This window comes from Mariniflexile ostreae (genome assembly GCF_042427585.1).
Taxonomy (GTDB): domain Bacteria; phylum Bacteroidota; class Bacteroidia; order Flavobacteriales; family Flavobacteriaceae; genus Pseudalgibacter; species Pseudalgibacter ostreae.
Window position 1 is genome coordinate 1 of sequence record NZ_JBHMFC010000022.1, and the last position, 103,803, is coordinate 103,803.

The following is a 103,803-nucleotide window of genomic DNA, read 5'->3' on the forward strand; positions in this document are numbered from 1 at the left end:
GAAGTAATAAATTGGCAATAGATAAAAGTGAATCAGAGGACATAGAAATTTTTGCTCCAAAGTTCTTTCTTTTTTAGTTACTCCACAACTTTTTGTGTTGACCCGTAATTCTATAGTAGCGCAAGAAATCAATCGAGAGCTTGGCGTAATTAAAAATAGGATTTACTCTATTCAACACCAATTTCAGAGAGAGGAAAAGGAATATACTGCCATCGATCTTCGCGATGCCTATTTGGGAAAAGATAAAACACACAAAATGCTCTTAGAAATATTCCAAGAACATAACGACAAAGTTGATAGTCTAATAGGAAAGGATTTTGCCGCCGGAACTGCTGAACGTTATCGTACTTGTAAAAAACACGTAGCAGACTTTTTAAAGAAGAAATACAAGAAAAATGATATTCCTATACAGGATGTTGATAATAAATTCATCACTGGACTTGAATACTATCTTAAAACGACTCGCAAGTGTGCTCACAACTCGGCTATCAAGTACATTACTAATTTTAAAAAGATAATTCGCATTGCACACGCAAACGATTGGATCGATAAAGATCCTTTCTTACATTGGAAAGGTAAACTTAAGATTGTTGAGCGTGAGTTTTTGACGGAAGAAGAAATTCAAAAAATCATAGATCTCGATCTAAAAATGGAACGGCTCGACCAAGTACGTGATATTTTTATCTTTTGCTGCTTTACGGGTCTGGCGTATGCCGATGTCAAAAAGCTAAATAGAGGTGATATTAGCATGGGTGCAGATGGTGAGGAATGGGTGAAAACAAAACGCTCTAAAACAGATACCAGAAGCAACATCCCGATTTTGCCCATTGCCAAAACGATTATTGAAAAGTACAAAGACAATGAGCTATTGAAAGAAAAGGATTTGGTGCTGCCAGTACTTAGCAATCAAAAAATGAATGCGTATATCAAAGAGATTGCAACTTTAGCCTGTATTTCCAAAAACCTAACCTTTCATTTGGCCAGACATACCTTTGCGACTACAGTAACTCTAACAAATGGTGTACCGATAGAATCTGTCAGCAAAATGCTTGGACATACCAATCTTAAAACCACCCAGCATTATGCTAAGATTTTGGATATGAAAGTGAGTAAGGATATGGAAATTTTGAGGAATAAGTTTAAGTGACTTGCTTTAATAAAAAAATATAATAGTCAGCATACCGGACACTCACTTCATAACTTCTATCAGTAAAAGAAATAATTAAGATGCTTCCAAAACAGCCATCAATCTGTGGTTAAGATATAGTTTTTCTTTACCAACTTTTTCAGAAACCAAAAAACCAGCTTTCTCTAATGCTATTAAATAATTACCTACGGTTTTAGGGGTACCTAATTTGGCTTCAATTAAAAACTGTCTTTTTGTATAAGGCAATCTAAATAATATTTCAACCAATTCCTTGGTATAAACTTTCGGCAACGTTTCTTTAATTTCTATAGCCATTTGTTCCATTAGCTTAGTTACTTCCTTTAGACGTAGCAACCCTTTGTTGGCAGTATATTTTACCATTTCGAGCATATAGAGTATCCACGCTTCCCAATCATTATTTTCGGTTACCTCACGTAATTTATTATAATAATCCGCTTTATTTTTAATGATATATTCACTTAAATAAATAGCAGGTGTATCTAATAGCTTTTCAAGCTTTAAATAGAGCAACAACAAAATACGTCCTGTTCTACCATTACCATCACTAAAAGGGTGTATCGCTTCAAATTGATAGTGCATTAAAGCCATTTTAATTAATGGGTCCATAGCGTTTTCGCCATTTACAAAGGTTTCAAGGTTAGCCATCTTTTCTCTTATAACAGCTTCACCTGTTGGTGGTGTGTATATGGTTTCGCCATTGGCATTTTTTAAAGCAGTTCCTGGTGTTGTTCTAATACCCGCTGTATTCTTTTTAATGCTTTGCACAATTTCAATACATAAGTTTGTACTTATAAAAGGGCGTCTTTCTATGTCACGTAAACCATTCCAAAGTGCTTCTTTGTAGCTTATAACTTCTTTTGTTGCTGGATTATCAAACTTTTTATCTGCAACTAAAGACTTGTACAAATCGTCATTAGTAGTTATAATATTCTCTATCTCAGAACTTGCTTTAGCTTCTTGTAAATGGATGGTATCTAAAAACAATGTTGGGTTTGGTAAATTAGTAAGCATACCATTAAGTTGTGCTAATGCTCTACTGGCTTCAATTGTCTTCCGCAACACTTTAGTAGTTTCTAAAGTTGTTTTAGGTGGTAATAATGGTAGGCTATTATAAGGTATGTTTCTATTAAATTTTGACATGTTAAACGAGGGTAAATAGTACTTGTATTATCTTAACGAGGGTAAATATAATGAAATTTTACCTTTGTTTTTGCAATAAGAGTAAAAATTACGCTCGATAATTTTTTATCTTTTACCACAAATTCCTCCTTAATTTGGCAATCATACTACTTATAATCTGCGCCAAATCCATTCAGTCTAAAATCTTCTCATTATTTTTTTTCTCTCATTTGCTTCAAACGATTTACATAGCCAGAGATTGGACTGGTCTTTTTTGGTTCTTTCAATTTAAAATCGTTTCTCGCAAAAATCTTCGCAATCATTTGCCAGTTATCTGTTTTCCATTTTTTTAATTTAATGAAGACATAGAATTTTCTAGCTTCTATCTCTGACCAATTATTTTTCTTAAAAAATGAAATGACCTCACTTTCATTAAAAATAACCTTAAGCTGTTTATTAAAGTTTTCTTTTGTTTTATGTTTATAAGAAGATACCAAATTTTGGCTGGGTTCTGGAACGAAGTTGGCCAAAATTTGGACTTCTTGCGTACCAGTAGTTGTACCTCTTTTGGGACAAGCTCTGGTCATTTTAATCTTAGAACCTCTTGATGGATGATATGACGGATAATATTTTAAATATCCCCAGGCATCCAGGTCCCGTAAGTGATTATGATACGTTGTTTTTGATTTGATTTTTGCCCGTTCCATTATTAGCTCACGATTTATGGTAAGCGTATCTTTGAAAAACTTTCGGTTCCATAAATGGAAAAACGCCAAGTATAAAGAGATATGCCCTTGTTTAATACGATTATCATTATTAAACATTTCCAAAACCGTATTAAGCTGTGTGATGTAGTTTACCTTCTCCATTATTCATCAGTCCTTGGCCTTTTGATTTTCTGAAAACGCACTTCCTTTATTTCTGGACGATTTTTTTCCAATATCAATTTCTGTTTAGGCGGTTCAGCTTGTTCAAAAAGAGATTGTAACATCGTTACAGTCGGTTTGGTTTGGTTCTTTTCAATATCTTTCATTATGGCAATCATTCCATTCATTCGTTTCTTAATGAGTAAAGAAATTCTCTTTTCTAAGGTTTCCATATTTGGTCCTATTGACTCTGTTGGGGAAATTCCATTTTCATTAAAAAATTCCATCATTAAGAGCAATGTCATCGATTGCGATTTCAAGAGCATTTTACTAAATTTTCTAAATTCAATCGCTACAGACCTTTTGATCTTTAGCGTTTCAAATCCTTCTTTTTCAAATCCCTTATCCATAGTTTTTAGTAAAATAATTGCCTGTTTACGGTCGTTGCCAAGTGTTTTTAGTAAAAAATAGCGATTTTAGCCAATTATCAAAAATTAAAAAAACTTTGCTATCGCCTATATACACTAAGTTTATAGTATAATCGTATAATCGTAACATTGCGAAGCGTGTTACCCTCTTGCTATACGATTCCTTCATTTCATTTCAGGGTCTTAATACTTTTCAACCAAGGCTGAAAAGCTATTTTAAGAACTTTAAAACACCATTACTTTTTTAGTAACAAAGTGAAGTTAATTATTTTTAAACACCTGACAATCATTTCAATAAACTAATTTTTATATTCGTTTTGGATAGTTTTATTTGATGTAATTTGACATACTTTCCCTTTTAAAATCACATACTTATTATATCTTGAGCGTTTTCCTTTTCTTTTGATATTGAATTTTATGCGTTGGAATAATCACTAAGTCTATTTGTAGCAAAAAGATACAGATTAGGGTTCAAATTCAATTTCATTCACTTACTTCCCATAGTGCCATCGCCGTTACCTTTTCGTTAACCGGAACAAAAATTCTGAACGAGTAAGAACTTATAAAAGTGAGAGAGCGAACGGTTATGCAGTTCGTCTCGGGCAGAATTTTAATCTTTGTGTAGAAATAGGTTGTGGTATCTTTTTATTAGGCGAACGCTGTCGCTTTTTCTGCGACTGGGTTCAAGATGTTCTAGTGAACCGCTTTTCTCGAAATGCAGCCCTTCGACTACGCTCAGGACAAGCTTTTTTGCGAAATGTAGAGGAATGGGGTGAAACGGTCCGTAATTACTGTGTAAAATTGATCTCATGAGCCGGTTAGTAATATTATTCGGCTCACAAATAGGAGTTCCACAAGTTGAACAATCTTAATTAGTTTATTTGAAGAACATTTTTAAAATGCTTTAAGTCATTATAAAGCAAATCTTTATCAATTATTCTAAACACCCTATAATTGTTACAATGTAATCCGTGATTACATTTTTTTAGACTCTGACCCGAATTACAATAACACAAATCCCTTATACTTAGTTTTTTATTTTGTAACCTTTGTAGCAATAATCTCCCAATACTCTTGACATCATTTATACCTAAAATATCCTGATATGATTGTACTATTCCCATTGAACCATGATCGTATTCGTCATAGCAATATTTTTTATTGATTTCGTAATATGAATTGTTCTGGAAATACCTAATTACAATCTCATCTATAAAATTTAGTAAAGATTTTATTTTGGTTTTTAAAAGTACCTGAGATTTTGCCGCGGTAGTAAAACAACAAGAACCTGAGTCAGTATAGATATGCCTATCCAATTTATTTGGAATGCGTCCTCCAACCTCTAAGACCGTTGGAAACAGTGCTGGGTATATATCTAGTTTTATAATTACATCGTAGCTATCACCATCTGGCAGAAATAATTCACCACTTAAAGAATTACTCTCCAAGTGGTAAACTAAACCTTTATGCTTTGCTAAAACATCTTCAATTTCTTTACTAATATCCATATGGCTTTGGCTTAATAATCGCAGCGACTAGAGAACTTTTTAGATGATTACTTTTAAATTCTTCATCTTTGTCATCACCTAACGGAAACCTATTCCCAAATTGATTCTTTCTTAATATTTCAGATGCTGCTTTAAAGTTTTTTTCTTCATAAGCCTTATCACAATCCTCTTTAAGGCTTTTAAGTGTTGACAAGAAGTTTGATTTTCTAGTTTCGCTGTAACTTTCAAAAACATCTTCATCTGATGGGGTTGTTGGTCTAAAACATTTAAATCCGTTATGTCTATTCAGTTCTGCATCTATAGATTTTACCGTTTCTCTAAAAGCTTCGTCTAGATTGTCTGCATCAACGTAGTGATTAGTTGCTAAAATCGTCAGCTCAAATCCACTAGGTAGCTTTAAATTGGAGTTTTTGTTCTCTCTGAAATTTTTCCATGCTTTTAAACAACGCACTATTGCTTCTAATCTAGACCTTGTTTTCTTTTTATCGTTAAACCACTCATAAAATTCTTTGGGATCACTCTCTATCCAGCCTTTTGATTTATGAGCAAGTTCAATAACATCATCGTCTTTATAATAAATAGGTAAATCTATGTGATGTCCATCTGCATAAATAACTCTAACACAGGTTGTTTTCCTAATGGAGTCCTTTCCGGTATGATTCTCAGTTGCTTTATATACCCAATCGTGCCAGGTATTAATCGATTGTTTAACGTCATCATCATTTCTTTTGATAAAATAAACGCCGTAATCAGTATCATAGTCCAATAAAGGTTTTCCCTCTTCATCATAAGTTACTAGTGGATTTACAGTAGTTCCCATCTCTGAAGACCCTTGAGGATGAAATTTAGGTTGAATATTGTCTGGTTTGTTATCTCTAAACCAATTTTGTATTTTCTTTTTAAGCTCTTTTCTGCTTTTTTTTAAAGAATCTTTTCTACTCTTATTGAGTTTAATCTCTTTATCAAATTTATTGTACTCCTTGTTTAATACTGCCATAGTTATATATATATTAGAAATCGTGATTTTTATTATTACTTACCCATTTCAAGTCCTTGAATTCTCCTTTGGTTTGGTACGGACTTCTATTTGTAAAATAGCGTCCAGATAGCTTCTTTTCATTTCCATCTTTAATGAATTTAACTACCTCTGTTCCATAGTGTGGTGGGAAGCCTTGTTCGGTGCTCCCTTCATTTAGGTAGTTGTAAATAAGATTGAAATGTTGCCCGTCTTGTGTGTGCTCTATGTACATTCCTTTATTTGAAGAAGGTGAAGACATAGAACCATCGGTTTTCTTAGTGAAAGATGAAATAGTTACATTGCTTCCTGTTTGTGAAACAATTTTTATGTGCTCAAGCTCACCTGTTTGAAGGTTTCCTTTCTCATCTAGAAACTGATATATCAATCGACCTTCATATCTGCCGGAGAAATCTTCTACCCAAAACAGCCAACTAAATGGTTTATATTTCCACAGATATTTTGTAATCGTTACTATCAATAGCGTAAGAATACTGAAAACCGATATTGATAATCCAAACGATTCTTTAGTCAAATAGATAAGAAGAAATCCACCTATGATAAGAAATATCAAAACTTGTGGGTGGTAATACTTTAAATAGTCTTTTTCCATATTGCATTGTATTTAATATTAATAATGCAATACTACGACCTTACTATGCAAAGTAATTGCATAGTTTCATTGTTTAGAGTTTTAGATATGTTAGTTCACAAGACTTACACTTTCGTTTGGTTTGATCCAAATCCGCAACACTGAATCGTTCTTCAATTTTCTCAAAGATGTCCAAACCTCTTCCAAGTGTAATTTTCCAGCCATTATCTGCTGCAATAAAACGGTCGTGATGATTCTCAAAACGATACGTTAAATGAATGCCTATGCTTTCAACATTTTGGGCTAAGTCGTCAAAAGATGCTTTTGAATCATTCAAATACTCTTCGTGATTCCAAGTGACAATCTCCAAATTAATTTGGTCTTCGGGATCTTTATTGTTGCTTAGCATGATGCAAAATTCCAACAGGTTTTTAAACTGATAATACATCCTGATATAGGGGTCTTGGATCGTAATATCTTTAGCACCAGATAAATAATTAGCAAAGAGTTTTTTATAGGAAATACCCGTTTGATTGTCTTTTAGAATGACTTGATGTGGCTTTAAATCCAATCCTGGCTTAACATTTGGATTTTCAGAATCTTCATCTTCGGTTTCTTCCTTGACTTCAACCGCAGCCTTATAATTCAAATTTTCTAAGGTTTCAGGATACACCTCTACGGAATTTGATAAAATAGTATATTTGAATTCTACAGGTTCACTTTTAAAAGTTTCATCAATAATATACAATTGATCTTTTACTCGTTTTCGACCTTCTACACTAAAATCCAAAAGCTCTAAAACTTCTTTTTCTGTTGGTTCTTGGTTGGGATAAATCAATTTTACCAATCCTGAAAACGATTTTCTAATGGCTGTTTTATCCCGCGTGGTTAATGAACCATCAAGTTTTACATACGTATCTAAAATGGATGAGAAATCATACTTACGCATGTCGCGAAGCAACTCTGCTAAATAATCTACTATGAAACCATATTCCGATGAAAACACCGATGTTTTCAAAATACGTACTTCCCAACCAGGGATATACATGTGCATTCTATCTAAAAAAGCCCCTTTTAAATAGCCTTCGGGTATGGATTCAAACAAATGGGAATTCTTCAACATATACGGCACGTTGTGTTTGGTGTTCCCAACAAATGCCATGGAAGCTGTGGCTTGATAGGTTTCTTTGCCTCTGTTGAAACTTTGGTTTGCCATGTAATTTTGCATAATCTTTACCAAATCGCCATCGGTACGTTTGCCACCTTTTTCTTGTTCAAATTCATCAAGCGCCACAACGTCCCAATAACCAACTAGTCCGATTGTGTTACCTGTATTGTTAACAAAAAGTCTAGCTTTAGAAACATCGCCGCCCGAAACCAAAACACCATGCGGTGAGAGCTCCGAAAATATATGTGACTTTCCGGTACCTTTTGGACCCAACTCTATAAAATTATAATTATTTTCCACATGCGGAATTAAACGCGATAATTGAATAAACTTATCGCGTCTGTTAAAATATTCGGGGTTTAACCCAATGCTATGCATCAACAAATCGAGCCACTCATCGGTTGTGAATTCTTTTCTTAAACCGATGTATTCCTGCAAATCCACATTGGACACTTGAATTGGTTTTAAATCAATTATGACCCATCGCATTGAAATATCATCCGCATGGGAATACCCAATATTCAAAATACACCAAACACCACCGCCGCTCAATAATTTTTGGTTATCCATAACCATTTTATCGGCAATGGGCACCCCTTTTAATCCCAAACTCGCAAACTCTGCTTCATATACATTTGCTCTATCATTAAGCGACACAGTAATTTTATCAATGATTTTATGGCTGCCGCTGTCCCTGATTTTGGCTTTCACAATTTCAGCATCAGAGCGGTGTACGTAATTATCACGAATCACGTTTTTCACCTTTTCAATACCAGCCTTAATAATGTGATCATCATCAATGGCACAATACTGCCCCAATAAATATTCCAAAACATACACGGGTACTGGGTTACTGCCTTTTACCAATGCAGTTAAATCTTTGCGGACAACCTTGCCTTCAAAATGCTTTATTATTTTTTCTTTTAGTTCCATGTTAAAAATCCGTTGGTATTATGGTCATATTTTGAACGCGTTCTTCTATAATTGGATTCAATTTATCGTCTGTATCAAATAGCTTCAGTTTTAAAAACGGTTCCCTGGCAGCTTCAGCACTCAAAATCAATTCTACCCGAAACAAACGTTCGCTAGGTGATTCTGAAGTGAAATTCAATAGTAATTCTTCCTCATTACTCACTAATTGCGACTCTTTATACAGCCCCACTTTTATGTTACGCTCTTTTTCAACACGAGAGACTTCATTTTCTTGAAGAATATTCAATTTCAAAATATTGGACACCACACGATACCCCCCTTTATTAATCAAAATAGGGTTTACTTTTTGCGTAACATCCTCGCGTTTTCTGGAACTTTCTATAACCGGAATCACCAGTTCTTGCAAACTGCCACCGCCATGTACAAACTGGTGGCCAACACCGCCTTTATTATAGCGGTTTACCGAAAAAGGAATCGTTACAAACACATCATCCTTAAATTGTGTGGTTGCCGAAAGTGGTATTGAATAACTCAATTCTTTATCGGAACTTTCCGAAGTGACAAAATACCGATTGTGGGATTGCATCATGGTTGCATTTGGCAATTTCTCCTGATCCTTTTCTTCAATTTTCTTGTCATGATATAAAAAACCATGGTCTGCCGTAACAAATACTTTGGCCACATTATAGGATGCATGCAGTAATTTCACGAACTTTTTCAACTCAAAAACAGCATCTTCAACGGCATCAAAAGTACGTCTTTCCGAAGCGCGCGTATCGCCGGTTGCATCAATCACATCATGATATACATACACCACATCATTCTTAAATATCTCGCGTATTTCAGGGCGGCCCAGTCCGTCCAACGTGCCGTATTGTATGGCTTTTGAATTGGGGTTAAACATTTCCAATATTTTGCTTCGGTAGGTGCTTGCAGATGATACGCCATCAATTTTTATATCGCCATCATTAAAAAGCTTCTCATTTCCGGGCAACAATTGAGCCATGCCAATATTGGTTTTTGATGGAATGGAAGCCAACATATAGCGCATCTCAGCCGTATTTTTTGTATCGCCGTGCATTTCAGAAAGCAATTCATACCCTGCTTCATAACGCAAGGCATCCGAAATAACCACCACTACTTTTTGATCGGCAGGTGCAATTTCCGTAGCATAAAAATTGTACTGCTTTGGTAGGTTCAGGTTGGCATAATCAAACTTAAATTGGTTTAAGCACTTTAGCCATTCTCGGTTTAAAAGATCGGTATGCCTATCATAACTGGTATTTAATTCTGAATGGATTGCCTCCATAGCAATATGTTGAGGAATATCAGAACTATCCAAACTCTTATAACTTAAAATGGCCCGTCTGTAATTGCTGTCTATTTTGTATAAACGGTCTGTATAATGATGCACATACGCTTCCGGCGTATCTAAAATATAGGTTTTAATGCTGCCAATATAGTCGTGCATTTTAGCCACTTGAATCAAATATTTTAAGGCTTGTTTTACGGTTGCGCCCACATTGGGTTGCAAGCTCAAGGTTTCCAAGCGTTTTATAATGTCTGATGGTGCCGAAACCAAATGCGATTGCACCTGGCTCACAATGTCCCAAATCATTTCGGTATTATATTCAGCAAAATTGGCATCATCACCATAAACCTCAATCAGTTTTGAACCTTTTATGTCATTACTCACCAACTCTAAAAGGGTTTCAAACTTTGGTTTTAAAGTAGGGTTTCTATCTACTTCTTGCAGCATTTGGTTGAGTCGAGTGAGTTGTGTGGTATCGTCTATTTTGAATTTTGAATACGGATCATCCGTTTTCTTTTCTGTAATGGTTTGCATGAGGCTGTTGTACAGAATACTTCGTGCCACATCCAACAAGCTGGCTTGGGTGATGCTTTGGATGGAAAAACCCGTTACCTCATAAATGCGTTTGATGACCACATCCTCAAAATTGAGCTCGGTTATTTTCTTGACCACTTTATCAAGTTCCGTTGGTTTTTTATCTGTACTTAACGTGAGTAATTTAGCGACTAGAATGGACCAGCTTTCTATGGCTTTAAACTTTAAAAAAGCGGACACCAAACCACGTTGTAATTTAGGTTCTTCAAAATGGGATGCACTTAAAATGGGGGCGCAAACCTCCTGAACCCCTGCATATTTTAAAGCGCCCATATATTTAGATACCAATGATTTTTGATGGCGTTGCAAATGAAAATCTTCCATAAAAGCGCCCACATGGTCTAACTGCAATTCTTTATTGGCAAGCCATAAGCCCATGAGCGGAAACTCCTGAAACGCATCTTGCGTGTTGGGTTGTTTTATTGGCAGGTACAACAAAACCTTTTCGCTTTTTAAATCTTGGGTTAATTTGCATTTTAAAATGAACGGATTGTTTTCCCAAAATTCTATATGAATGTCTGCCAAATCCAATGCTTTTACTTCTTCTTCAAAGTCTTTATGTTCATCAAAAAAGAAGAGCACGCGAAGCGTTGGAAACCGATTAAAATAACTTTCTATCTTTTCTTTTATCATGCTTATTTAATTTTTGCCACTACCGTTTTAAATTTCTCATAATTAACGGTAACGCCATCATCCAAATCAAATTCTATTTGGTTGTCTGCCACATCTTTGAGTTCCAAATCGTAGATTTCACATTCTGTGATGTCTTTACGCAGTTGGTCCAAGCGTTTGGCTTCTTGGGTGCTCAAATTACTTTCATTGGATAGCAATATGGTTTCTTCCGATCGTAAATTTTTAATATGCTCCAGCAAATAGTTGGCTCTTATTTTTTCGACGGTAAAAGCGTTCATCCGATGCATATACACCAACACCTGAAACGCCCCTTTTGGCGATGCAAACAACCAATAGATGGGTTTCTTTTTATACATGCTGCAATGGTACTTATAAAAATCCTTGACCAAGAATTTTTCTATGCTGCCATCTAAACAGTCTTGTATAAAATTGACATTTTCGGTACGGGTATCATGCCCCCAAATGGTATCCAACAATTGCTGAAACTGCTGCAAAGCATCATCGGGAAAATTGCAGGTTTTGCCCATGAGCGGGATGATGGCGTCTTCATCAATGGTAAAGGAAGCCCCCTGGCCCCCGAAGGGGGAATTGTAGGACGCTAACTCCTCGGCTTTTGGGTTGGGGTGGGCAATGTTTAAACCGGGTTTATCCAAGCGGTAACGCCCCATGAACAAGCCGATGGCATAACTGATGAATTGGCTGATGACTTCTGCTTTGTTTATTGGCAATGCTATGGCATCTTTACCTTTGGCACGAAACGTTTTTTCTAAAGCCTCTAAATCTTTACTTTTAAGTTCTTCCTGTAAAATGGTAATGTCTTTTAAAGGCACGTCTGGGCTCAACTCTTCTTGCAATCCATAAATATCTATAAAAATGCGGTTAAGCGCTTCTTCATTGCTATGCAGTTGAAAAAAGGCTTTGGTAACCTCGGCTTCCCAAACTTGGTAAGCGGTTTTTAGGTTTGATGCTTTATTTAGTAATGGTGATTGGTTGAAATCCCATGAGGTTTCATTAGAATCCCAATCAATTTTAGACAAAAAATTACATTGATTTACAATTTTTTCCACTTTTTTTTTCTCCTTTTCATTTATTATAATTGGAAGTTGAATAATATTCTCAACTTGACAACTTAAGGTAGAATTGTTAACCCTAAAAAGATTTATTCCGATTACACTTCCAATTAAGCCTTGTAAATAAATAAGATTTTGACCATTATCCATAATCCCTGAACCTCTTACATCCCACAAAAAACCATTGGGGTAATATCTTGCTGCTATAGAATTTGAAACTGTATAAGACCAAGATACATACTCCTTAAGATAAAATTCTTGAAAACCCTTTTTTCCTCGAGTCTTATCTTCAGGTCCATTTTTCCAGTAAACAACATAATCTTGCACTCCATACCACTTCCGAAAAACACCTCCTTTGTTGTAGGGTACCCAATATTGTTTGTCTAACTCAACATCTTCCATTTTAGAAAAATAAAAGGGTATTTTACATTTTGAAACCTCAGTCCAATTCCTTAAAAATTTATCATTATTTCCAGTAATAATGCCTTGAAAAGTATCAACATAATCCGTAATTCTATTCCCAACATCAAAGATTTTAATCATTTGTTCACTTACCCAGTAAGCTATTGGATTTGACGGTATTTTTGAAAAATTGGATTGGCTGATTTCCTTAAACTCCTGTTCTTTGTTGAGAAAAGCTTGTTCTTTGGAATGAATTGAGTTATTATCAACTAATCTATAGTAAGTAGCAGGGTTAATGTTCAATGTTTTTTTGAAAACAAAAGCAGTAGATTGCACCATTTCGCCACTTAATTCTTCAAATGCTCTTGGTCCCAAATGCAGCATGTTAACGATGCCAAAGTTGTCCAAAATATGGGTTCTTAATTTTTCATAAGAAGATAAAAACATCCAAGAATGTTGGTTAATCATGCCCATTAAGCCCTTTTTTATATTTAAATCCAAACAGGTTTCCATAAACACCGCAAACAAATCTGATTTTGACAAAGGGTAATTGGCGTTTACATAATTTTTCAAACCAACATTCATATTCTTCTGTCCCATATACGGCGGGTTTGCCACCACCGCTGCATATTTGTTGGTCAAAATCAATAGAATGGGGATGTAGTTTTTTAGGCCTTGTAAAATGCTTTTTAGGTTTAGATCTAAATAATCGTCGTTACATAAAGCGGTGTAGCGTTGTTGTATGTGGTTACGGGCGGCTTCACTTAAAACAAGTTTCATCACAGAGCCCAAGTTTTTGGCTTGTTTCATTAAGCGCAAGGCGGTGTCCAGTTCTTCAGCAAAATCCTGTCCGTCTTTGCCCAAAAAGTCTTTGAGTTCTTGTAGGCTAAAGTCTTGTGCTTCTGGCATGGCATACACGTTGGGTAACCAGCCTTTGGCAAACACATCCCTATATTTGGTGGCAGCTTTTAACAGTATGGCAAAGGTGGCGAGTTGTGCGGCACGGTTGTCTATATCCAAACCAAACAAATTGTGTTTCAGTATGGATTCTACAGCTTCTTCGGGGGCGTAGTAGGCTTCCATGTACATTTGGTACAAGAGGTCAAAGCCTTCTACCAAAATATGTCCGGAGCCTGCGGCGGGGTCTATGAGGGTTAGTTCTGTGATGTCGTTTATTAACCCCTCCGTCTTCGGCACCTCCCCTTTTAAAGGGGAAGAATTCTCTACCAAATACTTCATAGAAGTTTTTAAGCCAGAATCTGGATGTTTGTCTAGCCAAATTTTACCTGCGGTATTTTGCACCATGTATTTTACAATCCAATTGGGCGTAAAAATTTGGGTGGCGGCAGGTATGTCTTTGGCTTCTGCTTTTTTCTTCTTTTTAAAGGAAGCAAACACTTCATCTTTCTTTTCAGAAATATAAAATTGGTAGAGCCAGCCAATAAGTTCTACTTCTTTATATTCAGCATCGGTAATAGCATCAGTTGTATTTAGTAAATGTAAAAAACCAGCATCTTGCAGCATGTTGTCTGGCAAAAGCAACTCGGTATAATCATCGATTTTCCCAAAAACCGTGTGGAGCATGGGGTTGTTATGGCAATAGCTAACCAATAACAACGCAAAGGCTTCTTGATCTTTGCTGTAATCGCCAATTATTTTTTTTAAGCGTTGCTGTTCCGCAGTGTTTAAAAAGGCCATTTGACCCTGTCTGGCTTTTTGCAAAAGAACCGGTGTGTGCTCCAAACCTTCGGCGTTTTCCAATTGTGGTTGATCGTAACCGTTTTTTGCCATAATCCGAATGGCCATCATGCGGTTAAACCAGGTATAGGCAGCTTCTTCCACTACGGTTTCAATACCTTTGTGCTGGACTGCTTTTTTGAGAGCTTGCCATAATTTTGGCACATTGGGGTCATCAAACACCTCACCACGAAAACTGTAACCACCAGAAATGGCGTTAGGCACTTCCAAAACGTTGCCTTTGGTGTCAAAACCCCAATACAAGAGTTTTTTGGCAACACCATCCATTAATAAATTGCGTGCTTGCTGCGCAAAGGTTTTGGTATTCATTTACTTGAGGATTATGGTTTTCTTATCAATTAAAAGCTGGGTCATCTCTTTTCTAACTTTCTCCAAATAGGCTTCCAGCTCTTCCATGGTAGAAATCGTGGTGGCGCCTTTGGTTACGTAATAAGATGCAGACTCGGCGGCTTTATTGCCATCTTTGGCAGGAGTAGCTTCTATTATTTTTTGCAGCTCTCGGGCTTTAAAATCGGCAACGCTCAATTGCTTGTTTTTTAAGGTGGCTAACGAGGTAATAGCATCTATGCCATCTAAAGTGTATTTCTTATCTGCATATTTTGTTTCACTAACTTTACGGAGCTTAGCTTCTTTTTCCAATTCTTTAAACACCTCGGCATATAAATTTTTAACTTCTTTTTTGAGTGCCTCCAAATGGTCGATTAAGGCTTGCTTTACCTCATCAAAGGCTTTTTTAATATGGCGGAATTCTTTTCTGGGATCTTCAAGAGCTAAAAAATCATTGATTTTCTTGACCTTATCCATAACGTCTGCCGGCAACATTTTAAAGTTGTCATTATTATCGCGCATGAATGCGTTAATCTCTTGAATGTCGCTTAAAACTCTAAGGGCAAAATCTTCGATGCCTTTGGTAAGATCGAACAGTTCTTTGGAGGTGTTTTGATCTTCAATAAAACGATCGAATAGCTTTTTAAGGTCGCGTGTTTGTATCCATTCGTTCAGTTGCTTTACGCTGGCTTGAAAACAATTGCCAAATGGGTATTTACCGTAATACGTGCGTTCTAATGATTGCTGGGTTCTTAATTTTTTGTCAAGTGCATGGATCAAATCTTCGTACAGGATGTTTTTATCTGTGGCGTTATTGATGGCTTCATTAAAAATGGTTTTATAAGCGATAACGACATTATCCAGTATGGATTGATCTATTTCCTCGCCAGTAACCACTTCGCATGACGCACGTTCTGTGGTGGATACTGCCTTGTTTATAAAATCCACGATAGGAAAACGCTGTTGCCCTTTATACACAAACTCGCGTTTTTTCTTTTTAACCAATTGCACCAACACATCTAAAACCGCTTCAAAACGCCAACCAAAAGGTTCTTTTTCAAAATTATTGATAAGGTCATACACCGTAATTTGATTGTTGTGTGCGGTAATAAAATCATTGACCACCTGCTCTGCTGCCGATAATGTTGGTATTGGAATTTGATTGCTGGCTGCCGATGCTTTAAGTTCGGCTTGGTTGCGCGCATATTCCGAAGATAAATGATGGTTTTTGTAAATGCCTGTAAGATGATGGTTTATGAGGTTTTTAACCCGATCGGTTGCTGTGGTTCCAGAAATCTCATCGCTGTCTAAAACCGTGTTTTGTGAGATGAAGCGTGTTTCCGAGAATTTTTGTTTTAAAACGGACTCAATCTTCTCTTTTAACTGGCTGTTTCTAACCTTGAAATTAGAATGGGTTCTTTCACGATCACCTGTGCCACCACCCGAACTATTACTGAAATATTTATTGGTCTTGCAGTACCATTCAAAATCTTTACGCAACGATTCATCGGCCGTGAACCATTCGTTGATGCAGATTACCACATCTTTTTTATTTAGATCCAAAGCTTTTTGGGCTATGGGCGTTTTGTCGGTAAGTAAAACAGTTAGATTGAAATTACCGTTCCTAAAAAAATCTTTGCCTTCTATGGCGTAACCCATCGTAAAATCATTTTGGCCGAAAGCAAATTTTGGTCCCACTTTAGTTAAGGGACGGAAAAATTCATCAAAAGCTGATAAACGATCATCCAAAATTAATGTTTGATTTTTTATAAGGTTTTGCACGTCCATTTCATCTTCATTAAAGAAGAAGAAACTTCCTTTTTCTTCTCTAATGATACTTTCTTCAACCAAACGGTTTAAAACTTCTGCAATATTTTTTTGTAATTGCATTTTATTTTGATCGAGCGTGTTCATTAACAACACACCCAAATTCTCAATATTGGACGGAAACGTTTGCCGTTGATTTTCCAATAAGTTGGAAATCATAAACAACACTTTTACCACCCGCTCTGCAAACGGACTGTTTTTAACATAGGGCAATTCCAAAGCATTGTTGACCGCTTTTGCTCCTCTGTTGGTTAAATTGGTTTTAAACTGCCTGTTATAAAACGCATCAAATGGCATAAAACCACCAACCTTATCTGAGGCATGTTCTTTTGCTGTAAAATGTGTAATTCCTAAAATGGAACGCTCATTATCCTTTACTTGTTTAATAACAAATTGTAATTGCTGAAACGCCTCAAACACATGGGCTATTAACTTGAATTGATAGGGCACAAACGGATAAGCAATCACAAATTCGTCTTCAGATTTATAACCTTTATATAAGTCGTGATTGATTTTAAATTGATTTTCTATATAATCCTTCTTGTCTTGGTACATCTTGCCCAAAAGCTCAATACCTTGACTGTTTTTATCCAAGACCCTACGCTGTGTAATGTAAGACGCATCATTGCTTTGCAGCGAGATACGCGTATCAAAACGCCCTAAAATTTTACCAAATTCATCTTGAACATCGGTAACGCCATCAGTACCCACAGATACTTCATCCAAAGTTTGTTGTGCTGTACAAGCTATCCAAACCTGGTTATTGCAATCGTCGCTAACCCGTTCTATAATATTCTGAAAGTTTAAAAGAATTTCTTTGTTGGTTCCTATATATTGCGACACTTCATCTACTAAAAACAATAAGCGATAATCTTTATCTTTTTCCTTTAAAAAGGCTTTTAATTCTGGAATTAAAGTCGCGTTGATGCCGATTTTAAAGTTTTCAGGATTTGATAATTTGGCATGCAATGACACAATATCAATCTCTGGCATGAGTTTTTTGGCAATTTCCAAAACGTCATTTAATTGAAAAGCCGCAACGGTTGCAGCATCGGTTTCCCAATTAAAACCCAATTGGGCTTCAATGCCTTTTTTAAAAGCTTCAAATTTTCCTTTTTGATCTAATTGTTTTTCCAACAGAATAGCCAATGGAATATCATTTGGGTTATAGCCTCTGAACTTATTGAACATGTTAAGAAAGATGCGCGTTAAACGTTCTTTGCTACCATCATCGGTTTCATCCTCAACGTTAAACAGAATATTATCACAGTGGGCAGACTCCACCCGTTTTTTTAGCAATCTGAGATTACTGATTGTGATATGATCGTGACTTCCGGGTTTTGTGGTATCATAATTAGCAACGGCTTTTTCAAACGCTTCAAAAGCTGCTTCAGAAGTTTCTATGTTCAACAAATAGTGGACATATTTAATAAAATGCGATTTACCTGAACCGTAATACCCATTGATCCAAATACCAGATTTACCAGATTTTTTGTTTAAAACGGTATCTATAATTTCAAACAATTTTTCAATAAGTTCGTCTGTAAAAACGTATTCTCCAATCTCTGCATTTATGGTGTCTTGTTTTTTATCACTAACAACGACTGCTGGATTAATTTCACGATCAATTTTCCTATCGTATATTTCTCTTAATAACATATATTATGCGTTAATTAATTTAATAGCTCTGTATAAATTTTCGTCTTTTAAAAGACCAAACAAACTGTAATAATTTTTTGCTTTACCAGGATAAAACATAATGAGTTTATAGCCTTTAATGTATTGCTCGAAATTATTAAAAAACCGGCTTGTCCGTAAATACGGAAAGGTGGTACCAAATCCTTTCACAAAAACATAAGCTACTTCATACGGCTTGGCTTGCTCTAAATGAGACTTTATTTTTTGATCTAAAAATGTTAGGAACCTAACATCGTAAGCATCTTGTTTCAGGGCTTTATCAACTGCATCTGGTTTATTTTTTTCATGTAAAAGATAGAAGTCGTACTTGTTGTCTTTCCCGAATTTGGTTTCTTTTAAAAAATTCAAAAATTCTTCAAAAATATCAATGACCATAACATCCAAATAATTATTGGGTCTATGCAATCTATTTTTTATATCTAAAATTTCATTTTCTATTTCGTATTCTTTTGAAGCATCATACATATACATATAAGCTGGAAAAAATAAATCGCCCGTTTGGTAATCTTGAAAATCTTTATCTGCAAGTTGATTGTATAATTGCGTTATTGTCATATTATATGTTCTCTATAAAACAGGCTTTTAAAAACCATTGCCCATTAATTTGTTTAAAATAGCTCCAAAGCATAAGACTCGCCTTTTCAGGTCTATTCAATTTTTTACCGTTGTACATACCAACATCTTTTAATACTTTTCGATATTGGGTGTTCATTTTATAAAAGGTTTTTTCAGACCAATTTGCCACCTCATCATCGTAAGACATAATCTCTTCCATTCTCATTTGTATATCGTAGGCATCCATGGAGCTACCCATTTTAAATTTTTTTAAAGCCACTTCGATATGTATATCTAGAACAAGTGGATATGTTTTTAAACACAAGTAAAACAATCCTAATTTTTGTTCATAATCACTCCATTGGAAGAAATGATTCCAAAAATCGGCATTTACCTGATCATATCGGCGCTTAATTTCTGAAATGATTCTTTTTCGAGATGAATTTGTGGCAATACCAATGACTTTATTCTGTTCCTCCTCTTTTTTTATTAATTCCTTAAAATTCGAGCTCAACAAAATAGTCTCTAAAGCTTTAAACTCTGTAAAAAGTAAGCCTCCAGCGGTAAAGTTAGCATCGTATTTTGTTTTTTTTGGCATTTTTATTTTTTATAAATTTTATTTTAAAATAGAATTATTAGTTCTCAATTTCGAGGCTTTTAAGAGTTTTAATTTTAATTAATATCTTTTACAAAGGTATTATTAAACTGCGCGATATAATTGCATAGTTACTTGTTGTAATATCCTTGCATTGTATTTGACTGTTGTCGCATCTGTTCTTTTAGTTTTTCTGGTTCAAGCACCTCTATATCTTGACCAAAGGATAATAGCTGTTGTACTAATTCTGGATTTATTATTGTTTCAAACCAAACTTGATCTTGTTTATCGTCTTCAAAGAACTCTTCAAAATCAGGTATAAAAGGTTTTGTTTTGAAATATTGTTCTCTTTGATTATAAAATTTCAAAACAACTTTCTCAATGCTCGGGTTGTTTCTTCTAACCCCAACCATTGTTCTAAAAAAAGAATCCCAATCAATGTTCGATCCTATGTACTCAACATCTTCAATTTCATCAAACTCTACAAGTCTTTCATCCAATGGAATACTCCACTCCGAAATATTCATAGTCGTATTTAGTCCATATACAAACCACCTTCTGTTGTATTGCTTTAAAATATGTGGATGGAATTCAAATACTTTTGGAAACTCATCTTTAAAACCTTTAAAAGTTATTTCAAGCACTTGTTTTTTCTTGATTGCAAGATATAATGGCTTAAGGAATTTTATGCCTTTATATTCTTCGTTATGATCGTAAAACAAGATTTTTTTAGCATCGTTTTCTTGTTCCTCCTCATCTTGAAACTTAATTAAGGCTTCCGATAATCGGTTGTATTTTGGGTGATTTTCAAATCGAGATAACAGTTGTTGCGCAGCTTCAACTAAGTATTGTTCATAGTTCTGTAAAGGGCGTTTCGCTATGGTGAAGTTGGCGTCAGAATATTTATAGGTTCTTTGCCCTTCGGGAAGTGGCGCACCAAAACCATTCACGTTGTCTCTAAATACTTTAATGTCGTCGCGTAAGGTTCTTTCTGAAATTTCTTCGCCAGGATATAGTTCGGAAACACCTTCATTTAGAGTTTTTAATAACTCTTCAAAGCCATACGATTTATTGCGAAAGCAATCATCTAAAATATTATATCTTAAGTGTGCGTGCTTGCTATTTGCCATTATTCTATTCGCTTTACTTCTTTTTGGATTGCTTTGATTATATTCTCAGGTATCTCTAATTCCATAGCAACCTCCATCCATCTTGGAATCAATGCCTGCACTTCCTCTATAATCCCTTTAGGATTTTTAATGACAAACTCTTCCGCAATAGTTAGCAAGTCTTTTACAGTAATCTCTGTCCGCTTTCCATTAATTGATAAAGCTCGTGAGGTAGTTTTAAATGTAAATAGCGGGTTGAGTGCATAAGTCAAATCGTATGCGGGTGTTAAATTCCAACTATCACTGTCTTTATTATAGGTAAAACCATGGTTCTTTAAATGATCATCTACATTTCTAAAAATGACATTAAATACCATACGTTTAAAAAGCTGTTGCAAATCTTTATGTGGTACTTCTAGGCCTAATGCTACCTTGAAAACATTCTCATACGACGAATTTTCTGGTTGACTTTTAAAGTCCCATCCCGTTAAACCTGTTACGGTTAATACATGCTGTTTTTCTCCGTTTTGTCTATCGTATCGAAGCGTAGCAAAATGTTTGTTTTCTATAAGTTTTGAGGGCATCATATCAACACCTGCTTCTTGCGCTAATAAATAGTAGGCGTATTCTACTTTTTCTTTATTATAACCATCACTATCATTAAGATGCAGCTTTACTAGATAGTGATTATATTCCTCGCTTGTTTCTCTATCTCCGGCTATAATTTTACCAGTTTCCTTATGCTCTGATATTAAGATTTTAGGTCTTGCGCCACCGGCAGACGTTCCTATTTTGAAAACGTTAAGTAAGGACAGTTCATCAAGAGCTGCCCCAGATGCACCTTCTTTTAGTTTTAATACTTTTTCTAAGATGGTAATGATTTCATCAATATTTATAGATGATGTATTGGGTAGCTCTTTTACGGGTTTATATTCTAAGGCTCCCATACCTCGGTCTGCTACATATGCCAGCTGTTCTAATGGTGTTACTTTTTGGATGCCTCTTGCTGTTAACCATTCTTGAAAAATGATATTTCCAAAAGTGTCTGGCAAGGAATCAGCTATCATAGGTGGTAAGCCTTGGAATGTATCTTGTTGGTATTCCGTGAATACCTGTACTGGTTTGGTTCGTTTGAAAATAAATGGAAAGAGCATTGAGTATTTGCCAGATTCCAAAAATTCAGGATTATATTGAAAAAATGATTTGCCCTGATTTATGTCATACCCTAATTTACCAATCTCTTGGCCAAACGCAATTACATCTATGATTTTATCTCTAGCCATCTATTAATACAATGAAATATCATTTTGATCAATAATAACTTTATCTATTTGCTTGGCTAAAGATTGTAATAATCCAAAATGGTTAGCTACTTTTAAAATAGTATCGAGTGTAGCATTTTTACCATTCTCGATGTTTTGAATGGTAGTACTAGAGACATCAAGTACTTCCGCAAGTTCGTCTCTAGAAAGCCCATTTGATTTACGAAGTGCCTTGCACACCTCGCCAATCTTGACTTTCACATCTTTTATCGTCGTTATCTCTAACATATTATACCAATATAATGGTTAAATATAGGTAATTTGATTTATATTTACCATTATAACACTAAAAATATTATTTATTAATAGAATTGCTTAACTTGGCGTGGGTTGTATGATTCAATTTTAGTAAACTTTCTAGAAAAGCACCAAAATTCAGTGCTTTTCTAGAAAGTTTACTATAATCTGCTCTTAAAATTTAATTTGAACTCATTTATATGGATTTGTACAACCATCTCGCAGAAACATCCCAAAACTCCCAAACTTTTGTTAAAAAGGGGCTAATTCGGTGGAGGTGCTTTTTTAAACCTCTGAAAACATCAATAAAACCTATAAAAAGTAGTAAAATGGATAGTTCCTCTTTCTCCGCAAAGTCAACTGATAATCAATTGGTTATGAGTTCGACACCCGAAATTACACCCAATTCTATTTAGATTTGGGTGTTTTTTTTTGAACTGACCTGCAATCTTTCTGTTACCCGAGATTTTTATAATAAAGAAAGCAGCCCGCTCAGGCTGCCTCTTTATATCTAATCTTCTTGTATCGAAGATTAGATAGAACGCTTGTGTGTGAACTCCCGAAGGAGTTATTATTTGAGCGGAGCGTATTTCAATATACCTCTTGGCTTTTTTTTGCCTCTAATTCTTTTCCAAAATTAAAGTTATCCCACTTTGTAAACCAATATTTTCTGTAATTAATAATTTCCGATTTTAATGCTCCTTGTGAAGATTGAATTCCGAAAAGTAAAAATAATTTATTTTTAAATACTCTATCTAAATAAGGACAACTCAATAAATCAAAGAACAATAACACAAGCTCTGTATGTTTAGTTCGATTTTCCATTGAAACATCATTAATCTTTTGCAATATATAATTTTCAATTACTTTTTTAATCTTTTTATATCTCCTTTTGTTTCCAATATAAAACAAAGTAACGGTAATTGAGAAGTAGTGTAAAGGATATTCACATTCCTTTTTAACCAAATTTATTCTTAAATAGTGTCCGAGTAATTCTTCACTTAAACGATATTCTCGTCCAAGGTCATCGAGAGCAATAAGTAAATAAAGTGTTTCAATTTGAATATGTTCTTTTATTCGCACCTTTTTTAGGACCAAGAAAATTTCATCATAAATTTTCTTAAATATTCTGTGCTTTAAATCTACGCTTAGATGTAGCTTAGAAAATTGGGCCAGTTTACTAATTATAGAGCATAATTTTATTGTGCTGTTAACTCTTGGAGTAACTGTATAAATGAAGAAAGATAAATCTAACATCTCTAAGATCTCATTGGCAATAACATTTTCGTCTTGACATTCTTCTATAGAAACTTTAATTAGTTCTATAGTTTTGTTATCAATGCATCCCAGCGTGAAATTCTGGATGTCTTTATATTTTACTTTAGATGTGTCAACGATAATTTTAAATTCTGTTATTAGTCTGTTTGAACTGATATAAAAAGGTTTTTTGAGCTTTTTGCCATTAAACTCATCTTTCGAAAATTCAATTTTATTGAACGCCAATTGTTTTTCCAATAATTTGACCACTCCTACTTTAGCCTTTGTGATATCAGTTAATATTGGTTTTGAATACTCCTCACTTTTTCCTTCGTTCAAGCCTAACTTGTAGTCTCTCAGTTTCAGTCTAAAACGATTTAGAACTTCATCCTTTACGTGTTCATCAGTGTAAAAAATGAAATAATCATCAACATATCTAAAAACTTCATAATCCTTTCTAAAAATCAAAGGACTTTCCAAATCGGCTAATTCCAACTGGACTGTTTTATCAATTTTTTGAAGAATGATTTCTGCGAATATTCTTGAGAATTCCGGGCCTATTATTATGCCGTTTGTTTCGCCATAATTGAGATCTTGCATCAATCTGTCAAATATGCCGCCGAATGTGGATTTTGATAATCCAATGTTGTCTTTAACAATTTCTTTTTCTAATAATGCCCAGGTTATTGAATGTGAATAAATGCTATCAAAACATTTTGAAATATCAAATTTGAAAAGATTGTCATACTTTTTTTCACATCGATGATATTTATAAGATTCGTAGAACTTATGAATATTACTTATTTCTTTGTAAGAAAAAAATGTTTTTAAATTTTCATATTCTTTGTCGAAAACTTCAACGCCTTCCGTTTCATGGTCGGCGGATAACTTATCATAATGAAGTCTGTCTTTAAAATAAGTAAATTGGGCAGTATTAAAGGGTCTTCTCAAAGAAAAATCACTTTGACTACTATAATAGAGAATTAAATCCTTGAACACATCGTAGAACTCAATTACTGCAAGTTGGCTTTTTGGATGTACTACTGTAAGCTCCCGAAATTCTTTATGTTTATGCGAAATTTTATAGTGAAATGGTATAGCTTTTAATGCTCCACTATTTACATTCAAATCAAAATGAGTACATGATTGAGACTGGATTTGACCGTCGGAAATTCCAAATAACATTTTCATTATTGCTTTGGTTGATCTATCATTATTCTTCCATTGTATGCGATTTCCAACCAACTCTACTTCGTTTGATATTAAGAATTCGTAAAAATGACGATTAGAAAATGTGGCGGGGGTCTCAAATGGCAAAACATCTGACAGTACTACTCTCTGCTTCTTATTAGTTATGTAGCGTTTATTTTTAACCATCATTTCCAGATTTTCATAATGTTTTTCAATTGTTTCGCGCTAAAAGGCGAAAATCTCTGGGTGTTAAATCCATCGATAAAGGTGTATTTGTCGAGTCTGCTTTGTAATGATCCCGATGTTATCAATGAATAGCTCTTTCTTTTTAAAAGATTATCAAGATGCCTAAGCTGACCTAATTCAGTAAGAAAGGAATTGGAGTAATAGATTCCTATCAAAATTTTTGATTTATTATTTACCAATCGTGTATTTCCGGTTAAAAATCTAATTCTATAGATCAGCAAATCTCTTGCTGTCTTTTGATCGATTACAGCGAGGTTTAGATAATCTGAAAAAGCAAGTTCCAGTCTTTCTTCTAATTTTTTTAATTTCTTAGCCGTTAATTTTGTTTTCACTACTCCATTTTCAACTGTGAATTCATATCCCAAAAATTCAAATTGACATATAGAGGTGTCAGGGATATTTCTTTGAAATGTTTTTGACGGGTTTGTTAAAACAGTGCTATTTGATTCAATAGTTTGTATAACTTCATCTAAAACATTTCGGGATGGTGCATTTGGATTTGGAATGAATACCATAACAATATCATCGACGAAACGCGCATAATAAATTACACCAGGAATAGACCTCAATAACCTATCTATTTTTCGCATAAATAATTCTGCGAGATAAGCGCTCACGCCAATTCCTCTTGGCACACCTGATGTTGTTCCTGATATTAATTTGTAACTTCTTAGAATTTGATTTATAACTTTTCTGGATTTAGGTGATAATAAATTATCCTGATTTACGCTTTTGAGAATTGTTTCGTGATCTATAGACTCATAGAAGTTAGATATGTCTGTTCTGATTATGGTCTTAGGAAATTTATTACTTAACAGAGTTATTAGTTGTCGAACAATACTGTTTCTATCTGATTGCTTGACATCAAATAACCTTGAAACATTGTGCTGAACCTGCTTTATCGCAAAAAAATACTCTGGTGTATTATCAATTGTATATAGATCTTTTCCTCCTGGAATTCTGATAATTTTAAGTTCTAACTTGAAGTTTTTTTGATTGATATTCGAACTTATTTTTGCTAATACAGACTCTATCTCCTTGTTTCGATCATCTCTAAAGCTTTCTTTTACTTCATTAAAAAATTGAGCTAATTTGAAATTACCTGATTTCTTTTTTGCTTTTGCTAAAGTTCCGTATTTTTTTATTTCAGCTGTGATAATCCGAACGGATGTAAGCTTTAATTTATCTTCTACAAATAGTCCATTCCTATTTGATATATCAAATATGATTCTAAAATTGGACGCTGAGAATGATTGGTCTAACATGCTAACTACTTATAATTAAATTCATTACATTTAATACAATTTAACTGAAAAAGAGAAATTCAAATGACTAATTACCCATTCTCCACAATTCCAATCTCCTCCTCCGTCAACCCATACAGCTCATAAACCATCTGATCGATTTCCTTTTCCGTGGTTTCGATTTGGTCTTGCATCTCCTGTACTTTTTTCTTGTTTTCCTCAAAGAGTTCCATCCACTCAAATTCATCCTTTTTGGTGAGCTCTGGGATGGGGTTCTCGACTGCGCTCGAACGGACAATAGCTTCTTTTGCTCTTTCTCTATTGGAGGCTTTTATGGCTTTATTAAGTTCTTTGATGAATTCGCCGAAGGAGAGGTTGTGCCAGTTTTGGAGTTTGCGAGTAAATTGTTGGAAACCAAAACTTGAAAACAAATATTTCTGAAAATTCAACATGATTTTACCAGTTGATTTCTTCTGCTCTATTATTTGGTCTACTAATAATGCGAATACTTGTTTATTTTCTGCGTTTTTGATAGGAATTAATGACAAAGGTTTATTGAAATATTCTCTTGAATTTCCTTTTGGCTTTCCTATAAAACCATAATGCCAATTTAAAAGTTTTGAATTCAACAAAGCAGCAATAAACTTTATTGGATAATTATCATTAATGGAAACGATGGCTCTTACATCACCGCCATTATTAAACAACTGTTTGTTATCGTAACCAAATCTATTTTTATCTGCACGATAGGGAACAAGTAATTTTTCAGCTGCGTCAAAAACAGATTTCACTGAAGGTCGATGTAAACGCCACCATTCGTATTCTTGATTTTTAGGCCCTCTTCTATCTAATAAGGTTTCTTTATAAACTTTTAAATACCGATAAGCATTTGGGAAGGTGTTCTTTGAGAAATCATTGTCGGTATAGATTATATATTGATTCGTTTTATTTATTATGTAAGCGTCTATATCGCTATTTTTAATGCATTTCCGTAAAACTGATCTTTCAATATTAAATTCTCTTATAATTTCATCATTGATCGTAAACACCTCGTTTTTACCGGACTCACTTCCTTTAGCTATCTCTGCAATAGTCCCTAATAGTTTATTTCCTAATTCTATTTTTTTGATTAAATCCAGACTTTTACGATTAGCAATTAACCAATTATTATTTAAAGATTGCCGTTCAACTTCCGTTCTTTCAAATTCAGGAAGAGTTAAATTTATTTCATAGAGAGGTAAATTGGATTTATAATTAATAATAACGACTTTATCACTTGTAATCACAGCATCTGCAAAAATAATAGTAGTGTGAATATTTGCGTCTCTGAAAATATGATAATCAGAAAAATTAATTAGAACATTTATGTGCAAGGAAAGGTAACTCCTTAACTTTTGAGCATATTCATTGCCTATGAAATAATTAGAAGTAATAACACCAAATGTGCCTGTTGAATTTAAAATCTCAATCCCTTTATATAAAAAATAATACATTAAATCGTTGTAACCTGTATGTATTTTGTTGTATTCTTTTGAAAAAAATGAATGTATTAAATCATCAAATTCTTTAAGGTTAACATAAGGCGGATTCCCAATCACCACATCAAAACCACCATTCTTAAATATCTCCGGAAATTCGGTATGCCAATTAAAGGCTTTGTCTCCTGCCACGTCAACATCGTCTATCAAACTATTGCCACATTTGATATTACTGTTTAAATCGTTCAGTTTTCGTCTTGGTTGCGCAGTACGTAACCATAAAGAAAGTTTTGCGATTTCTACACTTTCTTCATTGAGATCAACACCATAAATATTGTTTTCCAAAATAGTGTTTTCTATATCAGGGAACTGCAAGCCACCTCCTAAAAGTTTGGTTTTGAGTTCGTCAATATAAGTATGTTCTTTAATCAGAAAATCCAAGGCTTGATTTAAAAATGCGCCAGAACCACAAGCAGGATCGCAAATTGTGAGTTGTAATAACCAGTCACGATAGTCGTCAAGAATATGTACAAGATTTTCAATGGTTGTTTTATTTCGGTTTTTACGACCTTTAAAATATTCTTCTTCGTGAAAGTCCAGCTCTATCTTCTTTTCTTCACAAAGCTTGCCTATTGTATTTTCAACTATGTATTTAGTAATGTATTTTGGGGTATAAAAAACACCATCTTTTTTACGTTTACTGGTCTGTTTGTCAAAATCGCCACCTTCAATCTCTGCGCTTACACTTTCTATTTCGTTAAGAGAGTTTTCAAAAATATGACCGAGAATGTTTACATCTACCTGACTTTCAAAATCGTAGTTGGAAAGCTTGCGGGTGTGGCTGTATAATAGTTCGCTGTCAATTTCCAAAGCATCCAAAATGGCATCGGGTTTAAACAGACCACCATTGTAGGCATAAATTTCGGCGCGGCTGGCGGTTCCCTTTCTTCCGGTATCCAGAAAGTGGAAATATTGCTTAAACAAATCGTACAAAGGACGTTCATCGCCAAAATCATTATCGTCTTTCCATTTATTCAATATTTGAAGTGTGGAATTGGAAGGCAATAACATTCGGTCTTCAGCGAAGAAAATAAACAAGAAACGATCAATAAGTTTCTGGGACTTCTGAAACAGGGTGAGCTTTACATTTTTCTCAAGTCGGCTAAGATCATTTTGATAATCAATGTCATCAAGAGCATCGAGCTTGGCTCTTACGGTTTGGGAGTTATTTTTAACCAGATCACGATAGAGTTCACGTTTAAACAGCGAATAATCCTTGTAGAATGTTTTGGTAATTTCTTGCTCTTCCGCAATCGAAGCTTCCTTTATTTTAAGCGGTGTATTATTAACTATTTTGTTTAAGTGCAAACACAAATACATCAGCTTAAACCGTTCTTTTGAAAGTGTAAACAAATCAAACTCTTCAAATTCTGTGGCATCATTGATATAAAAACGCAACTTCTCAAAATTGGAGGTAATGACATAGATGCATCCTTTATGATTAGCTTTATAATCAAAAGCTTGACGACGAATGCTCTCCAGGTCTTTTGTATTGGTGCCTTTTAATTCAATGACACCAATAGCAACGCCATCCTTTAAGATAGCACCATCGGCTTTACGTTGATTTTTCTCGTTCTTAAATTCCGTAGTTAGGTTTGAGTCGGGATTTGGAAATAAGGTATATCCCAAAATATTTACGAAAAGCTCATGCAGAAAGGTCGCTTGGTACTGCTCTTCCTTGGCAGTTTTTATATTCTCTTGGATGATCGTGTTCCAGAAATAATTCTGATATTTTTTATAGGCTTTGTCAACTTCTGAATCGTAGAGTAATGCAAGATGATTTTTGAGTACGGAGGTTTGAAATAATGGCATAAACTATTATAGAGTGTTAGGAGCCTCTAAAATAGGGAAAGTTAATTACTATTAAGGCATCTAATTTTTAAATTATTTAAGTGTTTTTTAACAGAATCACCATTATTTTTTCACTTTAATATTAGGTTGCCTAATTGAGTTAGTGATTCTATAGGAGAGAAATAATTACCCTCGTACTATTAAAGTCATTTTAAAGTAAATTTTCGAGAAAGACACTAATTTTAGGTCATTATCTCGAAAGTTTACGATAATTTAAATTGCACATATTTTAGATAATAGAACAAAAACCTGAACCCGGGATGGTTCCGAACCTTATTTATCCCGTCAAAATACAGCATGAGCTCCTCATAACGAGGATTGGCTATCGTGATACTGGAAGGGAAAAGTGTTTCCAGGGCAGCATTGTCGCGAGCCAAAAGCGCTTCGAGAGCATGTTCAGTGGCTTTGAACAGTTGCATGTCATGGTTTACCGTATTGCAGGATATGTCTAGGGTAGCGCTTATTTTACGGTTGCTATGCCCATTAACATGTAGGGGAATGATTTGGGCTCTAGTTTATAGCTGTGTTGAAATTAAATTTTTTAATATAAAAAGTGCTAAAATTAACTATCCTGTCAGGTAAAATAAACAAAAACATTATCCTCGTGTTACTATTAAGTGTAAACTTATTCTTGTGGTTTATTCGTTTTAAAAATCGGTTGTGTTTTTAGATGAACCACAAGCTGTAATTAAAATCGGAATTATTATTTGAAGTCATGTTTTTAATAATGCAGGGAACAATTGCCTCTGTCATGCAAGCACCCTCTAATCATAATTAGCTTTAAAATTCCCGTTCCATTTGCCTTGTACTTTAAGCACTTGCTCTATAACATCGCGAACAGCACCTTTGCCGCCTTTTTTATGAGACACGTATTTTGAAATGTTTTTTATTTCGGGAACCGCATCTTGTGGGCAACATGGCAATCCTACTAATGCCATAACGGGATAATCTGGAATGTCGTCTCCCATATAAAGCACGTTTTCCGATTTTATAGTGTATTTTTCAAAATACTCGTTCAGTTGTTCTATTTTGTTTTGAGCGCCCAGATAGATGTCCGTAATGCCCAATCCTGCCAAACGAATGCGTACGCCTTCATTAGAACCCCCAGAAATAATACAGATATTAAAACCTTGGTCTACTGCAGTTTTAAGCGCATACCCATCCTTGATGTTCATGCTACGCAACATTTCCCCTGTGCTAGTTACGCTTATTGTGCCATCTGTTAACACGCCGTCAACATCAAAAATAAGTGTAGTAATGTGTTCTAGGTATTCTTTATAGCTTTTTTCTTCCATGGGTATGTTGTATCGATTCTGTTAATAGTTCGTATATATTTTTGTGATGTGGGTTTTCTAAAGCTTTCAAGTGCTTTTTAATGGTTTTTTTGTCATGGCGTTTAGCAGGACCTGTTTGCGCGGTAAATGGCGAATGATTTTGCACTTTAAGGGCGGTTTCTAAAATGAGGGGTTTTAATAAATCGAATTCAGCACCTTCAGATTCAGTTATTTCATGTCCGATTCTATACAATTGATTGGTGAAATTGTTTACAAAAACAGCTGCTAAATGTAACACGCGCCTCTGGTCGCTATTCACTCTTTTTGTTGGGCTGCCCAGACTTCTAGCAAGCTGCTTTAAAAGTGGATAACACGCTTTATTTATAGTTTCTATACAGATGGGAACATTGGCAAAATCTATTTCGGCATTTTTGCTAAAGGTTTGCAAGGGATATAGAACACCGCGCTTATGTTTTTTATCAATATCATAAACACTCACGCTGCCAGAAGTGTGCACCACCAGTCTGTTTTCAAAAGGAAGCTGCGACGAGAGGTTTGCAATAACATCGTCACTTACTGCCATAATATATACATCGGCATCTTTTAGTTGCGATAAATCGTCTATAACATCTACCTCATTTTTATAAGAGGCCAGCGTATCTATATGTCTGTTATACCATTGGCTAACAAAAACTCCCTCTTTTTTGCTAAACGCTTTAAATAAATGTGTGGCTACATTACCTGCGCCAAGAATTGCTACTGAAATCATAGCGCTAAAATAATGATATTTAAAGATAAACTTTCCGTTCTTTAATAGATAATTTTTTTAATCCTTCTAATTTCTTAATTGCTCTAATAACTGTTTCAACACGTAAACCTGTAAGGTCTGATATTTGTTGGCGTGTTAAGTTAACCTCATAGAGGGTATTGCTTTTAGCGGTTTCCTTTAAGTGATTAAGCAGGGTTAATATACGGTGTTCTGGCGGATAAATAGAGAGTTCTTTCATGATTTTTGCTTTATACACCATGCGTTTGCAAACTAATTTCGTGAACTTTAAATGAATTTTAGGATGCTCCTCTAAAAGTTGAAAAAAAGAAAGTTTTGATAGCTTGTAAATTGAGCAATCTGTAAGACAGAATGCACTTGCAGGATAAGCGGAATCGCAAAAAAGAGGGGGCTCGCCAAAAGACATATCATTTTTAAAAAAACCTTGAACAAATTCTTTGCCCTCTTCGGTGTGATTAAACATTTTTACTGTACCTGTTTTTATTTGAAAATAGAACAAAGCGGTTTCACCTTCGCTAAAAATAGTTGTTCCTTTCTGGTAAGATTTTAGAATAACCGGGTAGGATTCAATAATGGTATTTGGTATCATGTTGTTATGATTTGAATCATAAAATAACAAAGTTATGTTTTAGAACTTTGGGTATATCATTTAAATAGATGAAATTATGAAATTATATGATAAGTATTTACTCGATTTTAAAAAAGACTATATCCTTTATATTCCCTTAAGTATCATATTGCAGAGTTGTATGGGTTCCATTGCAGCAATGTTTATTACAATGAACCATACCAAGCCCACTTATTTTTATGAGTTAATTCTTTGTGTTACATTAGCCATGGCATATAACGGTGCTGTTTATGCCCAATTGAAAATGAATTGGATATTCAATCTGTTGGTCATCACATTGATTACAGATGTAATATTGATAGCTTTAAACGTACAATGAACAAACACGATATAAAAACAAGAGAAGACATTCATCTTTTGGTCTCTACATTCTATAAGAAGATTAGAAAAGACACTGTTTTGGGACCTTTTTTTAACGGGGTAATAAAAGATTGGGATGAGCATATAGAGAAATTAACAAGCTTCTGGGAGGCTAGTTTGTTTTTTAAAACCAAATACTATGGGAATCCCTTGGAAACTCATGTAAAAGTGGATCAAGAAAACCACCATGCTATTGAGCAAATGCATTTTGGATTATGGCTTAACCTTTGGTTTCAAACCATTGATGAGCTTTTTGAAGGCGATTATGCTGAAAATGCCAAGAACCGTGCAAGAAAAATGGGCACATTCTTGTTTATGAAAATTTTTGAAGCTAGACAACATCAGTAGGGCATAGCGTTAATCCTCATTTATTTAAAAAAATAGTCGCTTTAGGGGCATACTTATCGTACAGGCACCAAGAAACACCCTATAAACTTGTTTTAGAGTTTTGAGCTTGCTGCTAGGCTTTATCGGTTATGAGACTTGCTTTATTCTTCAATCTGCATTCGTAACGGGCTTTTTTGTTAAACTTTAACACTCCAAAATTGAACATAAATACCTAAATTTGCCGCAGCTTAAAAAGGCTCTCATTATGCAAAATAAAATCACTAAATTTCTTTTCTCAACACGATTTACCGCGTTTTTGTTTCTTGCTTTCGCTATCGCAATGATAACAGGTACTTTTTTAGACGCTGGACAGGATACTTCGCCAACACCTTTAACTCGAAACTTAATTTACAACGCTTGGTGGTTTGAAGCCATCATGCTGTTTTTTGTCATTAATTTTATTGGCAATATTTTTAAATTCCGATTACATAAAAAAGAAAAATGGGCGTCTCTAACATTGCATTTAGCCTTTATATTTATTTTAGTTGGGGCTTTTATTACCCGATATATTAGTTACGAAGGCATGATGGCCATTCGGGAAGGCGCTACAGAAAACGTATTTCTTTCTCAAAAAACATATGTAACCGCTTATATTGATGGAGATTATGAAATTGATGGTGTGCCACAGCGCTTGCCTATTGAAAGAGAGGTGGATTTTTCTGGACGAATGGATAATAATTTTAAAGTTCATACCAAATACAACGAACAGCCCGTTTCAATTGAGTTGGATAAATTTATTGTGGGTGCAGAAGAAGATATTGTACCAGACGAAACTGGCGACCAATATTTAAAGATAGTGGAAGCTAGTGGTATAGGCCCCCATAACCATTTTTTAAAATTGGGTGAAATTCAAAACATCCATAATATTTTGTTTGCTTTTAATAAGCCTACAGAGGGTGCTATAAATATTACATATACCGATGATGGAGAATTAACCATAAAATCTCCTTTTGAAGGCGAATACATGACCATGGCCACTAGAGCAGAGGGTAAATTGGTAAAAGATAGCTTGCAGCCTTTGGTTTTGCGTTCGCGATACGTTATTGGTAATATGCAAATGGTGTTTCCTAATACTGTAGTAAAAGGTACTTTCGATATTGTTAAACAAACAGAAGCCTTACGATCGGGTGCCGATGGAGCCGTTTTTAAAATAACGGCTAATAATGAAACCAAACATGTAGGTGTATTGGGAGGTAAAGGTACCAATAGTAATTTTAAGTATGTTAAAGTAGGTGGTCTGGATATTGGTATTCGTTATGGTTCTAAAGTTTTAGAGCTGCCTTTTTCTATAAAGTTGAACGATTTTGAGGCAGAGCGTTACCCCGGAACAGAAAATGGTTATTCAGCATATTCCAGTGAAGTTACCGTGATAGACGAAAATAAAGAAAGTTACGATTATAAGATTTTTATGAACAATATTTTAGATCATGGTGGATATCGTTTTTTTCAATCCAGTTTTGACCCTGATGAGAAAGGAACCATTTTATCTGTAAACCATGATTATTGGGGGACGTTGATTACTTATATCGGCTATTTTATTCTCTATTTTGGAATGATGGCTATTTTATTTGCAAAAGGGACGAGATTTGGAGATTTAAAACGACACCTTGAAAAAGTAAAGGCTAAAAAAGCAAAAATGCTTAGCGTTATATTGCTGTGTTTTGGTTTAAATACTTTTGCCCAACAGCATTCTGAAAATGATGGCCATAACCATTCTAAAAAACCGACAAAAACACAAATCGATTCGATTTTAAAAGCCAATACTACACCTAAAGAGCACGCAGCGCTTTTTGGTAATATGGTTATTCAAGATATTAGTGGGCGTATGATGCCTGTTAATACCTATGCCTCAGAAATGCTTAGGAAGTTGTATAAGAACGATTCTTATGAGGGTTTAAATGCCAATCAGGTCTTTTTATCTGTGCAAGAAAGCCCCACGCTGTGGTATAATGTTCCTGTTATCTATTTGGCCATGAAAAAGGCAGATACCATAAGACATCTTATTGGTGTAGATGAGAGCAAGAAACATGTGTCGTTAGCAGATTTTTTTACAGATAGAGGCGAATATAAATTAGCGCCTTATTTGGACGAGGCTTATAAAGCTTTGGCTCCAAATGGCTATCAAAAAGAATTTAAGGAAGCCGATCAACGTGTCAGTTTACTTTATAATACTATTGAAGGCAGTTCGTTGAAAATATTTCCAATCCCAGATGATTATAACAATAAGTGGATCTCTACAACGGAATTGCCACAATATAGAGAACAAATAGAAGACTCTTTATACGCTAATTTTGTTAAAAATGGTTTTCAAGCGTATTTGTTTACTTTAAATAATGCGAAAAAAACGGGCGATTTTTATGAAGCCAATAAAATTTTAGAAGCCTTTAATAGAACACAGCATAAGTACGGGGGGTCTGTGATGCTTAGTGACGATAAAATAAAAGCTGAAGTTCTATATAATAAGTATGATATTTTTAAAAAACTATTTAGTTGGTATTTATATGCTGGCTCTTTGCTTTTTATCATTCTTATTGTTCAAATATTCAAAGAAACCAGTAAGCCAATCCATTTTGCGGTAAAGGGGCTTAAAATTATTATAATTGCATTGTTTCTTTTGCATACAGCAGGACTTATTGCGCGTTGGTATATCTCTGGACACGCACCCTGGAGTGATGCATACGAGTCTATGATTTATGTAGCATGGGCAACTATGTTTTTTGGTCTGGCCTTTGGTAAGGATAGTGATTTAACCTTGGCGTCTACAACTTTTGTTACGGCCATGTTATTAATGATTGCCCACTGGAACTGGATGGATCCTGCTATTGCAAACCTACAGCCTGTTTTAAATAGTTATTGGCTCATGATTCATGTGGCAGTAATTGTAGCCAGTTATGGTCCTTTTGCTATTGGAATGATACTAGGGGTTACCACGTTATTCTTGATGGTTTTTACCACTAAAAAGAATAAAGCTAAAATGCAGCTTAACATCAGTGAGCTTACCATTATTAATGAAATGGCATTAACGGTTGGTTTGGTATTGCTTACTATCGGAAACTTTTTAGGAGGTATGTGGGCCAATGAAAGCTGGGGACGTTATTGGGGATGGGATCCAAAAGAAACTTGGGCGCTTATTAGTATTATGATTTATGCTTTTGTAATCCATATGCGATTAATTCCAGGTTTAAGAGGCCGTTGGCTTTATAACCTAATGTCTATAATTGCCTTTTCGTTTATTATTTTTACTTATTTTGGTGTTAATTTTTATCTGGCAGGACTGCACTCTTATCAATCTGGACAACAAATTGCTAGTTTTAATATTATCGCCATCGCTATTGGTTTGGTAGCTATGTTGGCTATTGTTTCGTATCTGCGTTATGCGAAATATTATAAAAAGTAATGTGTATTTATCTTAGCATGAAGTTTTTAAAAGATTTTAAAGAGTTTGCAGTTAAAGGTAATATGATGGATATGGCTATTGGTATCATCATTGGAGCGGCCTTTAATAAAGTGATAGATGTTATGGTGAAAAAAGTGTTTTTACCACCTCTATCTTTGCTTACAGATGGTGTTAACTTTCAAGACAAGCGTATTATTCTTAGGGAGGCTGTCTCTAACCTAGAAGGAGCTATTATTACAGATGAAGTTGCTATAGGCTACGGAGCTTTAGGTGAGGCTTTTATAGATTTTTTAATTATTGGATTTACAGTTTTTTTGGTGGTAAGGTTTATGAACGGACTTCGTAATAAAGCGCACGATGCTAAGGACAAAACGGTAGCCACACCCAAAGATATTGAGTTGTTGTCTAAGCTTACAGCTCTTATGGAAGAGCAGAATAAATTATTGCAGTCAAAAAAAATAATGAAATAATGGCAAAAACAGGTCGTGATAAGAACACTAAAAATAAAGCAAAACGTACAAAATTGTTAGCTAGAAAAATTAATAAAAAAAAGAGTGAAGTACTATTGCGCAAAGAAAAACTTAAGGCTATTATACAAAAAGCTAATAAAGCACAAGAGGAAAAACTTTAATAGTTTTATAAAGGGCTTTCTGTAACCTTTCTATCAATTGAAATCATTTATAGGCTTGAATTTGAATAATATTTAAATGTGCTTTAGGTAATATACTTCTGTTCTAAATTATCTTATCCATGTATTGGAGGTGTTTTTTTTGCTTAAATATTTAGTTCCTTCATGAAAATAAAAAAAAGGGCGAAATTGTTATTTCGCCCTTTTGGTCATTCAAAAAAAAGTATAGATAATAAAAATTAACTTTCCGTTACCTGTTTTTCGTAAGTGGATGTGGCCTTGGTTTTAATGATATTGCCATCTACATCTTTAAAGCTATAAACCGCCTCAAGAACAAATTCCGTAGCGTCTTCATTAACATCAATAACAATAAGGTCTCTAGAGCAGTTGGCAACAAGCGTTAAGGTGGTTTCGCTTAATTTCCATGTGCCTTCTACTTTAAGCTTGTTAGAGCAGTCTGAGGCTACTTGCCCCAATGCTAACTCATAAGATCTATCGTCGTTAAAATTATAAACAATGTCTTTTTGGCATTCCGAATATTGGGCAAATAGATCTAAGCTAGGGTTGTCTTCGTTGTCGTCGGTTATATCAATTTCATCTTCTACCGTTATACTTTTTAATTCCCAACGTCCAGTAAAATCAGACTCTATTGGAATTAGTTCGCCTGTAATCGCTTCTGGACACTGTATGCTATCGTCGTTATTATCGCAACTAACGATTAACACAGACATGATTAATAGGCTTTTTACTAGTAAAATTGATTTTTTCATAATTTAATTGTTTTTAGATTCACATATAAGATGAACAAATGGCTAAATAGTTGCGTGGAGAAGGCTTCTTTTTTAAATTTATGATACGTTGCTTTTCTACATGATAAGGTAAACGATTGGTAATAGGGCGTGTATGTTTCTTTTTAAGGTAAACGTTTTTCAAATATTTTTATAAAATATATGTTTTTTGGTGTGGTTAGCAGTTTAATGATATCAATATCTTATAGGTTTGGATAACATGCCCGAAAGAGCATGTGCCGCACATGGTTGTTTGGGGTGTTTAGCCTGTATGTTAATTAAAAATCATCTCATCTGTTATATGATGATTGTAGAAGCGTGCTTAATTTGGTAAATTTTGATATTTGCACATGGAATTCTGTTCCAAATTGACTAAATTGTTAAAGTGAAAAAATACAGAATAGATATAAACGTAGATGTAGGGGAGGGCATAGGTAACGAGCATCAGCTTATGCCTTATGTTTCCTCGTGTAATATTGCTTGTGGTGGGCATTCAGGTGACGAAAAAACCATGCGTGCTGTCATTAAATTTGCAAAGGCACATGGTGTTAAAATTGGTGCTCATCCTTCATTTCCCGATAAAGAAAATTTTGGACGACAAGCGATGGATATGTCTTGTGTATCGTTGTTTACGTCTCTTAAAAACCAAATTAAAGACTTGTTGGCTGTATTAAAAGAAGAGCACGCCGTTTTGCATCATATAAAACCCCATGGTGCTTTATATAATAAGGCTGCGGTAGATAAACGAACCGCTGTTGTGTTGGTAGAGGTGGTGAAAAGTTTAAGAATGCCAGTGAAGCTATTTGTGCCATACGGTTCGGTAATTGAAAAGGTGGCCCTAAATAACGGACTAGATATTACTTATGAAGGCTTTGCCGATAGAAATTATAATAGCGATTTAACATTGGTTTCAAGAAAAGAAGATGAAGCCTTAATTTGTGATGGAGAAAAAGTGTTTGAACATGTTTATAGAATGCTAGCAACAGGAAAATTAAAAACGATTAACGGCGATGAAATAGATATAAAGGCGGAAACGTTTTGTGTTCATGGGGATACGCCCAATGCTGTTCTTGTTTTACAGCATTTATACACCCGTTTACAAGAGAAAGGAATCCAAATACATTAAATTTGAAACGTTTTAAACCTACTTATAAAGCATTCGGTGAGCGGTCTATTTTAATAGAGTGGCCACAAGAGATAGATGTCCACATTTTAAAAGATATTATTAATTTTAAAGAAGAAATTCAGAAATTTAATATTAAACCTTTAGTTGAATTAATTTCTGCATATAACTCATTATTACTGATTTACAATGAGTTTTATAAAGGTTTTGATGTAGAGATTGAGGTTATAGAAGAAATCTATAGTTCTAAAAGGCCTGTGTATACTAGTAGTCGGGTTTTGTGGAAAATACCCGTGTGTTATCATGTGGATTTTGGTGTCGATTTAGCTATGATTTCCAAAGACAAAAACATGACGGTTCCTGAGGTTGTGCAGTGGCATTCAAGTGCTATTTATACGGTGTATTTTATTGGGTTTTTACCTGGTTTCCTATATTTAGGTGGTTTAAATGAAAAACTCTACAGTCCAAGGAAAGCGACACCTCGTTTAAAGGTAGAAAAAGGAGCTGTCGCTATTGGGGGTGGTCAAACGGGTGTTTACCCTAATGAGAGCCCTGGCGGTTGGAATATTATCGGGAATACACCAGTGTCTTTTTTCGATGTTTCGAATGCGGACCCCTGTTTTGCGAAACCTGGGGATGCGCTTGTTTTTTATCCAATTTCAGTAAAAGAGCATCAAGAAATAAAAGCTTTAGTCGATGGAAATATGTATAAATTAAAACATGAGATAATCTATGATTAAGGTTTTAAAATCAGGTTTTTACACTTCTATTCAAGACTTAGGTAGAGTTGGTTTTCTAAAATATGGTGTGCCGCGTTCTGGAGCTATGGATTTGTATAGTGCAGGAATAGCAAATGCTTTGTTGGGCAATGAGGGGTCTTGTGCAGTGATGGAAATTACGATGACCGGCCCTGTGCTTCAATTTGAGTCTAGCACCAGTATTTGCATTTCAGGTGCCAATTTATCGCCCAAGCTTAATCAGCAACCAGTGGTAATGAATAAGGAGGTTTCTGTTGTTAAAGGAGATGTTTTGTCTTTCGGTGTATTAAAGTTTGGATTTAGGTGTTATATGGCCGTTTTAGATGGTTTTAAGATGGATGTCGTGATGCAGAGTCAGAGTATGTATAAAAACATAACGAACCAAAGTGTGGTTGCTAAAAACGATATGTTGCCAATATCAAAATCCCAAAGGTTCTTGAGTAAAAAAAATGCCTTGCTTAAAATAGCGCCAGCGTATTTTGAAACAAGTCAGATAGATGTTTTTAAAGGACCAGAATTTAATCGGTTATCAAGAAAGCAAAAGGATTTGGTGTTTTCTAAAACATTTCAAATATCAAAAAATAACAACAGGATGGCTTATCAGCTTGAGGGGTTCTTTGAAAATAGCTTACCGTCCATTATCACATCAGGTGTGCTTCCGGGTACGGTGCAACTAACGCCTTCTGGAGCGCTTATTGTTTTAATGCGCGACTGCCAGACTACAGGGGGGTATCCAAGAATTTTACAATTAAAAGAAAGTGCTAACAATGTGTTAGCTCAGAAATTTACAGGTCATGATGTTCACTTTAATCTTGTCGATGCTTATTGAGGTGTTGTGTTTCGTTATACCTTCTCAGTGGTTTTGGTGTTCTGGAGGGTTTCTATGTATTTTGTATAGATTTTAGTGTTTCTAATTTGGCGGCTTTTATCTATGTTTTCAATTGTGGTAGAGGTGCTAATTCTGTCTGCTCCCGCATCGATATATTTTAAAGCTGTATCGTAATCGTCAATACCTCCTGAGGCGCAAATTTTAATCATATCTCGTACTGTTTTTTTTATAATTTTCACATCTGTAAAGGTGGCCCCACTTTTGGAAAACCCGCTTGAGGTCTTTATATAATCTACTTGGGCGTCCATGCAAATTTCACAAGCTTTTATAACTTCGTTTTTGTTTAATTCTGAAATTTCAATAATAACTTTCAAAGGGGTGTTTGCAATGGCCAATTTTACATCTACAATATCCTTAAGCACAGACACGTGATTTTGACTTTTTAAAAAACCTAAATTGATAACCATTTCTATTTCGTCTGCACCATCTTTTACCGCTTGAATGGCTTCGTAAACCTTAGAGGCTGTAGCTGTCGTGCCTAGGGGGAACCCTATGGTGCAGCATGTTTTAGTGGTCGAGCCTTCAAGTAGCTGTTTTACTAATGGAACAAAGGCGCTATTTATGCATACGGCGTTAAACATACTTGTTTTTGCTGTTTTGCAGAATTCAATAATCTCGCGTTCCGTTAGGCTTGGCTTTAATAAAGTAAAATCGATATAATGGGCTATGTTCATTATTGCAAGTAGGTTTTGTTTTTATGTTTTTTGTAAACACATGCATTCGGTTCTTAGGAGTTTGGGGCAATCCATAGAGAGTCAAATTTATGAATAGAAATGATATAATATGCTTATAAAGTGTTTTTTTAGATAAACAGCACTTGTTTTTTGGTTATTAATAATTTGTTTTGAAAACATTTCACTGTCATAAAGATTAAAAAAAAGCAATCCTTAAGAGCGTTTTGTCTCATGTTTTGCTGTTTTACTTGATTTTTTTAAAATCTTTTGAACCCATAAAATAGCAGGAATTAAGGAATCAAAAATTTCATAAGGCTTATCATAAAACTGACGTTCGTATTCGGCACTTTTTCGCATGCTTGCGGTTAAGGGGATTAAAGCAATAGCTAGCATGTTTGGAATTTTTTCTGTTTCTGAATATATTAAGGGGTTAACAGAGTATGATTTTACACGGTTTGAAATGTATACCATATCTCTGCTGCTAAAATGATCTTTTATAAAATGGTTTAATAGGTCATTGTGATGGGGCTCTATAACTACGCCTTCTTTTATTTGGTTGATGATGAACTCATCAAAAATAAATATTTCAGAATCTTTTAAATCAAAATATTTAATAATCCCCATAGCTTGTTTTCTTATAAATATAGGAAAAAACTAGGGAGCATCCTATTATGGTCTAAAAAAAGGCAACGTTAATTTCTGCTCCCTCTTTGCGGGGGTAGAAATTAATGTTGCCTAGATTGTTGTGTTTTAGTGTTCTTTTTATCTAAATCCGAGCCTTAGCTTAATTCTTTTTCTCTATCAAATCGCCTTGGTTTCTAAAAACTAAAGTGTCATCAAATGCATCTAAGAGTATGATGCTATCTGAGTTTACTTTTCCAGCTAAAATTTCCTTACTCAAGGCATTTAAAACCTCTTTTTGGATAACTCGTTTTACAGGTCTTGCTCCGTATTCTGGATTGTATCCTTTTTTTGCTAAATAAGCCTTGGCTTCGGTTGTAGCATCGAAAGCGACCCCTTGCTGAGCAATCATTTTCGATATGCCCTTTAGTTGTAGCCCTACAATTTCAAGAATGTTTTCTTTGCTTAAGGGCGTGAACATAATTGTGTCGTCTATGCGGTTTAAAAACTCAGGACGCACGCTTTGTTTTAATAATGCTAACACGTCTACTTTTGCGCTTTCTATAGCGGAATCAATATCTTTTGTTGCATCAAAGCGGTCTTGGATGATATGGCTTCCGATATTAGAGGTCATAATGATTATAGTGTTCTTGAAATCGGCTATTCGTCCTTTGTTGTCTGTTAGGTGGCCTTCGTCCAAAACTTGCAATAAGATATTGAATGTGTCGGGGTGTGCTTTTTCAATTTCATCTAAAAGAACAACCGAGTAGGGTTTTCTGCGTACGGCTTCTGTTAGTTGGCCGCCTTCGTCATAGCCTACATATCCTGGAGGTGCGCCTACTAATCTGCTAACGGCATGGCGTTCTTGGTATTCGCTCATGTCTATACGGGTCATCGCGCTCTCGTCGTCAAAAAGATATTCGGCCAATGCTTTTGCGAGTTCGGTTTTACCTACCCCTGTGGTTCCAAGAAACAAAAAGGTACCTATGGGTTTTTGTGGGTTTTGCAATCCAGCGCGACTCCTTCTTACGGCGTCGCTTACGGCGGTGATGGCTTCTTCTTGTCCAACCACGCGTTTATGGAGTTGGTCTTCCAGTTTTAGTAACTTTTCACGTTCACTCTGCAGCATTTTGGTTACGGGGATCCCAGTCCATTTAGCCACAACTTCGGCAATATCGTCATAAGTTACCTCCTCTTTGATCAATGGGTTTTCGGAATGGGCCTGTAGTTGCGCCTGAAAGCCTTCGAGTTGTTCTTGTGCTTCTTTTATTTTGCCATAGCGCAGCTCTGCTACTTTCCCGTAATCACCTTCGCGCTCTGCTTTTTCAGCTTCAATTTTAAAATTCTCTATCGCCTGCTTGGTGTTTTGGATATTGTCCACAACTTCCTTCTCGCTTTTCCATTTGGCGTTTATCTCATTGCGTTCTTCTTTTATATTTGCAAGATCAGAACGTAGGGATTTTAGTTTGCTTTCATCCTTTTCGCGTTTAATGGCTTCAATTTCAATTTCCAGCTGCATAATTTTTCTATCCAGCACATCTAATTCTTCGGGTTTCGAGTTGATTTCCATACGCAGTTTTGAAGCTGCTTCGTCCATAAGATCGATAGCTTTATCGGGCAAAAAACGGTTTGTAATGTAGCGTTGCGATAATTCTACGGCACCAATAATGGCCTCGTCTTTAATGCGGACTTTATGGTGGGTCTCATATTTTTCCTTGATACCACGAAGAATGGATATAGCGCTTTCTGTGTCGGGTTCGTTAACTACAACTTTTTGAAATCGACGCTCTAGAGCTTTGTCTTTTTCAAAATATTTTTGATACTCGTCCAAGGTAGTGGCTCCGATGGCACGCAATTCGCCACGTGCTAAAGCGGGTTTTAGGATGTTGGCGGCATCCATGGCGCCTTGTCCGCCACCAGCACCAACCAAGGTGTGTATTTCATCGATAAACAAAACGATGTCGCCTTCGCTGGTTGTAACTTCCTTAATAACGGCCTTTAGGCGTTCTTCAAACTCGCCTTTATATTTAGCCCCAGCAATAAGTGCTCCCATATCTAAAGCGAAAATTTGCTTGTTTTTAAGGTTCTCGGGGATGTCGCCATCAATAATACGATGCGCTAAGCCTTCTGCGATAGCGGTTTTTCCTGTGCCTGGCTCTCCAATTAAGATGGGGTTGTTTTTGGTTCTACGTGAAAGAATTTGAAGAATTCTTCTAATTTCTTCATCACGACCAATAACGGGGTCTAATTTGCCGTCTTTAGCTAATTGGTTTAGATTTTTGGCGTACTTGTTTAGGGCGTTGTATGTCTCTTCTTGACTTTGAGAGGTGACGTTTTCACCTTGTCGCAATTCGTTAATGGCGGCTTGTAAGGTTTTTTCCGTAACGCCTTGGTCTTTTAGCATTTGTGCTATTTTGCTGTTTGATTTGAATACTGCTAAAATAAGGTGTTCAATAGAGGTGTAGTCATCTTTCATTTTTTTTGCAATGATCGATGCTTCGTTTAGGGTTTTTCCTGCTTCTCGCGATAACAAAAGTTCTCCTCCAGAAACTTTTGGGAAGTTCTCCAGTTGTTTGTCTACTGCTTGTTGTAATATGGCAATATTTACATTTAGCTTCTTTAGGAGAAATGGCAATACATTTTCGTCAACATCAAAGATGCCTTTAAAAATATGCTCGTTTTCAATTTGTTGTTGGCCCATGCCTTGCGCAATTTGTTGTGCTTGCTGTATGGCCTCTTGGGATTTTATTGTAAAATTATTTAAATTCATAGTTGTATATGTTTTTAGTGCTTTTTTTCTTTATAAATAGTGAAGAAAGCGCATGTGTGTTTTGGTATTATTATATTATAGATATAACTGTTATATTGTTTTACTTTTACACCAGGAATAAGTCAATAAGCTTACCGTTTTATTTAGTAAGACAAAACGGCTGATTTTCTAAGGCTTGCGCTGACTTTTTGTCATCGTAAGGTCTGGCGATTATTCCGACTACTTAAAAGTAATGTTTAAAGTTATAGAATTATGAGTTTTTTTAAAAAAATATTTACAGGTTCAACGGAGCAGAAAGAAGAAAAAGTAACACCTTGGATTGCTTTAACTGAAATAACGCAATTAGAGGATATAAAAGAAAAATCGAATACAAAACCCCAAATCATATTCAAGCATTCTACACGTTGTGGTATAAGCCGTATGGTAATGAACCAGTTTGTAGGGTATTATAATTTTACCGAAGAAGAGTTGGATTTATATTATTTAGATTTATTGAATTACCGTGATATTTCAAATGAAATAGCGTCTAAATTTCAAATCCTTCACGAGTCACCACAACTTTTAGTGATTAAAAGTGGGACTGTAGTGGCTTATGCCTCTCATGGACAAATTAATGAAATAGACTTAAGTCAATATGTTTAAATCTTGATTTTTTTCAGGTTTTAAAGGTATGGCGCTCATAATGATATGAGTGTTTGTTATGCGCGGTGTTTCCAGCGTTTATGAGTCCAGAAATAAAATTCGGGTGCATTTTCGATTTGTTTTTCTACTTCCCGTAAAAACAAATCCGTAAGTTCATAGTCTTTGTAGTCTTTGGAGTTTTCGGCAAGGGTTATAATTTCACCTTCATAATAGCCGCGTTTTATTTTAGTGACCTTTAAGTATGCTGTGGTAAGATCTAATTTTTTAGCCAATCGCTCTGCGCCGGTAAAACACGGTACCTTGATGCCCATAAAGTGGCCCCAATATACCTCCTTGCTAAGTTTGGGCGATTGGTCGCTTAAAAAACCAATAATGCTTTTAACACCCTGTGCTTCATTTTGGTTAATGGCGTGTATGGTTTCTTTTGTGCTGATTAAAGTGGTTTTAAATTTAGAACGAATATCCCTAACTAATTTATCGAAGTAGGGATTGGCCAATTTTTTATAGACCCCAAAACCTTTATAATTGATATGATTCTGTACTTCTATAGACCATTCCCAGCTCGCATAGTGCCCAAAAATCAATATAATGCTTTTGTTCAAGGATTCTAAGCGTTGGAGTTCCTCTGGATTTGTAATATTAAAGCGTTTTTGTAATTCCTTTTTAGAAATGCTCATGGTCTTGGCCATTTCTAAAAACATATCGCAAAGGTGTTTGTAGAATTTTTTCGTAATGAGGTTTCTTTCTTCCTCGGTTTTATTAGGGAAAACAGTTCTTAAGTTGCTTATAACCACTTTTTTTCTATAACCAACAATATAATAGAGTACCACGTATAACCCATCCGAAATTAAATACAGAATCCGGAATGGGAGTATGGAAATAAGCCATAAAAATGGATAAACAAGAATATAAACTAGAAATGGCATTAAATAACTTTAAATTTGCAACTGCAAATATATGTTAATTTGACTTTAAACAGAAGAAAGAATGGGTGACTTAGATGTGATTACTATAATAATTATTGCTGCAAACGTTATGTTGTCCTATAAGGGCTTTGGCGATTTTGTTTTTTTTGAGAAATACAAATTCCATGTTGGTGGAATTCAACGTGGCGAAAAAATTAGGTTGTTTAGTGCAGGATTTTTGCATATTGATACCCAGCACCTCTTGTTCAATATGCTTACGTTATACTTTTTCGCAGGTACAGTTATTGCTTATTTGGGCACCGTTGGTTTTTTGGTTGTGTATATGGCTAGTTTGGTTTTTGGTAATGTATTATCTTATTATTTTCATAAAAACGAATATAACTATACTGCTGTTGGTGCCAGCGGTGCTGTAGTAGGTGTTTTGTATTCCGCAATTTTATTGCAACCAGGCATGAGTCTGTATATGTTTTTTATTCCCATTCCAATTCCTGCCTATCTTTTTGGAATAGGCTATTTGTTATATTCTATTTATGGTATGAAAAAAAGAATAGGGAATATTGGGCACGATGCGCACTTTGGGGGGGCTATAGGCGGATATGTGATAACTCTTGTGCTGTTTCCTGTATTGTTTCAAACCAATTTATTGATGGTAGGATTATTGGCTATTCCTATTGTGCTGTTAATTGTTTTAAAAAAAACGGGGAAATTATAAAGCCTGATAATCTTGAATGCTTTTCTTAAACTAAAATTGGCATAACTATTGAAATTGTAGAGTAGATGAACATCTTGGTTTTTGTATAAAATATTGATGCTCAGTTTTTTAAATGTTAAACTTGATAAATAGTCAATTTGTGTTAATGACACATTGACCTAAATACATATATGAAGAAATCTAATTTTATGACTCTTGACAGTTTGTCATTACAGGAATTTGATGAAAACTCAGAACTAATCCCTTTAATGACTCCCGAAGATGAAGAAGAAATAAACAATGAAGAGCTGCCTGAAACGCTACCTATTTTGTCTTTAAGAAATACGGTGCTTTTTCCAGGTGTGGTTATCCCTATTACTGCTGGTAGAGATAAGTCCATTAAACTAATTAATGATGCCAATAAAGGCAGTAAGGTGATTGGGGTAGTGGCGCAAAAAGACGAGTCTGTGGAAAACCCTTCTGCTAAAGAAATTCACGAAACAGGTACAGTTGCCCGTATATTGCGTGTGCTTAAAATGCCAGATGGAAACGTAACCGTTATCATTCAGGGGAAAAAGCGATTTCGGGTTGCAGAGGTGCTTACCGAAGATCCATATATGACCGCTACGGTAAGGGAGATTCCTGAAGCTAGGCCTGCTTTAAAAAACAAAGAATTTTCAGCAATTATAGAATCTATTAAGGATTTGGCTTTGGAGATAATTAAAGAAAGTCCGAATATCCCAAGTGAAGCCTCATTTGCCATCAAAAATATTGAAAGCAATTCCTTTTTGATAAATTTCGTATCGTCTAATATGAATCTTTCTGTGGCTGAAAAACAGTCGCTTTTAGAAATGGATGATCTTAAAAATCGTGCTTTAGCAACGCTTAAGTATATGAATTTGGAGTTTCAGAAGCTGGAGCTTAAAAATGATATCCAATCTAAGGTTCAAATGGACATGAGCCAGCAACAGCGTGAATATTTTTTACATCAGCAAATGAAAACCATTCAAGAAGAATTGGGTGGTGTAAGCCATGATGAGGAGATAGAGGAAATGAAACAAAAGGCCAGCAAGAAACGCTGGAGCGAAACTGTAGCGAAGCATTTTGAAAAAGAAATAGCAAAAATGCAGCGTATGAATCCGCAAGTGGCAGAATATTCCATTCAAAGAAATTATTTGGAGCTGTTTTTGGATTTGCCTTGGAATAAATTTAGTAAGGATAAATTCGATTTAAAACGTGCCATGAGAATTCTGGATCGCGATCATTTTGGATTAGAAGATGTGAAGCGTCGTATTATTGAATATTTGGCAGTGTTGAAACTGCGCAACGATATGAAGTCGCCTATTTTATGTTTGTACGGCCCTCCTGGGGTTGGTAAAACCTCTTTAGGGAAATCTATTGCAGAAGCATTGGGTAGAGAATATGTACGTATTTCTTTAGGGGGGTTGCGCGATGAAGCAGAAATTCGTGGACACCGTAAAACTTATATTGGGGCCATGCCTGGACGTATTATCCAAAGTTTGAAAAAAGCAGGAACATCAAACCCCGTTTTTGTGCTAGATGAAATTGACAAATTGTCAAATTCACATCAAGGCGACCCGTCTTCCGCAATGTTAGAAGTATTGGATCCAGAGCAAAACAGTGAGTTCTATGATAATTTTTTAGAAATGGGTTACGATCTTTCTAAAGTTATGTTTATTGCAACCTCCAACAGCCTGTCTACCATTCAGCCAGCATTAAGAGATAGAATGGAAATTATCAATGTTACAGGCTATACGATTGAAGAAAAGGTTGAAATAGCAAAAAGACACCTGTTGCCAAAACAATTAAAAGAACACGGTTTAACCGATAAGCATTTAAAAATCGGTAAAGCGCAATTGGAAAAAATTGTAGAAGGTTATACACGTGAATCTGGTGTGCGTGGGTTGGAAAAACAGATAGCGAAAATGGTGCGTTATGCTGCCAAAAATATCGCGATGGAAGAAGCTTACACTATTAAAATTTCCAATGAAGATATTGTCGAAGTTTTGGGTGGTCCTAAATTAGAACGCGATAAATACGAAAACAATAATGTAGCTGGTGTGGTTACGGGACTAGCTTGGACCAGCGTTGGTGGTGATATTTTATTTATTGAATCCATTTTATCTAAAGGAAAAGGAACGCTTTCCATAACGGGTAACTTAGGTAAAGTAATGAAAGAATCGGCAACCATTGCCATGGAGTATATTAAATCTAATGCCGACGAATACGGTATTGATACCGAGGTTTTCGATAAATATAACGTGCATATTCATGTACCAGAAGGTGCAACGCCAAAAGATGGGCCAAGTGCTGGTGTTACCATGCTAACTTCTTTGGTGTCTTTGTTCACCCAACGAAAAGTAAAGAAAAGATTGGCTATGACGGGTGAGATTACACTTCGTGGAAAAGTGTTACCAGTTGGCGGTATAAAAGAAAAAATTCTCGCAGCAAAACGAGCAAGAATTAAAGAGATTTTACTTTGTGAAGATAATAGGCGTGATATAGAGGAAATTAAACCAGACTATCTGAAGGGTTTAACTTTTCACTATGTAACCGATATGAGTGACGTTATAAAATTGGCGCTTACAGATGAAAAAGTGAAAAACCCAAAAACTTTTTAACAAACAAACCTCGAAATATTTCGAGGTTTTTTTTCGTTTTACTCTATTTTATAAATGTTTATTGAGGTCGTAATGTCCGTTTAAAATAGTTTGGGTTCCTGTATAGTTTATAATGTACCTATAGAAGGAGAGGCTTGCGCCAATTGGTATAGGTTTATCTGTTTTTTATAGCAGGCGTAGGACTTAAGATTTTTTTTGATTAAAATAAAAGAGGCATGTTACCGTTTTAAGATAGATTTAGTTACTTTGCGCACTTAAATATGGTTAGGAAAATTATCATTCTTTTTAGCTTAGTTACAAGCAGCTTTGCCAGTGCGCAAATTGGGGGAGAATCTACATATCAATTCTTAAACTTAATTTCATCGCCACGTCAAGCAGCATTGGGCGGTAAAGTACTTACTAATGTAGATTACGATGTTACACAAGCGTTGTATAATCCAGCAACTATAAATGTGGATATGGATAACCAACTGGCTGTTAATTATACCAGTTATTTGGGCGGTATCAGTTATGGTTCTGCGGCTTATGCGTATACTTTGGATAGACGAACGCAAACCCTTCATGGTGGTGTAACTTATATTAATTATGGTAGTTTCGACGGTTATGATGAAATAGGTAATGCCACAGGAAGCTTTACAGGGAGTGAAACAGCATTGTCGTTGGGGTATGCCTTACAAATAGGGTATTCTGATTTTTATTTTGGAGGGAATTTAAAACTGGTCACTTCCAAATTAGAACAATACAGCTCTTTTGGTACTGCTGTAGACTTGGGACTGCTTTATATTGACACAGTAAATGATTTTCACGTAGCTTTAGTTGTAAGGAATTTTGGAACGCAAATTACCACGTATGCAGGACAACGGGAGTCGTTGCCTTTTGAAGTAGATTTAGGGCTGTCTCAAAGTTTGGAAAATGTGCCTATTCGCTGGCATTTAACATTTGAAAATTTACAAAAATGGCCCATTAGTACGTCAAATCCAGCAAGAGCTACAAGTGATTTAAGTGGAAATCAAACTGAGGAAAAAGTGGGGGTATTAGGGCAGGTTATGCGACATACTATTATTGGTGCAGAATTATTTCCAGAAACGGGGTTTAATATTAGACTGGCTTATAATTTTAGAAGAGGCGAAGCCTTGCGTATTTTGGATCAACGGAATTTTTCAGGGCTTTCGGCCGGTTTTTCAATAAAATTAAACAAGATGCGATTTAGCTATGCGCATGCCAAATATACCAGTGCGGCCAATGCTAATTTTTTTGGTTTGCAAATTGATTTACAATAACAAAAACCCTATTGAAATGGCTGGAGTTTTTTAAGCGAAAGGCCTTAATTTTGTACATATATTTTTTAGATTTAAAACATGACCAAAATCACCATTGCTATAGACGGTTTTTCGTCTACGGGAAAAAGTACAGTTGCTAAACAATTAGCGAAACATTTAGGCTATGTGTATGTGGACACGGGTGCCATGTATCGAGCAGTAACGTTTTACGCTATGCAAAAAAAGCTTATTTCTACCAAAGCGTTTGATGTGGCTAGTCTTATTAAGCAACTTCCCAATATTAGGGTGCATTTTGTATTTAATGAAGATGTAGGTTTTGCCGAGGTCTATTTGAATGATTTGAATGTTGAAACCGAAATTAGAAGTCTGGACGTATCTAGTTTTGTAAGTAAAGTGGCCGCTATTTCCGAAGTTCGGCAAAAACTGGTGGAGCAACAGCAAAAGTTGGGTGCAGAAAAAGGTGTCGTAATGGATGGTAGGGATATAGGTACAGTAGTATTTCCTGATGCAGAGCTAAAACTATTCATGACCGCTTCCGCAGAAACACGTGCAAAAAGACGTTATGACGAACTTTTAGAAAGAGGGGACCGGGTAGCTTATGAAGCTGTTTTAAAAAATGTTCAAGAACGGGATTATATAGATTCCAATCGAGAGGATTCTCCATTAATGAAGGCCGATGACGCCATCGAAATTGATAATTCTAATATGAGTTTGAAAGAACAATTTGATAAAATTCTACATTTGGTAAACATAACACTTACAAACGTTAAGTAGGTTTTCTTTTAAAATAGCATCTCTTATTTCACATTAAACTCTTTTGATGTTGTTTTTTTATGTCCTGTAAATCAGTTGAATACCACGTTTTTTTTAAAAATCCTTTTTTAAAAATCTAAAAAAGGGTAACAATTCATTATTTCTTTTGATGTAGTAATATAAACATTGCCACGTTGGTGGTGTAGCTATTATTAATAATCGAAATAATGACATTATGAAAAAACTAACTACGTTTATTTTTTGTGTGTGTATAACTATGGGGTACGCACAAAAAAAACTGAATGAAATTAAACAAAAAAATCCCAGTCTGTTTGACATTGGTGTGCAAACAGGTATCGCATCACCCACAGCTTCATTTAGTGATGATGTTTTTGCAGATCAAGGTAATTTTTATGAATTATCTGGATCCTATTATTTTTCTAAAATAGGGGTAGGGTTGTCCTTGGGACAGCTTTCCAACCCAACGGAAAATAAACTCAAGTCTTCTTTAGATGAAACAGGTTATCCGATACAAGTGACTTCTGAAAAATGGAAAACGAGCTATTACGGTATTGGTCCTAGTTATAAAATGGGCTTTAATAAGTTTGAGGCCGTTGCTTTTGCTAGAGCAGGTGTCTTGTCTGTAAAACCCACGCGTTTAAAAGGGGATTTTGTTTTTAGAGAGGAGGCTGTTTCAGGAACTCCTGCAGAGGCTATTGCTGTTTTTAATTATGATGCAAAGGAAACGTCTCAATCAGGATTCTACACTGCGGGCGTCAAGTTTGGCTATAACATTATTCCTAGGCTTAATCTTTACATAACAGCAAACTATTTATCTTCTTTTTCAGAGCATATTACTATGGAGCGCAGTAGTACAGATATTAGGAATTTTGATTTTAACCAAGATGGGGTTATAGACAGAAATGAATTTGCTGAACTGCAATTTGGACAAATAGATTATGAAACATCAACAACAAAAACAAAGTTGCAAACGCTTAATTATGGCGTAGGATTGACTTACCATATAGGAAAGGCTTCAGCAGGAGAAAGACCTAGTTTAAAAGCGAATGATTTAGACTCTAAAATTACAGTTCCCCTTAATTCTGGGTCTATTGTATTTACGAATCCATTAAAAAAAGAGAAGGTCCAACAAGAGGAACTCATTGCTGTTCTACCTAAAAACAATAGTGTTTTTAATGACGCCTCAGAATTAAAAAACTTTACTTGGAAGCTTCTTGGGCGGGATATAAAAAACCCTCAATATATTATAGAACTTACTAAGATAGGACGTAACCAAACGTCGAAACGGATGTATGTGGAACATACCTCAAAAACATCTTTAGCGGCAATGCAAGTTTTTAAAGACACGAAGGTAAGTGCGGGGCAGTATCGTTGGAAAGTTACCGAAACGACTACGGGAACAACTTCAAATGTTATGTTTTTTACATTTACCAGCTGTGAAATTGATTTTGCCATATCGAATGAGACCATAGAGTGCCTTGGTTATGAAGGTAATGATAGAAAGTATAAAATTTGTTTCGATTCTACATATTCAAGTACTTCTGGCGATTTAACTTTTGCGGACATCAGTTCAGGATTATCGGTCTATGATCAGTCTTATGCAAGTTTAAGTTATACTTTGACAAGTCCGAATCCTACATTGGTTACTCAAATAGGTGCTTCCAGCTCCACAGTTAGTTATTGCTTTGAAGTTACGGTACCGCCTAGTGTAACGGCTATCGGTTTTGGATTGCAAGGTGATGATTTAGACCCTAGTCCAGTATTGTGCCAGCCAGGAGTAAGCAATAACTTTGATGAATTGCCGGATTGTTTTTGTAATGAATGTGAGGATATTGAACTGTCGTTTGATAATTTCAATATTGAATTAAATGGAACTAGTGGAAACCAGTTCAACTTTAATGGAGAGCTAAATGCTAATGTGCCTATTTATGGTATTGAATTTCAAATACAATCTTATTCATACACATCTGCGCCATCAGCATGCTCAGAAGGTGTTGGCAGTGTAGAGGAATCTGGTGTTATCTTAATGCCTGGTACAAGTATTAACGGTTCTACGGCATTACAGCTGCTTAACGAAACAGTATCTGGTAATCCGAGTTCTAACAATAATGCTACAAAAGCTGTAAAATATACAAGCACGGCACCATTAACAGGTGGTATTCCTGTAAACCTAACCGTAGGTCTGCCTGGTCCGATATCTGGATTCGATTCAAGCTGCTGCGCTATGGATTACACAGTATGTGTAAAAGTTAAAGTGTTTTATGACGAGAGTAATTGTAAATCATGTGTGTTTACACATTGCTTTAACTTCAATAATCAATAAACCTACAATCATGAAAAATAAAATATATAGATTTAAAACGTATGTGTTGCTCTTGTTTCTATTAGCAACGTCTTTTACGTACTCGCAAATAGCATTAAACACTACGCCAAATACGAGTACCTGTAATTTAAATGGCGACAATGTGACTGTTTCTGTGCCGTCAGAAGCTTTAACAGGTGATAATATTGCATTAAATATTACTTTGCCAGGAAGCTACGATGTGAGCTGTGTTAAAACGGTAAGTGTTTCCGCTTCCGCAAATTTAGTTTTTCAAAGCTCGGGAGCTGTACCTTTTACAGATATGGGTGGAGGAACCCATCAAAATGCGGCAACACCCGAATTAAAGGGGAATGATGGGCAAAATTTTAATGTGTTTTATAAGTTTCCTAATTATGTAACGTGTAACGGAACTGTTGGAACTTTTGAAGTTACAGTAACATTAGATTGTGAAGGTGTTATAACCACCTGTAAAACGACGGTAAATGTTATTGCTAGGGCTGATAATTACTGGTCGATTACCAAACAATATGTTAGTGGAGACTTAACCTGTGGAACTTCGAATTGGATTATAAGGGTGAACCATAATAACCCAAATGGATCCGGACTTGGAACTTATAAGCTATCGGGAACCATTACAGAAGTGCCGTCGGTACCTGTTATAAGTGGAGCAGTGCATACGGTAAATTATTCAGCGTCTAACAATGCTTCTTATCCCAAATTTGTTACATTAGAAAATTGTGCGCCAGAAGGATCTGTAATTACGAATACCGCAAATTATAATTTCACTTTGGGAGATGGGAGTTGTGGCACCATGGAGGGGACTATAACAGCCGATTCGGATCCGTTAATATCTCCAAACTCTAGTTTATCCTTTGTTAAGAGGGTGTATGATAACAATGGGTATTATAGTACGCATCCTTATTTTAATTTGCCACCAGGATGTTCTGGAAAATATGCAATAAGTATAAGCAATAATGGTAATGTGCCTTGGACGAATATTTCAATTACCGATAATTTAAACATTCCAGGAATAACGATTACAGGAATAAGTTTACCAAGTGGATGGACATCGGCACCAACGATACCACCATACTTAAATGTTCCATACACCTTTACAGCACCTTCATCATTCGTTTTGGAGCCTGGTAAAAACGCATATATTTGGATTGAGTTTCAGGTAGATTCAGGTGTAACAGCGGGCACGGCCATTTCCAATTCAGCAAGTGTTATTTATCAAGCTAGCGGAGCAAGCAGTAGTGGTGGGAGCGGTAATGATCCACAAGCATCTTGTCCGGGAATAACTTGTCCTGAAATAGATACGACCATTCAAAACGACTCCGATACGGTTAGTTTTAATGTTAGTGTACCAGAGGCTAGAGGCTCTATTAAAAAGTGTATTTTGAATCCGCCAAGTGCCATTGATCCGCCTATTTATCAAATTGGAGATGTTGTAGAATTTAGTGTTATGATTGGGAATTCGGGAGCTGCCGACTTAACAACAACAGTAACCGATGCTTTAGGAATGCCTAATCAAAACTTGCAAATTTTACCAGGTTCAATCGCTTATGAATATTATGGTGACAAAAACAGAGGTTTTGCAAACCATTGTAACCCTTCATTAGGAGCAGCTGTATCACCCTCATTTCCGGTTACCGCTAATACTACTGATTTACAAAATCCATTCTGGAATATTACCAGTATGCCTGGGGTTTGTGATTATAATAAATCAAACTTTTTAATTATTAAATTTAAAGCTAAAGTTTTGCCACAATTACATGGTACAAAAACAAATGGGGCTAGTATACCAAGCACAACAGGTTCTGGAACCCATACGAGTACGGTAAATTATAGTATTGATCAAGTGGGTATTTTGGGTGTTAACAAAACGGCCGATACAGAAATTGTTGAAAACGGTCAATCCTTTAATTATAACATAACTGTTTCAAATAATGGTAGTGTACCTTTAGATCATATTGTGATTACGGATATGTTACCCGAATGCGTGTCTTTAAATGGACAAATACAAATAAAAGACGCTACAAACAACAGTATTGCGTATACCACCTCTGGTAATATGGTAATTACTATTGATCCTGCAGCTCAAGTTTTTCCAGGAAACGACTTTACAATTACGATACCCGTGGTTAAATCTGGAGGAGGAAGCTGTTGTAATCAAAGTGTTTCTGTAACAGCAGAAATGACCACTTCGGGAGTGGAATTAAATGCCAACTACGGTAGTGAAGAGGCGCCGGCAGCTTGTGTTACGGGAACCGAATGTTGCGATATTGACGGTTTTGAGGCTTCTATTCATGAAAACAATGGTAGCTTTAATGTTAATATCGAAGGAGGTAGTGTGCCTATTCAAGAAGTAGAGATTTCTATGATAGATTATCATGTGTCGTATTCTAATGAAGATTGTAAGCCTAGCGATTTAGGGGTTTTTGGAACCCTTTCAACGTCAACAACCGCACTGGAAACCTTATTGTTAAATTCAGGTGATAATAACTCGCACAGTCTAACATGGTTGCCAGGGTCGCCTTCAATTTTAGATAATGCGCATGTAAATTTAGATGTTGTTGCACCGTTAATGTTAGATATCGATTGCTGTGATATGGTGGTATCATTCTGTATAAAAGTACGGGTGAAGGATGCAAACTGCAATGTATGTGAAAAAATAATTTGCTACACGAGTGATCAACCAACTGCTCCAGAACCTTGTGATATTGATGTTAAGCCTTTAGAGACAAGACAGTATTGTGTTGGAGATACTATTGATTTGAACTGGGGAGGTACAACACCATCAGGACAGGTTAATGTTTCGTTATACGACCATACAAATGGAACAATACATTCTGTTTTAGCAACAGGAATAGCGAATACTGGAAACTTTACTTATACTATACCAGCATCGTTTCCTTGTGATCCACCAAGAACCTGGTCTTTGATTGTTGAAGACGCAGAGAAACTATGTATTGGCAAAAGCACACCTTTTATAATTGAATGTTGTAAGCCACAAGAGGTTTGCGACTGTGGGGATTGGTTAACAAAAAGTGTTTCAGTTATAGGGTATATTAAGGAAATTCCTAGAGACCCTAGATTGAAAATAACCGTTCCACCAGTATTTGGAAAAAAAGTGGATTGTGGAAATAAAATAAAACTAAAACACGCCATGAATTATGCGTTTACCGCTCCCAATTACCAATGTGCTCCAAAAGATTGTGATGTTAATTATAAATGGGAAGTGATAGATCCTAATGGCACTATTTTATCTGGAAATGGGAAAACGACAAATTATACGTTTAATACCTATGGCACACATAAAATAGTATTTACTCCTATTTGCGGAGGAAATGATTGTAAGCCTTGTGTTATTTATGTAGATATTGATCGCATAGGTGGTGTATTTGGAGAATATCAATACCAGCTTGAAAAAATGTAAAAGATATAAAAACAGTTTAATTTAAGTCATTTTATTTAAAAGAAAGACCTCCTTAATCTTAAAGAGGTCTTTCTTATTTTGGGTGTTTATCAAAATACGTGTTAAATCGCTCATGTAAGGTGGGGGAGCGCTTTATAAGAATCGTACTTTACGAACAAATGAATAGATTTTTATAACTTTGGCTTTATTGCTGCCACTGTAGGAGCTTTTTTGTATAAAAAATGAATTTAATTATTCATTTTTAGGTAATTATATCAATAATACGTAGCTTTGCACTCCTTTTAGCGAATTGATGGAAAGATAGAAGGAACAAAACGAAAATAAACATAACACTTCTGTGTGTGCATCGCTTAAATCTTCCGAAAACATGCAGAATACAAAACCCTAATGTAACTCTATTTTCTAAAACATCGAAAACGTATTACATTACACAATTACATTACATGGCTGAACAAGCAAAACAAGCTAATCCTGAGGTCTCAGAAGAAGCAACAGAAGCAAAAAAATCAGAAGCTCCAGTAGTATCTGAAGCGAAAGCAAATCCTGAAAAATTCTTAAAAGAATTCAACTGGCACAATTACGAAGAAGGTATTGATGAGGTTGATGATCAACAACTTAAAGAATTTGAAAAATTAGTAGCAGAAAACTTCGTAGACACTTTAGATGATGAGGTTGTTGAAGGAACAGTAATACACATTACGGATCGTGATGCTATTATTGACATCAACGCAAAATCAGAAGGTGTTATTTCTTTAAACGAATTTCGTTACAATCCAAACTTATCAGTAGGTGATAAAGTAGAAGTATTGATTGATGTTCGTGAAGACGCTACTGGTCAATTGGTATTATCTCACAGAAAAGCACGTGTTATCAAAGCATGGGATCGTGTTAATGCGGCTCATGATACAGGTGAAATCGTTAATGGTTTTGTTAAGTGCAGAACTAAAGGTGGTATGATTGTAGATGTTTTCGGTATCGAGGCATTCTTACCAGGATCTCAAATTGACGTGAAGCCAATTAGAGATTACGATCAATATGTAAATAAAACTATGGAATTTAAAGTGGTTAAAATCAACCACGAATTCAAAAACGTAGTCGTATCCCATAAAGCTTTAATTGAAGCTGATATTGAAGAGCAAAAGAAAGAAATCATTGGTCAATTAGAAAAAGGTCAAGTACTAGAAGGTGTTGTGAAAAACATTACATCTTACGGTGTGTTTATCGATCTTGGTGGCGTAGATGGTTTAATCCATATTACAGATCTTTCTTGGTCTCGTATCAACCATCCAAATGAGATTGTTGAACTAGATCAAAAACTTAACGTGGTAATCCTTGATTTTGATGAAGATAAATCAAGAATCCAATTAGGTCTTAAACAACTTTCTAAACATCCTTGGGAAGCTTTAGCCGATACTGTAAAAGTTGGTGATAAAGTAAAAGGGAAAGTAGTGGTTATTGCAGATTATGGTGCATTTATTGAAGTTGCAGATGGTGTAGAAGGATTGATCCACGTGTCAGAAATGTCTTGGTCAACCCATTTGCGTTCTGCTCAAGATTTCGTATCTGTAGGCGATGAGGTAGATGCTGTTATCTTAACATTAGATAGAGAAGACCGTAAAATGTCTCTTGGTATCAAACAAATTACTCCAGACCCATGGACAGATATTACAGGTAAATATCCTGTAGGTTCTAAGCATGTAGGTATTGTGCGTAACTTTACAAACTTTGGTGTTTTTGTAGAATTAGAAGAAGGTATTGATGGATTGATTTACATTTCAGATTTATCTTGGACTAAGAAAATCAAGCATCCAAGTGAGTTCTGCGCTGTTGGAGATAAATTGGACGTTGTCGTATTAGAATTGGATGTTGAAGGTCGTAAACTAAGTTTAGGACACAAACAAACCACTACAAATCCATGGGATGCATATGAAACAGAATTCGCTTTAGAAAGTGTTCATAGTGCTGAAATCTCTGAAATTGTAGACAAAGGTGCTACAGTTGAATTTAATGAGGATATTGTTGCTTTTGTTCCTGCTCGTCATCTTGAAAAAGAAGATGGAAGTAAACTTAAAAAGGGGGATACTGCAGAATTTAAAATCATTGAATTCAATAAAGAGTTTAAACGTGTAGTAGCCTCTCATACAGCAATTTTTAAAGCTGAAGAAGTAGCTAACGTAAAAGCAGCTGTTAAAAAAGCAGCGAGTGCGGCAGCAGAAGCGAAACCTACTTTAGGGGATGCTAATGATGCTTTACAAGCGCTTAAAGATAAAATGGACGGAAAAACAAACTAGTCAGTGTTCCATTTTAGAATATAAAGGCTTTCTTCCAAACATTTTGGGAGGAAGCTTTTTTTTTATGTTAAATTTTATATCTTCAGAATGTCTGGTCTTTTATTGTCAGGACTATTAAAAGATACACCCGTAAGCAAGGTAAATGTATTTGATATTTCTGTGCCTATAGATGACACAACTTTGAATTTATCAAACCATTACAAATCAAGATACAATTGAGTTATTGAACAATAGCCAAAGATATTCCTGTTATGATATATTACATTAAAGCAGGCCTGTGTATTTTGAGCATTAAAGCTTAAATAAAAAGACCATTTAAAAGTTTATAAAAGAATAAGCTTTTTTAAAATGTATTATGAACAGGAGGCATTGATGTCCTCTCTTTTTTTTATCTTTGTGAGCTTAAAGATTTAATATTTTAATGCAAACTAACATTCATATGGGATGCCATTAATTTTTAACTAACTTTGTCCCAAAACACCCTTGAATAGTATATGAGTCAAAAAGTTTTACTTAAAGCAAAAGAGGTAAACATCATTCTTCACCGATTGGCTTGTCAACTTATTGAAAAACATAATGATTTTTCAAATACCGTTTTAATAGGATTACAACCTCGTGGCATATTTTTAGCGAATAGATTAGCTAAAATATTAACAGACGATTATCAAATTAAAAACATTCCATTAGGGCATCTTGATATTACGTTTTATAGAGATGATTTTAGAAGAGGAGATAAGACCTTGGAAGCTAATACCACAGATATTCATTTTTTAGTTGAAAACAAAAATGTTGTTTTTATCGACGATGTACTGTATACAGGTAGAAGTATAAGGGCTGCCTTAACGGCAATCCAATCTTTTGGCAGACCCAATGAAGTGGAATTGCTAACCCTTATTGATAGACGTTTTAGTAGACATCTTCCTATACAACCCAATTATAGAGGCCGCCAAGTAGATGTGATAAATGAAGAAAGAGTTATAGTGCATTGGAAGGAAAATGAAGGTGAAGATGCCGTGTATTTAATTGAAAAATAAACATAATAATTAAAATATTTTAGTAGGTATCAGTTATAGCCTCTAAATTTTCAACTTTAAATAAAAGAAATGAGCGAACTAAGTGTCAATCACTTATTAGGTATAAAATATCTAACCCAACGGGATATTCAACTTATTTTTGAAACAGCCGATCATTTTAAAGAAGTCATCAATAGACCTATTAAAAAAGTGCCTTCTCTAAGAGATATTACTATTGCCAATTTGTTTTTTGAAAACTCTACACGTACCAAGTTGTCCTTTGAGCTGGCAGAAAAACGGTTGTCTGCCGATGTTATTAATTTTTCGGCATCACAATCTTCAGTTAAAAAAGGAGAAACACTTATAGATACGGTTAATAATATTTTATCCATGAAAGTGGATATGGTCGTGATGCGGCACCCAAACCCTGGCGCAGGAGTATTTCTATCCAGACATGTTAAGGCTAGTATTATAAATGCAGGAGATGGTGCACACGAGCATCCTACGCAAGCCCTTCTGGATTCTTACTCTATCCGTGAAAAGCTAGGGGAAGTAGAGGGCAAAAAAGTGGTTATTGTTGGCGATATTCTACACAGTCGCGTAGCCCTTTCAAATATTTTCGCATTGCAAAAGCAAGGAGCGGAAATTATGGTATGTGGCCCCAAAACCTTAATTCCAAAATACATTGATAAATTAGGTGTAAAAGTAGAAACCGATTTACGCAAAGCCCTCAACTGGTGCGATGTTGCTAATATGCTTCGTGTTCAAAACGAACGTATGGATATTAGCTATTTTCCAACAGCAAGAGAATATACACAACAGTTTGGTGTTAATAAGGAACTATTAGATTCTTTAGATAAAAAAATAACGATTATGCATCCGGGGCCTATTAATAGAGGGGTAGAAATTACCAGCGATGTAGCAGATTCTAAACAGTCTATTATTTTGGAGCAAGTCCAGAACGGGGTTGCAGTTAGAATGGCCGTTATTTATCTATTAGCATCAAAAATAAAACAGTAAAACATTATGATACTCCATCAAAACGGAAACACATCCATTATCACTCAAGAAAAGGCAACCTTAATAGAGTTGATAAAAAAAATACAAGCATTATACCCCAAATTTAAAAACCATAATATCTTAGTTCACCTAACGAGTTTGAATAAAATAAGCAAACAGGATATTATTGAATTTTTAGAACTTTCTAATATGCATAGAAAGGCAAAACAATCTTTTGTTATCGTTACAGATAAGATTGATTTAGAAGAATCTCTTGATGAAATTATCGTGGTTCCTACGCTTCAAGAAGCTTATGATATTATAGAAATGGAAGAAATAGAACGCGATCTTGGTTTTTAAATAGTTTAATATTGAGTCGTTCCTAATTAACTAGAAACTACTTAACCATTAAATATTAAACTACCACAACTAAAAACAAAAATGAAATTAACCATATTAGGCTGTTATAGTGCCACCCCAAAAGTCTCAACACACACCACATCACAAGTGTTGGAAATGAATAACCACATGTTTTTAATAGATTGTGGAGAGGGGACTCAAGTGGAATTACGCCGTCATAAAATTAAATTCAACCGTATTAAGCATATTTTTATATCGCATTTGCACGGTGATCATTTTTTTGGGTTGGTGGGTTTAATTTCTACTTTTAGACTACTTACAAGAGAAACCGACTTGCATATTTATGGGCCAACAGGTATTAAAGAAGTGATAACACTTCAAATGAAACTGGCAGACTCTTGGACCAATTATAAATTGATTTTCCATGAGCTTTCTTCGGAAAGCTCAGAATTGATTTTTGAAGACGAGTTAGTAGAAGTGCATACCATTCCTTTACATCATCGTGTTTATACCAATGGATATCTTTTTAAGGAGAAGGAAGGTGATCGCAAATTAGATATAGGCGCGGTACTAGATGCCAATATCGATCAGGTTTATTATAACAAACTAAAACAAGGGTTTGATGTTATAAATGAAGATGGTAAAAGTATAGATAATGCTTTAGTTACAACAAAAGCGAATGCTGTAAAGAGTTATGCTTTTTGTAGTGATACGCTTTATAAAGAAGATATTGTACCTATTATAAAATATGCAGATGTACTCTATCATGAGTCTACTTTTTTGGATAAACACGCACATCTAGCTCCGAGAACCAAGCACTCTACAGCAAAACAAGCCGCTAAAATAGCTAAATTGGCACATGTAAAAACGCTTATCTTAGGGCATTATTCTTCCCGATACGATAATTTAGAAGATTTTAAGACTGAAGCCAAGACCGTATTTGAAAATGTTGAATTAGCAGAGGATGGGAAAACCTTTACGTTTTAGGAGGCATATTTAAACTTAAAGTCCATTTTATAGCTTCGTCCAAGGAGTGATAGCATTTAATTTTTGCTTTAGAAAACATTCTCTCTATTGCAATATTAGTATAAGCCCAATTGGTATAGAATACAATTATACGAATATGACTGAAACCATATTTATCTTCCATCTGTAACCAGAAATTCGGGTTTATTGAATAGGAGTTTACTTTATTGGTAATATAAACCAGTTTTCTAGGGTTGTTTAGGCCCGTATTATCATAAAATTTTAAAATGTCTTGAGATATAATATCAATCATTTCCAAATCGAAATGTATGCCCTCGTGTATTTCAGAAATAACAAAGGTTTCAAAAAAATAAAAAATACCAAATGGTTTTTCTATTTTAGAATATATTAAAGTTTTAAAGTATTTCGACTCCTCAAATTTCATTTTAACGGCGGTTGTTATCGTTAAATATAGGAATTATCCCAAAAATTAAATAAGATTGGGCTTCTTTTTTTAGAGGAATAATTTTTTTAGTTTAAATCTATTGTTATGTTAACTTATTGATTGTAATTGTATTACTGTAACCGTCCGTTTTTTTAATACACTAAATCATGATTTTTTACTAAAACGTATATAAAGGTGTTGTGGATACAGTATATACAGAAAAACAATACGATAAATTATTTAAATTCATTTAAATTCATAATCCAATCTATAGCTTCATCTAAGGTCTTACAGCGCTTAATACTTTTGTCCGATAATTGTTTTTCTAAAGTTGCATTCATATACATCAAATCATTATAAAAAACTACGGCGCTGGCATGTAAAATGTTATATATATCGTAAACCTTATTCCAATTGTGTGGATTCATGGAGTAAGAGTTTACTCTATTTGAAATGTAGCCTATGCTCTTATTTTTGCCATAGTACTCTATAACCTCATCCATTGAAGACGCAATCATTTCCCAGTCGAAATGAATGCCCTCATGCAATTCAGATATTAAAAAATTATCACATAAATAAAAATTACCAAAAGGCTTTTCAAGCTTGTAGTAATTAAGAATTTTACTGTATTTGGAGTTTTCGAATTTCATTGCCATAAAAAAAACACATGCTAATGTAATACGTTTATTATTACAATTAAAGCGAAATGAAAAATATATTTTTTGTTAATTTGTATACTATGGAAAAGGACTTAAGTAATTATAGAAGATCTTATGAGAAGCAGGAATTGCTTTTAAAAGATGTACCAGAAAACCCTATGGAATTGTTCCAAAAATGGTTTTTTGAAGTGGATCGTTTTTTTACAGAAAACGAAACCAATGCTATGACGATATCTACTATTGGTTTGGATGGGTTTCCAAAAAATCGAGTAGTATTATTAAAAAAATACACTTATGAAGGCTTTATTTTTTACACCAATTACAACAGTGAAAAAGGTAAAGCAATAGCAATGAATCCTCGTGTTTGTTTATCATTTTTTTGGCATGGTGCAGAGCGCCAGGTTATTATAAAAGGAAATGCGGAAAAAATAGCTACAAACTTAAGTGATGGTTATTTCGATTCACGTCCAAGAGGAAGCCAGCTTGGAGCTTTGGTTTCCCATCAAAGTGAGGTTATAGATAGAGATGTATTGGAAAAAGAGCTTCTTGAATTAGAAAAAAAATATGAAGGACAAGAAATTCCTCGCCCAGAATTTTGGGGCGGTTATATAATTAAGCCAGTAGAAATAGAGTTTTGGCAGGGAAGGCCAAATAGGTTGCACGATAGGGTTAGATATAAGCTTCAACAAGATTATAATTGGAAAATAGACAGGCTCTCTCCTTAGGGTTGTAAAAACTTACAAAACGTTAGTTTAAATGGTGAATTATCGATTAAGTGTATGGGTGGTCGGTAAAGTGCATGTATTTCAACGAATTTAACATTTAATTAACGTTTATTTGGGTTTAGGAAGGTATTTTTAGGATACCAAACCTAAATGCCTACCCATGAAGTTATTAACTAAGCTGCCATTATTGGCATTGTTGGCTGTTATGTCTTTTTCCTGTACTACAGATAGTCTTAATGATAGTGCGGAAGACATTCAACTGACTCTTAACACACCGGAATCAAAAGCAATAGAAGTAGAAATCCTTAACCTTATTAACGACCATAGATTGTCTTTAGGTTTAAGTCCTTTGGTGGATATGACTTTAGTTAAATCTGTAGCTTATAGCCACACCGATTATATGGTGGATAATAATGTGGTTTCACATGACAATTTTTTTAAAAGAAGTAGTTTTTTAAAACAAAAAGCAGGAGCTAAAACAGTATCCGAAAATGTGGCTTATGGTTATACTTCAGCAGAATCTGTTGTTAAAGCTTGGCTAAAAAGTGAAGGGCACAAGAAGAACATTGAAGGTGATTATACAAACTTTGATATTTCGGCAGAAGAGAACACAGAAGGGAAATGGTATTATACTAATATCTTTATTAAGAAATAATAGTTTTTTAAACAGCAAACTTTACATTAAAAATATTAGCTCTTGAACAAGTTTTGAATAAATACCACATTAGACATTAGACAACAGAGAAATGTTCCTTAAAATTTGAAATAAAATCGTTGATGTATTTTTTATTTTTATCAAGTTTTCGAATTACTAAATAATGTTTTCTCTTTAAGCCATTACGTCCAATAGGTCTGTAAATTAAGTTTTCAGAAAGCTTAAAAGACTTTAGCGCCCACTTTGGCATACATGTTATACCTAAATTAGCATCAATCATTTCTAGGGCTACTTGGGTAAGTGGTACTGCTGTAATTTTATATGGCGTCACTTTATTGGGTTTTAATAGTTTTTCATAAACGGTTACAGTTTCTAATGGGTAAGAGTGAATTATTAAATGTGCATTAGAAAAAACAGTTGCTTCTATAAATTTTTCATGGCTCATTTTGTTTTCTGTGTGCATAATGGCAAAGATTTCATCTTCAAAAAAAGCAATAGTCCATAAATCTTTGTGAGATGGTTTGCTGGTAACTATGGCCACATCAATTTCATTTTCTAATAGTTTTGAAATGGGCTGGTGGGTAGCCTCAAAAATCAACTCGACAGAGATTTCGGGGTGGAATAAGCCCATTTTCTGGATAAAGCTAGGAAAACCATGATAAAAAGAGTAGCATTCGGTACTCACCTTAATAAAGCCTTTAGAGCCTGTTCGTATTTGTTTGATATTGCTAAGTCCTTTTTCTATACTTTCGAGAACCTCATTACTTATTTTGTATAATTCAGTGCCTTCCTCGGTCAATGTCCATTTGTTGCGCGTTCTAAAAAAAACTTTAAAGCCTAATTGTAATTCCAAATCCTTTAATTGATGGCTTAACGCAGATTGTGTTAAAAATAATTTTTCAGTTGAGTTGGCAAGACTGCCTTCTTCTGCTATTGTTTTTATCAACTTAAGATATTTAATTTCCATAATTTTTAATCAACAGTAATTTGCAAAACTAACAAGTATGTTTGATTTCTTTTCATTTAACTTTTAAAATCATTCAACTTTAAGAATGCACTTTTTGTTTTAGTAGCTCTATGTTTGCAGGCAAAAAAAAGCAATGATTAAGCATAAGATTAAACGCTCTATTCGTGTTTCAAAATATGTTATTTATAAAGAGACATTAGTAGATTTTAAGGAACATATTTGGTCTTTTATTGGTGCTTTTGTAGGGATAGGTGTTATTTCGTATATACAGTCTCAGTTTTTACCTGAAATAGAAAATATTTTTTTAATCGGTTCTTTTGGCGCTTCTAGTGTTTTAATTTATGGGGAAATACAGAGCCCTTTGGCCCAGCCCAGAAATTTAATTGGGGGGCATATTATCTCGGCCTTTATTGGTGTGACTATGTTTAAGTTAATACCAGATATTACATGGCTTGCAGCATCACTTGCTGTGGGCCTTTCAATTGTTCTTATGCAATACACAAAAACCATGCACCCTCCTGGGGGCGCTACAGCTTTAATTGCTGTAATTGGTACAGAAAAAATAAAAGCTTTAGGGTATTTATATGTTTTTGCACCGGTATTAATGGGAGCGTTTATTTTATTTATTGTTGCTCTTATTTTTAATAACATAACAAAAAATAGATGTTATCCTACAAATAGAAAATTTACTAAGTTTTTTAAATAATTGGTGTTTTTTATTGCTTGTTTACTACAATAACTTCTGTTCGTCTGTTTAGTTGATGTTGCGCTTCGGTACAGTTGGTTGTAACGTTGCAAACATGTAGTGGTTTTCGCTTGCCATAGCCTACATATTCTGTAATTCTAGAAGTGTTTATCCCCTTAGAAACAAAATACTTATATGTAGATTGTGCTCTTTTTTTAGACAATATGTCATTGTATTTTGCCGATCCTCTCGAATCTGTATGAGATTCAATTTTGATGATTATATTTGGGTAATTATGGATCATCAAATCTACGATCCTATCCAGTTTTAGGGCATTGTTCTTATTAATATTAAACTTGTTGTATTCAAACTGTATAACTGGTATTTCAAGGGGTATAGCATCAGGAACATGCTTTTTAGGATGAGTGCTTAGAGCCATATCTATTTTTATAGAAGTGGTTGTAGGCTCAATATGTTTAGAGGTGATTTGTTTTGATTCTTTCGTATAATTTTCTTTTCGAATTTGAATAACATAATCTTCATCTCTATCAATATCAATCTCAAATTTACCCTGTTTATCAGATTGTAATGATGCTATGTGATGTCCTTCAGCATTCAGCAAAACACCTGTAGCACCTACAATAGGATCCCCTTTAGCGTCTATAACATTGCTCTCTATTTTCAAAAGAGCAGTACGGTGAAAAGCATAAATGTCGTCACTACCAACACCTCCTTTTCTGTTTGATGCAAAATAGCCGGTTGCGCCATCGTCATTTGTAAAAAAAGAAAAATCGTCTTTACTGGAATTGATAGGGACTCCAAGATTAACGGTACTTACAATCGTATTATCAACATCGGTAACGGCAGCAAAAACATCTAAAAGTCCCAGACCAAGATGCCCATCTGATGAAAAGAAAAGCACGTTCTCTTTATTTATAAAAGGAAAGGATTCATTTTTTTTAGTGTTTACAATAGGGCCTAAGTTTTTAGGCTTGCCCATGGTTCCATCAGGACGAATAGGAACATAATAAATATCTGTCCCTCCAAAACCTCCTGGCATATCAGAGGTAAAATAAAGTTTGGTTCCATCGTGATTTAATGCGGGGTGACCTGTAGAATAATCTTCACTATTAAAACGAAGTGCTTTTATTTTTCTCCATTTATCTTTTATTAGCGATGCTTTGTAAATCTTTAAATTTCCAATATTATGTTGGTCTCTTTTTAAGGTGTTCTTGTTGAAATTATTTCTGGAAAAATACATGGTTTTTCCATCTTTTGTAATGGTTATAGGGCCATCATGATACACACTGTTAACTTTTCCTTTAATTTTCGATTTAGTATCTACGATAGCGTGTGTACTTCCTTTTTTAATCACGTATACGTCTAAAAAAGGTTGGTTGTCCCAGCCACTTTTAAATTTTTTAGCAACACCAGCATCTCTGGTGGATGTAAAATATAAATCGCCATAATGATTATAAGCACCAAATTCGCTAAACTCGGTATTAAAGAGAACCTCTTTCAAAAAGTAGCGCTGTTTTGTATGATAAATGGCGTTGATAAATTGGGCATCATTTGAAAATCTTTGAACATCGATTAAACCTCCTTTTTTTTTATAGTTTTCAAACCACATTCGAGATGCTTCATACTCCCCAATACCTCTTAGAGATTGAGCATAATGGTATAAGTACTCTACAGGTACGTTATTTTGAACTACTGTTTTTTTATAATAGACACTTGCACTATCTGGGTTTCTCATAAAAGCATAGCAGTCTGCTAATTTACGTGTGGCGTAATCGGTATTGAAATCTTGAGAAATAAGGGTTTTGTATGTTTCAGCTGCTTTATAAAAAGAAAAGGAATTGAATAAGTTATCCGCTTTTTTTTGAACAGTATTCTGTGCGAAAAGTGTAGTATTAGTTATAAATAAACCGAAAACTAAAATGATGGACCTCAACTTCATACTGAATAATTTTAATTAAAATGATTTGGTGGGTTTTATTTTCGAACCTCTATTTAAAAAAGTATTTACTCCATTTTCACGATTATAAACTGAGTACGTCTATTGAGTTGATGATCGGATTCTTCACAATTGGCACCCTCTTCACACCCATTGGTGAGTCTACGTTTTCCAAACCCCTTGTGCTCGGTAATTCTTTTAGGGTCTATACCTCTTGAAATCAAATATTGGTATGTAGCGTTTGCCCGATCAATGGATAATCTATCATTATAAGTTAAAGAACCTCTAGAGTCTGTATGCGATTCAATTCTAATAATCATATTAGGATACTCGTTGTTCATTAGGTTAACAATTTTGTCTAATTCTACTTTAGCGTCTTTCCTAATGATATGGCTATCATAATCAAAATAAATCGTGTTAAGTGACTTAAGTTCTGCCAAAACCACAACATCCTGAAGTGGATTTAGCAAAAGGTCAGTTTTAATAATCTGTGTTTTAGTTTCTAAGTTTCGTGTAGTGAATACTCTATAATCATCTATGTATTTTTTTTGTTTGCCTATTATTTTATAATCGGAATTTCTGTCTACGTTTATGGAAAAGTATCCATAATCGTCGGTAACTATCTTCGTGATTTGCTTGTCCTTGGCATCCAATAAGCTTATTTCGGAGTAGGGGATAGGCCTATTGTTTATGGCGTCTGTTACCACGCCTTCTACGTGCAGTAATGGAATTCTATAATAACTATATATGTCGTCACTTCCACGACCACCTCTTCTATCAGAAGAAAAGTAACCGGATAGTCCATCGGGATTCATAAAAAAAGAAAAATCGTCGCTATTAGAGTTTACAGGTTCTCCCAAATTTAAAACATCAATAATTTTATTTTCATCATTTTCAATAGTTCCGAAAATGTCCAACAGCCCTAAACCTTCGTGTCCATCGGAAGCAAAAAACAAGGTGCCATCACCATTAATAAATGGTGTGCCTTCTGAGTTTTTGGTATTTACGATGGGCCCTAAATTTTCAGGAGTTCCGAAAGTGCCATCTTCATAGATATCTACCCGATATATATCCGATCCGCCGTATCCGCCCGGCATGTCTGATGCAAAATAAAGTTTGGTTTCATCTTCATTTAGTGCTGGGTGTTGCACAGAGAAATTGTCGTTATTTATAGATAGTTCTTCAATATTGATCCAGCGGTCTCCTTTTTTTGTGGCTCTGTAAATTTTAATGTGATTAAAACCATCTTTATCGCTACCTTTTATATTTTCTTTTACATTATTTCTAGAAAAGTACATGGTTTTGCCATCTTTTGTTAGGGCTACGGGACCATCATGGAAGATGGAGTTGACTTCTCCTTTTAATTTTGAATGATGATCCACCTTTTTGGCATCTTTATCTATAACGTAAACGTCTAAAAAAGGCTGTTCATCCCAGTTATATATACGTTGTACCGAAGTTCCTTCATCTCTAGTGGAAGCAAAGTAAATCTTGCCATCGTGTTCAAAAGCTCCGAAATCACTATATTTAGAATTAAACCGCACTTTGTTTAAAAAATATTCTTGTTTTGCGTTTTTTATATTTTCGACAAAGTTTCCTTCTCTACCGTAGTTTTCGGTTTTTAAAGCGCCACCAGAATCCTTATAGCGCTTTAACCAAACCCGTGATTCTCTATAGTCCCTAATACCTCTTAAAGACTGTGCGTAATTATAATAATACTCAATAGGTATGTTGGCCTGCCTAACCGCTTGTTTGTAATATCTACTGGCATTTCTTGGATCTCGTAAGAAGCTATAACTGTCTGCCAATTGTCTTATAGCGTAATCTTTATTGTAATTATCCTGTACCAACTCCTTATAAAGTTCTATGGCTTTAACGTAAGCGTATTGGTTAAACAAGGTGTCTGCTTTTTTTAGTTTCGCTTGTTGCGAAAAAACAGAGACACCGAATAAGAGAAGTACATAAATTATTATATGGTCTTTAAGTTTCATATTAAAAGGACTTATTAAAAATATCTTGGTGATTTTAATTTCGAACTTAAGAATTTAAATTCATACATGAGCAACACTTCATGCGTTCCAGTGGTATATCTGGCTATATCAGAAATGGGCTTTTCATAGGCATATCCTATACGAAGCTGTCTGGATACCTGAAAGTCTATAATACCGCCAATAGCAGCTGTTTTTTTGTTCATTCTATAAGAACCGCCCAACCAGAATTTTTCATTAAACAGAAAATTTGCAGTTAGATCTAAGGCAATAGGGGCCCCATTCGTTGCTTTTGCCATAAAGGCTGGTTTGAATTTGAGTTTATCGTTAAAATTAAACACATAGCCTCCCGTAAAATAGTAGCTTATGCGTTCTAAAGCCTCATATTCTTTAGTTTTATTATAATCGTTATTTAAAATTCGTGGTGCAGATAGACTCAAATACCATATATCGGAATGCCAGTATACACCAGCTCCAATATTAGGGCTCCAACGGTCTTCAATGCCATAGATCATCTCGTCATTAATATTATCCGGATTTAATCGGAAATCGGTATCAAAACTAAAGCTTGTAAAGCCTCCTTTTAGTCCAAATGCTAATTTTGAATCGGCTCCTACAGGAATGGTATATGAAAAATCACCATAGAGATATGAGAAGTTTTGAGGGCCTAAATCGTCTTCAATAAAAGACAAACCTAAACCAATTCTTTTATTCCGAACAGGAGTATGTATAGAGAGGGTTTGTGTGATAGGGCCACCTCTAAAGCCCACCCATTGGCTTCTGTGTAATCCCACAATACTTAAGGCATCCCTACTACCGGCATAAGCAGGGTTTATGGAGATGGTGTTGTACATGTATTGGGTAAATTGTGGTAATTGTTGTGCTGTTGCGGCCATACAGGTGAACCATATAGCAACGATTATATAATGTTTTTTAAATTTCATAGGATAGGTTTTATTTGGTTCCAATATAAACAGGACCGGTATATGTTCCTATAATGCCTGTATTGTCTTTTATATTAACGATGTAATAATATGTGCCATTAGGTACGGTGCCAGACGCACCCATAGAAGCACTATTGGATTTGCCAGCCCAACTGCCAAGTCCTTCGCCAATTTGGTATTCATTGGATTCGTAAACAATGGCTCCCCAACGGTTAAACACTTTTACTTCAGCTTTGAAGCCACATAATTCTATACCTCCAATGTCGAAGGTTTCATTTTGATTATCACCATTGGGGGTTAATGCTGTAGAAATAACCACATCTTGACTCCCGCAAGGCAGTACAGCGCAGTCTGCGTGGATATTGATGGTAACTTCAGTACTATTAATACAGCCATTCTCCAACCCCGTATATCTAAATAGATAATTGATACCACCACTTCCTGGTAAAAAATCTTCAGCAAATTCCAAAACGGTAGGATCAAAAATACTAGCGGTTAAGGTGGCTTCTGTTTTACCTTCAATTAATTCCCAATTGCCATTATTTTTTTCACCAGATAAAAACTGATTTAAATCTATAATCCCATCATCAAAACATTGGTCTCCAGCAGTTATTTCTGTAACAATTTCATCAAGCATGACGTTAAGTTCTTGTGTGTAATCCTTACTGTTACCACACGCATCAGCGACCGTCCAGGTTCTGATAATTTTATAGTCGGCATAAACGTTTTCGTTAAAAGAATTAGTTTCGTTAAATGTCACATCAATATTTGTTGAACAGTTATCCGTAAAAGTTAATAAAGGCACTTCAGGAATCTCAGTACAGCTTACGGTTAATAGGCTATCGTAATTGGTAATTAATTCTGGTGCTTTTGTGTCTTGTACAGTAATTTCTTGAACATGTGCGATTTGAGTGCCACAAACGTCTATCGCTTTCCATGTTCGTCTTAAAACATAACTGTTTATACAACTTCCATTAAAACGGTCTTGATTATACGTAACTTTAACGCTACCACAACTGGTGGATGCAGAAAGCGCTACGGGATTAGGAATAGCGTCGCAAGCCACTGTTAAGTCTTTAGGTAAGCTAGCCTGATTAAACTTCACCTTAGTTGGAGCTATAAACGTGTAAGTAGCGGAAGCCGTTTTGGTTTCACAAATATCTTGAATGGTCCAGTTTACGGTTAGCGATCCACTAGAACAAAACGTAAGGGAAGGTTGAACAAAATCATTTGTAACGGAAGGAGAACAACCGCCATTAAAACTATTTTCAAGGAGATTCGTTTGCGTATTTACCCATGTAGAAATGTCTGCATTTAATGCTGCTTGTGCTTTTTCAGGCGTACTATTATCAAATTTACATGCTGTACTCGAGGTGTTTTCGGGGGCTTTGTAAGTGATCTCATTAGGCTTTGTTAGGGTGTAAGTAGCCGTTTCGGTAGTGGTTTCACAAAGGTCTTCCACAGTCCAAATAACGCTAACAGATCCACCTAAGCAGAACGCTATGGATTGATCTGTATAATTATGGGTTATTGTAGGAGAACATCCGCCCGTAATACTGTTAGCTATTGTGTTGGTTTGTGCAGAAACCCAAGCTATAATATCTGCTTTTACATTTGCTTGAGCAGTTAAAGGGTTTTGATTGTAGAACTCACAAGAAAAAGCCGTTTTGTTTATCGGCCTTGTATAGCCTATAGGCTCTGGTTGCTTTAAAATATAAGTAGCAGTAGGATTTAGGATTTGACAAACATCTTCTATTTCCCATGTGATGGTTATAAAGCCTCCTGTACAAAAATCGATACTTTGGTTGGTGTAGTTATTAGAAACAGTTGGAGAACCACCCGATAGACTCGTGTTTATAATATCCGTTTGGGTATTGACCCATGCAGCAATATCAGCATCGAGAGCCTTTTGAGCGATTATAATATCGGGGTTATCAAATTGGCAGGCTTCCACAATGTTTTCGGAAGGAGACGTAAATTCAAGGCCTTCTGGTTGTGTAAATTCATAAGTAGCGGTTGCGTTTGTGGAACCACAAACATCTTGTATTGTCCAAGTAACCGTTAGCGTATTAGACCCACAAAAGGCTATGGTTTGATCTATATAATTATTGGAGACCTTTGGTGAACACCCACCTTCAATAGAACTATTTATAGCATCTGTTTGTGCCGTTACCCAGGCGACAATATCGGCATCTAGGTTGGCTTGAGCTTTAGCGGGATCTGTGTCGTAAAATTGGGATGCTAGAGTCGCTTCATTAGCGGGCAAGTCATAAACCACTGCATCTGGCCTTGTTAGCGTATAGGTAGCAGTTGTGGTGCTTGTACCACAACTATCATGTATTGTCCAAGTTACGGGTATAGCGCCACCTGAGCAAAAATCAATGGTCTCATCCTTAAAATCATGTGTTATAGTAGGGGAGCATCCTCCAGAAAGACTTGAGTTGATATTATTGGTTTGTGTTGCCACCCATGTTGCTATCGCTGTGTTTAAATCTGTTTGTACTGTAACGAGATCTGTTGTTACAGTATTAATTAAACAGGCTTCCACTTGCTCGTCTACAGGTGCTGTATAAGTTAATAACCCAGGTTTTTTTAAGGTATATGTTGCCGTAGATTTTTTGGTTTCACAAATATCTTTTATCGTCCAAGTGATTACTGTAGCACCGCCCTCACAAAAATTGATAAATTCATTATTAAAATCATGCATTATTGTAGGCGAGCATCCTCCAGAAAGGCTTGAGCTGATAATATTGGTCTGTGCCGCAATCCAAGTTGTAATAGCATTGTTTAAAGCCGTTTGTGCCGTTGCGGGGTCTGTGCTATCAAATGAGCAAGCATCTACAATATTGTCTGTAGGAGCCGCATAAGATATAACCTCTGCATTTGTAAATGTAAATGTAGCCTGAGTCTGTGTTATTTCACAGCTATCTTCTATCGTCCACGTAACTAATACGGAACCGTCTTCACAGAAACTTATAGACGCGTTATTAAAATCATGTGTTACTTTTGGCGAGCAACCCCCAGTAATACTTGTACTTATAATGTCGGTTTGGGCCATTACCCAATCTGAAATAGCATTATTTAATGCCATTTCCACCGTTGCAGGGTCTGTAATATCGAAATCGCAAGCCTTCATGGTCTTGTCAATTGGTGGGGTGTAATTAACTGTTTCGGGCTTCTTTAAGGTGTAAGTAGCAGAAGGAGTTAAGGTTTCACATACATCTTCAATATTCCATTCGACTGTTAAGATGCCTCCTGTGCAAAAATCAAGAGTTCTATTTTCAAAATCATTGGTAATAACCGGTGAACCCTCAGAAAGGCTACCATTTATTAAATTGGTTTGGGCCGTAACCCAAGCAGCAATATCTGCATGGAGCGCATTTTGAGCGACACCAATATTTAGATTATCAAATTGACATGATTCTACGATTTTAGAATCAGGGTAATTAAAGTCTATGCCGTCGGGTTGAATAAAAGTATAGGTTGCCTGTGGGCTCGTGGTACTACATAGGTCATTCACTGTCCACGTAATAGTAATACTATTCGAAGCACAAAAAGAAATAGATTGTGTTGAAAAGTTATTTGATATTTCTGGATAACAGCCCCCTTCAATACTGTTTTTAATAGTATTTGTTTGTGTTAAGATCCAAGCAGCAATATCGCCATCTAAATTAGCTTGAGCTATGGTAGGGTCTGGATCATAAAGTTGAGATGCTGTTGATGAAGTGTCGCTGGGAAGTGTATAGGTTACCTCAGGAGCTGCTGCCAAATTAAAATCAGCAGTAAGTGTTATGGTTTCACACAGACTTGTAATGGTCCAGGTTACGGTTGTAGATCCGCCATCACATAACATCGGGGCGCTTAATGAAGCGCCATTATTGGTCAGAGCGGTAGAACATCCATCAGTTACAGCGATAGCGTTGGATTGTTGGGTTACCCAATTCGAGAATGCCGTATCGACTTCTGTTTGGTCGATGAAATCGCAAGAAAGCGTATTGGCATGATTAGGTTCTGTATAGGTTACCTCAGGAGCTGCTGCCAAATTAAAATCAGCAGTAAGTGTTATGGTTTCACACAGACTTATAATGGTCCAGGTTACGGTTGTAGAACCGCCATCACATAACATCGGGGCGCTTAATGAAGCGCCATTATTGGTCAGAACGGTAGAACATCCATCAGTTACAGCGATAGCGTTGGATTGCTGGGTTACCCAATTCGAGAATGCCGTATCGACTTCTGTTTGGTCGTTGAAATCGCAAGACGCCTCATCGGCATCACTAGGTTCTGTATAGGTTATCGCAGGAGCTGCTGCCAAATTAAAATCAGCAGTAAGTGTTATGGTTTCACACAGACTTGTAATGGTCCAGGTTACGGTTGTAGAACCGCCATCACATAACATCGGGGCGCTTAATGAATCGCCATTATTGGTCAGAGCGGTAGAACATCCATCAGTTACAGCGATAGCGTTGGATTGCTGGGTTACCCAATTCGAGAATGCCGTATCGACTTCTGTTTGGTCGTTGAAATCGCAAGACGCCTCATCGGCATCGCTAGGGGGTGCATAGGTTATTTTTGTTGGTGTGATAACAATTAACTGTTCTGCAGTTGCGGTATTGCCACATCCATTCATAGCTGTAAAAGTCCTTATTATTTCAACACAATTAGAACTAGGCACAGTACTGATTTTATCTATGTACGTTATACTAGCTATAGTTCCACTATAAAATATTTTATAATCGGGGTCGTCTAAAAAAGTATCTGTAATATCTATTGGTGTATCAGGATTATAGGCGTATCTGGCCTTTATTGCTAAATCTGTTTCATAGCATCCCTCAACCTCCAAAGGGTTTGGTGTAGACATAAGAGATGGTTGACTATTAAGGTCTACAGCAAAAGTGACATTAAAGATAACAAATGAATCATCTTTATCGCCAAGACCGTACTTAAATTTTGTGGAGTTTTGTTCATTATCAATAATACTTTTGTCGTCATTTTCAAGATTAAAAACAGCAATATCTAACCCTGCATTATTTTTCAATTCTGGCTTTCTGTAGCCTAAATTTTCATGCGTAAATATAGAAGAGTTGAAAAAGTTGTCGGTTTCATTTAAATCATGCTTTAAGCGTATAAAATTTCCACTATTTCTTTGTTCTATTGCAAAAAAATCACCATCCTTATTCGCTTCGCCTTCACTGGCCATCACGCCTAATTTTAAATTTACAGGACCATTTGTGGGGGTGTTAAAGCCTGATGCTTCTATAACACCATCAGGGTCGCCAACACCAACAAAAGCATAGCCATCAAACACCGTAATGTCTCTCCAGTTCATTTCAAAATTTTCATAAACCACTACCATGCCCCAACCACCAGATAAGCCTATGGCGTCAATAGTACCTTGGTTTAAAGCGATATCTGCAACTGTATATTCACCATCTTTACTATTTTTAACTAAATCGGTAACTTCGGCGTACCCAACAAAGATGCCTAAGCTCTCATTGTTTGTAGGAAATTCTATTAAGTTCCCCTCTGCTTCAACTGTAGTATACGTTCCTCCAGGAACCTTTAAAAGCACTTTGGTTTTATCTAAAGGTTTTTCGTTAGCTGCGTTAAAGGTATTTGGGTCGTTATCTCCATCCTCGTTTAAATCGGTACCATTATCTGCTCTACCCGTCCAATACAATCCTGCATATATGATTTCTGAACAAGAGGGATTCGCACTATTTTCATTTGAAAAATTTAATGTTGCAGAGGAAGAATTAAGAATAGGTCTGTTATTTGCATCAACTCCCATAGGGTCAACATTAACAAACTCCATGGGCTTTTCATTTGAATCTGTTTCACTTTTTGATACCAACGTAAGGTTCGTATTCCCCATCATAGCAAAATCTCCTCTGATACTATACACTTCTTTCGATGGTGTGGTTTTGGATGTTCTAGGAGAAAATGGAACTTGGCCATAGCTATTAAAAACGGTTGCCATACATAAAAGAATGACCCATATGAATTGGGGCGTGATTTTTCTGGTTCTGCAATTTAAATTAGAGTAGATTTTTATCATATTAAAATCATTTAGTTGGGCTAGCTTTTTTATTTTGAATGTTGTGTTGGTAGTTATTAAAACTATTTTCTTTTAATTCAAGTTTTTTAAAAAGGTATCTATTTAATAAACGGTATAAGTGGTTGATTTATAAAGGATAATGCTCTTTTGGTTTAGTGTTGTTTTGAACAGCAAACACACGTAATAATATTTTGATTTTCGGGTCGATTTTTCACATGTTAAACGATTTAATTTTATTGAAAGAAAGAACAAGACTTAAGGTTCAGAGTTAAAAATAAATGTGGGTCCATAGCATGTGTTATGTCGGCAGTCATAACAAAAAAACAGATATGCTGGTATTTAATCAAATAAAGGTGTTAAATCACTTATAAATTCGACTAAACGATTATTATTGTCGATTTATGGATAAAAATTTTGTTTCAATAGCCTACATATGGGCTTGCTGGGTTAATATGATTTTAATTAAACCTAAAACCGTTTTCATTAGCTTATTTTATAAAGTCGTAAAACTTTAGCACTGAGCATGTAGTTATGTTGAGTTTTTAAAAAAGCATTTATGAACATATGGCCATAAAAAAACAGCTTGGCGTAAAGGCCAAGCTGTTATATGCTTCATTTAAAAAACCTGTATTTAAAAACAGACCCTCAAATTGTTATCTTTTAAAAACTCCTGATACATTTCCATCTAAAATACGCATTACCTCGTCTACGGTAGCAAAATTAACATCACCTTCATAAGTATGTTTTAAAGCACAGGCCGCACTGGCAAATTCCATAGATTTGTAGTCGTCAAATTCTTGTAAACCATAAATCAATCCTGCTGCATAAGCGTCGCCAGTCCCTATTCGGTCGATAATGTGTGTAATATCAAAATCACTGGTTTCTCTAAATTCGGTTCCGTTCCACATTCTGGCACGTATTTTATGCCACGACGCATTGATAGAGGTTCTAATTTTATCAAACACTTTTTCAATACTTGGAAACTTCTCCATTAGTGCTTTACTAGCTTCAATAAAATCTTCGTTGGAAAATGAGTATTCTGTATCCAATACTTCATTTATTTCATTAACACCTCCTATAAAAATGGTGGAGTACGAGAGTAAGTCTGTAAGCACGTCCTTGGCATTTTCTCCATATTTCCATAGCCCACTGCGATATGTTGGGTCTGAAGATACCGCTATGCCTTTCTTTTTTGCTAAAATCAAGCCTTCTTTTAAAGTTTCGTATCCGCCTTTACAGAGTGCTGGCGTAATACCGGTCCAGTGTACCCATTTGGCTTTCGATAGAATTTTTTCCCAATTAACCATATCTGGTTGAATGTCTGAAAACGATGAATGTGATCTATTGTAAGATATAGCACTAGGTCGCATTACTGCACCAACTTCAAGAAAATACACACCTAAGGGTCGGTTTGAGCGCACGATCGCAGATGTACTGACCCCAAATTTCTGTATATAAGAAATTGCCGTATCGCCTACAAAATCATTTGAAATGCAACTTATATGCTTAACATTTCCTCCAAAGTTAGAGATGGAAATCCCTACATTAAGTTCGGTACCGCCAAAATAAAACTCTAATAAATTGGCCTGCATAAATTTCTTGTTACCTTCGGGAGATAAGCGCATTAAAACTTCACCAAAAGTTATAATCTGATTCATAAATAATGTTTTTTTTAATATTATGATTTATAAATATAGGCGTTTCATTTATATAATTATGATTTTATAAGGATTTCTTTTTAGCTATAAAAGGATATATTAAAAGGTTTAAGTTTTATTAGTATTGTGTGGTTAATCCTAATGTTTTCGTAAGTTTTGGTGTATTTAATTAAATATTTAATATATTAGATTGTATCACGTGCTATCCACAATTTATTTGTAATTTTAAAACTTTTAAAACATGTCTTTTTTCTTTAAAAAAAATCGGTTAAAGTAAAAGAGACATAATAGCTTTTATCTAAATCAACTTTATTAATATTTATATGTCTCCACAGCAATCTATAAAATCTTTTAAAATACGATTAATCTTATCGTTCTGTACCATAATATTTATGGTATCTGGATTGTTTATTGGTTTTATTTATTTAGACAAGATGGGAGACGCTACCTACCTTTCCAGCGCTTATATAAATGTATCGCTGTTTTTTTTAATTTTAATTGCTCTTTTTATTCTTATTAATTTTTTAGCCAATCGATTGGTTAAGGATTTGAGAGCGTTAAATCTGAAAATTAAAAATGAAGTTAAGGAACTGGAAATCAGTTTAGAGAAATCTAACGAAGATGCCGAAAACAAAACTGTTTACTTGGCAAATATGAGCCATGAAATTCGTACACCGCTTACTGCTGTTATAGGCATGATTAATATGTTGAAAGAAAGTGAGCTAGATGTCGATCAACGTGTACAATTAGAAATTGCAGAATATAGCTCAGAGCATTTAATGCAGTTGGTAAATTTAATTATTGAAAACGCGAAAGTAAACGACGGTAGAGTCGCTTTAAATTTAGCTGCGATGGATTTGGCCAGCGATTTAACAAAGCTCTTTAAGGTTTTTGAATATCAAGCTTGGGATAAAAGACTGGAGTTTGAGTATAAATTTATACCGAATGAAGACTATAAATATTTATTGCTTGGTGATATTACACGTATTCAACAGGTGCTTATTAACTTAATAAACAATGCCATAAAGTTTACCAATAATGGTAAAATATCTGTAATTGTAGATCAAACTGTTGCGCATGATGAAGATCAAATAGTTACATTTTACGTAAAAGATACTGGTGTAGGGATGCGAAATAATGAAGTAAACAAAATTTTTGATGCTTTTAATTTTGGAAAATCTTTTACCACCCAAGATTATAGAGGTGCTGGTATTGGATTGGGTATTGCAAATCAATTGGTGAAAATGATGGGTGGTGAATTAAAAATAGAATCTAAAGAAAATGAAGGTTCTATATTTTACTTTAGTTTACAGTTGAAAAAAACATTGAATTTAAAATTAGAGCAACCAGAACCCAAACATTTATCTCTTAATAAATACGACAAAACATTTGATGTGCTTGTTGCAGAAGATAATCAAATGAACCAAAAGGTTATTAAATATTTACTTGAACAGCAAGGTGCGGATTGTACTTTTGCAAAAAACGGATTGGAAGCTGTAAGGTTGTTTGATGTTCTTGATTTTGATATGGTGTTTATGGATATCTATATGCCAGAAATGACCGGTTATGAAGCTGCAAAACTGATAAAACAAAGCAAAAAATATGCCGAGAAAAATGTGCCTATCATTGCTGTATCTGCAAGTGCTTTTGAAGAAGATATTGCCAATGCTAAACAGGTAGGGATAGACGATTTTTTAGCAAAACCTATAGAAGTTGAGAAACTAAAGGCTTTGCTATTAAAGTATGCTTCAAAAGAAAGTTTGGATTAAATTCTTTATAAAACAGCAATAACACTAATTTCTACATTAACATCTTTTGGCAACCTAGCAACTTGCACGGTTTCTCTTGCAGGTGCAGTAGGTTCATTAAAATAACTTCCATAAACAGTGTTTATTTCAGAGAAATCATTCATATCTTTAATAAAGATGGATGTTTTTATAACATGATCAAAGGCCATGCCAGCGGCTTGAAGTATTGCTTGTATGTTTTTCATAACTTGGTGGGTTTCCTCTTGGATAGTGCTTAAAACAAGTTCTCCGGTATCAGGGTTGATAGCTATTTGCCCAGATGTATAAAGCATATTTCCTGTTAAAATGGCTTGGCTATAGGGGCCAATAGGGGCAGGGGCCTTAGTGGTGTGAATGATCTTTTTCATAATCAATAAAAGTTTAAAATTTTTATCAAATTTACTACAAAGTATTATAATCTAATAGAAATTGAATGTAAGATGCGATTATAAAAGCGTAAAAAGAATAGGTCTTTAAATGCGGGAGTCTGTTTTTTGGTATGTACTGTTTTAAAAATATAATGCCTTAAAGTTGCCTATCGGGCTGTAAACGTTTTTCGTATTTAAGGTCTTTTAGTATGCTGGATTTAATCCCTATAAAAAAGTTCCAAGATTGATACGTTCCAAATGGGATCCAACTAAAATTCATGCGCCAACTTAACAAATCGCGTTCAAAGGAAAATTGTGTGTACGAAAAGCCTTGATTCTTAAAATCGTAACCAGAAGAGGCACTAAAACTCCATTTTGGTGATAACTCAATATCTCCAGAAAACATTAAAGAGTGCGAAGAGATTTCATTCTGCCGTTGGGAATTGTTGTAATTTACAGCATAGGCCAAACGCAAGCTCCATGGAATTTTAAAGTTATAAAACTCACTGGGTATATCCTCGCTTTTATCTTTGTCTTTATAACGGTTCGGGTTTGAAAAATCTTGAGATTCCCCAAACATATCATCATCACGCCCCCCGCTCATAATGTTATCTAAATGGTCTTTATCTTCGTTTTTGTCTTTTTTATCTCCACTCTTACTGGCCAGAGAATAGCTCATTGTTAAGTTGGCACTGGTCATTCTAAATAAACTGCCACCATTGTTAATGTTGAATTTATCTATTTTTCTGTTATTGTTGTCCAATGCATAAGGGTCTAAGGTCGCACCAAAGTTAACACTCATTTTATTTTTGAATAACTGGGTACCACCACTCATTCTAACAGGGCTCCATTGTAAAGAATCGCCTGCAAAGTTGTAAGAGGTTGAAAGGTTTAAATTGTTTAATAAGCTTACTTTCTTAGGCTCTGTAGCGGTACTATCCTTATCTCTTACTTTCGCTTCTAAATTGTTTGAAAGCGAGATGCCCATGGAACTCGAAAAAGTTTTTCCAGGACTACCAAAAACAGCACCTTCAAATCGTGTATACTCTATGTCGCTAGTGGTTAAACCGTCGGCACTAACCACCTCGTAGGTATCATAGTATTTATCGAATGCAGGATTGATATTATAGCTTATAGAGGGGCGCATCACGTGACGAATGGCTTGTATCTTTGGAGATTTGCCTTCTTTTTCAAAACTTTTTGTTCCATACACGGTCGTTCCTAAACTCGTACTAAAACTGTAAGTTCTAAAAGCATCAAAACCGCTAAGCTCTTCCGTAATGGTTTCTTGTTGTACGGCATCATAATATTTCTCAATGGTCTTTAAGGTCCAAACCTCATTATAGCTAGCCCCAGCACTAATACTAAAATGCTTTAATACCTTGAAATTGGTACTGATAGGGATGCTATGTTGCATACCAACTTTGGCATCATCAAACATTTCGCTTTTAAAAAACAAAGAATCGGTGGTTTGGATTCTGTTTTCCCCTCGTGTACTGTATTGTAAACTTATATTTTGGATGATCCCTTTTTTGCTGCCTGTTTTAGGAGCGAAAGGATACACCCTTCCTACACTTGCTTGAAGGGTAGGGAGGGTCATGTTAATCTGTTGTGTATTGGTGTTTTGAGAATGTGTGGCCGTAAGACTTACATTAACCTCTGGTTCTGTTTGAAAACTCTTTGAATAGGATACAGAAGATGATAAGGTGTTGTTTAACCTATTGGCGTTATTGCTTTGGTTGGTAGAGGTTTGATAATAATTACTACTCCCTAAGTTTACCGAGGCCGAGAACCTAGAATTAGGACTCGATTTCCCATCTTTACTATGCGACCATCTAATATTATAAACTGTAGACTTCGAGTAATCGGGAAAACCACGCTCACTATTAATTAGGTTTTCATACCTAAAAGACATATTGCCTCTAAACTTATATCGTTTAACATAGCTACTTTCTGTACGTAATCCGTAACTGCCATTGGTGTAATAATCGCCTAAAACAGCTAAATCGACATGGTCGCTAATAGCAAAATAATACCCTCCATTTTGTAAAAAATACCCCCGATCATTCTGTTCTCCAAAACTAGGCAATAATACTCCAGACGTATGGGTTTCAGATTGTGGAAAAAAACCAAAAGGGACGCCAAGTGGAGTGGGTACATCGTAAATAAATAAATTGGCCAGGCCTGTAACTATTTTTTTACCAGGAACAACCTTCGCTTTTCTTAATTTTATATAATATTCAGGATCTTCAAGATTTTCTGCGGTGGTATATTTTGCATTCTTGATAAAATAAACGGAATCATTTTCTTTTTTTGTAATCGAGGCGATAACATTGCCCTCGCCTTGTTGTGTAATCGAGTTGAAAATAAGAGCTTTTTTGCTTTCTGTATTAAAGAGAATAGAATCTGGCTCAACAACTTGTTGCCCTTGAGTAAAAACGGGAGCTTGTGTGTATTCCCCCAAAGAGTCTAAAATCCCTTTGGCGTAAACCTCATTTTTACTATAATTAATGGTAATGGTTCCTGCTTTTATATTTATATCGCCATAGGTAATGTCTGCCTCATTGTATAAATATAGCGTTTGAAGCTTTTTATTAAAAGTGGTATAATCTGTAGCCTTATAAACGACAATATTTTCCAAAAGTTCCTTTTTGGGTGTAATAGAATCTACTAGGGTAGAATCTTGCTTTTTTTCGGTTAGCTCTGTAGAGTGAACCTTAAGGCTGTCTGTTTTTACAAGTGTTGTGTCCTGTGTTGGAGCCGCTAAGCTTTTACTCCTTTTATTGGTGTCTTGAGCCGAGCTATACATGTTTATAAACAATGTAAAACTTAGTGTAAAAAGTAGGTGAAAGATGTTTGTACGCAACGCTTTTAAATGTATTTTTGTAAAAGTATGGCTCGATTTTTGAAAAGTCAAAATTACATATATTTTTTTGTGATTATTTACTATTCGTTCAAAAATTTAAAATTAAACTTAAACTCAGCAGGTTTAGGTAATAAACTATAAATCTTACTCGTTAACAATTTATGCAAACGAACAACATATTACTTTTCGTATCTTTAACTATTCTCTTAACATGCGCTTCGTTCGCTACCATTGATGATGCACCTAAGCGTACGGAAAAATTTGTGGTGGTGTTAGACGCTGGACACGGTGGGCATGACCCTGGTAACTTGGGTAACGGATATAAAGAGAAAGATATTGCTTTAAACATAGTGCTTAAAATAGGTGAAGCGCTTGAGAAATACCCCAATATTGAGGTGGTTTATACGCGTAAAAAGGATGTTTTTGTAGATTTATTCGAAAGAGGAAGGATTGCCAACAAAGCAAAAGCCAATTTATTTGTCTCTGTACATTGCAACGCTCATCACTCTCAGGCATATGGAACTGAGACTTTTGTTTTGGGGGTTCACAGAAACCAAACCAATTTCGAAGTCGCCAAAAAGGAAAACAGTGTTATCTTTCTTGAAGATGATCATGAAACGAAATACGGGGGGTTTAACCCCAATTCTCCAGAGTCTGTTATTAGTATTTTAATTGGTCAAGAGGAGTATTTAGAGCAAAGTATATTGTTGGCCAGTTTAATTCAAGGTAACTTTACAAATAAGCTTAAACGCCATAATCGAGATGTAAAACAGGCAGGGTTGATTGTTTTGCATCAAACCGTTATGCCTAGTGTATTGGTGGAAGTTGGTTTTCTAACCAATAAAAGTGAAGGGGCATACTTAAATTCGTTAAAGGGACAAAGTGATATGGCCACGTCAATTAAAGAAGCGATTTTAGATTATAAAAAATTTGTAGATCAAAATGTAGGTGATGATATGTTATTTGGCTCCATGCCTTCAGAAATACCAAAACAACCAGACCAACCTGAGCAACCAGACCAAATTTATAGTGACATTACGTTTAAAGTGCAGATTGCGGCCAGCTCAAAAAAAGTAGCATTAAAACCCTTTAACTTTAAAGGTTTAGATGATATTTCAGTTGAAAAACAAGGCGGTTTATACCGCTACTATTACGGAAGTACCTCAAATTACAAAACAATAGAATCTTTACAGAAAACGGCCCAATCTAAAGGATATCCTTCAAGTTTTATTGTTGCTTTTAAAGACAACAAAAGAATAGCGTTGGAAGACGCATTAAAAACTCCGACTAATTAAACGGGTTCTTTTTTAAATTTGTTTAAATTTGTCTCAATCTAAATCATCAATTTTGAAAATAACAAAAGAAGTTAAAACAGGAATACTAGTCATTTTAGGCATTTTATTGTTTATTTTTGGTTTTAACTATTTAAAAGGTCAAAACATACTAGGCTCCTCACGGATTTTTTATACTGAATATGATAATGTAGAAGGCTTAGTAGCCTCTACGCCTGTTACTATAAGCGGAAAGCCCATTGGTAAAGTAAAAAACATTTCATTTAAGAATGATGGTTCGGGAAAATTATTGGTAACCCTTTTTGTGGACAGCGATTTTAAATTTTCTAAAAACAGTAAGGCAGAGCTATATGAGCCTGGTTTGATAGGCGGTAAGGCTATTGCTATTATTCCAGCATTCGACAATGCAGAGGAAGCAAAAGATCAAGATTTTCTCGAAGGCTCATCCAAAGCAGGATTAAGCGAATTGTTAAACCAAAGATTGACGCCTTTACAAGAAAAAATTGAAAGTGTAATGGTTAGTGCAGACTCTCTATTAATAAACGTTAACAATGTTTTTAATGAAAAAGCCAGAAACGATTTAAGAGCCAGTATTGCAGGATTAAACGCTACCATAGGGTCTTTTGAGAAAACATCAAACTCCTTAAATCATATGATTGAAGGGAATCAAGAAAAAATAAGCCAGGTTATTAGTAATGCCGATAAATCACTTTCTAACTTATCTAATATCACTAATTCCATTTCAGAAGCCGATTTAGGTAAAGTCATTAAAGATCTAGAAGGCACACTTCAAAATTTCGACCATATAATTAACGACCTTGAAAACGGTAAGGGATCTATGGGCAAACTTCTTAAAGATGACGAGTTGTACAATAACTTGGAAGGCGCTTCCTATCAATTGGAACAATTGCTACAAGACCTTAAGTTAAACCCAAAACGTTATGTTCATTTTTCAGTATTTGGAAAGAAACCAAAACAGTACGACGCTGAAGTAAATGAAGCTTTGGAGCAAGAATAAACCCACTGTAACATGAATTATATTCCTAACATCCTCTTCGCTATAGCACTTATAATCGGGATTGGTTTTTTTGCTAGAAATGTGAAAAAATTAATACGAAACATCAAATTAGGTCTGGATGTAGATGTCAGCGATCATAAAGCGCAACGCTGGAAAAATATGGCGATGATTGCTTTGGGACAAAGTAAAATGGTGCGCCGCCCTGTTGCGGGATTTTTACATGTTATTGTTTATTTAGGCTTTATAATAATCAATATAGAAGTTCTAGAAATCATTATCGATGGTCTTTTCGGAACCCATCGTATTTTTTCGTCACTAGGTACGCCTTATTATGTGTTAATTAATCTTTTTGAAATATTAGCAGTTTTAGTATTTGTTTCTGTAGTTCTATTCTGGACACGAAGAAATATGATAAAGATAACACGTTTTTGGAATACAGAAATGAGCTCTTGGCCCAAAAATGATGGCAATTATATCCTTTATATTGAAATGGTATTGATGCTCCTGTTTTTAGTGATGAATGCTGCAGACACCCATTTTCAAAACATAAATTCTGGTAATATCATCAGTCAACATATAGCGCCTTTATTTTCATCATTATCAGAAAGCACATTGCACATAGTTGAAAGAACGGCGTGGTGGACCCATATTTTAGGGATTTTAATGTTTTTGAATTATTTATATTTTTCAAAGCATTTACATATTTTATTAGCGTTTCCAAACACCTATTTTGGTAAAATAAAACCTAAGGGCTATTTTAATAATTTAGAAGCGGTTACCAAAGAAGTAAAAATGATGATGGATCCTAATATAGACCCCTTTGCAGCACCAGCAGAAGGCGCTGAAACCGAACTTCATTCTAAATTTGGGGCCAGTGATGTACAAGATTTAAGTTGGGTACAGTTACTTAATGCTTACACCTGTACAGAATGCGGACGATGCACCAGTGAGTGCCCTGCAAATATAACGGGTAAAAAACTATCGCCAAGAAAAATCATGATGGATACTCGTGATCGTTTAGAGGAGGTTGGTAGAAATATAGACGCTAATAAAGGAGAATTTAAACCAGATGGCAAGCAGCTTTTGGATGATTATATTTCACGGGAAGAGCTATGGGCATGTACATCTTGTAATGCTTGTGTAGAAGCTTGTCCTATTAGTATTGATCCGCTTTCCATTATCTTGGAAATGCGTCGCTTTTTAGTCATGGAAGAATCTGCAGCACCTTCAGAGTTAAATACTATGATGACCAATATTGAGAATAATGGTGCGCCATGGCCATATAACCAAATGGATAGATTGAATTGGAAAAATGAATAACTAATAATTTCCCGCAATATATATGTGGGTATTTACAATATAAAAATGAGCGAATTACTTAAAGTACCAACCATGGCAGAGTTTATGGCACAAGGCAAACAGCCAGAGGTCTTATTTTGGGTGGGATGTGCAGGAAGCTTTGATGATCGGGCAAAAAGAATAACCAAGGCATTTGTTAAGTTACTAAACAAAGCTAATGTAGAATTTGCCGTATTGGGTACAGAAGAAAGTTGTACTGGAGACCCAGCAAAACGGGCAGGAAACGAATTTTTGTTTCAAATGCAGGCTGCTACCAACATTGAAGTTCTGAATGGTTACGACGTGAAAAAAATTGTAACGGCTTGCCCTCATTGTTTCAATACTATTAAAAACGAGTACCCCGAATTAGGTGGCCACTATCAAGTCATGCATCACACCCAATTTCTAAAATCTTTATTGGATGAAGGCCGATTGTCTATTGAAGGTGGTAAATATAAAGGAAAGCGTATAACCTTCCATGATCCTTGTTTTTTAGGACGTGCAAATGGTGTTTATCAAGCGCCTAGAGATCTTATTAAAAAGCTAGAGGCCGAACTTATAGAAATGAAAAGCTGTAAGCGCAACGGATTGTGTTGTGGGGCTGGAGGAGCGCAAATGTTTAAGGAATCTGAAAAAGGGGATAAAGAGATTAATGTGAAGCGTACCGAGGAAGCGTTAGATGTTAAAGCTGAAATTATTGCTGCAGGTTGTCCGTTCTGCAATACGATGATGACAGATGGCGTTAAGGCGAAAGATAAGGAAAGCGATGTAGCTGTTATGGATATAGCAGAACTCATTGCCAATGCACAGGACCTATAGTTTTTTTATGATACAGATAATAGCTAAAGTATCATGAAATTGTAATTTATAAATAGAAATTAAACATGTTAGTAGATTTTAATACATTACCAGAAGAATCCCGCGTTTGGATTTATCAAGCCAATCGCTCTTTTACCGAAGAAGAACTTGAAGAAATTCAAGGTAAACTGAATGTTTTTATTGAAAATTGGACGGCTCATGGTAGTGATCTTCAATCGGGTTACCTCATTAAATATAAGCGCTTTATTATAATCGCATTAAATCAAAATGTAAATAAAGCTACAGGATGTTCTATCGATGCTTCTGTTCATTTTATACAACAATTAGAAAAAGAATATAACGTCGATTTATTAGATAAGATGAATGTGTCCTATAAACAAGGTGATTTTATAGCTTATAAAACGCTTATAGATTTTAGAAAAATGGCTAAAGATAAGGCTGTATCTAAAAATACCATTGTATTTAATAATCTGGTAAATAACATTGCAGAGTTTAAAGAGAACTGGGAAGTACCTGCTAGTGAAAGCTGGCACAGTCGCTTTGTTAAATAAATACTATTTTGATGGCATTTCTTGGCACTAAGTTAATAAAACTAATAGGTTTAATCAACTTAGTGCCATTCCACTATGGTTTTAATATGTAGGGGCAATAATCTCTTTTTATATTATCTTAATATGGGTTTCATCTTTTTTTAAGGTTGTAAATCTGTTATCGTAATATGATTACTACAAATACTGTTGGTCATAAAACAGACACTATTTTGAAGTTTTTTAAAGTTGAAATAAATTCTAGAGTTAAAGCTGGGTTTATTAGTATACTTCTTTATAAATCTATCTTAAAGTTTTTAAATCTTCTTCTTAAAAGTGTTATTTTGGCATGGTTATTACTGTATATTACTATATCTGTAGTGGCTACCAATACCTATTAACTAATTTCTTCTATGCGCAATATTTTTTTTGTAATCTGCTGGTGTTTTTCAGTATTTCTATCATTTGGTCAAAACACAACCGACCCTTTACAAACGGCTGATAAAGAGGCTCAAAAACAATGGGTCGATAAAACATATGATGCCATGTCCCTATCTGAAAAAATCGGACAGCTATATATGGTTCAGGTGATGTCCAATCAAAGCGAAGCATCTAAAAAGAAGATAATACAATTAATAAAAGAGCACCATATTGGTGGTATCATTTATTCTTTAGGAGGACCGGTACGACAGGCCAAATTGGATAATGAATTGCAAGCGCTTTCTAAAATACCGATGTTGGTTGGTATGGATGCCGAATGGGGCTTAAGCATGCGATTGGATTCTACTTATGCTTTTCCTTGGAACATGACCTTGGGGGCCATAAAAAACAATAGCCTCGTAGAGGAAACAGGTAAGCTTTTGGGAGAACACTGTAGAAGGTTGGGAGTCCATTTTAACTTTGCCCCAGTGGTAGATATTAACACCAATCCTAAAAACCCGATAATTGGTAATCGTTCTTTTGGTGAAGACCGTGATAACGTTACCGAAAAAGCTTCTGCGTTTATGAAAGGCATGCAAAGTGTTGGGGTTTTGGCAAGTGCAAAACATTTTCCAGGCCATGGCGACACGGAAGATGATTCCCATAAAACCTTGCCTACTATTGCTTTTAATGAAAAACGGATAGACTCCATAGAATTATATCCTTATAAGAAATTAATTAAAGAAGGCTTGTCGAGTGTAATGGTTGCGCATTTAAGTGTACCCAGCTTAGAGCCGCGTATTGGCTATCCTTCATCACTTTCAAAACATATTGTTACCGATATTTTAAAAGAAAGATTAGGATTTAAAGGTCTTATTTTTACAGATGCACTCACCATGAAAGGCGCATCTGATTTTAGTGAAACTGGCGATATTGATTTAGCAGCGTTTATGGCTGGAAATGATGTAATGCTCATGTCTGAAAACGTATCTATAGGCGTAGAAAAAATAAAGAACGCATACTATAATGGTAGCATTTCAGAAGAGCGTTTGCAGCATTCTGTAAAAAAAATATTAAAAGCAAAATATAAAGTGGGTTTAAACTTTTATAAACCTATTGAAATAGCAAACTTAAAGAAGGATCTAAACCGATTAAAGGATGATATCCTGTATGAGGAGTTGATGGAAAATGCCATTACTGTGGTTAAAAATGATACGAGTATACTGCCTCTCGAAAATTTGAATTCAAGAAACATTGCGTATGTAAAGATGGGGGATGATGATGGATCTGTTTTTTTGGAAGAGCTTCAAAAGTATACGCAAATACATCACATACAATCCGATTCTCTAAGTGGATTGTTAAATCAATTACAAGCGTATAATACTGTTATTATTGGATTTCACCGTTCTAATGATAATCCATGGAAAGACCCTAGTTTTTCTAAAAAAGAAATCAGTTGGATCAATGAGATTGCAAAAACAAATCGGGTTATTTTAGACCTTTTTGTTAAGCCTTATGCTCTCTTGGATTTTGATTATTTGACGGATATTGAGGGTGTTGTAATCAGTTATCAAAACAGTAAAATAGCCCAACAAAAATCTGCCCAGCTTATATTTGGTGCTATTCCTTCAAAAGGCGTTTTACCTGTTTCCATAGGGGCTTTTTTCGATTCTGGTTATGGGATTAGAAATGATGCTATTAAGCGTTTGCGTTATAGTGTTCCAGAACGATTTGGCATGAGTTCTTTGAAATTAAAAAAAGTGGATTCATTAGCGCAGGTAGCGGTAAGTGGCATGATGACCCCAGGCCTACAAGTAGTAATTGCGAGAAGAGGGGCCGTTATCTACAACAAGAGTTTTGGTAAGCATACTTATGAAGGTGATGAAAAAGTAGAGTTTAAGGATGTTTATGACGTGGCTTCTTTAACAAAGATATTGGCAACACTACCGCTTATCATGAAAATGGAAGAAGAGGGGGCTGTTGATCTGCAAAGTAAAATGTCCCAATTAATGCCTGAATATAAAAATTCCAATAAAAAGGATATGACCATTTTAAAAATGCTGTCGCATTACGCTAGGTTAAAACCTTGGATTCCCTTTTACTATGCTACTTTAGATCCTAAAACAAAACGGCCTAGTGAAAAATATTATAGAACGGAACGCAGCAGGGATTTTAATATAGAAGTTACCCATAATTTGTTTTTACGCAGTGGGTATCAGGACAGTATACAATCTGTAATCCTTAAAACAGATTTGCTGGATAGGCAGCAGTATAGGTATAGTGATTTGCCATATTATATTTTAAAGAAATTTATTGAAACCTATTACGACCAAACCTTGGATAACCTTGTAGATGAATATTTTTATAAACCTTTAGGCGCCAATTACACGATGTACAATCCTTATCATAAGTTGAGCAATAAAGACATTGTACCAACCGAAGAAGATAATTATTATAGATTTCAAAAGGTTCAAGGTTATGTTCATGATATGGGCGCTGCTATGCAAAATGGCGTTGGTGGCCATGCTGGTATATTCAGTAATGCCAACGATGTTGCCAAAATCATGCAAATGTATTTGCAAAAGGGGTTTTATGGAGGAAAACAGTTTTTAAAACCAGAAACAGTAGATAAATTTAACACTTGTTATTTTTGCGAGAATGGAAATAGAAGAGGTGTAGGTTTCGATAAACCACAATTGTCGGGTTCGGGACCAACATGTGGATGTGTTTCTTTAAGTAGTTTTGGACATTCGGGTTTTACAGGTACTTATGCTTGGGCAGACCCAGAGGAGGAAATTGTGTATGTATTTTTAGCTAATAGAACGTATCCTAATGATACTAAAAATCTTTTGCTAAAAGCAAATATTAGAACAGATATACAACGTTTTATTTATGAAGCGATTATAGATTAAAGTATTTTAGATGATAAAAAAGAGGCATTGTTTTTAGATTCTAAAAGGCTTAATATAAACCCTATAGAATTAAAACCCTATAGTATTAATTTGATATATTAATTTAAAATGAGATTCCCATTTAATATCTATCGATACGGATGGGAATAACGAAACTTAACGCATGAAAATAGGTATAGTTTGTTATCCAACCTTTGGAGGCAGTGGTGTTGTAGCCACAGAATTAGGTTTAGAACTCTCCAAAAGAGGACATGAAATCCATTTTATTACTTATAAACAGCCCGTACGCTTGGAGTTGTTTAACAATAAGATACATTATCATGAGGTAAATGTCCCAGAATATCCGCTTTTTCATTATCAACCTTACGAACTTGCTTTATCTAGTAAGTTGGTGGATATGGTAAAACTCTATGATATAGAGCTTTTACATGTACACTATGCCATACCACATGCTTATGCAGCTTATATGGCCAAAAAAATGCTCGAAGAACAGAATATTTATATTCCCATTGTAACGACCTTGCACGGTACCGATATTACGCTTGTTGGCAACCATCCGCATTATAAACCTGCCGTAACTTTTAGTATTAACAATTCAGATGCCGTTACAGCGGTTTCACAAAGCTTAAAAGATGATACCATACGTTTATTTAATATAAATAATACTATAAACGTAATTCCTAATTTTATCGATTTAGATAAATTTAAACATGATTTTACAGAGTGCCAACGAGTAAAGATGGCTAAAGAAGACGAAAAAATAATTACGCACATCAGTAATTTAAGGCCCGTTAAACGGGTACAAGATGTTGTTTCTGTTTTTAATAATATTCAAAAAGAGATCCATGCAAAACTGATGCTTGTTGGTGTTGGTCCCGAGCGTGAGAAAGTAGAGACCCAATGTCAAGAACTAGGTATCTTAGATAAGGTTATTTTCTTTGGTAAAAGTAATGAGATAAATAAAATTCTCTGTTTTAGCGACTTGTTCTTATTGCCATCAGAGACTGAAAGTTTTGGATTAGCAGCTCTGGAAGCTATGGCTTCAAGCGTTCCCGTTATTTCAAGTAATACAGGGGGCATTCCAGAAGTGAATGTTCAAGGGGTTTCTGGATTTTTAAGCGATGTTGGGGATGTAGAGGATATGAGCAAAAATGCCCTTTATATTTTAAGTGATGAAAATCGTTTAGCACAGTTCAAAATAAACGCAAGGAAAGAAGCTTTAAAATTCGATCTTCATAAAATTGTACCTCAATATGAAGCTATATATAAAGATACTTTAGCCAAATTTAGGCGCCTCTAACAGCATTTATATCGTCTTATTTTTACCCTTGTTTTTTTAGGTTATTGGGCTAATATTAAAAGCAATAATAGCAATAATAGTTTCAGTAATTATTGAAATTTGAAAAAACAAAATAGGTATGGCCATTATAGGTAACATAATTAAAGGCGTTATTCAGCTAAAGGATGCGCTTTCTTCTGAAATCAATCATATAGAGGCACAGGAAAAAATGCTTAAAGCGTTGTTAACTCAAGCAAAGGACACGCAGTTTGGTAAGCATTATCAATTTGAAGCTATTTTAGCATCTGAAAATATTAAAAAAGCCTTTGCCGATACGGTACCCTATTTTGATTACAATAAAATAAGTACAGAATGGTGGCATAAAGTTGTAGATGGTGAAGCAGATATTACTTGGCCAGGAAAACCGTCTTATTTCGCATTGAGTTCTGGTACTACAGGAAAAAGCAGTAAACGCATTCCCGTAACAGATGCTATGATAGAAGCGATTCGACAATCGGGAATTAAGCAGGTTTTTGCTTTAAATAACTTCGACTTACCGGCCGATTTTTTTGAGAAAGAAATTATGATGTTGGGCAGTTCTACCGATTTAGAAAAACACCACGAATTTATGGAAGGAGAAATTAGTGGTATAAGTGCCCATAACATTCCTTTTTGGTTTAAGGGCTATTATAAGCCTGGTGAAGATATAGCTAAAATAGACGATTGGGACGCGAGAGTGCAACAAATTGCAGAACGTGCCGAATCGTGGGATATTGGAGCGTTAAGTGGTATCCCATCTTGGATTGAACTGATGCTTCAAAGCGTAATCTCTCATCACAATTTAAATACCATCCATGACATTTGGCCTAACTTACAAGTATATACTTCTGGTGGTGTGGCTTTCAGTCCTTATGAAAAAAGTTTTAATGCTTTAATGGGAAAGCCTGTTACTGTTATTGATACATATTTAGCCTCAGAAGGATATATTGCCACTCAAATACGTCCAGAAACAGATGCCATGCAACTAAACACTGAAAACGGGATTTACTTTGAGTTTGTGCCTTTTAAACCAGAGTATATTAAAAATGATGGTTCTTTAGATCAAGCGGCGCCTATTGTAACTTTAGATCAGGTTGAGTTAAATCAAGATTATGTTCTGCTTATTAGTACAGTAAGTGGTGCGTGGCGTTATGTAATTGGAGATACTATCGAATTTACAGATGTGAATAAGGCAGAAATTAAAATTACTGGACGCACCAAATTTTTCTTAAATACCGTAGGCTCGCAGTTATCGGTCAATAAAATGGACGATGCGATGCAGCATTTAGAAGAAAAATTTTCGACAAAAATTCCAGAATATACCATTTGTGCCAAACGCGCAGAAGATGGCGAATTTTATCACTTTTGGTATATAGGTTCTAAAAACTTAACATTAGGCCATATGGAAGTGGCAGAGGCTTTAGATGCCTATTTGAAAACAGCCAATAAAAATTATAAAGTAGCCCGAAGTAAGGCATTAAAAGGCGTAAAAGTAAAGCTTATCGCTCCTGAGAAATTTCACGACTGGAGCGAGAGTAATAAGAAAAAAGGCGGACAGGTAAAAATGGAACGTGTGATGAACGAGGAACGCTTTAAAATTTGGGAAACTTTTATCGAAAAACCCTAATCCGCTTTGAGGTCTTCATTACGTTTATTAACCAAATCCATAATTTCTTCTGGAGATAAATAATATTTTATAATACGCTCTTTATACGATAATGTAATATCAGCGTGATTTAAAATAAAGTTTTTAGTTTCAAGAATATAGGTTTCCATACCATGATTTACAGCATAGGTATCTGCGGCACGTTCTGCCTCAACAATATGGTTTTCAGAAAACAAATATTTTAAACCAAACCATATTAAATTCAGGGTACTTCTATTTTGATAATCCATAATATGTCCCAACTCATGGCCAATCCATCCTATTAAAACATCTGGTTGAATATGCGTTGTTAAAAATTTCTTATCCGCTATTTTAAAAACTTCACTAATTAAAATTACATATTTTCTGTTTTTTTTACTTCTAAAAAAACTACCGAACTTTGGTTGGGCCTGCATGGTCGATTTTTTTATGTTTTTTTTGAACTTGAATTCTATATACGTGTCTTTTAAAGAAGGATAATAGGACAATGCTTTTTCTGTTTCTTCTTTAATTATTTCAGGAATTATATGTTGTGCCGTCATAGTATAGCTTATCAGAACAAATATAAGATATGGAATTTTAAACATACTAAATGGTTTTAATTTAAAATCGGAATTACGCTTTTGAGTTAATTATAATTTTTTGAAAGCTAAAACATGGGGGTATCATTAATTAATTTCAAAATTAATAATCAAAAAACAAGAAACCATGTATCGTCCAAAGATTTATTTTAAAATTGAATATAAAGTTAGTAAGCTAAACGTTTAGGTGATGGATATACGTTCAAATAAACCATTTTGGCTTGTTAAAAATGCCTTAGCAGAAAGTTATTCTGCTTTAAGAGTATCGTTAGATACCGATGTTTTAATAATTGGAGGAGGAATAACAGGCGCATTAATGGGCTATCAAATGTTGAAAGAGGGAAGACAAACTATTTTAATCGATAAACGCGATGTTTGCCACGGTAGTACTGCGGCCAGTACCTCTATGTTGCAATATGAAATAGATGTTCCGTTACATCTTTTAATTGAAAAACGTGGTCTTACATGTGCTGTGTCCAGTTATCAAAACTGCGAGAAGGCAATCGATAAGTTAAAGAAAATAAGTACTGAAATCAAATCAAATTGTCAGTTTAACAATAAAAAAAGCATTTATTTCTGTACTTCTAAAAAAGATAAAGATTTTTTATTAAAAGAATATAACATTAGAAAAGCGCATGGTTTTAAAGTAGCATGGTTGGATTCCAAAAGTTTAAATATTTTAGGGCTAAAGGCCTATGCAGCTATTGAGTCTTCCTCTGGAGCCGTTATGGATGCTTATAAATTTGCACAAGATCTTTTGGCATTTTCTTCAGAAAAAGGGTTGCAGGTTTTTGATCGTACTAGTGCCGACCATATCGAGTTCAATAAAGAGAATATCAAAGTTACGACCAATCATGGCACTGTTATTCATGCTAAGCATATTATTAATTGTACGGGATATGAAAGTACCGAACGGCTAAAAGAAACTGTTGTAGACTTAAAAAGCACGTATGCCTTGGCATCCGAAGCTTTTGCGGAATTACCAAAACCCTTTAAAAACCACATTTACTGGAACACGTCCTCTCCATACCATTATTTTAGATCTACAGCAGATGGACGGATTATTATGGGAGGTGGTGATGAAGATTTTAAAAATGCCAAAAAAAGAGATGCTTTGCTTCCTAAAAAAGAAAAGCAACTTGTTAAAGCATTTGCATCATACTTTCCAGACATTCCTTTTCATTTGGATTATTCTTGGGCAGGTACTTTTGGCGAAACCAAGGACGGCTTACCCTATATGGGCCGTCCCGATTTGGATAAAAACGAACATTATATTTTAGGATTCGGAGGTAACGGTATTACCTACAGTGTTATGGGAATGGATGCTATTGCAAGTAGTCTAGAGAATAAACCACATCCTTATTTAGAGTATTATAAATTTAAAAGATAGTAACTGTTTGCATTATAAACACCTATAATCATGATAATATGGCACTAGTGGATACCATTGGAGTTTTAGCCGGTATATTTACAACTGTAGCGGTATTGCCCCAAATTATTAAGGCTTTAAAAACTAAAAAAGTAGCAGATGTTAGTCCGTTTATGTTTTTAATTTTGTGTTTGGGTGTGGGGCTTTGGACGGTTTATGGTGTTCTTAAAAAGGATTGGCCTATTATTATCACGAATGGTATATCCTTTATTTTTAATGGGGTAATGCTTTATATATGCATAACATCTCAACATAATCAGGAAAAGTAATTTCAAAATACTGTAAAAAGCTTAACCGATAAAAAATACATTACTTAATGATTATTAAAGTAGCGAGTACTGTTGTTAAATTGTTTTTTATATATTTAAAAGCTATCGCGCTTACTTTGCTTCTAAGCGCTTATTTTTATTGCATATCCTTTTGGTGTATGTTTTGCTTATAACGTAATTAATTAGGCTTTACAAAACATTCGTTTGTTCTGAGTTGAATAAACACTTAGATTCCTATCGATTTGTGTAGGATAATATGGTTAAAAAGAATAAGTTTGATGTGAATATAAAATATAGACGCAATTGAGGTATAGGCGCAATTGGTTGCGTTTATAGAAGTGTTGGCATTAATATCAATCAAACTGATAACTTATAACAAATATGATTCAATCACCAAGAGGAATGACGATAATGGAAGCATATGAATTACATCGTAAAAATATGCTTTTAGTAAATAGAAGGTACCAAAGAAAATTAGTTTGGACAATAAGCGAAAAACAAAAACTAATTGATTCAATACTCTCTAAATATCCAGTGCCATTAATTTTATTAGCTTCAATTGAAGATGGTAAATTTGAGATAATAGATGGAATGCAACGGCTTAATGCTTTTTTTGGTTTCATCGAAAATCAATTTCCAATAATTAGGAATGACAAAGAAGTGTTTTTTAATGTAAAAGACTACACATTTGCTCAATCACAAGCCGATAAATTAGTTTTCAAGAGTAATACTACGGGAGAATTTATTACGCAAGATGAAGTTTCATCATTTATTTCTTACCCCTTTCCTGCAACAATTTTTAAATCCAATAGTTATGAAGATATTAATGAGACATTTCGCCGCATTAATGCAAGTGGTAGGCATTTATCTCCGCAGGAAGTTCGGCAAGCTGGTAATACCACGAAATTCTCATCTTTAGTTAGGACTTTAGCCTCTGAAATACGAGGAGATGCATCGAAAGATATTTTACTGTTATCAGAAATGCCAGAAATTAGTATTGATTCCAAACAATCTTCAGTTGGCTATGGTATTTCAGCTGAAAATACATTTTGGTGCAAACACGGAGTTTTAAGAGTTTCTGACCTTCGAGAGAGCGAGGATGAACAATTTATTGCAGACCTACTATTATCAATTTTACTTGGAACTCCATTTCCTGCAAACAAGAAAGAATTTGACAATTATTACGGAATTGGCGAAAAAGATAAATCTAATGAAATTGAACTAAAATTAAATGCAATCGGATTTGACAATATCAGTAAAGATATTAAGTTGGTAATTTCAGAATTGTTAAATTTTGCCGACCATCAAATTGGAGGTGCTCGACTTAAAAATTTACTTAACCCCTCGGCTGGTAGTAATCCTGTTAAGGAAGCCTTTTATACGCTTTTTATGTCTTTTTATGATTTAATGATTAATCAAAATATGAATCCCTTTGATTACCCTAACATTAAAAAAGCAATAGACAATTTGCACAAAAAACTGCCAAAAGGCAAAGGTAATTATACATCAAGTTCTGGAAGGCAAGAGAATATAAAAATTTGTAAGGCATTAATTATAGATTATTTCAAAAAATCTGCAACAACCTTTCGTAGCGCTTCGACTTATACCGTGGATTTTCAAGTCTACTTAATGCGTTCAAAAGTTGAAAGTGCTGTATATGACTTTAAACAAGGACTTTATTCTCTGAATCCTAAAGGAAGGAAATTCGAAGAATCAGTATTTGAAAACAAAATTCTAAAAAATATTGCAGCCCTTGCAAATTTAGGTAAGGAAAAAACAGGCTATTTATTTATTGGAGTCACAGATGAAGAATCTGATACGTTGCAAGTAGAAAAACTGGATGGATTAAAGAATGTTCCGAGATACAATGGTTTTGGAGTAGTTGGATTAGAAAGAGAGGCAAAATTAAAAGGAGTAAGTTTAGATGATTATATAACATTTATAACAAAGAAAATTTCAGATAGCACGCTGCCTAATGATTTGAAAACGCGAATATCCAAGTCAATTACGCCTATAACTTATCACGGAATGACGATTTTAATGATAGAGGTTAGAGCTAGTTCTGAACCAGTTTACTATAATGATAATTTATATCATCGAGACGGAGCAAATTGCATAGAAGTCAAAGGAGCAAAACAAGCCGAAATATTCAAACTATTCCAGTAAATACTAATGCCAATAACGTGTATAATTAATTGCTTTGGCATGTGCTTATTTGGAAAATTCCTTCGGAATTTTCTCGCGTTCGTTTTTGTTTAGTAAATTAGTTGCTTAAAACACGCAACAAACCATATACAACAACGTTAGCGGAAACCACAGAAAAAATCGTAGAAAATGACAACTTCAGAATTAGAATTGAAAAATAAAATCATAACCGAATTAGAAATTGCTGAAAAAATTTTTAATGACGTTAGAGATGAAATGTTTGAAAAATCTGTGGTCTTTTCAAGAATTGATGAAAGTGTAAAACCATCAAAAATTCCAGGTTTCAAACTTATTAAAAAAGGAATTGGAGAAGTTGGAGAATTTATTGCTTTTGTTGTCGACATAAGAGATTCAACAAAACATTTGACCGAAAGCATAAGTGCAAAAACTGCTAAAGTTTCGCAATTAGAAAGAGTGTATTATGAAACTACTGCTTTAAACACTTGTGGTATTGAAATAATTAACAAATATAATGGTGGAATTACAGAATTTCTAGGTGATGGTTTTTTAGCACTTTTCAGAGCCGAGAAAAACATAGATGTTCATAAAGCGCATAATGCAGCAAAAGATTTATTAAAATATATTGAATTAATCATTAATCCAATATTGAATGAAAGATATAATTTACCAGCATTAAAAATTGGAATTGGTTTAGCTTACAGTAAAACTATTGTAACTTTAATTGGTAACAATGATGATTTACATCCAAAAGCAATTGGAGAATGCGTATATAGAGCTACAAAATTATCAAATGGATATAATGAAATTCGTTTAGATGAAAGATTAAAAATGTTTTGGCCAAAAAGTGATGATGGCAAGCTAAAATTTAACGAAATAACTTTAAGAGATTTGCACTTTAAAGGATATAAAATCGGATAACTATGGAAAATGAAAACAAATTACTTTCAATCCAATTTCTAATTTCTGAATGTCAAGAAACAATAAAATATATTGAAACTAAAGCGACAATTTCTATAACAGTTATTGCAGGTTTTATTGTAGCTATTTTTGAAAAAATAGACATAATAATTACAAATTTTAATAAGTATGATACAACAACAATTATATTATTATCAATACTTGGTATATTAATAATAATTTCAGTATCTGTCTTAGTTTCAATAATAAATCCAATTCAAAATCCTTCAAAATCAATTCAAGAAGTTGATGAAGAAGTTGAAATGATAAAAATTTATTTCCCTAAAAACAAATATGGAAACAAAATACTTTCAATATTTAAAATAAACAATGAAAAAGATAGTCTAAATTATTCATTTTCGAAATTTATTAAAACTCTAAAATCAGATGAAAAAACAATTATTAACTCATTTTCATTTGAACTTTTTAAGCTATCTTTTATAAGAAACATTAAAAAAGACAGATTAGCATTTTTAATTAAAATTATTATTGTCACAAGTATTATTTTTTTTGCAACATATACTAAATTGACAAAGAGCAATGAAATTATTAAACAACAAAATGAAAATGTAAAAGTGGCTATCCGCTAACAGCCGTTTGGCAAGATTGCGAATTTTGTGGTTTATTCACGTTTACGTCTCGCAAGAAATTTTATCTTTAACAGAAAATATACGGTTACGATGTTCGCAACCTCGCCAAGCGACCTAACGTTGTACCCAATTTATGAAAACCGTAATTCACATAATAATTTTGACATTTATAACAGCTTCTTGCCAACCTCAAGAACTGAATGTGAATATCAAAAATGTTGAAATTAATATTCCTGGAAGTCCAGGACCTTGGCTGAAATACAACGATAATTTTTATTGTTACTTTAAAACTGACAATGACAAATTTAGTTCAGGTTCTAATCATCAATTTTACATTCTCGATAAAGACGGTAAAATAAAATCTCAAATTGATGTTCCAAAAAAACTTCAAACCTTTTATTACGATTTGTACATCAAGAACGATACAATATTTACAACGGAATATTATGACCACAACTCTTTTTATCTTGACCAAACAAATAACACTTGGATAGAAACAAAAAAAGGAATTGATTTATATTACGATGATAAAGACTATTCTGTTTATTCTCTCGATTTTGGAGAATGGGGTGGCGTAACTTGGTTCAAAGACAAACAAACGGGTAAACAATATGAAATTGGCGCAACATCGCCAGTAATCAATAAGTTAAATAACCATTATTATCTAACAACAGGTATATCCGTTTTGAAAATTAAAGACCCAACAGAGTTGGATGAAAGTAAGGAGCCCTACGATTATAAAAAAGCTGTTGCTGACCTTGAAAATAGTTATCGAAGAGAAGGGAATTATTCTACAAATGGAGCGGAAGTAATATTTGAATACAAAGATAATGACTATTTCAACCCAACTTTCTCAATAGCAACATCATTCATTTCAAACGAGAAACTCTACCATTTGTACAAAGACAGTATTTCAACCAAAATTGGAACAATAGAAAACAAAACGTTAGTTCCATTTTACGAATTTAAATATATAATCAGACCTTTTCAATGGAATTACGATACAAGAAACCCAATTCAAAATAACAACTTTCAATCTGTTCAATTCCGAACAGACAAGGATTCTGTTTACGGAATTATAGAAATTAACAAAAATGATTTTAAAGTCACCCAATTCAACAATATTTATAAAGAACCAGTATTTGGCGAAAATGAAATGAATGAATGGGTTGAAAATACTTTTGATAATTATTATTCAAATTTTAGCTCATTGACTTTAAACCAAATAGACAAAGTTGAGCAAGAGATAAATGCAACGGATATTACCCAAAAACATAAAATTTCAACTTATCGACTTGATGGTCGAGATGTTAATACGCCAAGAATTTATAGAAAAATTGAGAGTAAAGAATTAAGGCTATTAACAATATATTACTATTCAAAAGACGAAAAGAAAATAGAGTTAGTGAAATTTGAATGGGGAAAAAACAGAAACAAAAATCAAAGTATTAAAGATGTTGTTGCTTCAATGAACAATAGCGAAATGGAAGAAACACTTTACAAACAAAAATTTGATTGGATTTCAGATTACCTCAAAGGCAAATTAGGAGAACCTAACGACTTGCAAACGGACAAAAATAGTACTGAACAAAAATGGAAAAAAAATAACAAAATTATTGTTTTAGAATATAGCAAAAGAGATGTCGAACTAACAATTTACAGCGAATCACAACTATCCGAAAGTTTAAGTTTTAAAGAAGCTTGAGAATCCCTTATTTTTGGTTTGCAGACTAAAAATAATTTTCATGGGACTCTACAAGCGCACTA

At 34.8% G+C, this 103,803-nt stretch carries 77 protein-coding genes; 40 read left to right on the forward strand and 37 right to left on the reverse strand.

The window, feature by feature from the left end; all coding sequences use genetic code 11:
• Positions 1-97: 97 nt before the first annotated feature.
• Positions 98-1,147, forward strand: coding sequence for a site-specific integrase (locus tag ACFFU9_RS07180; protein ID WP_379860714.1), 1,050 nt, complete (start codon positions 98-100; stop codon positions 1,145-1,147).
• 75 nt (positions 1,148-1,222) lie between these two features.
• Here the strand turns inward: ACFFU9_RS07180 and ACFFU9_RS07185 are convergent, their stop codons facing one another.
• The 21 genes from ACFFU9_RS07185 to ACFFU9_RS07285 all read right to left on the reverse strand — a co-directional run bounded on the left by ACFFU9_RS07185 (position 1,223) and on the right by ACFFU9_RS07285 (position 32,213).
• Positions 1,223-2,308, reverse strand: a complete 1,086-nt coding sequence (locus ACFFU9_RS07185) for a Fic family protein (protein ID WP_379860715.1) — start codon at positions 2,306-2,308, stop codon at positions 1,223-1,225.
• A gap of 191 nt (positions 2,309-2,499) precedes the next feature.
• The gene (locus tag ACFFU9_RS07190) at positions 2,500-3,111 is read right to left on the reverse strand and encodes a hypothetical protein (RefSeq protein ID WP_379860716.1); all 612 of its coding nucleotides are present in this window, start codon (positions 3,109-3,111) and stop codon (positions 2,500-2,502) included.
• Positions 3,112-3,155: 44 nt separating this feature from the next.
• Complete coding sequence (locus tag ACFFU9_RS07195; protein ID WP_379860717.1) at positions 3,156-3,563, reverse strand: BfmA/BtgA family mobilization protein; 408 nt, start codon at positions 3,561-3,563, stop codon at positions 3,156-3,158.
• Positions 3,564-4,453: 890 nt separating this feature from the next.
• Complete coding sequence (locus ACFFU9_RS07200; RefSeq protein ID WP_379860718.1) at positions 4,454-5,089, reverse strand: hypothetical protein; 636 nt, start codon at positions 5,087-5,089, stop codon at positions 4,454-4,456.
• Positions 5,079-6,086, reverse strand: a complete 1,008-nt coding sequence (locus tag ACFFU9_RS07205) for a cyclic GMP-AMP synthase DncV-like nucleotidyltransferase (RefSeq protein ID WP_379860719.1) — start codon at positions 6,084-6,086, stop codon at positions 5,079-5,081. The genes ACFFU9_RS07200 and ACFFU9_RS07205 overlap by 11 nt, the downstream gene beginning before the upstream one ends.
• A 13-nt stretch (positions 6,087-6,099) precedes the next feature.
• Positions 6,100-6,717, reverse strand: coding sequence for a Cap15 family cyclic dinucleotide receptor domain-containing protein (locus ACFFU9_RS07210; protein WP_379860720.1), 618 nt, complete (start codon positions 6,715-6,717; stop codon positions 6,100-6,102).
• Between the two features lie 73 nt (positions 6,718-6,790).
• The gene (gene brxL / locus ACFFU9_RS07215) at positions 6,791-8,797 is read right to left on the reverse strand and encodes a BREX system Lon protease-like protein BrxL (RefSeq protein ID WP_379860721.1); all 2,007 of its coding nucleotides are present in this window, start codon (positions 8,795-8,797) and stop codon (positions 6,791-6,793) included.
• A gap of 1 nt (position 8,798) precedes the next feature.
• Entirely contained in the window at positions 8,799-11,336 is a 2,538-nt protein-coding gene (pglZ, locus tag ACFFU9_RS07220; RefSeq protein ID WP_379860722.1) for a BREX-1 system phosphatase PglZ type A, read from the reverse strand.
• A gap of 2 nt (positions 11,337-11,338) precedes the next feature.
• Positions 11,339-14,875 (reverse strand): BREX-1 system adenine-specific DNA-methyltransferase PglX, encoded by a 3,537-nt coding sequence (pglX, locus tag ACFFU9_RS07225; protein WP_379860723.1) that lies wholly within the window; start codon positions 14,873-14,875, stop codon positions 11,339-11,341.
• The gene (brxC, locus tag ACFFU9_RS07230) at positions 14,876-18,379 is read right to left on the reverse strand and encodes a BREX system P-loop protein BrxC (RefSeq protein WP_379860724.1); all 3,504 of its coding nucleotides are present in this window, start codon (positions 18,377-18,379) and stop codon (positions 14,876-14,878) included.
• Positions 18,380-18,382: 3 nt separating this feature from the next.
• Positions 18,383-18,973 (reverse strand): BREX protein BrxB domain-containing protein, encoded by a 591-nt coding sequence (locus ACFFU9_RS07235; protein ID WP_379860725.1) that lies wholly within the window; start codon positions 18,971-18,973, stop codon positions 18,383-18,385.
• Position 18,974: 1 nt separating this feature from the next.
• On the reverse strand, positions 18,975-19,571 hold the full coding sequence (locus ACFFU9_RS07240; protein WP_379860726.1) for a BrxA family protein: 597 nt from the start codon (positions 19,569-19,571) through the stop codon (positions 18,975-18,977).
• A gap of 128 nt (positions 19,572-19,699) precedes the next feature.
• Entirely contained in the window at positions 19,700-20,698 is a 999-nt protein-coding gene (locus ACFFU9_RS07245) for a helix-turn-helix transcriptional regulator (protein WP_379860727.1), read from the reverse strand.
• Positions 20,698-21,960, reverse strand: coding sequence for a type II toxin-antitoxin system HipA family toxin (locus ACFFU9_RS07250; RefSeq protein WP_379860728.1), 1,263 nt, complete (start codon positions 21,958-21,960; stop codon positions 20,698-20,700). The genes ACFFU9_RS07245 and ACFFU9_RS07250 overlap by 1 nt, the downstream gene beginning before the upstream one ends.
• A gap of 3 nt (positions 21,961-21,963) precedes the next feature.
• Positions 21,964-22,227, reverse strand: coding sequence for a helix-turn-helix domain-containing protein (locus ACFFU9_RS07255; protein ID WP_379860729.1), 264 nt, complete (start codon positions 22,225-22,227; stop codon positions 21,964-21,966).
• A gap of 600 nt (positions 22,228-22,827) precedes the next feature.
• Positions 22,828-24,873, reverse strand: coding sequence for an antiviral reverse transcriptase Drt3b (gene drt3b, locus ACFFU9_RS07260; protein ID WP_379860730.1), 2,046 nt, complete (start codon positions 24,871-24,873; stop codon positions 22,828-22,830).
• Positions 24,870-26,195 (reverse strand): antiviral reverse transcriptase Drt3a, encoded by a 1,326-nt coding sequence (gene drt3a / locus ACFFU9_RS07265; protein ID WP_379860731.1) that lies wholly within the window; start codon positions 26,193-26,195, stop codon positions 24,870-24,872. Before drt3a ends, drt3b begins: the two co-directional genes overlap by 4 nt.
• Positions 26,196-26,266: 71 nt before the next feature.
• Entirely contained in the window at positions 26,267-29,524 is a 3,258-nt protein-coding gene (locus tag ACFFU9_RS07270; protein WP_379860732.1) for an Eco57I restriction-modification methylase domain-containing protein, read from the reverse strand.
• Positions 29,525-30,327: 803 nt separating this feature from the next.
• Positions 30,328-30,858 carry a KdsC family phosphatase gene (locus tag ACFFU9_RS07275; RefSeq protein ID WP_379860733.1) on the reverse strand — a complete coding sequence of 177 codons (531 nt, stop codon included), beginning with the start codon at positions 30,856-30,858 and terminating at the stop codon, positions 30,328-30,330.
• Positions 30,839-31,606: a Rossmann-like and DUF2520 domain-containing protein gene (locus tag ACFFU9_RS07280; RefSeq protein ID WP_379860734.1), complete on the reverse strand. Its 768-nt coding sequence runs from the start codon at positions 31,604-31,606 to the stop codon at positions 30,839-30,841. The genes ACFFU9_RS07275 and ACFFU9_RS07280 overlap by 20 nt, the downstream gene beginning before the upstream one ends.
• A 19-nt stretch (positions 31,607-31,625) precedes the next feature.
• Positions 31,626-32,213: a Crp/Fnr family transcriptional regulator gene (locus ACFFU9_RS07285; RefSeq protein ID WP_379860735.1), complete on the reverse strand. Its 588-nt coding sequence runs from the start codon at positions 32,211-32,213 to the stop codon at positions 31,626-31,628.
• Positions 32,214-32,289: 76 nt separating this feature from the next.
• Between ACFFU9_RS07285 and ACFFU9_RS07290 the strand changes: the two genes are divergently transcribed.
• From ACFFU9_RS07290 to ACFFU9_RS07310, 5 genes are all read left to right on the forward strand, one after another.
• A complete protein-coding gene (locus ACFFU9_RS07290; RefSeq protein WP_379860736.1) occupies positions 32,290-32,571 on the forward strand; it encodes a hypothetical protein in 282 nt (93 codons plus the stop codon).
• Positions 32,568-32,960 (forward strand): group III truncated hemoglobin, encoded by a 393-nt coding sequence (locus tag ACFFU9_RS07295; RefSeq protein ID WP_379860737.1) that lies wholly within the window; start codon positions 32,568-32,570, stop codon positions 32,958-32,960. Before ACFFU9_RS07290 ends, ACFFU9_RS07295 begins: the two co-directional genes overlap by 4 nt.
• Positions 32,961-33,204: 244 nt before the next feature.
• Positions 33,205-36,396, forward strand: coding sequence for a cytochrome c biogenesis protein CcsA (locus ACFFU9_RS07300; protein ID WP_379860738.1), 3,192 nt, complete (start codon positions 33,205-33,207; stop codon positions 36,394-36,396).
• A 17-nt stretch (positions 36,397-36,413) separates the two neighbouring features.
• Complete coding sequence (mscL, locus tag ACFFU9_RS07305; protein WP_379860739.1) at positions 36,414-36,866, forward strand: large conductance mechanosensitive channel protein MscL; 453 nt, start codon at positions 36,414-36,416, stop codon at positions 36,864-36,866.
• The gene (locus tag ACFFU9_RS07310) at positions 36,866-37,027 is read left to right on the forward strand and encodes a hypothetical protein (protein WP_379860740.1); all 162 of its coding nucleotides are present in this window, start codon (positions 36,866-36,868) and stop codon (positions 37,025-37,027) included. Before mscL ends, ACFFU9_RS07310 begins: the two co-directional genes overlap by 1 nt.
• Positions 37,028-37,263: 236 nt before the next feature.
• Here ACFFU9_RS07310 and ACFFU9_RS07315 read toward each other — a convergent pair whose 3' ends face one another.
• Positions 37,264-37,794, reverse strand: coding sequence for a DUF5004 domain-containing protein (locus tag ACFFU9_RS07315; RefSeq protein WP_379860741.1), 531 nt, complete (start codon positions 37,792-37,794; stop codon positions 37,264-37,266).
• A gap of 403 nt (positions 37,795-38,197) precedes the next feature.
• Here ACFFU9_RS07315 and pxpA point away from each other — a divergent pair, with 403 nt between their 5' ends.
• Genes pxpA through ACFFU9_RS07330 form a run of 3 tightly spaced genes read left to right on the forward strand, consistent with a single transcriptional unit; the run spans position 38,198 to position 40,522 of the window.
• A complete protein-coding gene (pxpA, locus tag ACFFU9_RS07320; RefSeq protein WP_379860742.1) occupies positions 38,198-38,938 on the forward strand; it encodes a 5-oxoprolinase subunit PxpA in 741 nt (246 codons plus the stop codon).
• 2 nt (positions 38,939-38,940) lie between these two features.
• A complete protein-coding gene (gene pxpB, locus ACFFU9_RS07325) occupies positions 38,941-39,675 on the forward strand; it encodes a 5-oxoprolinase subunit PxpB (RefSeq protein ID WP_379860743.1) in 735 nt (244 codons plus the stop codon).
• Positions 39,668-40,522 carry a 5-oxoprolinase subunit C family protein gene (locus ACFFU9_RS07330; RefSeq protein WP_379860744.1) on the forward strand — a complete coding sequence of 285 codons (855 nt, stop codon included), beginning with the start codon at positions 39,668-39,670 and terminating at the stop codon, positions 40,520-40,522. The genes pxpB and ACFFU9_RS07330 overlap by 8 nt, the downstream gene beginning before the upstream one ends.
• Before the next feature lie 14 nt (positions 40,523-40,536).
• Here the strand turns inward: ACFFU9_RS07330 and deoC are convergent, their stop codons facing one another.
• The 3 genes from deoC to clpB all read right to left on the reverse strand — a co-directional run bounded on the left by deoC (position 40,537) and on the right by clpB (position 44,647).
• Positions 40,537-41,256: a deoxyribose-phosphate aldolase gene (gene deoC, locus ACFFU9_RS07335; protein ID WP_379860745.1), complete on the reverse strand. Its 720-nt coding sequence runs from the start codon at positions 41,254-41,256 to the stop codon at positions 40,537-40,539.
• 213 nt (positions 41,257-41,469) lie between these two features.
• Entirely contained in the window at positions 41,470-41,880 is a 411-nt protein-coding gene (locus ACFFU9_RS07340) for a hypothetical protein (protein WP_379860746.1), read from the reverse strand.
• Positions 41,881-42,040: 160 nt separating this feature from the next.
• Positions 42,041-44,647 (reverse strand): ATP-dependent chaperone ClpB, encoded by a 2,607-nt coding sequence (gene clpB, locus ACFFU9_RS07345; protein ID WP_379860747.1) that lies wholly within the window; start codon positions 44,645-44,647, stop codon positions 42,041-42,043.
• Between the two features lie 252 nt (positions 44,648-44,899).
• Here clpB and ytxJ point away from each other — a divergent pair, with 252 nt between their 5' ends.
• Positions 44,900-45,289 carry a bacillithiol system redox-active protein YtxJ gene (gene ytxJ / locus ACFFU9_RS07350; RefSeq protein ID WP_379860748.1) on the forward strand — a complete coding sequence of 130 codons (390 nt, stop codon included), beginning with the start codon at positions 44,900-44,902 and terminating at the stop codon, positions 45,287-45,289.
• A gap of 56 nt (positions 45,290-45,345) precedes the next feature.
• Here the strand turns inward: ytxJ and ACFFU9_RS07355 are convergent, their stop codons facing one another.
• A complete protein-coding gene (locus ACFFU9_RS07355) occupies positions 45,346-46,215 on the reverse strand; it encodes a lysophospholipid acyltransferase family protein (protein ID WP_379860749.1) in 870 nt (289 codons plus the stop codon).
• A 61-nt stretch (positions 46,216-46,276) separates the two neighbouring features.
• Between ACFFU9_RS07355 and ACFFU9_RS07360 the strand changes: the two genes are divergently transcribed.
• The 11 genes from ACFFU9_RS07360 (at position 46,277) to ACFFU9_RS07410 (ending at position 63,014) form a co-directional block, all read left to right on the forward strand.
• Positions 46,277-46,927: a rhomboid family intramembrane serine protease gene (locus tag ACFFU9_RS07360; protein WP_379860750.1), complete on the forward strand. Its 651-nt coding sequence runs from the start codon at positions 46,277-46,279 to the stop codon at positions 46,925-46,927.
• Between the two features lie 170 nt (positions 46,928-47,097).
• Entirely contained in the window at positions 47,098-49,548 is a 2,451-nt protein-coding gene (gene lon / locus ACFFU9_RS07365) for an endopeptidase La (RefSeq protein ID WP_379860751.1), read from the forward strand.
• 260 nt (positions 49,549-49,808) lie between these two features.
• Positions 49,809-50,828, forward strand: a complete 1,020-nt coding sequence (gene porQ, locus ACFFU9_RS07370; RefSeq protein ID WP_379860752.1) for a type IX secretion system protein PorQ — start codon at positions 49,809-49,811, stop codon at positions 50,826-50,828.
• A 78-nt stretch (positions 50,829-50,906) separates the two neighbouring features.
• The gene (gene cmk / locus ACFFU9_RS07375; RefSeq protein WP_379860753.1) at positions 50,907-51,602 is read left to right on the forward strand and encodes a (d)CMP kinase; all 696 of its coding nucleotides are present in this window, start codon (positions 50,907-50,909) and stop codon (positions 51,600-51,602) included.
• Positions 51,603-51,816: 214 nt separating this feature from the next.
• The gene (locus ACFFU9_RS07380) at positions 51,817-53,925 is read left to right on the forward strand and encodes a hypothetical protein (RefSeq protein ID WP_379860754.1); all 2,109 of its coding nucleotides are present in this window, start codon (positions 51,817-51,819) and stop codon (positions 53,923-53,925) included.
• A gap of 10 nt (positions 53,926-53,935) precedes the next feature.
• A complete protein-coding gene (locus ACFFU9_RS07385) occupies positions 53,936-57,364 on the forward strand; it encodes a hypothetical protein (RefSeq protein WP_379860755.1) in 3,429 nt (1,142 codons plus the stop codon).
• Positions 57,365-57,807: 443 nt separating this feature from the next.
• Positions 57,808-59,655: a 30S ribosomal protein S1 gene (gene rpsA / locus ACFFU9_RS07390; protein WP_379860756.1), complete on the forward strand. Its 1,848-nt coding sequence runs from the start codon at positions 57,808-57,810 to the stop codon at positions 59,653-59,655.
• 494 nt (positions 59,656-60,149) lie between these two features.
• The gene (gene pyrR, locus ACFFU9_RS07395) at positions 60,150-60,689 is read left to right on the forward strand and encodes a bifunctional pyr operon transcriptional regulator/uracil phosphoribosyltransferase PyrR (RefSeq protein WP_379860757.1); all 540 of its coding nucleotides are present in this window, start codon (positions 60,150-60,152) and stop codon (positions 60,687-60,689) included.
• Positions 60,690-60,758: 69 nt separating this feature from the next.
• Positions 60,759-61,688 (forward strand): aspartate carbamoyltransferase catalytic subunit, encoded by a 930-nt coding sequence (locus ACFFU9_RS07400; protein ID WP_379860758.1) that lies wholly within the window; start codon positions 60,759-60,761, stop codon positions 61,686-61,688.
• 6 nt (positions 61,689-61,694) lie between these two features.
• On the forward strand, positions 61,695-62,027 hold the full coding sequence (locus tag ACFFU9_RS07405; protein WP_379860759.1) for a ribonuclease Z: 333 nt from the start codon (positions 61,695-61,697) through the stop codon (positions 62,025-62,027).
• 81 nt (positions 62,028-62,108) lie between these two features.
• Positions 62,109-63,014 (forward strand): ribonuclease Z, encoded by a 906-nt coding sequence (locus ACFFU9_RS07410; protein ID WP_379860760.1) that lies wholly within the window; start codon positions 62,109-62,111, stop codon positions 63,012-63,014.
• Here ACFFU9_RS07410 and ACFFU9_RS07415 read toward each other — a convergent pair.
• Positions 63,004-63,438 carry a hypothetical protein gene (locus ACFFU9_RS07415; RefSeq protein ID WP_379860761.1) on the reverse strand — a complete coding sequence of 145 codons (435 nt, stop codon included), beginning with the start codon at positions 63,436-63,438 and terminating at the stop codon, positions 63,004-63,006. The genes ACFFU9_RS07410 and ACFFU9_RS07415 overlap by 11 nt on opposite strands.
• A gap of 236 nt (positions 63,439-63,674) precedes the next feature.
• A complete protein-coding gene (locus tag ACFFU9_RS07420) occupies positions 63,675-64,094 on the reverse strand; it encodes a hypothetical protein (RefSeq protein WP_379860762.1) in 420 nt (139 codons plus the stop codon).
• A gap of 83 nt (positions 64,095-64,177) precedes the next feature.
• Between ACFFU9_RS07420 and pdxH the strand changes: the two genes are divergently transcribed.
• Both pdxH and ACFFU9_RS07430 read left to right on the forward strand, forming a co-directional pair.
• Positions 64,178-64,822, forward strand: a complete 645-nt coding sequence (pdxH, locus tag ACFFU9_RS07425) for a pyridoxamine 5'-phosphate oxidase (protein WP_379860790.1) — start codon at positions 64,178-64,180, stop codon at positions 64,820-64,822.
• 160 nt (positions 64,823-64,982) lie between these two features.
• Positions 64,983-65,477, forward strand: coding sequence for a CAP domain-containing protein (locus tag ACFFU9_RS07430; RefSeq protein WP_379860763.1), 495 nt, complete (start codon positions 64,983-64,985; stop codon positions 65,475-65,477).
• 76 nt (positions 65,478-65,553) lie between these two features.
• Here the strand turns inward: ACFFU9_RS07430 and ACFFU9_RS07435 are convergent, their stop codons facing one another.
• Positions 65,554-66,444 carry a LysR family transcriptional regulator gene (locus ACFFU9_RS07435; RefSeq protein WP_379860764.1) on the reverse strand — a complete coding sequence of 297 codons (891 nt, stop codon included), beginning with the start codon at positions 66,442-66,444 and terminating at the stop codon, positions 65,554-65,556.
• A gap of 133 nt (positions 66,445-66,577) precedes the next feature.
• Here ACFFU9_RS07435 and ACFFU9_RS07440 point away from each other — a divergent pair, with 133 nt between their 5' ends.
• On the forward strand, positions 66,578-67,150 hold the full coding sequence (locus ACFFU9_RS07440; RefSeq protein ID WP_379860765.1) for an HPP family protein: 573 nt from the start codon (positions 66,578-66,580) through the stop codon (positions 67,148-67,150).
• Positions 67,151-67,160: 10 nt separating this feature from the next.
• On the opposite strand, the gene ACFFU9_RS07445 is transcribed toward ACFFU9_RS07440, so the two are convergent.
• From ACFFU9_RS07445 to ACFFU9_RS07465, 5 genes are all read right to left on the reverse strand, one after another.
• Positions 67,161-69,089: an OmpA family protein gene (locus tag ACFFU9_RS07445; RefSeq protein ID WP_379860766.1), complete on the reverse strand. Its 1,929-nt coding sequence runs from the start codon at positions 69,087-69,089 to the stop codon at positions 67,161-67,163.
• A 65-nt stretch (positions 69,090-69,154) separates the two neighbouring features.
• Positions 69,155-71,077 carry an OmpA family protein gene (locus ACFFU9_RS07450; RefSeq protein ID WP_379860767.1) on the reverse strand — a complete coding sequence of 641 codons (1,923 nt, stop codon included), beginning with the start codon at positions 71,075-71,077 and terminating at the stop codon, positions 69,155-69,157.
• A 14-nt stretch (positions 71,078-71,091) separates the two neighbouring features.
• Positions 71,092-72,018, reverse strand: coding sequence for a PorP/SprF family type IX secretion system membrane protein (locus tag ACFFU9_RS07455; protein WP_379860768.1), 927 nt, complete (start codon positions 72,016-72,018; stop codon positions 71,092-71,094).
• A gap of 10 nt (positions 72,019-72,028) precedes the next feature.
• Positions 72,029-78,076, reverse strand: a complete 6,048-nt coding sequence (locus tag ACFFU9_RS07460; protein WP_379860769.1) for a T9SS type B sorting domain-containing protein — start codon at positions 78,074-78,076, stop codon at positions 72,029-72,031.
• A 653-nt stretch (positions 78,077-78,729) separates the two neighbouring features.
• Positions 78,730-79,734, reverse strand: coding sequence for a sugar kinase (locus ACFFU9_RS07465; protein ID WP_379860770.1), 1,005 nt, complete (start codon positions 79,732-79,734; stop codon positions 78,730-78,732).
• 323 nt (positions 79,735-80,057) lie between these two features.
• Between ACFFU9_RS07465 and ACFFU9_RS07470 the strand changes: the two genes are divergently transcribed.
• The gene (locus tag ACFFU9_RS07470) at positions 80,058-81,503 is read left to right on the forward strand and encodes a response regulator (protein ID WP_379860771.1); all 1,446 of its coding nucleotides are present in this window, start codon (positions 80,058-80,060) and stop codon (positions 81,501-81,503) included.
• Between the two features lie 5 nt (positions 81,504-81,508).
• Here ACFFU9_RS07470 and ACFFU9_RS07475 read toward each other — a convergent pair whose 3' ends face one another.
• Together ACFFU9_RS07475 and ACFFU9_RS07480 are read right to left on the reverse strand one after the other, a co-directional pair.
• A complete protein-coding gene (locus ACFFU9_RS07475) occupies positions 81,509-81,889 on the reverse strand; it encodes a RidA family protein (RefSeq protein WP_379860772.1) in 381 nt (126 codons plus the stop codon).
• Between the two features lie 157 nt (positions 81,890-82,046).
• A complete protein-coding gene (locus ACFFU9_RS07480; protein ID WP_379860773.1) occupies positions 82,047-84,698 on the reverse strand; it encodes a putative LPS assembly protein LptD in 2,652 nt (883 codons plus the stop codon).
• Positions 84,699-84,916: 218 nt separating this feature from the next.
• On the opposite strand from ACFFU9_RS07480, the gene ACFFU9_RS07485 reads away from it, so the two are divergent.
• The 9 genes from ACFFU9_RS07485 to ACFFU9_RS07525 all read left to right on the forward strand — a co-directional run bounded on the left by ACFFU9_RS07485 (position 84,917) and on the right by ACFFU9_RS07525 (position 96,026).
• Positions 84,917-86,050, forward strand: coding sequence for an N-acetylmuramoyl-L-alanine amidase family protein (locus ACFFU9_RS07485; protein ID WP_379860774.1), 1,134 nt, complete (start codon positions 84,917-84,919; stop codon positions 86,048-86,050).
• Positions 86,051-86,102: 52 nt separating this feature from the next.
• Complete coding sequence (locus ACFFU9_RS07490) at positions 86,103-87,065, forward strand: MlaD family protein (protein WP_379860775.1); 963 nt, start codon at positions 86,103-86,105, stop codon at positions 87,063-87,065.
• A gap of 12 nt (positions 87,066-87,077) precedes the next feature.
• Positions 87,078-88,385, forward strand: coding sequence for a 4Fe-4S dicluster domain-containing protein (locus ACFFU9_RS07495; protein ID WP_379860776.1), 1,308 nt, complete (start codon positions 87,078-87,080; stop codon positions 88,383-88,385).
• A 45-nt stretch (positions 88,386-88,430) separates the two neighbouring features.
• On the forward strand, positions 88,431-89,222 hold the full coding sequence (locus ACFFU9_RS07500) for a (Fe-S)-binding protein (protein ID WP_379860777.1): 792 nt from the start codon (positions 88,431-88,433) through the stop codon (positions 89,220-89,222).
• Between the two features lie 65 nt (positions 89,223-89,287).
• Positions 89,288-89,773, forward strand: coding sequence for an ABC transporter ATPase (locus ACFFU9_RS07505; RefSeq protein WP_379860778.1), 486 nt, complete (start codon positions 89,288-89,290; stop codon positions 89,771-89,773).
• Between the two features lie 167 nt (positions 89,774-89,940).
• Positions 89,941-90,150, forward strand: a complete 210-nt coding sequence (locus ACFFU9_RS07510) for a hypothetical protein (protein WP_379860779.1) — start codon at positions 89,941-89,943, stop codon at positions 90,148-90,150.
• 12 nt (positions 90,151-90,162) lie between these two features.
• Positions 90,163-93,081 (forward strand): serine hydrolase domain-containing protein, encoded by a 2,919-nt coding sequence (locus ACFFU9_RS07515; protein WP_379860780.1) that lies wholly within the window; start codon positions 90,163-90,165, stop codon positions 93,079-93,081.
• 163 nt (positions 93,082-93,244) lie between these two features.
• Positions 93,245-94,381: an N-acetyl-alpha-D-glucosaminyl L-malate synthase BshA gene (gene bshA / locus ACFFU9_RS07520; RefSeq protein WP_379860781.1), complete on the forward strand. Its 1,137-nt coding sequence runs from the start codon at positions 93,245-93,247 to the stop codon at positions 94,379-94,381.
• Between the two features lie 118 nt (positions 94,382-94,499).
• Entirely contained in the window at positions 94,500-96,026 is a 1,527-nt protein-coding gene (locus ACFFU9_RS07525; protein ID WP_379860782.1) for a GH3 family acyl-acid amido synthetase, read from the forward strand.
• On the opposite strand, the gene ACFFU9_RS07530 is transcribed toward ACFFU9_RS07525, so the two are convergent.
• Positions 96,023-96,631, reverse strand: a complete 609-nt coding sequence (locus tag ACFFU9_RS07530; RefSeq protein ID WP_379860783.1) for a hypothetical protein — start codon at positions 96,629-96,631, stop codon at positions 96,023-96,025. The genes ACFFU9_RS07525 and ACFFU9_RS07530 overlap by 4 nt on opposite strands.
• A gap of 184 nt (positions 96,632-96,815) precedes the next feature.
• Here ACFFU9_RS07530 and ACFFU9_RS07535 point away from each other — a divergent pair, with 184 nt between their 5' ends.
• From ACFFU9_RS07535 to ACFFU9_RS07560, 6 genes are all read left to right on the forward strand, one after another.
• On the forward strand, positions 96,816-98,015 hold the full coding sequence (locus ACFFU9_RS07535; RefSeq protein ID WP_379860784.1) for an NAD(P)/FAD-dependent oxidoreductase: 1,200 nt from the start codon (positions 96,816-96,818) through the stop codon (positions 98,013-98,015).
• Between the two features lie 38 nt (positions 98,016-98,053).
• On the forward strand, positions 98,054-98,323 hold the full coding sequence (locus ACFFU9_RS07540; RefSeq protein ID WP_379860785.1) for an SWEET family sugar transporter: 270 nt from the start codon (positions 98,054-98,056) through the stop codon (positions 98,321-98,323).
• A gap of 381 nt (positions 98,324-98,704) precedes the next feature.
• The gene (locus ACFFU9_RS07545) at positions 98,705-100,489 is read left to right on the forward strand and encodes a GmrSD restriction endonuclease domain-containing protein (RefSeq protein WP_379860786.1); all 1,785 of its coding nucleotides are present in this window, start codon (positions 98,705-98,707) and stop codon (positions 100,487-100,489) included.
• A gap of 168 nt (positions 100,490-100,657) precedes the next feature.
• Positions 100,658-101,407 (forward strand): hypothetical protein, encoded by a 750-nt coding sequence (locus tag ACFFU9_RS07550; RefSeq protein WP_379860787.1) that lies wholly within the window; start codon positions 100,658-100,660, stop codon positions 101,405-101,407.
• A gap of 2 nt (positions 101,408-101,409) precedes the next feature.
• Positions 101,410-102,036 carry a hypothetical protein gene (locus ACFFU9_RS07555; protein ID WP_379860788.1) on the forward strand — a complete coding sequence of 209 codons (627 nt, stop codon included), beginning with the start codon at positions 101,410-101,412 and terminating at the stop codon, positions 102,034-102,036.
• 133 nt (positions 102,037-102,169) lie between these two features.
• Positions 102,170-103,741, forward strand: coding sequence for a hypothetical protein (locus ACFFU9_RS07560; RefSeq protein ID WP_379860789.1), 1,572 nt, complete (start codon positions 102,170-102,172; stop codon positions 103,739-103,741).
• Positions 103,742-103,803: the final 62 nt, after the last annotated feature.

What these genes read in the sequence shown, in the direction of transcription:
- ACFFU9_RS07205 (WP_379860719.1), bottom strand. Translation starts at nt 6,086, where the DNA reads ATGGCAGTATTAAACAAGGAGTACAATAAATTTGATAAAGAGATTAAA.
- ACFFU9_RS07255 (WP_379860729.1), bottom strand. Translation starts at nt 22,227, where the DNA reads ATGTTAGAGATAACGACGATAAAAGATGTGAAAGTCAAGATTGGCGAG.
- ACFFU9_RS07485 (WP_379860774.1), top strand. Translation starts at nt 84,917, where the DNA reads ATGCAAACGAACAACATATTACTTTTCGTATCTTTAACTATTCTCTTA.
- ACFFU9_RS07480 (WP_379860773.1), bottom strand. Translation starts at nt 84,698, where the DNA reads ATGTATAGCTCGGCTCAAGACACCAATAAAAGGAGTAAAAGCTTAGCG.
- clpB (WP_379860747.1), bottom strand. Translation starts at nt 44,647, where the DNA reads ATGAATTTAAATAATTTTACAATAAAATCCCAAGAGGCCATACAGCAA.
- brxL (WP_379860721.1), bottom strand. Translation starts at nt 8,797, where the DNA reads ATGGAACTAAAAGAAAAAATAATAAAGCATTTTGAAGGCAAGGTTGTC.
- ACFFU9_RS07310 (WP_379860740.1), top strand. Translation starts at nt 36,866, where the DNA reads ATGGCAAAAACAGGTCGTGATAAGAACACTAAAAATAAAGCAAAACGT.
- ACFFU9_RS07315 (WP_379860741.1), bottom strand. Translation starts at nt 37,794, where the DNA reads ATGAAAAAATCAATTTTACTAGTAAAAAGCCTATTAATCATGTCTGTG.
- ACFFU9_RS07185 (WP_379860715.1), bottom strand. Translation starts at nt 2,308, where the DNA reads ATGTCAAAATTTAATAGAAACATACCTTATAATAGCCTACCATTATTA.
- drt3a (WP_379860731.1), bottom strand. Translation starts at nt 26,195, where the DNA reads ATGTTAGACCAATCATTCTCAGCGTCCAATTTTAGAATCATATTTGAT.
- ACFFU9_RS07245 (WP_379860727.1), bottom strand. Translation starts at nt 20,698, where the DNA reads ATGGCAAATAGCAAGCACGCACACTTAAGATATAATATTTTAGATGAT.
- ACFFU9_RS07555 (WP_379860788.1), top strand. Translation starts at nt 101,410, where the DNA reads ATGGAAAATGAAAACAAATTACTTTCAATCCAATTTCTAATTTCTGAA.
- ytxJ (WP_379860748.1), top strand. Translation starts at nt 44,900, where the DNA reads ATGAGTTTTTTTAAAAAAATATTTACAGGTTCAACGGAGCAGAAAGAA.
- ACFFU9_RS07190 (WP_379860716.1), bottom strand. Translation starts at nt 3,111, where the DNA reads ATGTTTAATAATGATAATCGTATTAAACAAGGGCATATCTCTTTATAC.
- ACFFU9_RS07355 (WP_379860749.1), bottom strand. Translation starts at nt 46,215, where the DNA reads ATGCCATTTCTAGTTTATATTCTTGTTTATCCATTTTTATGGCTTATT.
- ACFFU9_RS07550 (WP_379860787.1), top strand. Translation starts at nt 100,658, where the DNA reads ATGACAACTTCAGAATTAGAATTGAAAAATAAAATCATAACCGAATTA.
- ACFFU9_RS07540 (WP_379860785.1), top strand. Translation starts at nt 98,054, where the DNA reads ATGGCACTAGTGGATACCATTGGAGTTTTAGCCGGTATATTTACAACT.
- ACFFU9_RS07450 (WP_379860767.1), bottom strand. Translation starts at nt 71,077, where the DNA reads ATGAAACTTAAAGACCATATAATAATTTATGTACTTCTCTTATTCGGT.
- ACFFU9_RS07330 (WP_379860744.1), top strand. Translation starts at nt 39,668, where the DNA reads ATGATTAAGGTTTTAAAATCAGGTTTTTACACTTCTATTCAAGACTTA.
- lon (WP_379860751.1), top strand. Translation starts at nt 47,098, where the DNA reads ATGAAGAAATCTAATTTTATGACTCTTGACAGTTTGTCATTACAGGAA.
- ACFFU9_RS07505 (WP_379860778.1), top strand. Translation starts at nt 89,288, where the DNA reads ATGTTAGTAGATTTTAATACATTACCAGAAGAATCCCGCGTTTGGATT.
- bshA (WP_379860781.1), top strand. Translation starts at nt 93,245, where the DNA reads ATGAAAATAGGTATAGTTTGTTATCCAACCTTTGGAGGCAGTGGTGTT.
- ACFFU9_RS07470 (WP_379860771.1), top strand. Translation starts at nt 80,058, where the DNA reads ATGTCTCCACAGCAATCTATAAAATCTTTTAAAATACGATTAATCTTA.
- ACFFU9_RS07275 (WP_379860733.1), bottom strand. Translation starts at nt 30,858, where the DNA reads ATGGAAGAAAAAAGCTATAAAGAATACCTAGAACACATTACTACACTT.
- ACFFU9_RS07295 (WP_379860737.1), top strand. Translation starts at nt 32,568, where the DNA reads ATGAACAAACACGATATAAAAACAAGAGAAGACATTCATCTTTTGGTC.
- ACFFU9_RS07515 (WP_379860780.1), top strand. Translation starts at nt 90,163, where the DNA reads ATGCGCAATATTTTTTTTGTAATCTGCTGGTGTTTTTCAGTATTTCTA.
- ACFFU9_RS07445 (WP_379860766.1), bottom strand. Translation starts at nt 69,089, where the DNA reads ATGAAGTTGAGGTCCATCATTTTAGTTTTCGGTTTATTTATAACTAAT.
- ACFFU9_RS07415 (WP_379860761.1), bottom strand. Translation starts at nt 63,438, where the DNA reads ATGAAATTTGAGGAGTCGAAATACTTTAAAACTTTAATATATTCTAAA.
- ACFFU9_RS07400 (WP_379860758.1), top strand. Translation starts at nt 60,759, where the DNA reads ATGAGCGAACTAAGTGTCAATCACTTATTAGGTATAAAATATCTAACC.
- ACFFU9_RS07200 (WP_379860718.1), bottom strand. Translation starts at nt 5,089, where the DNA reads ATGGATATTAGTAAAGAAATTGAAGATGTTTTAGCAAAGCATAAAGGT.
- ACFFU9_RS07545 (WP_379860786.1), top strand. Translation starts at nt 98,705, where the DNA reads ATGATTCAATCACCAAGAGGAATGACGATAATGGAAGCATATGAATTA.
- ACFFU9_RS07420 (WP_379860762.1), bottom strand. Translation starts at nt 64,094, where the DNA reads ATGGCAATGAAATTCGAAAACTCCAAATACAGTAAAATTCTTAATTAC.
- ACFFU9_RS07500 (WP_379860777.1), top strand. Translation starts at nt 88,431, where the DNA reads ATGAGCGAATTACTTAAAGTACCAACCATGGCAGAGTTTATGGCACAA.
- ACFFU9_RS07195 (WP_379860717.1), bottom strand. Translation starts at nt 3,563, where the DNA reads ATGGATAAGGGATTTGAAAAAGAAGGATTTGAAACGCTAAAGATCAAA.
- ACFFU9_RS07235 (WP_379860725.1), bottom strand. Translation starts at nt 18,973, where the DNA reads ATGACAATAACGCAATTATACAATCAACTTGCAGATAAAGATTTTCAA.
- ACFFU9_RS07240 (WP_379860726.1), bottom strand. Translation starts at nt 19,571, where the DNA reads ATGCCAAAAAAAACAAAATACGATGCTAACTTTACCGCTGGAGGCTTA.
- ACFFU9_RS07440 (WP_379860765.1), top strand. Translation starts at nt 66,578, where the DNA reads ATGATTAAGCATAAGATTAAACGCTCTATTCGTGTTTCAAAATATGTT.
- ACFFU9_RS07210 (WP_379860720.1), bottom strand. Translation starts at nt 6,717, where the DNA reads ATGGAAAAAGACTATTTAAAGTATTACCACCCACAAGTTTTGATATTT.
- ACFFU9_RS07475 (WP_379860772.1), bottom strand. Translation starts at nt 81,889, where the DNA reads ATGAAAAAGATCATTCACACCACTAAGGCCCCTGCCCCTATTGGCCCC.
- drt3b (WP_379860730.1), bottom strand. Translation starts at nt 24,873, where the DNA reads ATGATGGTTAAAAATAAACGCTACATAACTAATAAGAAGCAGAGAGTA.
- ACFFU9_RS07405 (WP_379860759.1), top strand. Translation starts at nt 61,695, where the DNA reads ATGATACTCCATCAAAACGGAAACACATCCATTATCACTCAAGAAAAG.
- ACFFU9_RS07385 (WP_379860755.1), top strand. Translation starts at nt 53,936, where the DNA reads ATGAAAAATAAAATATATAGATTTAAAACGTATGTGTTGCTCTTGTTT.
- ACFFU9_RS07510 (WP_379860779.1), top strand. Translation starts at nt 89,941, where the DNA reads ATGATTACTACAAATACTGTTGGTCATAAAACAGACACTATTTTGAAG.
- pdxH (WP_379860790.1), top strand. Translation starts at nt 64,178, where the DNA reads ATGGAAAAGGACTTAAGTAATTATAGAAGATCTTATGAGAAGCAGGAA.
- mscL (WP_379860739.1), top strand. Translation starts at nt 36,414, where the DNA reads ATGAAGTTTTTAAAAGATTTTAAAGAGTTTGCAGTTAAAGGTAATATG.
- ACFFU9_RS07285 (WP_379860735.1), bottom strand. Translation starts at nt 32,213, where the DNA reads ATGATACCAAATACCATTATTGAATCCTACCCGGTTATTCTAAAATCT.
- ACFFU9_RS07430 (WP_379860763.1), top strand. Translation starts at nt 64,983, where the DNA reads ATGAAGTTATTAACTAAGCTGCCATTATTGGCATTGTTGGCTGTTATG.
- ACFFU9_RS07290 (WP_379860736.1), top strand. Translation starts at nt 32,290, where the DNA reads ATGAAATTATATGATAAGTATTTACTCGATTTTAAAAAAGACTATATC.
- deoC (WP_379860745.1), bottom strand. Translation starts at nt 41,256, where the DNA reads ATGAACATAGCCCATTATATCGATTTTACTTTATTAAAGCCAAGCCTA.
- ACFFU9_RS07380 (WP_379860754.1), top strand. Translation starts at nt 51,817, where the DNA reads ATGAAAAAACTAACTACGTTTATTTTTTGTGTGTGTATAACTATGGGG.
- ACFFU9_RS07560 (WP_379860789.1), top strand. Translation starts at nt 102,170, where the DNA reads ATGAAAACCGTAATTCACATAATAATTTTGACATTTATAACAGCTTCT.
- cmk (WP_379860753.1), top strand. Translation starts at nt 50,907, where the DNA reads ATGACCAAAATCACCATTGCTATAGACGGTTTTTCGTCTACGGGAAAA.
- ACFFU9_RS07455 (WP_379860768.1), bottom strand. Translation starts at nt 72,018, where the DNA reads ATGAAATTTAAAAAACATTATATAATCGTTGCTATATGGTTCACCTGT.
- ACFFU9_RS07525 (WP_379860782.1), top strand. Translation starts at nt 94,500, where the DNA reads ATGGCCATTATAGGTAACATAATTAAAGGCGTTATTCAGCTAAAGGAT.
- ACFFU9_RS07410 (WP_379860760.1), top strand. Translation starts at nt 62,109, where the DNA reads ATGAAATTAACCATATTAGGCTGTTATAGTGCCACCCCAAAAGTCTCA.
- ACFFU9_RS07460 (WP_379860769.1), bottom strand. Translation starts at nt 78,076, where the DNA reads ATGATAAAAATCTACTCTAATTTAAATTGCAGAACCAGAAAAATCACG.
- ACFFU9_RS07300 (WP_379860738.1), top strand. Translation starts at nt 33,205, where the DNA reads ATGCAAAATAAAATCACTAAATTTCTTTTCTCAACACGATTTACCGCG.
- ACFFU9_RS07435 (WP_379860764.1), bottom strand. Translation starts at nt 66,444, where the DNA reads ATGGAAATTAAATATCTTAAGTTGATAAAAACAATAGCAGAAGAAGGC.
- ACFFU9_RS07535 (WP_379860784.1), top strand. Translation starts at nt 96,816, where the DNA reads ATGGATATACGTTCAAATAAACCATTTTGGCTTGTTAAAAATGCCTTA.
- ACFFU9_RS07280 (WP_379860734.1), bottom strand. Translation starts at nt 31,606, where the DNA reads ATGATTTCAGTAGCAATTCTTGGCGCAGGTAATGTAGCCACACATTTA.
- ACFFU9_RS07250 (WP_379860728.1), bottom strand. Translation starts at nt 21,960, where the DNA reads ATGGCTAGAGATAAAATCATAGATGTAATTGCGTTTGGCCAAGAGATT.
- pglZ (WP_379860722.1), bottom strand. Translation starts at nt 11,336, where the DNA reads ATGATAAAAGAAAAGATAGAAAGTTATTTTAATCGGTTTCCAACGCTT.
- ACFFU9_RS07360 (WP_379860750.1), top strand. Translation starts at nt 46,277, where the DNA reads ATGGGTGACTTAGATGTGATTACTATAATAATTATTGCTGCAAACGTT.
- rpsA (WP_379860756.1), top strand. Translation starts at nt 57,808, where the DNA reads ATGGCTGAACAAGCAAAACAAGCTAATCCTGAGGTCTCAGAAGAAGCA.
- ACFFU9_RS07495 (WP_379860776.1), top strand. Translation starts at nt 87,078, where the DNA reads ATGAATTATATTCCTAACATCCTCTTCGCTATAGCACTTATAATCGGG.
- ACFFU9_RS07340 (WP_379860746.1), bottom strand. Translation starts at nt 41,880, where the DNA reads ATGGGGATTATTAAATATTTTGATTTAAAAGATTCTGAAATATTTATT.
- porQ (WP_379860752.1), top strand. Translation starts at nt 49,809, where the DNA reads ATGGTTAGGAAAATTATCATTCTTTTTAGCTTAGTTACAAGCAGCTTT.
- ACFFU9_RS07465 (WP_379860770.1), bottom strand. Translation starts at nt 79,734, where the DNA reads ATGAATCAGATTATAACTTTTGGTGAAGTTTTAATGCGCTTATCTCCC.
- pglX (WP_379860723.1), bottom strand. Translation starts at nt 14,875, where the DNA reads ATGAATACCAAAACCTTTGCGCAGCAAGCACGCAATTTATTAATGGAT.
- pyrR (WP_379860757.1), top strand. Translation starts at nt 60,150, where the DNA reads ATGAGTCAAAAAGTTTTACTTAAAGCAAAAGAGGTAAACATCATTCTT.
- brxC (WP_379860724.1), bottom strand. Translation starts at nt 18,379, where the DNA reads ATGTTATTAAGAGAAATATACGATAGGAAAATTGATCGTGAAATTAAT.
- ACFFU9_RS07530 (WP_379860783.1), bottom strand. Translation starts at nt 96,631, where the DNA reads ATGTTTAAAATTCCATATCTTATATTTGTTCTGATAAGCTATACTATG.
- ACFFU9_RS07270 (WP_379860732.1), bottom strand. Translation starts at nt 29,524, where the DNA reads ATGCCATTATTTCAAACCTCCGTACTCAAAAATCATCTTGCATTACTC.